At 54.5% G+C, this 114,403-nt stretch carries 110 protein-coding genes, 3 tRNA genes, 2 rRNA genes and 1 pseudogene (1 of these 116 cut by a window edge); 32 read left to right on the top strand and 84 right to left on the bottom strand.

What is annotated here, in order from left to right:
- On the bottom strand, positions 1–1,198 hold the 5' portion of the coding sequence (gene thiI / locus ACOTWU_RS13150) for a tRNA uracil 4-sulfurtransferase ThiI (protein ID WP_006809903.1). 251 nt of this gene lie to the left of the window's left edge; 1,198 of the gene's 1,449 nt are visible here — the first part of the coding sequence; its start codon is at positions 1,196–1,198; its stop codon lies off the left edge, out of view.
- 178 nt (positions 1,199–1,376) lie between these two features.
- Here thiI and xseB point away from each other — a divergent pair, with 178 nt between their 5' ends.
- The 4 genes from xseB to ACOTWU_RS13130 all read left to right on the top strand — a co-directional run bounded on the left by xseB (position 1,377) and on the right by ACOTWU_RS13130 (position 5,443).
- A complete protein-coding gene (xseB, locus tag ACOTWU_RS13145) occupies positions 1,377–1,619 on the top strand; it encodes an exodeoxyribonuclease VII small subunit (protein ID WP_003859094.1) in 243 nt (80 codons plus the stop codon).
- Positions 1,620–2,519: a (2E,6E)-farnesyl diphosphate synthase gene (gene ispA / locus ACOTWU_RS13140; RefSeq protein ID WP_126499181.1), complete on the top strand. Its 900-nt coding sequence runs from the start codon at positions 1,620–1,622 to the stop codon at positions 2,517–2,519.
- Between the two features lie 24 nt (positions 2,520–2,543).
- Entirely contained in the window at positions 2,544–4,406 is a 1,863-nt protein-coding gene (dxs, locus tag ACOTWU_RS13135) for a 1-deoxy-D-xylulose-5-phosphate synthase (RefSeq protein WP_015571294.1), read from the top strand.
- Positions 4,407–4,468: 62 nt separating this feature from the next.
- On the top strand, positions 4,469–5,443 hold the full coding sequence (locus ACOTWU_RS13130) for an aldo/keto reductase (RefSeq protein WP_017383171.1): 975 nt from the start codon (positions 4,469–4,471) through the stop codon (positions 5,441–5,443).
- A gap of 90 nt (positions 5,444–5,533) precedes the next feature.
- Here ACOTWU_RS13130 and thiL read toward each other — a convergent pair whose 3' ends face one another.
- The 5 genes from thiL to nrdR all read right to left on the bottom strand — a co-directional run bounded on the left by thiL (position 5,534) and on the right by nrdR (position 9,140).
- The gene (gene thiL / locus ACOTWU_RS13125) at positions 5,534–6,505 is read right to left on the bottom strand and encodes a thiamine-phosphate kinase (RefSeq protein WP_060460095.1); all 972 of its coding nucleotides are present in this window, start codon (positions 6,503–6,505) and stop codon (positions 5,534–5,536) included.
- A gap of 78 nt (positions 6,506–6,583) precedes the next feature.
- Positions 6,584–7,003, bottom strand: a complete 420-nt coding sequence (gene nusB, locus ACOTWU_RS13120; protein ID WP_006809908.1) for a transcription antitermination factor NusB — start codon at positions 7,001–7,003, stop codon at positions 6,584–6,586.
- A gap of 21 nt (positions 7,004–7,024) precedes the next feature.
- Entirely contained in the window at positions 7,025–7,495 is a 471-nt protein-coding gene (gene ribE / locus ACOTWU_RS13115; RefSeq protein WP_003859098.1) for a 6,7-dimethyl-8-ribityllumazine synthase, read from the bottom strand.
- 87 nt (positions 7,496–7,582) lie between these two features.
- On the bottom strand, positions 7,583–8,686 hold the full coding sequence (ribD, locus tag ACOTWU_RS13110) for a bifunctional diaminohydroxyphosphoribosylaminopyrimidine deaminase/5-amino-6-(5-phosphoribosylamino)uracil reductase RibD (protein ID WP_058700535.1): 1,104 nt from the start codon (positions 8,684–8,686) through the stop codon (positions 7,583–7,585).
- Positions 8,687–8,690: 4 nt separating this feature from the next.
- Entirely contained in the window at positions 8,691–9,140 is a 450-nt protein-coding gene (gene nrdR / locus ACOTWU_RS13105; RefSeq protein ID WP_003859099.1) for a transcriptional regulator NrdR, read from the bottom strand.
- Positions 9,141–9,292: 152 nt separating this feature from the next.
- Between nrdR and ACOTWU_RS13100 the strand changes: the two genes are divergently transcribed.
- Both ACOTWU_RS13100 and ACOTWU_RS13095 read left to right on the top strand, forming a co-directional pair.
- On the top strand, positions 9,293–9,832 hold the full coding sequence (locus tag ACOTWU_RS13100; RefSeq protein ID WP_126499182.1) for a DUF3251 domain-containing protein: 540 nt from the start codon (positions 9,293–9,295) through the stop codon (positions 9,830–9,832).
- Positions 9,833–10,100: 268 nt separating this feature from the next.
- Positions 10,101–10,985 (top strand): nucleoside-specific channel-forming protein Tsx, encoded by an 885-nt coding sequence (locus ACOTWU_RS13095; protein WP_026080602.1) that lies wholly within the window; start codon positions 10,101–10,103, stop codon positions 10,983–10,985.
- Between the two features lie 88 nt (positions 10,986–11,073).
- Here the strand turns inward: ACOTWU_RS13095 and ACOTWU_RS13090 are convergent, their stop codons facing one another.
- The 7 genes from ACOTWU_RS13090 to queA all read right to left on the bottom strand — a co-directional run bounded on the left by ACOTWU_RS13090 (position 11,074) and on the right by queA (position 17,732).
- Positions 11,074–11,754 (bottom strand): helix-turn-helix transcriptional regulator, encoded by a 681-nt coding sequence (locus ACOTWU_RS13090; protein ID WP_017383166.1) that lies wholly within the window; start codon positions 11,752–11,754, stop codon positions 11,074–11,076.
- A gap of 10 nt (positions 11,755–11,764) precedes the next feature.
- Positions 11,765–12,130, bottom strand: coding sequence for a VOC family protein (locus ACOTWU_RS13085; RefSeq protein ID WP_126499183.1), 366 nt, complete (start codon positions 12,128–12,130; stop codon positions 11,765–11,767).
- 138 nt (positions 12,131–12,268) lie between these two features.
- The gene (gene secF, locus ACOTWU_RS13080) at positions 12,269–13,240 is read right to left on the bottom strand and encodes a protein translocase subunit SecF (RefSeq protein WP_003859105.1); all 972 of its coding nucleotides are present in this window, start codon (positions 13,238–13,240) and stop codon (positions 12,269–12,271) included.
- 10 nt (positions 13,241–13,250) lie between these two features.
- Positions 13,251–15,098 carry a protein translocase subunit SecD gene (gene secD / locus ACOTWU_RS13075; RefSeq protein WP_017383164.1) on the bottom strand — a complete coding sequence of 616 codons (1,848 nt, stop codon included), beginning with the start codon at positions 15,096–15,098 and terminating at the stop codon, positions 13,251–13,253.
- Positions 15,099–15,125: 27 nt separating this feature from the next.
- The gene (gene yajC / locus ACOTWU_RS13070; protein ID WP_003859109.1) at positions 15,126–15,458 is read right to left on the bottom strand and encodes a preprotein translocase subunit YajC; all 333 of its coding nucleotides are present in this window, start codon (positions 15,456–15,458) and stop codon (positions 15,126–15,128) included.
- A gap of 22 nt (positions 15,459–15,480) precedes the next feature.
- Entirely contained in the window at positions 15,481–16,608 is a 1,128-nt protein-coding gene (tgt, locus tag ACOTWU_RS13065; RefSeq protein WP_015571303.1) for a tRNA guanosine(34) transglycosylase Tgt, read from the bottom strand.
- 53 nt (positions 16,609–16,661) lie between these two features.
- The gene (queA, locus tag ACOTWU_RS13060; RefSeq protein WP_111961944.1) at positions 16,662–17,732 is read right to left on the bottom strand and encodes a tRNA preQ1(34) S-adenosylmethionine ribosyltransferase-isomerase QueA; all 1,071 of its coding nucleotides are present in this window, start codon (positions 17,730–17,732) and stop codon (positions 16,662–16,664) included.
- A 92-nt stretch (positions 17,733–17,824) separates the two neighbouring features.
- On the opposite strand from queA, the gene acpH reads away from it, so the two are divergent.
- Both acpH and ACOTWU_RS13050 read left to right on the top strand, forming a co-directional pair.
- Positions 17,825–18,406, top strand: coding sequence for an ACP phosphodiesterase (acpH, locus tag ACOTWU_RS13055; protein ID WP_032647405.1), 582 nt, complete (start codon positions 17,825–17,827; stop codon positions 18,404–18,406).
- Positions 18,407–18,533: 127 nt separating this feature from the next.
- Entirely contained in the window at positions 18,534–19,136 is a 603-nt protein-coding gene (locus tag ACOTWU_RS13050; protein ID WP_003859113.1) for a peroxiredoxin C, read from the top strand.
- A gap of 49 nt (positions 19,137–19,185) precedes the next feature.
- On the opposite strand, the gene ACOTWU_RS13045 is transcribed toward ACOTWU_RS13050, so the two are convergent.
- The 7 genes from ACOTWU_RS13045 to phoB all read right to left on the bottom strand — a co-directional run bounded on the left by ACOTWU_RS13045 (position 19,186) and on the right by phoB (position 30,434).
- Positions 19,186–20,565 carry a DUF3999 domain-containing protein gene (locus tag ACOTWU_RS13045; protein WP_126499184.1) on the bottom strand — a complete coding sequence of 460 codons (1,380 nt, stop codon included), beginning with the start codon at positions 20,563–20,565 and terminating at the stop codon, positions 19,186–19,188.
- Positions 20,562–23,171: a DUF2339 domain-containing protein gene (locus tag ACOTWU_RS13040; RefSeq protein ID WP_126499185.1), complete on the bottom strand. Its 2,610-nt coding sequence runs from the start codon at positions 23,169–23,171 to the stop codon at positions 20,562–20,564. Before ACOTWU_RS13040 ends, ACOTWU_RS13045 begins: the two co-directional genes overlap by 4 nt.
- A gap of 91 nt (positions 23,172–23,262) precedes the next feature.
- Positions 23,263–25,080: a maltodextrin glucosidase gene (malZ, locus tag ACOTWU_RS13035; RefSeq protein WP_126499186.1), complete on the bottom strand. Its 1,818-nt coding sequence runs from the start codon at positions 25,078–25,080 to the stop codon at positions 23,263–23,265.
- Between the two features lie 163 nt (positions 25,081–25,243).
- Positions 25,244–26,617 (bottom strand): proline-specific permease ProY, encoded by a 1,374-nt coding sequence (proY, locus tag ACOTWU_RS13030; protein WP_017383160.1) that lies wholly within the window; start codon positions 26,615–26,617, stop codon positions 25,244–25,246.
- Positions 26,618–26,698: 81 nt separating this feature from the next.
- Positions 26,699–28,018: a branched-chain amino acid transporter carrier protein BrnQ gene (gene brnQ, locus ACOTWU_RS13025; protein ID WP_003859118.1), complete on the bottom strand. Its 1,320-nt coding sequence runs from the start codon at positions 28,016–28,018 to the stop codon at positions 26,699–26,701.
- Positions 28,019–28,427: 409 nt separating this feature from the next.
- Complete coding sequence (gene phoR / locus ACOTWU_RS13020; protein WP_023303180.1) at positions 28,428–29,723, bottom strand: phosphate regulon sensor histidine kinase PhoR; 1,296 nt, start codon at positions 29,721–29,723, stop codon at positions 28,428–28,430.
- A gap of 21 nt (positions 29,724–29,744) precedes the next feature.
- Entirely contained in the window at positions 29,745–30,434 is a 690-nt protein-coding gene (gene phoB / locus ACOTWU_RS13015) for a phosphate response regulator transcription factor PhoB (RefSeq protein WP_003859122.1), read from the bottom strand.
- Between the two features lie 187 nt (positions 30,435–30,621).
- Between phoB and sbcD the strand changes: the two genes are divergently transcribed.
- The gene (gene sbcD / locus ACOTWU_RS13010) at positions 30,622–31,827 is read left to right on the top strand and encodes an exonuclease subunit SbcD (protein WP_040117260.1); all 1,206 of its coding nucleotides are present in this window, start codon (positions 30,622–30,624) and stop codon (positions 31,825–31,827) included.
- Positions 31,824–34,955: an exonuclease subunit SbcC gene (gene sbcC, locus ACOTWU_RS13005; RefSeq protein ID WP_040117259.1), complete on the top strand. Its 3,132-nt coding sequence runs from the start codon at positions 31,824–31,826 to the stop codon at positions 34,953–34,955. Before sbcD ends, sbcC begins: the two co-directional genes overlap by 4 nt.
- Positions 34,956–35,471: 516 nt before the next feature.
- Here sbcC and mak read toward each other — a convergent pair.
- Complete coding sequence (gene mak / locus ACOTWU_RS13000; RefSeq protein WP_017383156.1) at positions 35,472–36,377, bottom strand: fructokinase; 906 nt, start codon at positions 36,375–36,377, stop codon at positions 35,472–35,474.
- Between the two features lie 123 nt (positions 36,378–36,500).
- On the opposite strand from mak, the gene rdgC reads away from it, so the two are divergent.
- Entirely contained in the window at positions 36,501–37,415 is a 915-nt protein-coding gene (rdgC, locus tag ACOTWU_RS12995; RefSeq protein WP_126499266.1) for a recombination-associated protein RdgC, read from the top strand.
- A 47-nt stretch (positions 37,416–37,462) separates the two neighbouring features.
- Here the strand turns inward: rdgC and ppnP are convergent, their stop codons facing one another.
- The 5 genes from ppnP to ACOTWU_RS12970 all read right to left on the bottom strand — a co-directional run bounded on the left by ppnP (position 37,463) and on the right by ACOTWU_RS12970 (position 40,099).
- Positions 37,463–37,750, bottom strand: coding sequence for a pyrimidine/purine nucleoside phosphorylase (gene ppnP / locus ACOTWU_RS12990; protein ID WP_003859131.1), 288 nt, complete (start codon positions 37,748–37,750; stop codon positions 37,463–37,465).
- Positions 37,751–37,821: 71 nt separating this feature from the next.
- Positions 37,822–38,499, bottom strand: coding sequence for an AroM family protein (locus ACOTWU_RS12985; protein ID WP_040117257.1), 678 nt, complete (start codon positions 38,497–38,499; stop codon positions 37,822–37,824).
- A gap of 236 nt (positions 38,500–38,735) precedes the next feature.
- Positions 38,736–38,927: a protein YaiA gene (yaiA, locus tag ACOTWU_RS12980; protein WP_003859135.1), complete on the bottom strand. Its 192-nt coding sequence runs from the start codon at positions 38,925–38,927 to the stop codon at positions 38,736–38,738.
- Positions 38,928–38,971: 44 nt separating this feature from the next.
- Complete coding sequence (gene aroL / locus ACOTWU_RS12975; RefSeq protein ID WP_017383154.1) at positions 38,972–39,496, bottom strand: shikimate kinase AroL; 525 nt, start codon at positions 39,494–39,496, stop codon at positions 38,972–38,974.
- Positions 39,497–39,640: 144 nt separating this feature from the next.
- Positions 39,641–40,099, bottom strand: coding sequence for a YaiI/YqxD family protein (locus tag ACOTWU_RS12970; protein ID WP_003859141.1), 459 nt, complete (start codon positions 40,097–40,099; stop codon positions 39,641–39,643).
- Positions 40,100–40,196: 97 nt separating this feature from the next.
- Between ACOTWU_RS12970 and proC the strand changes: the two genes are divergently transcribed.
- On the top strand, positions 40,197–41,006 hold the full coding sequence (gene proC, locus ACOTWU_RS12965) for a pyrroline-5-carboxylate reductase (protein WP_015571314.1): 810 nt from the start codon (positions 40,197–40,199) through the stop codon (positions 41,004–41,006).
- Between the two features lie 16 nt (positions 41,007–41,022).
- Here proC and adrA read toward each other — a convergent pair whose 3' ends face one another.
- From adrA to ACOTWU_RS12940, 5 genes are all read right to left on the bottom strand, one after another.
- Positions 41,023–42,126: a diguanylate cyclase AdrA gene (gene adrA / locus ACOTWU_RS12960; RefSeq protein WP_126499267.1), complete on the bottom strand. Its 1,104-nt coding sequence runs from the start codon at positions 42,124–42,126 to the stop codon at positions 41,023–41,025.
- Positions 42,127–42,228: 102 nt separating this feature from the next.
- Positions 42,229–42,549, bottom strand: a complete 321-nt coding sequence (psiF, locus tag ACOTWU_RS12955; protein ID WP_032102863.1) for a phosphate starvation-inducible protein PsiF — start codon at positions 42,547–42,549, stop codon at positions 42,229–42,231.
- Positions 42,550–42,842: 293 nt separating this feature from the next.
- A complete protein-coding gene (iraP, locus tag ACOTWU_RS12950; RefSeq protein ID WP_003859148.1) occupies positions 42,843–43,103 on the bottom strand; it encodes an anti-adapter protein IraP in 261 nt (86 codons plus the stop codon).
- Positions 43,104–43,311: 208 nt separating this feature from the next.
- Positions 43,312–44,526, bottom strand: a complete 1,215-nt coding sequence (locus tag ACOTWU_RS12945; protein ID WP_015571317.1) for a multidrug efflux MFS transporter — start codon at positions 44,524–44,526, stop codon at positions 43,312–43,314.
- A gap of 169 nt (positions 44,527–44,695) precedes the next feature.
- Positions 44,696–45,379 carry an extensin family protein gene (locus tag ACOTWU_RS12940; protein WP_023296003.1) on the bottom strand — a complete coding sequence of 228 codons (684 nt, stop codon included), beginning with the start codon at positions 45,377–45,379 and terminating at the stop codon, positions 44,696–44,698.
- Between the two features lie 103 nt (positions 45,380–45,482).
- On the opposite strand from ACOTWU_RS12940, the gene ddlA reads away from it, so the two are divergent.
- On the top strand, positions 45,483–46,580 hold the full coding sequence (gene ddlA / locus ACOTWU_RS12935; protein ID WP_017383150.1) for a D-alanine--D-alanine ligase: 1,098 nt from the start codon (positions 45,483–45,485) through the stop codon (positions 46,578–46,580).
- A 3-nt stretch (positions 46,581–46,583) separates the two neighbouring features.
- On the opposite strand, the gene ACOTWU_RS12930 is transcribed toward ddlA, so the two are convergent.
- Entirely contained in the window at positions 46,584–46,805 is a 222-nt protein-coding gene (locus tag ACOTWU_RS12930; protein ID WP_015571318.1) for a DUF2754 domain-containing protein, read from the bottom strand.
- Positions 46,806–47,053: 248 nt separating this feature from the next.
- Between ACOTWU_RS12930 and ACOTWU_RS12925 the strand changes: the two genes are divergently transcribed.
- Complete coding sequence (locus tag ACOTWU_RS12925; protein WP_003859159.1) at positions 47,054–47,356, top strand: DUF2755 family protein; 303 nt, start codon at positions 47,054–47,056, stop codon at positions 47,354–47,356.
- Here ACOTWU_RS12925 and ACOTWU_RS12920 read toward each other — a convergent pair whose 3' ends face one another.
- Positions 47,357–48,454: a DUF1615 domain-containing protein gene (locus ACOTWU_RS12920; RefSeq protein ID WP_017383149.1), complete on the bottom strand. Its 1,098-nt coding sequence runs from the start codon at positions 48,452–48,454 to the stop codon at positions 47,357–47,359. It abuts the gene before it with no gap.
- A gap of 12 nt (positions 48,455–48,466) precedes the next feature.
- Positions 48,467–49,687 (bottom strand): peptide antibiotic transporter SbmA, encoded by a 1,221-nt coding sequence (gene sbmA / locus ACOTWU_RS12915; protein ID WP_003859162.1) that lies wholly within the window; start codon positions 49,685–49,687, stop codon positions 48,467–48,469.
- 351 nt (positions 49,688–50,038) lie between these two features.
- On the opposite strand from sbmA, the gene ampH reads away from it, so the two are divergent.
- Positions 50,039–51,199 (top strand): D-alanyl-D-alanine-carboxypeptidase/endopeptidase AmpH, encoded by a 1,161-nt coding sequence (ampH, locus tag ACOTWU_RS12910; protein WP_045339045.1) that lies wholly within the window; start codon positions 50,039–50,041, stop codon positions 51,197–51,199.
- A 2-nt stretch (positions 51,200–51,201) separates the two neighbouring features.
- On the opposite strand, the gene ACOTWU_RS12905 is transcribed toward ampH, so the two are convergent.
- Positions 51,202–51,828 (bottom strand): helix-turn-helix domain-containing protein, encoded by a 627-nt coding sequence (locus ACOTWU_RS12905; protein ID WP_017694440.1) that lies wholly within the window; start codon positions 51,826–51,828, stop codon positions 51,202–51,204.
- An 89-nt stretch (positions 51,829–51,917) separates the two neighbouring features.
- Positions 51,918–54,692: an autotransporter outer membrane beta-barrel domain-containing protein gene (locus ACOTWU_RS12900; protein WP_032652677.1), complete on the bottom strand. Its 2,775-nt coding sequence runs from the start codon at positions 54,690–54,692 to the stop codon at positions 51,918–51,920.
- Positions 54,693–55,132: 440 nt separating this feature from the next.
- Between ACOTWU_RS12900 and hemB the strand changes: the two genes are divergently transcribed.
- Entirely contained in the window at positions 55,133–56,107 is a 975-nt protein-coding gene (gene hemB / locus ACOTWU_RS12895) for a porphobilinogen synthase (RefSeq protein ID WP_015571323.1), read from the top strand.
- A 128-nt stretch (positions 56,108–56,235) separates the two neighbouring features.
- Entirely contained in the window at positions 56,236–57,936 is a 1,701-nt protein-coding gene (locus ACOTWU_RS12890; protein WP_017383146.1) for a lysophospholipid acyltransferase family protein, read from the top strand.
- A 79-nt stretch (positions 57,937–58,015) separates the two neighbouring features.
- On the opposite strand, the gene tauD is transcribed toward ACOTWU_RS12890, so the two are convergent.
- The 6 genes from tauD to mmuP form a co-directional block, all read right to left on the bottom strand.
- Complete coding sequence (tauD, locus tag ACOTWU_RS12885) at positions 58,016–58,867, bottom strand: taurine dioxygenase (protein WP_017383145.1); 852 nt, start codon at positions 58,865–58,867, stop codon at positions 58,016–58,018.
- Entirely contained in the window at positions 58,864–59,691 is an 828-nt protein-coding gene (gene tauC / locus ACOTWU_RS12880; RefSeq protein ID WP_062933721.1) for a taurine ABC transporter permease TauC, read from the bottom strand. The genes tauD and tauC overlap by 4 nt, the downstream gene beginning before the upstream one ends.
- The gene (gene tauB / locus ACOTWU_RS12875; RefSeq protein WP_126499268.1) at positions 59,688–60,455 is read right to left on the bottom strand and encodes a taurine ABC transporter ATP-binding subunit; all 768 of its coding nucleotides are present in this window, start codon (positions 60,453–60,455) and stop codon (positions 59,688–59,690) included. Before tauB ends, tauC begins: the two co-directional genes overlap by 4 nt.
- A 10-nt stretch (positions 60,456–60,465) precedes the next feature.
- Positions 60,466–61,428: a taurine ABC transporter substrate-binding protein gene (gene tauA, locus ACOTWU_RS12870; protein ID WP_032670520.1), complete on the bottom strand. Its 963-nt coding sequence runs from the start codon at positions 61,426–61,428 to the stop codon at positions 60,466–60,468.
- Between the two features lie 222 nt (positions 61,429–61,650).
- Positions 61,651–62,583, bottom strand: a complete 933-nt coding sequence (mmuM, locus tag ACOTWU_RS12865) for a homocysteine S-methyltransferase (RefSeq protein ID WP_023303172.1) — start codon at positions 62,581–62,583, stop codon at positions 61,651–61,653.
- On the bottom strand, positions 62,570–63,970 hold the full coding sequence (mmuP, locus tag ACOTWU_RS12860) for an S-methylmethionine permease (protein ID WP_058700544.1): 1,401 nt from the start codon (positions 63,968–63,970) through the stop codon (positions 62,570–62,572). The genes mmuM and mmuP overlap by 14 nt, the downstream gene beginning before the upstream one ends.
- A gap of 157 nt (positions 63,971–64,127) precedes the next feature.
- On the opposite strand from mmuP, the gene ACOTWU_RS12855 reads away from it, so the two are divergent.
- The 6 genes from ACOTWU_RS12855 to ACOTWU_RS12830 all read left to right on the top strand — a co-directional run bounded on the left by ACOTWU_RS12855 (position 64,128) and on the right by ACOTWU_RS12830 (position 71,243).
- A complete protein-coding gene (locus ACOTWU_RS12855) occupies positions 64,128–65,237 on the top strand; it encodes an AI-2E family transporter (protein ID WP_017383139.1) in 1,110 nt (369 codons plus the stop codon).
- 114 nt (positions 65,238–65,351) lie between these two features.
- The gene (locus ACOTWU_RS12850; protein ID WP_045334514.1) at positions 65,352–67,136 is read left to right on the top strand and encodes a diguanylate cyclase; all 1,785 of its coding nucleotides are present in this window, start codon (positions 65,352–65,354) and stop codon (positions 67,134–67,136) included.
- Between the two features lie 383 nt (positions 67,137–67,519).
- Positions 67,520–68,014, top strand: coding sequence for a molybdopterin-dependent oxidoreductase (locus ACOTWU_RS12845; protein WP_045334517.1), 495 nt, complete (start codon positions 67,520–67,522; stop codon positions 68,012–68,014).
- A 17-nt stretch (positions 68,015–68,031) separates the two neighbouring features.
- Positions 68,032–69,969 carry a putative bifunctional diguanylate cyclase/phosphodiesterase gene (locus tag ACOTWU_RS12840; RefSeq protein WP_045349979.1) on the top strand — a complete coding sequence of 646 codons (1,938 nt, stop codon included), beginning with the start codon at positions 68,032–68,034 and terminating at the stop codon, positions 69,967–69,969.
- Between the two features lie 259 nt (positions 69,970–70,228).
- Positions 70,229–70,486: a YjhX family toxin gene (locus ACOTWU_RS12835; RefSeq protein WP_003863178.1), complete on the top strand. Its 258-nt coding sequence runs from the start codon at positions 70,229–70,231 to the stop codon at positions 70,484–70,486.
- Positions 70,487–70,496: 10 nt separating this feature from the next.
- Positions 70,497–71,243 (top strand): SAM-dependent methyltransferase, encoded by a 747-nt coding sequence (locus ACOTWU_RS12830; RefSeq protein WP_126499274.1) that lies wholly within the window; start codon positions 70,497–70,499, stop codon positions 71,241–71,243.
- 386 nt (positions 71,244–71,629) lie between these two features.
- Here ACOTWU_RS12830 and ACOTWU_RS12825 read toward each other — a convergent pair whose 3' ends face one another.
- The 19 genes and pseudogenes from ACOTWU_RS12825 to proB all read right to left on the bottom strand — a co-directional run bounded on the left by ACOTWU_RS12825 (position 71,630) and on the right by proB (position 85,750).
- Complete coding sequence (locus ACOTWU_RS12825; protein WP_126546519.1) at positions 71,630–72,643, bottom strand: restriction endonuclease; 1,014 nt, start codon at positions 72,641–72,643, stop codon at positions 71,630–71,632.
- Between the two features lie 131 nt (positions 72,644–72,774).
- Positions 72,775–73,320 (bottom strand): hypothetical protein, encoded by a 546-nt coding sequence (locus tag ACOTWU_RS12820; protein WP_045339034.1) that lies wholly within the window; start codon positions 73,318–73,320, stop codon positions 72,775–72,777.
- Positions 73,317–74,360, bottom strand: a complete 1,044-nt coding sequence (locus tag ACOTWU_RS12815; protein ID WP_032677475.1) for a hypothetical protein — start codon at positions 74,358–74,360, stop codon at positions 73,317–73,319. Before ACOTWU_RS12815 ends, ACOTWU_RS12820 begins: the two co-directional genes overlap by 4 nt.
- Before the next feature lie 491 nt (positions 74,361–74,851).
- Positions 74,852–75,178 (bottom strand): hypothetical protein, encoded by a 327-nt coding sequence (locus ACOTWU_RS12810; protein WP_126546520.1) that lies wholly within the window; start codon positions 75,176–75,178, stop codon positions 74,852–74,854.
- 247 nt (positions 75,179–75,425) lie between these two features.
- Positions 75,426–76,211: a hypothetical protein gene (locus ACOTWU_RS12805; RefSeq protein WP_045339030.1), complete on the bottom strand. Its 786-nt coding sequence runs from the start codon at positions 76,209–76,211 to the stop codon at positions 75,426–75,428.
- Positions 76,208–76,381: a hypothetical protein gene (locus tag ACOTWU_RS12800; RefSeq protein WP_014830800.1), complete on the bottom strand. Its 174-nt coding sequence runs from the start codon at positions 76,379–76,381 to the stop codon at positions 76,208–76,210. The genes ACOTWU_RS12805 and ACOTWU_RS12800 overlap by 4 nt, the downstream gene beginning before the upstream one ends.
- 413 nt (positions 76,382–76,794) lie before the next feature.
- Positions 76,795–78,558: a DNA primase family protein gene (locus tag ACOTWU_RS12795; protein WP_421625767.1), complete on the bottom strand. Its 1,764-nt coding sequence runs from the start codon at positions 78,556–78,558 to the stop codon at positions 76,795–76,797.
- On the bottom strand, positions 78,555–78,869 hold the full coding sequence (locus ACOTWU_RS12790) for a DUF4222 domain-containing protein (protein WP_045339026.1): 315 nt from the start codon (positions 78,867–78,869) through the stop codon (positions 78,555–78,557). Before ACOTWU_RS12790 ends, ACOTWU_RS12795 begins: the two co-directional genes overlap by 4 nt.
- Before the next feature lie 10 nt (positions 78,870–78,879).
- Positions 78,880–79,083 (bottom strand): hypothetical protein, encoded by a 204-nt coding sequence (locus ACOTWU_RS12785; RefSeq protein ID WP_045339024.1) that lies wholly within the window; start codon positions 79,081–79,083, stop codon positions 78,880–78,882.
- On the bottom strand, positions 79,080–79,202 hold the full coding sequence (locus tag ACOTWU_RS12780) for a hypothetical protein (RefSeq protein WP_260681330.1): 123 nt from the start codon (positions 79,200–79,202) through the stop codon (positions 79,080–79,082). Before ACOTWU_RS12780 ends, ACOTWU_RS12785 begins: the two co-directional genes overlap by 4 nt.
- Positions 79,199–80,074, bottom strand: a complete 876-nt coding sequence (locus ACOTWU_RS12775) for a tyrosine-type recombinase/integrase (protein WP_045339021.1) — start codon at positions 80,072–80,074, stop codon at positions 79,199–79,201. Before ACOTWU_RS12775 ends, ACOTWU_RS12780 begins: the two co-directional genes overlap by 4 nt.
- Positions 80,067–80,312, bottom strand: a complete 246-nt coding sequence (locus ACOTWU_RS12770) for a host cell division inhibitor Icd-like protein (RefSeq protein WP_020802552.1) — start codon at positions 80,310–80,312, stop codon at positions 80,067–80,069. The genes ACOTWU_RS12775 and ACOTWU_RS12770 overlap by 8 nt, the downstream gene beginning before the upstream one ends.
- Positions 80,313–80,359: 47 nt before the next feature.
- Positions 80,360–80,548: pseudogene (locus tag ACOTWU_RS12765) on the bottom strand (ash family protein); the annotation flags it as partial.
- A gap of 235 nt (positions 80,549–80,783) precedes the next feature.
- Positions 80,784–80,981: a helix-turn-helix transcriptional regulator gene (locus ACOTWU_RS12760; RefSeq protein ID WP_045339018.1), complete on the bottom strand. Its 198-nt coding sequence runs from the start codon at positions 80,979–80,981 to the stop codon at positions 80,784–80,786.
- Positions 80,982–81,148: 167 nt separating this feature from the next.
- A complete protein-coding gene (locus tag ACOTWU_RS12755) occupies positions 81,149–81,745 on the bottom strand; it encodes a hypothetical protein (protein ID WP_045142012.1) in 597 nt (198 codons plus the stop codon).
- Between the two features lie 68 nt (positions 81,746–81,813).
- On the bottom strand, positions 81,814–83,028 hold the full coding sequence (locus tag ACOTWU_RS12750; RefSeq protein WP_252049389.1) for a phage integrase central domain-containing protein: 1,215 nt from the start codon (positions 83,026–83,028) through the stop codon (positions 81,814–81,816).
- A gap of 166 nt (positions 83,029–83,194) precedes the next feature.
- A tRNA-Thr gene (locus tag ACOTWU_RS12745) sits at positions 83,195–83,270 on the bottom strand.
- A 111-nt stretch (positions 83,271–83,381) separates the two neighbouring features.
- Entirely contained in the window at positions 83,382–84,635 is a 1,254-nt protein-coding gene (gene proA, locus ACOTWU_RS12740) for a glutamate-5-semialdehyde dehydrogenase (protein WP_126499270.1), read from the bottom strand.
- A gap of 11 nt (positions 84,636–84,646) precedes the next feature.
- Positions 84,647–85,750 (bottom strand): glutamate 5-kinase, encoded by a 1,104-nt coding sequence (gene proB, locus ACOTWU_RS12735; RefSeq protein WP_015571369.1) that lies wholly within the window; start codon positions 85,748–85,750, stop codon positions 84,647–84,649.
- Positions 85,751–86,055: 305 nt separating this feature from the next.
- Between proB and phoE the strand changes: the two genes are divergently transcribed.
- Positions 86,056–87,108, top strand: coding sequence for a phosphoporin PhoE (gene phoE, locus ACOTWU_RS12730; RefSeq protein ID WP_048973781.1), 1,053 nt, complete (start codon positions 86,056–86,058; stop codon positions 87,106–87,108).
- A 132-nt stretch (positions 87,109–87,240) separates the two neighbouring features.
- Here the strand turns inward: phoE and crl are convergent, their stop codons facing one another.
- From crl to gpt, 3 genes are all read right to left on the bottom strand, one after another.
- Positions 87,241–87,642 carry a sigma factor-binding protein Crl gene (gene crl, locus ACOTWU_RS12725; protein ID WP_006809999.1) on the bottom strand — a complete coding sequence of 134 codons (402 nt, stop codon included), beginning with the start codon at positions 87,640–87,642 and terminating at the stop codon, positions 87,241–87,243.
- Between the two features lie 56 nt (positions 87,643–87,698).
- Positions 87,699–88,943, bottom strand: coding sequence for an esterase FrsA (gene frsA, locus ACOTWU_RS12720; RefSeq protein ID WP_017694464.1), 1,245 nt, complete (start codon positions 88,941–88,943; stop codon positions 87,699–87,701).
- Positions 88,944–89,047: 104 nt separating this feature from the next.
- A complete protein-coding gene (gene gpt / locus ACOTWU_RS12715; RefSeq protein WP_003863205.1) occupies positions 89,048–89,506 on the bottom strand; it encodes a xanthine phosphoribosyltransferase in 459 nt (152 codons plus the stop codon).
- Between the two features lie 258 nt (positions 89,507–89,764).
- Here gpt and pepD point away from each other — a divergent pair, with 258 nt between their 5' ends.
- Positions 89,765–91,222 carry a cytosol nonspecific dipeptidase gene (gene pepD, locus ACOTWU_RS12710; RefSeq protein ID WP_063405160.1) on the top strand — a complete coding sequence of 486 codons (1,458 nt, stop codon included), beginning with the start codon at positions 89,765–89,767 and terminating at the stop codon, positions 91,220–91,222.
- A gap of 55 nt (positions 91,223–91,277) precedes the next feature.
- On the opposite strand, the gene dinB is transcribed toward pepD, so the two are convergent.
- The 8 genes from dinB to ACOTWU_RS12670 form a co-directional block, all read right to left on the bottom strand.
- Positions 91,278–92,336 (bottom strand): DNA polymerase IV, encoded by a 1,059-nt coding sequence (dinB, locus tag ACOTWU_RS12705; protein ID WP_126499271.1) that lies wholly within the window; start codon positions 92,334–92,336, stop codon positions 91,278–91,280.
- A 107-nt stretch (positions 92,337–92,443) separates the two neighbouring features.
- Positions 92,444–92,644, bottom strand: coding sequence for a (Na+)-NQR maturation NqrM (nqrM, locus tag ACOTWU_RS12700; protein WP_003863212.1), 201 nt, complete (start codon positions 92,642–92,644; stop codon positions 92,444–92,446).
- A 2-nt stretch (positions 92,645–92,646) separates the two neighbouring features.
- Positions 92,647–93,870, bottom strand: coding sequence for an NADH:ubiquinone reductase (Na(+)-transporting) subunit F (gene nqrF, locus ACOTWU_RS12695; RefSeq protein WP_015571374.1), 1,224 nt, complete (start codon positions 93,868–93,870; stop codon positions 92,647–92,649).
- A 10-nt stretch (positions 93,871–93,880) separates the two neighbouring features.
- Positions 93,881–94,477 (bottom strand): NADH:ubiquinone reductase (Na(+)-transporting) subunit E, encoded by a 597-nt coding sequence (nqrE, locus tag ACOTWU_RS12690; RefSeq protein WP_003863217.1) that lies wholly within the window; start codon positions 94,475–94,477, stop codon positions 93,881–93,883.
- A 6-nt stretch (positions 94,478–94,483) separates the two neighbouring features.
- Positions 94,484–95,122, bottom strand: coding sequence for an NADH:ubiquinone reductase (Na(+)-transporting) subunit D (locus ACOTWU_RS12685; protein ID WP_045327847.1), 639 nt, complete (start codon positions 95,120–95,122; stop codon positions 94,484–94,486).
- Positions 95,115–95,909 carry a Na(+)-translocating NADH-quinone reductase subunit C gene (locus tag ACOTWU_RS12680; RefSeq protein WP_017383124.1) on the bottom strand — a complete coding sequence of 265 codons (795 nt, stop codon included), beginning with the start codon at positions 95,907–95,909 and terminating at the stop codon, positions 95,115–95,117. The genes ACOTWU_RS12685 and ACOTWU_RS12680 overlap by 8 nt, the downstream gene beginning before the upstream one ends.
- Positions 95,902–97,137, bottom strand: a complete 1,236-nt coding sequence (locus ACOTWU_RS12675) for an NADH:ubiquinone reductase (Na(+)-transporting) subunit B (RefSeq protein ID WP_017383123.1) — start codon at positions 97,135–97,137, stop codon at positions 95,902–95,904. Before ACOTWU_RS12675 ends, ACOTWU_RS12680 begins: the two co-directional genes overlap by 8 nt.
- Positions 97,138–97,139: 2 nt before the next feature.
- Entirely contained in the window at positions 97,140–98,483 is a 1,344-nt protein-coding gene (locus ACOTWU_RS12670) for a Na(+)-translocating NADH-quinone reductase subunit A (RefSeq protein WP_032647337.1), read from the bottom strand.
- Between the two features lie 300 nt (positions 98,484–98,783).
- Here ACOTWU_RS12670 and dpaA point away from each other — a divergent pair, with 300 nt between their 5' ends.
- Complete coding sequence (gene dpaA / locus ACOTWU_RS12665; protein WP_006810008.1) at positions 98,784–99,524, top strand: peptidoglycan meso-diaminopimelic acid protein amidase; 741 nt, start codon at positions 98,784–98,786, stop codon at positions 99,522–99,524.
- On the opposite strand, the gene ACOTWU_RS12660 is transcribed toward dpaA, so the two are convergent.
- Together ACOTWU_RS12660 and lpcA are read right to left on the bottom strand one after the other, a co-directional pair.
- Positions 99,495–100,262: a class II glutamine amidotransferase gene (locus ACOTWU_RS12660; protein WP_126499272.1), complete on the bottom strand. Its 768-nt coding sequence runs from the start codon at positions 100,260–100,262 to the stop codon at positions 99,495–99,497. The genes dpaA and ACOTWU_RS12660 overlap by 30 nt on opposite strands.
- A 48-nt stretch (positions 100,263–100,310) precedes the next feature.
- Positions 100,311–100,889 (bottom strand): D-sedoheptulose 7-phosphate isomerase, encoded by a 579-nt coding sequence (lpcA, locus tag ACOTWU_RS12655; protein ID WP_003863232.1) that lies wholly within the window; start codon positions 100,887–100,889, stop codon positions 100,311–100,313.
- Positions 100,890–101,128: 239 nt separating this feature from the next.
- On the opposite strand from lpcA, the gene fadE reads away from it, so the two are divergent.
- Entirely contained in the window at positions 101,129–103,573 is a 2,445-nt protein-coding gene (gene fadE / locus ACOTWU_RS12650) for an acyl-CoA dehydrogenase FadE (RefSeq protein ID WP_045340411.1), read from the top strand.
- Between the two features lie 107 nt (positions 103,574–103,680).
- The gene (locus ACOTWU_RS12645) at positions 103,681–104,451 is read left to right on the top strand and encodes an amidohydrolase (RefSeq protein WP_045911133.1); all 771 of its coding nucleotides are present in this window, start codon (positions 103,681–103,683) and stop codon (positions 104,449–104,451) included.
- 100 nt (positions 104,452–104,551) lie between these two features.
- Here the strand turns inward: ACOTWU_RS12645 and ACOTWU_RS12640 are convergent.
- A tRNA-Asp gene (locus tag ACOTWU_RS12640) sits at positions 104,552–104,628 on the bottom strand.
- A gap of 132 nt (positions 104,629–104,760) precedes the next feature.
- Positions 104,761–105,492 carry a DNA polymerase III subunit epsilon gene (dnaQ, locus tag ACOTWU_RS12635; RefSeq protein ID WP_003863237.1) on the bottom strand — a complete coding sequence of 244 codons (732 nt, stop codon included), beginning with the start codon at positions 105,490–105,492 and terminating at the stop codon, positions 104,761–104,763.
- On the opposite strand from dnaQ, the gene rnhA reads away from it, so the two are divergent.
- The gene (rnhA, locus tag ACOTWU_RS12630) at positions 105,446–106,024 is read left to right on the top strand and encodes a ribonuclease HI (RefSeq protein ID WP_160840538.1); all 579 of its coding nucleotides are present in this window, start codon (positions 105,446–105,448) and stop codon (positions 106,022–106,024) included. The two genes, dnaQ and rnhA, sit on opposite strands and share 47 nt — an antisense overlap.
- Here rnhA and ACOTWU_RS12625 read toward each other — a convergent pair whose 3' ends face one another.
- Positions 106,025–106,741 (bottom strand): class I SAM-dependent methyltransferase, encoded by a 717-nt coding sequence (locus ACOTWU_RS12625; RefSeq protein ID WP_017383714.1) that lies wholly within the window; start codon positions 106,739–106,741, stop codon positions 106,025–106,027.
- A gap of 32 nt (positions 106,742–106,773) precedes the next feature.
- Between ACOTWU_RS12625 and gloB the strand changes: the two genes are divergently transcribed.
- Together gloB and mltD are read left to right on the top strand one after the other, a co-directional pair.
- Entirely contained in the window at positions 106,774–107,532 is a 759-nt protein-coding gene (gene gloB, locus ACOTWU_RS12620) for a hydroxyacylglutathione hydrolase (RefSeq protein WP_058689026.1), read from the top strand.
- A 68-nt stretch (positions 107,533–107,600) separates the two neighbouring features.
- Positions 107,601–108,965, top strand: a complete 1,365-nt coding sequence (mltD, locus tag ACOTWU_RS12615; RefSeq protein WP_032671409.1) for a murein transglycosylase D — start codon at positions 107,601–107,603, stop codon at positions 108,963–108,965.
- A gap of 52 nt (positions 108,966–109,017) precedes the next feature.
- On the opposite strand, the gene ACOTWU_RS12610 is transcribed toward mltD, so the two are convergent.
- The 3 genes from ACOTWU_RS12610 to ACOTWU_RS12600 all read right to left on the bottom strand — a co-directional run bounded on the left by ACOTWU_RS12610 (position 109,018) and on the right by ACOTWU_RS12600 (position 111,982).
- Entirely contained in the window at positions 109,018–109,791 is a 774-nt protein-coding gene (locus tag ACOTWU_RS12610; RefSeq protein ID WP_015571390.1) for a class I SAM-dependent methyltransferase, read from the bottom strand.
- Between the two features lie 77 nt (positions 109,792–109,868).
- On the bottom strand, positions 109,869–110,669 hold the full coding sequence (locus ACOTWU_RS12605) for an endonuclease/exonuclease/phosphatase family protein (protein ID WP_026080641.1): 801 nt from the start codon (positions 110,667–110,669) through the stop codon (positions 109,869–109,871).
- Between the two features lie 137 nt (positions 110,670–110,806).
- Positions 110,807–111,982, bottom strand: a complete 1,176-nt coding sequence (locus ACOTWU_RS12600; RefSeq protein ID WP_047735164.1) for an MFS transporter — start codon at positions 111,980–111,982, stop codon at positions 110,807–110,809.
- 103 nt (positions 111,983–112,085) lie between these two features.
- Between ACOTWU_RS12600 and yafC the strand changes: the two genes are divergently transcribed.
- Positions 112,086–112,991, top strand: coding sequence for a DNA-binding transcriptional regulator YafC (gene yafC, locus ACOTWU_RS12595; protein ID WP_015571393.1), 906 nt, complete (start codon positions 112,086–112,088; stop codon positions 112,989–112,991).
- 30 nt (positions 112,992–113,021) lie between these two features.
- On the opposite strand, the gene dkgB is transcribed toward yafC, so the two are convergent.
- The 4 genes from dkgB to ACOTWU_RS12575 form a co-directional block, all read right to left on the bottom strand.
- The gene (gene dkgB, locus ACOTWU_RS12590; protein WP_126499273.1) at positions 113,022–113,825 is read right to left on the bottom strand and encodes a 2,5-didehydrogluconate reductase DkgB; all 804 of its coding nucleotides are present in this window, start codon (positions 113,823–113,825) and stop codon (positions 113,022–113,024) included.
- Positions 113,826–113,985: 160 nt separating this feature from the next.
- Positions 113,986–114,062, bottom strand: a tRNA-Asp gene (locus ACOTWU_RS12585).
- Between the two features lie 55 nt (positions 114,063–114,117).
- A 5S ribosomal RNA gene (gene rrf, locus ACOTWU_RS12580) occupies positions 114,118–114,233 on the bottom strand.
- Positions 114,234–114,304: 71 nt separating this feature from the next.
- Positions 114,305–114,403, bottom strand: a 23S ribosomal RNA gene (locus ACOTWU_RS12575); the annotation flags it as partial.

Below are 114,403 nucleotides of genomic sequence, written 5' to 3'. Positions count from 1 at the left end.
TCTCCACCTCAACCACTTCCTGCTCGGTCTGCTGAGCGATCTCACGGATATCGATGTTGGACGCTTCCGCCACCACTTTTTCCAGGATGCTGAAATCGAAGTTCTCTTCTTCCGCTTCGATCTTCGCCTTCACCGCTTTGATGGTTGGACTTTTTGAGATCACACCGCAATATTCCGGCATGGTGCGGGCAAAATCTTCAGTACCTATTTTACGCGCCAGATCGATGATGTGCTCTTTATCGTGAGAGATCAGCGGACGCAGGATCAGCGTATCAGACACGTTATCGATAAGACGCAGGTTAGTCAGCGTCTGGCTGGAGACCTGCCCCAGCGCTTCACCGGTGACCAGCGCCTGCACGCCGTAGCGCTCAGCCACTTTGGACGCCGCACGCACCATCATACGCTTCAGCACCACGCCCATCTGGCCGTCGTCCACTTTTTCGAGGATTTCGCCGACCACCGGCTCAAAGTTGATCGCCACAAAACGCACGCGGTGAGAGCTGCCGAAGCGGTTCCACAGGTAATGCGCCACCTGACGTACGCCGATTTCATGCGCCGCGCCGCCCAGGTTAAAGAAGCAGTAGTGCACGCGGCAGCCGCGACGCATCAGCATATAGCTGGACACGCCGGAGTCGAAACCACCGGAGATCAGCGACAGCACATCTTCCTGAGTGCCGATAGGGAAACCGCCAATACCTTCGTAACGGCCCTTGACCAGCAGCAGGCGATCGTTTTCGATCTCAAGATTAACGGTGACGTCCGGGTTAGTCAGGCGCACGCGCGCCGTTTCAACGTGCTGGTTCAGACCACCACCGACGTAGCGCTCAACCTCAATAGAGCTAAACTCATGCTTACCCCGGCGCTTCACGCGCACGCAGAACGTTTTCCCTTCGATCTGGTCGCGGTACTGCACCAACGCCTTTTCGAAGATATCGTGCATATCGGTGAAGGGAACGTCTTCCACTTCCAGAATATGGTGAATACCCGGGATACGGGTCAGCGCGTCGCGAATATCAAGACGTTTGTTTTCGTCTTTCGCGCGGACTTCTACGTGGTCCCAGTGACGCACCACGGCGAGCGTTTCGTCGTAGTGTTTTAATACGTTACGAATGTTCCCGGTGAGAATTTTAATAAAGCGCAAACGCACGGATTGGCTTTTGATGGTGATTTCAGGGAACAATTTAATGATAAACTTCATGGCGGCAATGTTTCTTAGGCAAGCTTATAAAGGCTTGTAGTGGAAAATGATACAGCAGCCCACACCCGTGGCTGCATCCAGGCGCGCAAGTATACCACCATCGCGCCACTCGCGTTATTTGATAATTGCCCCGAGTCCGTTACCATGTCAGGGCGAAAAATTTAAGAGTCAATTCACTATGCCGAAGAAAAACGACGCACCGGCCAGTTTCGAAACTGCGCTGAGTGAACTGGAGCAGATCGTTACCCGTCTTGAGAGTGGCGATCTCCCGCTGGAAGACGCGCTCAACGAATTTGAACGCGGCGTGCAGCTCGCGCGCCAGGGGCAGGTAAAACTCCAGCAGGCCGAGCAGCGTGTGCAGATCCTGCTTTCCGACAGCGAAGACGCTAAAACCACGCCATTCACACCGGACGCCGAGTAAATGGATTTTTCCAACGCGCTTCAGGCGCGCGTTATCCGCGCCAACGATGCGCTGCGCCGATTCATTGGGCCGCAGCCTTTTCAGAACACTCCACTGGTTGAAGCCATGCACTATGGCGCACTCTTGGGGGGTAAACGCCTGCGTCCGTTCCTGGTGTATGCCACGGGCAATATGTTCGGTATCAGCGATAACACGCTGGACGCCCCGGCAGCCGCCGTGGAGTGTATCCACGCCTATTCGCTGATCCACGATGATTTGCCGGCCATGGACGATGACGATCTGCGTCGCGGTCAGCCAACCTGCCATATCAAATTTGGCGAAGCGAATGCCATTCTGGCGGGGGATGCGCTGCAAACCCTGGCCTTCTCCATTCTGAGCGATGCGCCGATGGTTGAGGTGAGCGATCGCGATCGTCTGGCAATGGTGTCCGAACTGGCAATGGCCAGCGGCGTCGCCGGGATGTGCGGCGGCCAGGCGCTGGATTTGGAGGCTGAAGGTCGTCAGGTTACTCTGGAACAGCTGGAGCGCATCCACCGTCACAAAACGGGCGCACTGATTCGTGCAGCCGTTCGCCTGGGCGCGTTGAGCGCGGGTGAACGCGGGCGTAAAGCCCTGCCGATTCTGGACAGATACGCAGAAAGTATCGGTCTGGCATTCCAGGTTCAGGATGACATTCTGGATGTGGTGGGCGATACTGCAACATTGGGAAAACGTCAGGGTGCGGATCAGCAGCTTGGCAAAAGTACCTACCCCGCCCTGTTGGGCCTTGAGCATGCCCAACGTAAAGCCCGGGATCTGATAGACGATGCCCGCCGGTCGCTGAATGAGCTGGCCGCGCAATCGCTGGATACCTCGGCACTGGAAGCGCTAGCGGACTACATAATCCAGCGTGATAAATAAACTATAAATCTCGATGAGCCTTTGATGAGTTTTGATATTGCCAAATACCCGACACTGGCGTTAGTTGACTCCACTCAGGAGTTACGTCTGTTGCCGAAAGAGAGTCTGCCGAAGCTGTGTGACGAGCTGCGTCGCTACCTGCTCGACAGCGTTAGCCGCTCCAGCGGCCACTTCGCCTCCGGACTTGGCACGGTTGAGCTGACCGTGGCGTTGCATTACGTCTATAACACGCCGTTCGATCAGCTGATCTGGGATGTAGGCCACCAGGCCTATCCGCACAAAATTCTGACCGGACGTCGCGATAAAATTGGCACCATTCGCCAGAAAGGGGGCCTGCACCCGTTCCCGTGGCGCGGCGAGAGTGAATATGATGTGTTAAGCGTCGGCCACTCTTCCACCTCCATTTCTGCGGGCATTGGTATTGCCGTTGCCGCCGAAAAAGAGAATAAACAACGCCGCACCGTCTGCGTGATTGGCGACGGGGCGATCACCGCCGGGATGGCCTTTGAGGCCATGAACCACGCGGGCGATATCAAACCGGACATGCTGGTGATCCTCAACGATAACGAAATGTCGATCTCCGAGAACGTCGGCGCGCTGAATAACCATCTGGCGCAGCTGCTGTCCGGCAAGCTTTACTCCTCACTGCGTGAAGGCGGTAAAAAAGTCTTCTCCGGCGTACCGCCGATTAAAGAGCTGCTTAAGCGTACCGAAGAACACATCAAAGGCATGGTCGTGCCGGGTACGCTGTTCGAAGAGCTGGGCTTTAACTATATTGGCCCGGTGGACGGCCACGATGTGCTGGGCCTGGTGACGACGCTTAAAAACATGCGCGACCTGAAAGGCCCGCAGTTCCTGCATATCATGACCAAAAAAGGGCGTGGTTACGAACCGGCGGAAAAAGATCCGATCACCTTCCACGCGGTGCCTAAGTTCGACCATACCAGCGGCTGCCTGCCGAAAAGCAGCGGCGGGATGCCGAGCTACTCAAAAATCTTTGGCGACTGGCTGTGCGAAACGGCGGCGAAAGACAACATGCTGATGGCGGTGACGCCTGCCATGCGTGAAGGCTCCGGCATGGTGGAGTTTTCCAAAAAATACCCGGACCAGTATTTCGACGTGGCTATCGCCGAGCAGCACGCGGTAACCTTTGCTGCGGGCCTGGCGATTGGCGGCTACAAGCCGGTGGTAGCGATCTACTCTACCTTCCTGCAACGCGCCTACGATCAGGTTATCCATGACGTTGCCATTCAGAAGCTGCCGGTGCTGTTTGCTATCGATCGCGCGGGCATTGTGGGGGCTGACGGCCAGACGCACCAGGGCGCGTTTGATCTCTCCTTCCTGCGCTGCATCCCTGATATGGTGATCATGACGCCAAGCGACGAAAACGAGTGTCGTCAGATGCTGTATACCGGTTACCACTATCAGGACGGCCCCTGCGCGGTACGTTATCCGCGCGGTAATGCCCTTGGCGTTGAATTACAGCCGCTGGAAAAACTGGATATCGGTAAAGGTCTGGTGAAACGCCGTGGTGAAAAAGTGGCGATCCTGAACTTTGGTACGTTGATGCCGGAAGCGGCAAAAGTCGCTGAAAACCTGAATGCGACGCTGGTCGATATGCGCTTCGTGAAGCCGCTCGATGAATCTCTGATTCTGAGCATGGCGGAAAGCCATGACGTGCTGGTCACGCTGGAAGAGAACGCCATCATGGGTGGCGCGGGTAGCGGCGTGAACGAAGTGCTGATGGCGAACCGTAAAGCCGTTCCGGTGCTTAATCTCGGCCTCCCTGACCACTTCATCCCGCAAGGCACCCAGGATGAGGCGCGCGCCGACATTGGTCTGGACGCCGCCGGTATCGAAGCTAAAATCCGCACCTGGCTGGCCTGATCCCTCCCCTTTTCTGCTCCTGCTATGCTTAAACGTATTGTTTAAACAGCAGGAGCGGAACCATGCAATACACGACATTAGGAAAAACGGACCTTAAGGTGTCCCGGCTTTGCCTGGGATGCATGACGTTTGGCGAGCCTGACCGGGGAAATCATGCCTGGACGCTGCCGGAAGAGAGCAGCCGCCCTATCATCAAGCGCGCCATTGACGGCGGCATCAACTTCTTCGATACCGCCAACAGCTACTCAGATGGCAGCAGCGAAGAGATTGTGGGCCGCGCCCTGCGAGATTTTGCCCGTCGTGATGACGTTGTGGTCGCCACTAAGGTGTACTACCCGTCAGGCGATCTGGCGGAAGGCCTTTCTCGCGCGCAGATCCTGCGTTCCATTGATGACAGCCTCAGACGCCTGAACATGGATTACGTCGACCTGCTGCAAATCCACCGCTGGGATTACAACACCCCGATCGAAGAGACGCTTGAAGCGTTAAACGACGTTGTGAAAGCCGGTAAAGCGCGCTACATCGGCGCATCGTCCATGCATGCCTCACAGTTTGCCCAGGCGCTCGATCTCCAGGCGCAGCACGGCTGGGCGCGCTTTGTCACTATGCAGGATCACTACAACCTGATTTACCGGGAAGAAGAGCGCGAGATGCTGCCGCTCTGCTACCAGGAAGGCGTGGCGGTGATCCCGTGGAGCCCGCTGGCGCGCGGAAGGTTAACCCGTCCGTGGGGCGAAACTACCGCCCGGCTGGTATCGGATGAAGTGGGTAAAAACCTGTATGACGATACAGAAGCCAGCGATGCGTTAATTGCCGAACGCTTAGCCGGGATCGCCGACGATATCGGTGCAACGCGCGCGCAGGTGGCGCTGGCGTGGCTGCTGAGCAAGCGCGGTGTCGCCGCGCCGATTGTGGGCACGTCGCGGGAAGAACAGCTGGATGAGTTGTTGAGTGCGGTGGACTTATCGTTGACGCCGGAGCAGATTGCCGAGCTGGAGACGCCGTATCAGCAGCATCCGGTGGTAGGGTTTAAATAAACACTTGCCGGGTGGCGCTGCGCTTACCCGGCCTACAAATAAAGTGCGATCGTAGGCCGGGTAAGGCGAAGCCGCCACCCGGCAAAACACTCACCCAAAGTGATCGTACCCTTTCCAGTCAAGCGTAACCGGGGCGCCGTCGCGGACAAACAGCAACCCTTCACTTTCCGGCATCACCTGCCCGATGCAGGTAAATTTCGCGCCGAGATGCGCTAGCGCCACATCCAGCGTCCCGCGATTCAGCTCAGGCACGGTGAAGCACAGCTCATAATCTTCTCCACCGGATAACGCCCAGCGCAGCGCCTGTTCAGATTCGACATGGCGAAGCAGTTGCTCCGACAGCGGGAACAGATCCAGGTCAACGCGTGCGCCCACGCCGCTGGCCTTCAGGATATGGCCGAGATCGGAGATCAGCCCGTCAGACAAATCGATAGCCGAACTGGCCCGCTCGCGCAGCGCCTGACCGTGCAGAATACGCGGCGTTGGCCGCAGATGGCGCTTCACCAGATACGCCGCATCGTCAGCCTCTTCAACCGTTAAGCGATTCTGAAGGATAGCTAACCCCGCGGCGCTGTCGCCCGGCGTACCGGTCACGTAGATCCAGTCGCCTGGTTTTGCACCCGAGCGCTTCAGCGCGCGCCCGGCAGGCACATAGCCGTGGATTGCCAGGGTCATGGACAGCGGACCGGCGGTGGTATCACCGCCAATCAGCTGCATATCGTAATAATTCAGCTGTTCAAACAGGGCATCGCTGAAGGCTTCAAGCCAGGCTTCATCCACCTCCGGCAGGGTCAGAGCCAGCGTCAGCCAGGCCGGGTCGGCGCCCATTGCCGCCAGATCGCTGACGTTCACCGCCAGCGCTTTATACGCCAGATCGGCAGGATCGATATCCGGCAGGAAATGACGCCCACACACTAAGGTGTCGGTGCTGATTGCCAGCGTCTGTTTTTCGGGAATATTGAGAAGTGCGCAGTCATCGCCAATGCCGGTTTCAACATCAAGACGAGAGGTTCTGACACGGTCGAAATAACGGGCAATCAGGGAGAATTCGCCGCATGCCATACGTTATGCCTCAGCAAATTAAATAAAAAAACCGGAGCCGCACTGCCAAAAAGGCAATGCAAGACTCCGGTTTGCGGATCACTTTTTGTGGGGACGGATCGCAGGTGCGGCTTTATCCAGCACGCCGTTAACAAACTTGTGGCTGTCTTCAGCGCCGAAGGTTTTCGCCAGTTCGATCGCTTCGTTGATGGCCACTTTGTACGGCACATCATCACGTTTAGACAGCTCAAACAGCGCGATACGCAACACTGCTTTTTCGACCTGGCCCAGCTCTTCGAGCAGACGGGACAGGTATGGCTTCATCAGACCATCGAGATACGCGCTATTAGTCGCCACTCCCGACAGCAGTTCACGGAAGTACAGAACGTCAACGTCTTTCACGTCCTGTTCTGACAGGAACTGGTATTCAACATCAGCGATGTCGTTCTGGGACAACTGCCAGGAGTAAAGTGCCTGGACGGCACATTCACGGGCGCGGCGACGAGCAGCAGGTTTCACGGAATTCCCCTTACAAAAAAATCAGGCCTTGATGGCTTTCAATACATTGATCATTTCAAGCGCGGTCAGTGCAGCTTCTGCACCTTTGTTACCGGCTTTAGTGCCAGCACGTTCGATGGCTTGTTCAATACTTTCGGTGGTCAGCACGCCGAACGCGACAGGGATTTCAGCATCCTGTGCAACGTGTGCCAGACCGTTGCTTGCACCGCCCGCAACGTATTCGAAGTGCGCAGTGCCGCCACGAATAACGGTACCCAGCGCAATCACCGCGTCGTATTTACCGGTTTTCGCCAGCGCGCCCGCTGCCAGTGGCAGTTCGTAAGCACCTGGTACCCAAACGACGGTAATGTTGTCATCTTTAACCTGGCCGATACGTTTCAGGGCGTCAACCGCACCTTCCAGCAGGCTATCGTTGATGAAGTTGTTGAAACGCGCAATGGTGATGGCGACGCGAGCGTCCGGGGTAGCTACAGCAGCTTCAATAATGTTCATACTCTTCCTTTACGGGTTCATTTGGCCCCGCAGGGGGGCGGATTTTATCATAATACTTTGCGCACTGCTTCCCTATTTCAGGAGCAATTACGCTGTCGTTAAATGGAGGCAGACATCCGGGCCTACCGGACGAATCTCGCTGAATGAGAGTTGCGGCGCATCGGCCAGTTTTTCAAGGCCGGGCAGCACAAACAGGCCGCGCGCGTCATTACCTAACAGTTTAGGCGCAACGTAGACGAGAAGCTCATCCACCAGCCCCGCCTGAAGCAGTGCGCCGGCGAGCGTCGGACCGGCTTCAACCCAGATGCTGTTGACCTGCTGTTTGCCGAGCAACATCATCAGCACCACGAGATCGAGATGCCCGTTATGTTCCGGCACCATAATGCTGCGCACGCCTTCCGGCCACTCGCGCGTATCTTCTTTGGTGCGGGCAATCCAGGTTTCACCCGGCTGCTGCACGATGCGGTGCTCCGGCGTCACGCGGTTCTGGCTATCAACAATAATGCGCAGCGGCTGACGCAGGTTCTCCTGCGGATAGAGCGCCTGCGTATCCGCATTCAGCTCTTCCCAGCGCACGGTCATGGCCGGATCGTCAGCCAGTACCGTTTCACTGCTGGTGAGAATAGCATGGCTTTGCGCGCGCAGACGTTGCACATCGCGCCTTGCCTGCGGCGAGGTGATCCACTGGCTCTCGCCGTTCGCCATCGCCGTGCGGCCATCCAGTGACGCGCCAAGCTTAAGCTGGATAAACGGGAAGCCGGTGCGCATACGCTTCAGGAAGCCTTTGTTGATGTTTTCGGCATCCTGCATCATCAGGCCGTGGCTGACGTCGATGCCTTCCTGTTGCAGACGATACAGCCCGCGGCCCGCCACCTGCGGATTAGGATCCTGCATGGCGGCGACAACGCGCGAGACGCCCCCCGCAATCAGCGCCTCACAGCACGGCGGCGTACGTCCGTGATGGCTGCATGGCTCCAGCGTCACATAGGCCGTCGCGCCACGCGCTTTCTCACCCGCCATGCGCAGGGCATGCACTTCAGCATGCGGCTCGCCTGCGCGGTAGTGAAAACCTTCCCCCACGATCTCGCCATCTTTAACAATGACGCACCCGACATTGGGGTTAGGGTGAGTGGTAAACCGACCGCGCTGCGCCAGCTTCATGGCGCGCGCCATGTACATCTCATCGTGCATGGGCTTAATCCTGTAAGCGGGCGATCTCTTCGCCAAACTCTTTGATGTCTTCGAAGCTGCGGTAAACGGAGGCAAAGCGGATATAGGCGACTTTATCGAGCTTCTTCAGCTGTTCCATCACCAGATTGCCGATCATTTTGCTCGGCACTTCGCGCTCGCCTAACCCCCGCAGATAAGATTTAATATGGTTTAACGCCATTTCGACGTCATCGGAGCTGACGGGCCGTTTTTCCAGCGCCTTGAGCATCCCGCTACGCAGTTTCTCTTCATTGAACGGTTCGCGCACATCGTTACTTTTTACCACGCGCGGCATTACCAGCTCTGCCACTTCAAAGGTGGTAAAACGCTCGTTGCACACCAGACACTGCCGACGACGACGCACGGAAGACCCTTCGCCTACAAGACGCGAGTCGATGACTTTGGTATCCACAGCGGAGCAAAATGGGCAATGCATACGATGTCCCTGTTATCTGGTTAACTGATTTCTATTTTACCCTGAACTGGCCCGACAACAAAGGAAGAGCTTTTTGAGACAAAGGATCTATGCCTGACGGCAATATCCTGTCTACCATTGCAGCAATCTGTGATTTCAAGGAATTAAACGCAATGACAAGACGTTACCTGAAAATAGTGCTGGTGGGGAGCCTGTTCACGCTCAGCGCCTGCGCACAGCAAAGCGAAGTCCGCGAGATGAAACAAAGCGTGAATACGCTTAACGTGGCGATGGACAAACTTAACAAAGAAACCGTGAAGATCACCCAGCAGAACGCGCTGAATGCCAAATCCAGCAATGGCGTTTATTTATTGCCAGGTGCAAACACGCCCGCGCGTCTGAACAGCCAGATTGGCACGCTAAAGATGTCTGTGGTGAATGTTGCAGCGAATGCCGATGGTACTCGCGCAACATTACGCATTCAGGGTGAGTCCAACGATCCGCTTCCCGCGTTCAGCGGCACCGTAGAGTGGGGCCAGATTCAGGGCACCACGCAGAGCTATCAGGAAGTGAACGTGAAGAATCAGCTCTTCACCGCCCCCGCCAGCACGCTGGCGCCGAGCGATGTTGATATCCCGCTCCAGCTGAGCGGACTGACCCCAGAACAGCTGGGCTTTATCCGTATTCACGACATTCAACCCGCCGCGCAATAACCCGCCCTTCTAGCGGAGTGAAATGTCACTCCGCTAACATTTACATTTCGTATGGATTGGCAACATAAATGATTGCCGCTACAATCCCGCCCGTCTAAAGTACGCAAACGTGAACGCAATCGATTACGTATGTGAGAGATATGTGAAACAACACATATTTTTGTGAGCAAGGATTCCTATAATAGGCTCCGCAGAAATACGAAATATTTAGAAACGCAATTCGCGCATTTTTCACTCCCGGAAGGGAATTTCAATCAGTGGCATGATTATGAAAAAAACATTACTCGCAGCCGGTGCAGTTCTGGCACTCTCCACCTCTTTCACTGTTAACGCAGCGGAAAACGACAAACCACAATACCTCTCCGACTGGTGGCATCAGAGCGTTAACGTTGTAGGCAGCTACCATACCCGTTTCGGACCGCAGATCCGTAACGATACCTACCTCGAGTACGAAGCATTCGCTAAAAAAGACTGGTTTGATTTCTATGGCTACATGGACGCACCGGTATTCTTCGGCGGTAATACCGACGCGAAAGGCATCTGGAACCACGGTTCCCCACTGTTCATGGAGATCGAACCCCGCTTCTCCATTGATAAACTGACCGGTACCAGTCTGGCGTTTGGTCCGTTCAAAGAGTGGTATTTCGCAAACAACTACATCTACGACATGGGTCGCAACAAGTCCGGTCGCCAGAGCACCTGGTACATGGGTCTGGGTACAGACATTGAGACTGGCCTGCCGATGAGCCTGTCCATGAACGTCTACGCAAAATACCAGTGGCAGAACTACGGCGCCGCGAACGAGAACGAGTGGGACGGCTACCGTTTCAAAGTGAAATACTTCGTGCCAATTACCCAACTGTGGGGCGGCAACCTGAGCTATATCGGCTTCACCAACTTTGACTGGGGTTCAGACCTGGGCGATAACGATTTCCGCGACCTGAACGGCAGAAAAGCGCGCACTAACGACTCCATCGCGTCCAGCCACATCCTGGCGCTGAACTACGATCACTGGCACTACTCTGTTGTTGCGCGTTACTGGCACAACGGTGGCCAGTGGAACGACGACGCCAGCCTGAACTTTGGCAACGGCGACTTCAGCGTTCGCTCTACCGGTTGGGGTGGTTACCTGGTCGTGGGTTACAACTTCTAAACAGTGCGGATTCCGCCCGGTGGCGCTACGCTTACCGGGCCTACGATCCGAATGTAGGCCGGGTAAGGCGTAGCCGCCACCCGGCTTTTTACTGCCTCACCTTGCGCAAAAAATCTGCCAATGACCTGTCCGCACTTTCGCTAAACCGCCTCTCCGTCTGCACAATATTGAGGCATCGGTCGAGCCGGAAACAGCGATAGTCATCGCGCCGCTCGCACCACGCAGCCAACAGCCAGTGTTCCCCCCAGAAGAACAGCCCAAGCGGCTGCACCTCACGCCAGGTTAACTGTCCGGCCTCATCACGGTAATGCAGCGCCAGCACGCGCTGCGCAGATATCGCCTGATGAATCACATCAAATCCGCTGCGGGAATGGGGCTGAAGCGCAATATCCGGCGCGTAAATCCGCGTCTGTTCAGCTTTGCGGCGGCTCTCTTCTGGCAGGATCGCCAGCACTTTTTCCTGGGCCGACTCCAGCTCGCGCGACAGCGATTCCCCGCCCCAGGTTTTGAGCAGACGGATCGCCACCATCAGCGCCTCGGACTCCTTGTTGGTCAGCATCAGCGGCGGTAAATCAAAACCCGACATCAGCCGATATCCGCTTCCCGCCTCGCCTTCCACCGGCACGCCGGAAAGCGACAGGTCGCGGATATCGCGGTACACCGTGCGCTCGGACACGCCAAGCCTTTCCGCCAGATGCGCTGCCGTTGTCAGACGCCTGCCCCGAAGGATCTGCACAATCTGGAACAAACGGTCAGCGCGTCGGGTCATCGGTTTACTCTCATACCGGTTGATGGAGGCCGACGCGATTACCTTCGCTGTCGGTAAACAGGGCTATAGTGCCAATGCCTTGCGGCAGTTCCAGCGGGCCAAACACGCACTCACCACCCGCAGAAGCAATACGATCGAGCGTGGCCGCCAGATTGTCAGCATGCAGGTAAATAATAGCGCCCTGTGAAGAGGGTGTAACGCCGTCAAATTTCGCCAGCGCGCCGCCGGTGGCCGGATCCTCGTGCGGGAAAATCGCCAGCTCAGCCACGTCCATCTTCTCGCGCCGCAGCGCGACCTGCATCACCGGCTCATAAAATTTGATGGCGCGATCCATATCGGCGACCGGAATTTCAAACCAGTTAATAACACTTTTCATACGTCCTCCTGCCTGTTGTTAGGGTTCAGAAGGAGTCTACGACAGGGCTCCTGACAGCATACTGTCAGGAGTGTTTGTGAGATGCAGACAAAAAAAATCCCGGCCAGCAGGCCGGGATTTCGATACCGCATAAGACTCTTACGGCAGAATGGACGGCTGATCCGCCCCTTCTTTCTCGACTTTCTGCTGGATCAGATGCTCACGCTTCATGCCCAGCTTCAGCGCCAGTGCGGACGCGACGTAGATAGACGAGGCCGTACCGATAGACACACCGATCAGCATGGTCAGCGAGAAGCCTTCCAGCACCGGGCCACCGAACAGGAACAGCATCAGGATCACCATCAGGGTGGTGCCGGAGGTGATCAACGTACGGTGCAGCGTCTGGGTCAACGACACGTTAAAGATTTCGTACGGCGTGCCGCGACGGATCTTACGGAAGTTTTCACGAATACGGTCAGATACCACGATACTGTCGTTCAGTGAGTAACCGATAACGGACATCAGGGATGCCACAATCGTCAGGTCAATCTCAATGTGGAACAGAGACAGTATGCCCATGGTGATCACCACGTCGTGCGCCAGGGCGATAACCACGCCTGCCGCCAGTCGCCACTCAAAGCGGAAACCGACGTAAATCAGGATCGAGATCAGCGCCACCAGCAGCGCCATCGCACCGGTCTGCGCCAGGTCAGCACCAACGCTCGGGCCGACAAACTCAATACGCTTAACCGTTGCATCCTGGCTGGTCGTTTCGTTAATAACCTGGACGACCTTGCTGCCCAGCTCCTGGCTGCCGTTGGCATCGTGTACCGGCGGCATACGCACCATGATGTCGCGGCTGCTGCCGAAGTTCTGTAGCAGCGGCTCTTCAAAGCCCGCTTTTTGCAGAGACTCACGCATCTGGTCCATATCGACCGGTTTTTCCAGGGTAATTTCGATCACCGTACCACCGGTGAAATCCAGACCCCAGTTAAAGCCTTTCACGCCCATAATGACGATGGACAAGATCAGCAGAAAACCTGAAATGCCGAAGGCCCAGTAGTCCCAGCGCATAAAGTCCCAGACTTTACGGCCGTGGTTCAATTGTTCAACAGTATATTCCTGTGCCACAACGCACTCCTCAGATAGACAGCTTTTTGACGCGCTTGCCGCCGTACAGCAGGTTCACGATGGCACGGGTGCCGACAATAGCGGTAAACATCGACGTTGCGACACCGATACCGGTAGTAATCGCAAAGCCTTTGATCGCGCCAGTACCCACTGCATACAGGATAAGAACCTTAATCAGTGTTGTTACGTTCGCATCGAAGATGGAGCTGAACGCTCCTTTGTAGCCTTCTTCAATCGCCTGCTGTACAGAACGACCGTTGCTCAGCTCTTCTTTGATACGTTCGTTTATCAGTACGTTGGCGTCGACCGCCACCGCAAGGGTTAAGACGATACCCGCAATCCCCGGCATGGTCAGCGTCGCCCCCGGCAGCAGGGACATGATACCGATGATCAGCACCAGGTTGGCAATCAGCGCGGAGGTCGCAATCAGGCCGAACTTCTTATAGAAGAAGATCATGAAGATGATGGACACCGCCAGACCGGCCAGACACGCTTCCAGACCCTGTTTGATGTTCTGCATACCCAGGGTTGGACCGATGGTACGTTCTTCAACAATCTGAATTGGCGCAATCAGCGCACCGGCACGCAGCAGCAGAGAGAGCTGACGCGCTTCGTTCGGGTTGCTGATACCGGTAATACGGAAGCTGTTACCCAGACGAGACTGGATGTTGGCGATGTTAATCACCTCTTCCTCTTTCACCAGCACGGCACGGCCATTGGCGTCTTTCTTACCGCTGTCTTTGTACTCCACGAACAGGGTCGCCATCGGCTTGCCGATGTTGTCCTTGGTGAAGTTAGACATGATGTTGCCACCTGCGCTATCCAGCGAGATGTTAACCTGCGGCTGGTTGTACTCATCCTGGCTTGAAGTGGAGTCGGTGATATGGTCACCGGTCAGGATCACGCGTTTGTACAGCACAACAGGCTGGCCTTCGCGGGTCTGTTTCACTTCAGAATCGCCCGGCACACGGCCTGAAGCCGCAGCAGCCTGGTCGACATTGGAGTTAACCAGACGGAACTCCAGGGTCGCCGTCGCGCCCAGAATCTCTTTCGCACGGGCGGTATCCTGGATACCCGGCAGTTCGACCACGATACGGTCAGCACCCTGACGCTGTACCAGTGGCTCAGCCACGCCCAGCTGGTTTACACGGTTACGCAGAATGTTAATGTTCTGCTGAACGGCGTATTCACGCGCTTCACTCAGACGCGCGTCGGTCATTACCGCACGCAGCTGGTTGCTGCCCTGAGAGGTGATCACCAGATCGCGGTGACGCTGAGACAGATACGTCACAGCCTGATCGCGTGCCGCGCTGTCGCGGAACGTGATGCTCAGGCCGTAGTTATCTTCTTTACGTACGGTGGTGTACGGAATGCCCTTATCGCGCAGATCGCTGCGCAGGCTGTCGATATTCTGTTCCTGTAGCTTGCCGAGCGCGGTATCCATATCCACTTCCATCAGGAAGTGAACGCCGCCACGCAGGTCAAGACCCAGTTTCATTGGCTCTGCGTTCAGCGCAGCCAGCCAGCGTGGGGTTGCAGGAGCAAGGTTAAGCGCCACGACATATTTATCACCCAGCACGCCCATCAGCGCTTCACGTGCGCGGAGCTGCGTGTCGGTGGTGTCGAAGCGAGCAAGAATTGCGCCCTCTTCCAGTGCCACAGACTTAGCGGTAATTTTTTCTTCTTGTAACGTTTTCTGGACCTGGATCAGCGTTTGCTCACTGGCGGCGACACCGCGCGCGCCAGTGATTTGAACGGCCGGATCCTCACCATACAGGTTGGGAAGCGCGTACAGCAGGCCGACGATAATCACGACGACCAGCATGATGTACTTCCACAAAGGATAACGGTTTAACACGGCAGTTCCCTTTGGGAAAAGTTGGGATTACAGCGCCTTCATGGTGCCTTTCGGCAGAACGGCAGCTACGAAGTCACGTTTGATAACCACTTCAGTGGTGTCGTTGAGGGCGATAGCAATGTAGCCGTTTTCCGCTACTTTGGTTACGCGACCCACCAGGCCACCATTGGTCAGGACTTCATCGCCCTTCGCGATGGAGTTCATCAGGTTTTTGTGCTCTTTAGTACGCTTCTGCTGTGGACGCAGGATCATGAAGTAGAAGATCAGACCGAACACAACCAGCATCAGAATCAGAGACATCGGGCTGCCCTGCGCTGGTGCACCCGTTGCTGCTACCGCATCAGAAATAAAAAAGCTCATTCAAATTCCCTCATTATTAAAATTAATCAACGTTCAACGGTGGAACATCCCGCCCCTGACGTTGGTAGAAATCGGTCACGAAGCTCTCTAATTTACCCTCTTCGATAGCCTTACGTAAACCAGCCATTAAGCGCTGATAATAACGAAGATTATGAATGGTATTGAGACGCGCCCCCAAAATCTCGTTGCAACGATCGAGATGATGCAGATACGCGCGAGAATAATTGCGACAGGTATAGCAATCGCACTCGGAATCGAGCGGGCTGGTGTCACTCTTATGCTTCGCGTTACGGATTTTCACCACGCCATCGGTAACGAACAGATGACCGTTACGCGCGTTTCGGGTTGGCATAACGCAGTCGAACATATCAATGCCGCGACGTACGCCTTCCACCAGATCTTCTGGTTTACCCACACCCATCAGGTATCGTGGTTTATCCGCCGGGATTTGCGGGCAGACATGCTCCAGAATGCGGTGCATATCTTCCTTCGGCTCACCCACAGCCAAACCGCCGACAGCGTAGCCATCAAAGCCTATCTCTACCAGACCTTTAACCGAGATATCGCGTAAATCTTCGTAAACGCTGCCCTGAATAATGCCGAACAGCGCATTTTTGTTTTGCAGGGCGTCAAAACGGTCGCGGCTACGCTTCGCCCAACGCAGGGACATCTCCATGGAACGCTTGGCGTAGTCCCAGTCCGCCGGGTATGGCGTACATTCGTCGAAGATCATTACGATATCGGAGCCGAGATCGTACTGAATCTCCATGGATTTTTCCGGATCGAGGAAGATTGGATCGCCGTTGATCGGGTTGCGGAAGTGTACGCCCTGCTCGGTGATCTTACGGATATCGCCCAGGCTGAAGACCTGGAAACCGCCGGAGTCGGTGAGGATCGGGCCTTTCCACTGCATGAAATCGTGCAGGTCGCCGTGGAGCTTCATGATCTCCTGGCCCGGACGCAGCCACAGGTGGAAGGTGTTGCCGAGGATAATCTGTGCGCCAGTGGCTTCAACTTCTTCCGGCGTCATTCCTTTTACGGTGCCGTACGTGCCCACAGGCATAAACGCGGGGGTTTCTACCACGCCGCGATCAAACACCAGACGACCGCGACGCGCGCGGCCATCGGTGGTATCGAGTTCAAATTTCATTTTTTCTCCGACGTCAGAAAAACAGTCCAACGTTGTAATACGGTGCCGCGGACTTATTCCCCGACACGCTCATTCAAAGCCTGCGGATTGTACGTGATAAACATCGCGTCACCGTAGCTAAAAAAGCGATATTTTTGTTCTACCGCAGACTTGTAGGCGTTCATCGTATGCTGATACCCCGCAAACGCGGAAACCAGCATAATCAGCGTCGATTCAGGCAGATGGAAGTTGGTCACCAGCGCATCAATGACTTTGTACTGATAGCCCGGGTAGATAAAGATCTGCGTATCGCCAAAGAACGGCTCAATCAGCTCGCTTTCCGCGGCCTGCGCAGCGCTCTCAAGGGAACGTACCGACGTTGTACCGACGGCCACGACGCGATTACCGCGCGCTTTCGCCGCCAGCACCGCATCCACAACCTCCTGTGGCACTTCGGCATACTCAGAGTGCATGATGTGGTCTTCGATGCTGTCCACGCGCACCGGCTGGAAGGTACCCGCGCCGACGTGCAGCGTCACGAACGCCATCTCAATGCCTTTGGCGCGCAGCTTTTCCAGCAGCGGTTCATCAAAGTGCAGGCCCGCCGTTGGTGCCGCCACCGCGCCAGGCTTCTGGCTGTAGACGGTCTGATACAGCTCGCGGTCGGCCTCTTCGTCCGGGCGCTCAATATACGGCGGCAGCGGCATGTGGCCGATGGCGTTGAGGATATCGAGCACCGTGCGCTCGTCGTTGAATTCTACCTCGAACAGCGCGTCGTGGCGCGCGGTCATGGTCGCTTTGATGCTCTCGTCATCCCCCAACAGCAGCTCAGCGCCCGGCTTCGGCGCTTTGGAGGCGCGAATATGTGCCAGAATACGTTTATCATCGAGCATACGTTCGACCAGCACCTCGATCTTGCCGCCGCTGGCTTTACGGCCAAACAGACGCGCCGGGATCACGCGGGTATTGTTAAAGACCAGCAGATCGCCAGGGTTGAGCTTGTCGAGCAGATCGGTGAAAGTACCGTGCGTCAGCGCGCCCGTTGGCCCGTCCAGTGACAGCAAGCGACAGCTGCTACGCTCAGGCATGGGGTAGTGAGCAATCAGGGATTCAGGTAGTTCAAAGGAGAAATCGGCGACGCGCATGACGTATACTCGTGACTTAAAAACAGGCGGCATAGTCTAGTGCTCACACCCTTTTGCTGCAACAACTAGCCGCCACCGGACAACGAAAACGCATGAATTTTCTCGCTCATCTGCATCTCGCTCATCTCGCGGACAGCTCCCTCTCCGGCAATTTGCTGGCCGATTTTGTACGCGGCAACCCCGCGGAAGACTTTTCCCCGGAGGTTGTCGACGGGATTTTTATGCACCGCCGCATCGACGTGCTGACCGATAACCTGCCGGAAGTGACGGAAGCCAAAGCCTGGTTCCGCCCCGAAACCCGACGCGTGGCGCCGATCACGCTCGACGTCATGTGGGATCATTTCCTGTCGCGCCACTGGTCCCGGCTGTCGCCTGATATGTCGCTGCCTGAGTTTGTGCGCTACGCCCACGCGCAGGTGTCGATCATTTTGCCGGACTCCCCGCCGCGCTTTGTGAATCTGAATAACTATCTCTGGTCTGAACGCTGGCTGGAGCGATACCGCGAGATGGATTTCATTCAGAACGTCCTGAACGGCATGGCGAGCCGTCGACCGCGTCTGGACGCGCTGCGCGACTCATGGCATGATCTGGATGAACATTATGATGCGCTGGAAACCCGCTTCTGGCAGTTCTACCCGCGTATGATGACGCAGGCGAAAAATAAAGAACTGTGAAGTCGGTTCGATTGATAGGTAAAAGCTGGTGGAACGATTGTTACCACCTCTTTGTCTTATTCCCGTACTGCCTCTATACTGGCCCGCGTTGCGTTCCAAATAACCTTAGTATCTACAGGAGAATCATATGGTTCTGGTAACTCGTCCGGCTCCGGATTTTACAGCTGCCGCCGTTCTGGGCAATGGTGAAATCGTTGAAAACTTCAACTTCAAACAGCACACCAACGGTAAAGCGACCGTTCTGTTCTTCTGGCCAATGGACTTCACTTTCGTTTGCCCGTCTGAGCTGATCGCGTTCGACAAACGTTACGAAGAATTCCAGAAGCGTGGCGTGGAAGTGGTTGGCGTCTCCTTCGACTCTGAATTTGTACACAACGCATGGCGTAACACCCCTGTCGAAAACGGCGGCATCGGTGCAGTGAAATACGCGATGGTTGCGGACATCAAACGCGAAATCCAGCAGGCTTACGGTATCGAACATCCGGACGCTGGCGTTGCACTGCGTGGTTCTTTCCTGATCGACGCGAACGGCATCGTTCGTCACCAGGTTGTGAACGATCTGCCGCTGGGTCGTAACATCGACGAAATGCTGCGCATGGTTGACGCGCTCCAGTTCCACGAAGAGCACGGTGAAGTGTGCCCGGCTCAGTGGGAAAAAGGTAAAGAAGGTATGGCGGCTTCCCCAGACGGCGTAGCTAAATACCTGTCTGAGAACGTATCCAGCCTGTAATCGGCACGGTTTACCAAAAAACCCGCGAATACGCGGGTTTTTTTATGGCTTATGCTGCGCCGTCTTTTTTTACCTCGCGCCAGATGCGCCATGCCATACCCGCAAGCACCATCACCCCCGCAATCAGTACGCCCCAGACCATCAGCGTTTTCATTCTGCTTTCCTGCTCAGCCGCAGACGTCGCGGTTAAACGCGCCTCGCCACCCAGCGGGACAGGTTCCAGCGTATCCGCCATCGGCAGGGCTGCCAGATCGTAGGTTTTACGCAGTTCGGTCGGGATCAGCATATCCGTCTCCACGCTCGCCGGTTTCGCAGCCCCGTTCCCCCACGCGAGCAGGTACGGCCCCTTCCCCTGCGCGTTAAACACCAGATCGTAGCGCACGCGTTGCCCGGTCACGCCAGGCAGGTTCTCAGGCAAACGCGCATTGAGGGTCTTGATTTTTACCGCCTCGACCAGCCCGCCAGGGAGCGGAACAGGTTCAGACGTTTTGCCGCCGAGCTGGTAGATCACCTCTTTTTTCAGCGTATGCCACCGATCCTTATCCGCCTCCCGCCAGGCTATTTCTGCCGGGAGAACACCGTCGCCATTCAGCATGAAGCCGATCGCACTCAGAGGCTGCGGATGTTTCCAGCGCCACACGGCTTCGCTTTCGGATAACCGCTCCCCCTCTCCCGCCAGGCTAATGTGCTCAGATTCCGGCTGTTCAGTCGCGTTAATCGCGTTGACGCCGGTTAACGTCAGGGCAGAACGCCCCGTGTTCAGCACCAGCAGCAGATAACGATTCCCCTCAGGCGATAACACCAGATCGGTATCAATGCGGTCGAGCTTCAGGCGATCCTGTCCACTCATCACGTCCAGCAGGGGTATCTCTTCGCGCAGGGTATACCAGTTTTTCAGATCCTCGCTGTAATAGACCGATGCCGTCCCCTGCCACGAGCCCTGCGGCGTGTCCCAGAAAAGCTGGAGCTGAGAGAGCGGAACCTCCGTCGCGTTTTCCGGCAGGGTCAGCAGATAGTGCTGTCCGGCAGCCGCCGCGTGTTGCCCTTCCAGCACAATTTCCACGCCGTTTCTGGCCCGTAGCATAATTTTATCGCCGCTGTCCTCTTCTCCGCCCGGCGAGGCGTTAAGCGCAAAGAGGCGCAGCGCCGTGGTGGTCGGTGCCGGCTGCGGACGCGTCGTGGTAACCAGGCTGAACGGTACCGGCTCGCCCGACTGATTAAACACGCGCACGTCGCGCAGATCGGGCGATGTGCTCTGCTGATAAACCGCCAGCGGCAGCATGACCCGATACCACGGCGAAGAGGCAGAGGTATCAAGGGACAGGCCATAGGCATAATCCCGCGGGGATTCCGCTGGCGCGCCCTCGCTGAATGCCGGACCGGCCACGGCCAGCAGTGCCGTACAAACAACCGCGTTCATCCATTTCATTTTTCTTCTCCTGCTTTAGGCGGTAGCGGCGAGAAATAGCCCACAATCAGGACCAGGATCGCCACGCCAATAAACGCGACGGCGCGCGCCAGGCCGCCACCGCCCGCGCTGTCCACCAGCATCAGTTTGAGCATGACCACCCCCAGTAGCGCCGCACCGCCAAGCCACTGCTGACGGGAGGCGTGACGGGTGGCGCGGATCATGACCACCAGCGCGCACAACATCCAGAACAGGGCAAAGGTGGTCTGGATAAGCCGCGAATGCCACAACGACTCCATATTCCAGGCCACCTCGCCGTACCACGCCAGCGCGCGCAGCAATGCGCCGTTAAGCCACCAGAAACCCAGGGCCATCAGCACAACGGCGGGCCACGGACGGGACTGCGCAAGCGATGCCGGATAGTAGCGATCCACTTCCCGATAAAACACCACCAGCCCCAGCAGCGCGAACGCCGCCCCTTCCTCAAGCGGGTTCACCAGCGGCAGCCATGTCTGTTGATAGACCACACCGTCCTGCAAATTGGTCACGACCAGCAATACCACCAGCGCCACAACCACAGGGATCGCGGCAAGGCAGGCGTAGAGCGCAGGCCATACCCGGAACGGCCACCCGCGACGCCGCACGGCCGCGGAGAGCGCCATAATCACCCCACCGCCAACAGCCATCGCAATGCCGCTTCCCCAGGCCGCCATGCCCCACGGCAGGGAGCGGGCAAACCAGTAAAGCTCGGCGGCTATGGCGAGTAAAATCATCCACACCAGCGACAGATGCAGCCCCATTGAGATGCGCGGCAGAAGTTTATCTTCGTCGCGCCGCAGCAGCATCAGGGCGGCAGGCAGCGCAATAGCCCAGGCCAGATTTGCCCAGCCGGCCGCCAGGATTTGCTGTTGCCAGATCTGATACAGCACCATCAGCAGCATCACCGGCCACAGCAGCCATTTGCTGGCATCCAGCTCCCGCCACGCCAGACGAGCGGCAGCCTGCCGCCATCCCCAGGCCGACGCCGCCGTCAGCGCCAGCACGCCTTCCAGAACCGATAACTCCTGCTTCAGGAACAGCTGCGACGCGCCCAGCAGCGCCACTAACCAGAACAGCAGCCCACCGGCCAGCAATGCCCAACTGCCCGGCTGCGCGATTTTCTGCCACAGCCAGGCCGCAGCCAGCCAGCAAAGACTGAGCACTGCGAAAATAAGCAGCAGGCTCAACGAGGTGACGCCGTCCATTTGCGCCCATATCGCGCTGCCGAGCGCCAGCACCAGCAGCGCCGTCCCGCTATAGCTCATGCGCCGCTGCTGCTGTTGCACGCCCAGCCAGAGAATACCCAGCCCTTCCAGCGCCCAGGCCATCGCCGTCCAGCGCGCTGAAAGCGCCAGCGGAATGGCAAGCGTGGCAAACCCGCCGCCGATCGCCAGCGCCGCCATAATCAGTGGCCGCCCGACAGACGGATAGCGTCGCAGTGCGAGAAACGCCAGTGAGAGATAAAACGCACCATAGCCCAGCGCGCTGAGCGCCGGGCCGTACGTCCAGTGAGACGTCATGCCATACTGCATCCCAAAACCAATCAGCGGCGGAGCAAACAGCAGTGCGCCGTCAATAATCTGTTTGCCTTTTTCCTGCGCCCGCAGCGACAACGCCACGCTAAACACGCCAAAAATAAGCGTATTGGCAATCAGGAACAGCTGACAAATAACATAGTCTTCCGGCTGGTAGTCGCTCAGCCCCCACACCCCGCCAACGCCAAACGTAAAGAGCAACCCGAGCAGGTTGAGCTCGCGCCAGTGCTGCCAGATGCTGATGACGAGAATGCCGATGGATAACAGGAGATAGAAGGAGAACAGCGACACAAAGCTGCCGCCTCCGGTAGACAACAGCAGCGGCGCAAGGTATCCGCCGAGGCTCGCCAGCATGGCAAGGCTCAGTGCCTTTTGCAGCACGGCCAGCCCGACGCTCGCCGCGCAAATCACCACCAGCAGCGCAAACGCCAGCGTCATCGGCAGCATTTGCCACAGCCGGAATGCGCCAAAGACGGTCAGATAAAGCACGCCGGTCGCCCCGCCCTGGAGGATCAGCGCGTAGATCCGCTGCCTGTGCCGCAGCCGCCATCCAACGGCCAGCAGAACCATGGCAAACAGCGCCGTGGCGGCAAGACGCAGCTCAAGCGGAAACAGTGAATGTTCAACGGTATAGCGCAGCAGGAAAGAGAGGCCGAGGAAGAGCAGTACAATTCCCAGTTTTGCCAGCGGATTGCCCTGCATAAACCAGCGCGTCAGCGAGGACAGGATGCCGCCAAAGGCGGAAGGCCGTTTTGCCGCCGGTACAAGCGCTGGTTCTGCTTTAGTGACGGGCGGTTCGGGACGCCAGGGATCGACAGGTGCGGTAACGGCTTCTGCCACCGACGCTGGCGTCTCCACCGGCGCGGCGGTCTGCACCGGCTCCGGCGCTTTCTCAGTGACACCGCGCTGCTCAAGCGCCTCAATGCGCTGGCGAAGCCGGGCGATCTCCTGCCGCGCCGCCGTGCTTCGGTTAAAACCTATCACCGCGAGCACGGGTGCCACGACCAGCGCAAAAACCAGGAACAAACAGCCAAGGATGTAAAGCTCGTCCATGTTTCCACCTTCACCGTAAACGATCCGCTAAGATTGACACAAATCGTTGCATTTGCGCCATCTTAAAAGGTGAAAACCATTCTGCCTGCGCTTAGCTGCCGAACCAGACCGCAGCGGAGATCGCGGGCAGCGTGAGCACGCTCTCCTGGAACGTCGCTTTACCCTCTTTGCTCTTCCACGTTTTACCGGCCAGCAGCGGCGAATCTTCAAGCACCACTTCACACGCCTCGCCCCGGTTGATCGCCACCAGCACGCGCTGCTGGTTATAGACGCGGACAAACACCACCACGTTATCGTGGGCGTACATCACCTGACAGCCCCCGTAGCGCAGGGCCTGACTCTGCCTGCGCAGCGTCGCCATACGCTGGTACAGGCTGAGCAGATCCTGATCCTGTTTTTCACTCTCCCACGGGAAGGTTTTACGGCAGAACGGATCGTTATTCCCCTCCAGCCCCACTTCATCGCCATAGTAGATGCAGGGTACGCCCGGCCAGGTAAAGAGCCAGGTCACTGCCAGCGGCAGACGCGCCACATCTTTACCCAGCAATGATTTAAAGCGCGCGGTATCATGGCTGTCGAGCTGGTTAAACATCCGCAGCTGCTGCTGATGCGACAGGCCAGCGCGATAGTTTTCCATCCACGCCATGCAGGTTTCGGCGTCGATATGCTGCGGATCGTAAGAGATATCGGTGTTAGCGAGGAAACCCCACAGCGGGAAGGTGAAGCCGCGATAGTTCATCGCCGCGTCTTCTGCATCAGCCTGCAACCACTGACGCGCGTCGCCAAAGTGCTCCCCGAAGACGAATGCTTCCGACCGGACCGCTTTTGCCGACCGGGTAATGGCGGCGACATGCTGAAGGTTATTCCGCGCCCCGCCTGCTTCACCCAGCATATGCACCACGTCCAGCCGCCAGCCGTCCATGCTCCACGGCGCTTTCAGCCAGTGGCGCACGATGCTGTCGTCGCCGCCGTAGATCTCATTCACCAGCGATGGCGACTGGAAATCGAGCTTCGGCAGACTCGGATAGCCCAGCCAGTCCAGGGCGCGGCCATTCTCATCAAAACTGTACCAGTCACGCTGCGGTGAGTCCGGATTATGGCATGCGCCGCCCATCGATTGATTATGACGGTCAAACCATGCGTGAGAATCACCGCTGTGATTGAACACGCCATCAAGGATCAGGCGCATACCCTCTTTTTGCGTGTTGTGCCGCAGCCGCAGCAGCGCCTCGTTACCACCAAACTGCTCGTCAACGTGGCGGTAGTCCTGCGTATCGTATTTGTGCACGCTTGGCGCTTTAAACACCGGGTTCAGGTACAGCGCCGTGACGCCGAGCTTTTTAAGGTACGGCAGTTTTTCGCTGATACCGTCGAGATCGCCGCCGTAAAAGGTCGATCCCCCCGCCTGGGCGGTCAGCGGCTCGTCCCATTTTTTCAGAATGATGTCGTGACCGACCGCATGATGGTAATAAACCTTGTCCTGATCGGCGGTGCGCTTTTCGCTGCGCGCAAAGCGGTCCGGGAAAATCTGGTAAAAGACCTGATCGTTAACCCACTGCGGGCCGTTATCCGGGTGATCCACGGCAAACTGCTCCAGCCGGGCCGGAGGAAAACGGCTGAAGCCCTGCGGGGTAAACCACAGCTGCCGGTTATTCCACAGCAGCTTGAAGCCGTAGCGGCGACGCGGCTGCCCGCTGCGCAAATCGATATTTGCCCGCCACGCCGTGACGCCCGGCTGCGGCTGGCTGCGCACTTTGTGCATTTTCAGCGACGTTTCTTCGTTATCCACTTCGGCGCGCAGGGTCACACGTTCAGGCTGATTGTCCCCTGCCAGCCAGAGCGTAATCACAAGGTTGTCTTTGTTTTGCTTAACAAATGGGGCAACCGGAAGGTGCCAGGCGTTTAACATCACGAATCCCCTTTGATGAAATTGACGTCACCTTGCCACAGGGTGATTAAAGATAGCTCATCGTGTTCGGGATTATTGGGGGAGGAGAACGGAGGAGGAGATTTTTTCCAGGGCAAAAGGGAGTGTAGGCCGGGTAAGCGCAGCGCCACCCGGCATTTTTACCTTACTGTGCTTCCGCCAGCTGACGATCGCGGCGACATTTAAACATCCAGCCCACCAGCAGCAGGACGATCCACGCGAAGCCCACGTACAGGGAAATACGGGTATCCGGGTGATAACCAATCAGGCCAATGATGAAGACCAGGAAGATGAGACCGACAATGGTCGTTGGCACGCCGCCCGGCACTTTAAACTTCAGCGCTTTGGCCTCTTCTGGCGACAGGCGGCGACGGAACGCAATCTGCGACAGCAGGATCATGATCCATACCCACACCGTCGCAAAGGTCGCCAGTGACGCAATCACCAGGAAGACGTTCTCCGGCATGATGTAATTCAGGTAAACCGAGAACAGCAGCGCCACGGTCATGACCAGCACCGTTACCCACGGGGTGCCGCGACGCGACGTTTTGGCAAACACCTTCGGCGCACTGCCCTGCTCCGCCATGCCGTGCAGCATACGACCCACGCCGAACACGTCACTGTTGATGGCCGACAGCGAGGCGGTCAGTACCACAAAGTTGAGAATGCTGGCGGCAAACGCAATGCCCATATGCTGGAAAGTCAGGACAAATGGGCTGCCGTTGGTGCCCACCTGGTTCCACGGGTAGATGGACATAATCACAAACAACGTGCCCACGTAGAACACCAGGATACGCATCGGCACCGAGTTGATGGCGCGCGGAATGGACTTCTCCGGATCTTTCGCTTCCCCGGCGGTGATGCCGATAATCTCAATACCGCCATAGGCGAACATGACCATCTGGAGCGACATGACCATCCCGAGCCAGCCGTTGCTGAAGAAGCCGCCGTTGCTCCACAGGTTATGGATGCCGGTTGGCTGCCCACCGTTGCCGATACCCCAGATGATGATGCCGAAACCGGCGAGGATCATGATGATAATGGTCGCGACCTTGAAGAAGGAGAACCAGAACTCCAGCTCGCCAAACACCTTCACGCTCATCAGGTTGACGGCGCAGATGATCAGCACCACGCTCAGTACCCAGATCCAGTGCGGCACGGCGGGGAACCAGACCCCCATATAGATGCCAAACGCCGTCACATCGGCAATGGCGACAATCAGGATTTCAAAGCAGTAGGTCCAGCCGGTGATAAACCCGGCCAGCGGGCCTAAGTTTTCTTGTGCGTAGCGGGAGAAGGAACTGGCAGAGGGGTTGTGAACCGACATCTCCCCCAGCGCACGCATGATGATATAGGCCGCCACGCCGCCGATGATGTAGGCCAGCAGAACGCTTGGACCGGCCATTTTGATGGCATCTGCCGAGCCATAAAAAAGACCGGTGCCGATAGCCGAGCCCAGCGCCATAAAGCGGATGTGGCGGGTGCTCAATCCACGTTTAAGTTTGTTAGTGCTTTCCATTAAAATCTTGCCATTCAACACGAAAAAAACAAAAAACCACGGGGCCTTAAGCCCCGTGGTTAAACAATTTGTTGCCGTTGATTAATGGGCGTTGGATGTCACCTGACGCCCTGCCGCACGGTCCCAGATAATCGCCAGAACCAGCGCTACAACGGAAGGCATCAGCCAGGCCAGGCCCTGCTCGGACAGCGGCAGACGCTGTGTCCAGGCTGGCAGGATTTCTGCAAATGCTGATGCTTTGATCCCGTCAAGGATACCAAAAATCAGGCTGATAAACATGGCCGGCGCAATAATTCGCGTCGAGTTATGCCACCACGGGCGGGTGAAGCTCAGCACCACCAGCACGATACATGGCGGATAGATCGCCGTCAGCACCGGAATTGACACCTGAATCAGGTGGCTCAGACCGAGGTTTGACACCGCCATGGAGAAGATGCCGAGGATAAACACCAGCGTGCGGTAAGAGAGCGGCAGATACTGAGCGAAGAACTCCGCGCAGGCGCAGGTCAGACCCACCGCCGTCACCAGACAGGCCAGGAAAATCAGCGCCGCCAGCAGCATGCTGCCTGCACCACCAAAGGTGTGCTGCACGTAAGCATGCAGGATCGCCGCGCCGTTTGCGCTCTGATCGACCAGCGTTGCGCTATCTGAACCCAGACGGAACAGCGCCAGATACAGCAGCGTCAGGCCGACACCGGCCATCAGGCCAGCCCAGATGGTGTAGCGAGTCAGCAGACGCGCTTCGGTCACCCCGCGGGAACGCGCGGCGTTAACGATAACGATACCAAACACCATCGCACCGAGCGTATCCATCGTCAGATAGCCGTTCACGAAACCGTTTGAGAACGCCGCGTTCTGATAAGCGTCCATCGCGGAGCTGATGGGCCCCGCAGGCCAGACGATAGCCGCAACCGCCAGCACGATCAGCGCCACAATTTTCAGCGGTGCCAGGAAGTTACCCACGGTATCCAGCAGTTTGCCCGGATAGAGAGAAACCAGAATCACGATGGCGAAGTAAATGAGGCTGTAAATAAACAGCGGCATCGCGCCGTCACCGGTCAGCGGAGCGATACCCACTTCAAAGGAGACGGTCGCCGTACGAGGGGTCGCGAACAGCGGGCCAACGGCCAGATAGCAGACGGTTGCCAGCAGAACGCCAGCCACTTTGCCAATCGGGGTGCTGAGGCTGTCCACACCGCCACCGACTTTCGCCAGCGCGATAACGGTCAGTACCGGCAGGCCCACGGCAGTAAGCAGGAAGCCAAACGCAGCCGTCCAGACGTGTTCACCCGCCTGTAAGCCAACCATTGGAGGAAAAATGATGTTACCTGCGCCAACGAACAGCGCAAATGTCATAAAGCCCAGCGCGATAATGTCACGCGATTTCAAGTGATGGGTCATAAAACCTTACTGCCTGTGGATGTGGTGTTGAATACGTTGAGATTTTCGCCATCCCTGACGGGACGATACAGCGGAAAATTTGCTCAATTTCAGCGGGATATGCTCCCGTCCTGGCGTGGCGAAGAATAGTTTTTCGATTTACCACGCAAATACAGTCGGTCTGACAGTATATGGGGGGCAATTTAAACGCTTATAACGTTTAAAGGCAAGGAGGGATCGTAAAACCAGAACAATATGCCAGCATGAAAATACAGACCAACATAATATGCCATGTATTAGAAAAACTCATGGCTAATCATGCGAACAAAAAAGCACCAACCGTATAATATTCATCCGCGTTTCGCTTGACTGCAAAGCAAACGGGCCAGCATTCGCTGACCCGTGGAAAGGTAGCCTGACACATCTGCCGTCAGGCGCTTTTTTTGGCAATTAATCGTTCCGGAATCACGAAACTGAAGCGCGTGCCCTTCCCGAGGGTGCTTTCGATATTGAGCCGGCTTTCGTGGTGGCTGACGGCATGCTTCACAATTGCCAGCCCCAGCCCGCTCCCGCCGGTCTGCCGCGAGCGCGCCTTATCCACCCGGTAGAACCGCTCAGTGAGACGCGGGAGGTGTTCAGGCCCAATCCCCGGCCCGTTGTCCTCGACGCTAAACTCAGCGCCCGCCGGGGTATGCTGCCAGCGCACCGCGATATGCGTCCCTTTCGGGGTATGATTCACGGCGTTATAGACCAGGTTTGAGATAGCGCTTCGCAGCTCATCTTCACTGCCGAGCACTTTCAGCGTGTTATCAACGTCAAAACTCAGGGTGTGCTGATTATGACTCAGCGTTTGGGCTTCGCGCTCCACCACCCGCAACATCATCGGCACATCAATGATGTCGTTTAGCGCCAGCGACGGGGCAGCCTCAATCTTTGAAAGCGTCAGCAGCTGTTTGACCAGCCCTTCCATGCGGAACGTCTGCTCCCGCATGGTATGCAATGCTTTCTCACGCGGCGGCCCCTCAAGCGTTTGCTCCTGCATCATCTCCAGGTAGCCCTGAAGCACCGTCAACGGCGTACGCAGCTCGTGGCTGACGTTGGCAAAGAAGTTACGTCTCGCGCCCTCAAGCTGGTGCATCTGGGTAACGTCCCGCGCCACCATCAGCCACTGCCGATCGCTGTAGGGCATCACGCGGATTTCCAGATGGCGACCGTTATTGAGCTTCAGATTGTGCGGGCGCGAAAAATCCCGCTTTTTCAGATACAGCGTGAACTCGGGATAACGCAGAAGGTTCAGGATGTTCTGACCATTATCATCCGGCCAGCGCAGGCCCAGCAGCTGTTGCGCGAGGCCATTACACCAGAAGATTGTCCCTTCTTCTGTCGTCAGGATCACCGCGTCCGGCAGCGACTCCGCACCGCTGCGAAAGCGTTTGATCAGGCTTCCCAGCTCACGACGGCGTTTTTTGTTACGCATCTGCATCTGGTGCAGGCCGTAGAGTAGCGGTTCCCAGCTCCCGCTTCCCGGCGGGGGGGTCATACTTCTGTCGACCCACAGCCACCAGGAGAGACGCAGTAAATTCCAGAAATGCCAGACGAGCAATCCCGTCACGGCCACCAGTAAAAACCACGGCAGATAGCCAAAGATAGCCCCCAGAATGAGGGCAGGAATACAGCATAAGATCAGTTCAAAGACGAGCCTTTTCCATGACAGACGTTCCAGCACGCGTCACACTCCTGTCATTGTTCAGAAACGGGTCGAGAAGCGATAACCCGTGCCGCGGACCGTCTGTACCATGCGATCGTGGCCGCTCAGTTCCAGTGCTTTACGCAGGCGGCGAATATGGACGTCAACCGTTCGGTCTTCGACATAGACGTTAGTTCCCCAGACGTTATTCAGCAACTGTTCGCGGCTGTAAACGCGCTCCGGGTGGGTCATAAAGAAGTGCAGGAGTTTAAATTCGGTCGGTCCCATATCGAGGGGATTTTCACCGGTCATGACCCGGTGTGAGGTAGGATCTAGGCTCAGCCCCTGCATCTCAATCACCTCTTCCACCGCCATCGGTGAAATACGGCGCATCACGGCTTTGATACGCGCCACCAGCTCTTTCGGGGAGAACGGTTTAGTGATGTAATCGTCCGCGCCGGTTTCCAGACCGCGCACGCGATCCTCTTCCTCGCCGCGCGCCGTCAGCATTACCACCGGGATATCGCGGGTCATCGCCTCGCGTTTGATATGCTTGATAAACTGCAATCCGGAACCGCCAGGCAGCATCCAGTCCAGCAGGATCAGATCGGGCCAGGGTTCATTCAGCTGGTTCACCGCGCTGTCATAATCTTCCGCTTCAACCGGCTGGAAGCCATTTTGTTCAAGCACGAAGCACACCATTTCACGGATCGGAGCTTCATCTTCTACGACCAGAATACGTCTCGCCATACTTTGCCCTGTCTTATCGTATTTAAGTTACAAGTCTGTAATGCGGCGTCATTATGCGTCAGATTTATGACAGATTTATGAAAAACATTACCACTATAAATGGCAAACTGTTGTTTTATTACAGCGGTTATTTTCCATTCCCCGAACGTTTATAATCCTGCTTTCTTATTATGGCCACGGATCTTTTATGCGCATACTTCACACCTCAGACTGGCACCTGGGTCAAAATTTTTACAGCAAAAGCCGCGCCGCGGAACATGAAGCGTTCCTGAACTGGCTGCTGGAGACGGCTCAGGCTCACGAGGTGGACGCGATTATTGTGGCGGGCGACATTTTTGATACCGGATCGCCGCCGAGCTATGCGCGTGAGCTGTACAACCGTTTTGTGGTCAACCTCCAGCAAACCGGTTGTCACCTGGTGATTGTCGCCGGAAACCATGACTCGGTGGCGACGCTGAATGAATCCCGCGATATTCTGGCGTTCCTCAATACCACCGTGGTGGCCAGCGCCGGACACGCGCCGCAGATCCTGAAAAAGCGCGACGGCACGCCGGGCGCAGTGCTGTGCCCAATTCCGTTTTTACGCCCGCGCGATATCGTGCAAAGCCAGGCAGGTCTGTCCGGCAGCGAAAAACAGCAGCATCTGTTGCAGGCCATCATCCGCTATTATCACCAGCAACATACGGAAGCCTGCGCCCTGCGCGGCGATCAAGCCATTCCGATCATTGCCACCGGACACCTCACCACCGTCGGAGCCAGTAAGAGTGATGCGGTGCGCGAGATCTATATCGGTACGCTGGACGCGTTTCCGGCGCAAAACTTCCCCCCCGCCGACTACATTGCCCTCGGGCATATTCACCGGGCGCAGATCATCGGCGGCTGCGAGCATATCCGCTACTGCGGCTCGCCCATTTCGCTCAGTTTTGACGAAACGGGCAAAGCCAAATCCGTGCATCTGGTGAGCTTCACCGGAGGCAAACTCAGCGCCGTTGAGACGCTTGAGGTGCCGGTCACCCAGCCGCTGGCGGTGCTGAAAGGCGATCTGGCCGCCATTACCGCTCAGCTTGAGCAGTGGCGCGGCGCAGCGCTTAATCCCCCCGTCTGGCTCGATATCGAAATCACCACCGACGACTACCTGTACGATATGCAGCGTAAAATACAGACGCTGACGGAAGACCTTCCCGTGGAGGTGCTGCTGGTACGCCGCAGCCGCGAGCAGCGCGAGAAAATACTGCTCAACGCCCAGCGTGAAACGCTTAGCGAACTTCGGGTTGAAGAGGTGTTCGCGCGGCGGCTTGCGCATGAAGAGGTGGACGAGGCCAGACGCACCAGGCTTAACGAGCTGTTTGCCCAGACCCTGCATTCCCTCCATGACGAGGACGAAAACGCATGAAAATTCTGAGCCTGCGTCTGAAAAATCTGAATTCGCTAAAGGGTGAGTGGAAAATTGATTTCACCGCGGAGCCGTTCGCCAGCAACGGGCTGTTTGCCATCACCGGCGCAACCGGCGCGGGTAAAACCACGCTGCTGGATGCCATCTGCCTGGCGCTTTACCACGAAACGCCGCGTCTTAATAAGGTCTCTCAGGCGCAAAACGACCTGATGACGCGCGATACCGCCGAATGCCTGGCGGAAGTAGAATTTGAGGTCAAAGGTGTTGCTTATCGCGCTTTCTGGAGCCAGAACCGCGCCCGCAACCAGCCGGACGGGAACTTACAGGCACCGCGCGTTGAGCTGGCCCGCTGCGAAGACGGCAAAATTCTGGCCGACAAAGTCACGGATAAGCTGGAACAAACCGCCGCGCTTACCGGGCTGGACTATGGTCGCTTTACCCGCTCGATGTTGCTCTCTCAGGGGCAGTTTGCCGCCTTCCTGAATGCTAAACCGAGCGATCGCGCAGAGCTGTTGGAAGAACTGACCGGCACGGAAATTTACGGCCAGATTTCCGCCATGGTTTTTGAAAAACACAAAGCGGCACGTAACGCGCTGGAGATGTGCGAAGCGCAGGCCGCAGGGGTTGTGCTGCTGAGCGAGGAACAGCAGCAGCACTTGCAGCAAAGTTTGCAGGCACTTACTGACGAAGAAAAAGTCCTGCTGGCACAGCAGCAAAGCCAACAGAAAGATTTTCAGTGGCTTACGCGTAACGACGAACTGATACGTGAGCAGCAGCGTGCAGCCGCTTCGCAGCAGCAGGCGCAACAGGCTCTGACGGACGCCGCGCCCCAACTGGCGAAGCTCAAGCTGGCGCAGCCCGCCGCCCAGCTACGTCCGCTATGGGAGTATCAGCAGGAGCAGACCACCCGCCTGGCGCAGACAACAGAGCGAATTGTTGAAGTAAATACTCGCTTACTCGACAGAGCGGTGCAGCGCTCGCGTATTCGCAACGGTGCGCTGCGCAACCGTGAACAGTTGCAGACAGAGCACAAGGTACTGACGCAGTGGCTGACCGAACACGATCGTTTCCGTCAGTGGGGGCAGGAAATTGCCGGCTGGCGGGCGCATTTTACGCAACTGGGTCGCGATAAAAATCAGCTTGTTGCCCAGTCAGCGCGCATGGCTGAGCTTCGTCAGAAGCTGGCTGAGATGCCTGAAAGTAGGTTGACGCTGACGGCTGAGGATCTCGCGACGGCAATGGAGCAACAGGCACAGTCGCGGGCGCTCCGCCAGCGTCTGACAGCGCTTCACGCTCGCTATCAGCCGCTGCAAAAACGACTGCGCCAGAATGCGGAAAGCGTGCAGAAAGCGCAGGCTGAGCAGGCTAAGTTCAATGAAACGCTGATCCTGCGGCGTCAGCAGTTCAAAGAGAAAAATCAGCACTATGCCGACCTGAAAGCGCTCTGTGAGCGTGAGGCGACAATCAAGGATCTTGAGAACTATCGTGCACAGCTCGAAGCGGGTAAGCCTTGCCCGCTCTGCGGTTCACGCGAACACCCGGCAGTTGTGCAGTATCAGGCGCTTGAACTGACTGACAATCAGCGCCGCCGCGACGCGCTGGAGAAAGAGGTTGCCGCGCTAAAAGAGGAAGGATTGCTGGTGCTCGGGCAGGTGAATGCGCTGACCCAACAGATCCAGCGCGAGACAGAGGAAGCACAGGCTCTCTCTGAGGAAGAGCAAGCACTTACTAAGGAGTGGCTGGAGGTCTGCGCCTCCCTGAACATAGCGCTGAATATTCAGGATGATATAGCCCCCTGGATGAGCGAACAGGAACAGTATGAACGCCAGCTGTATCAGCTCAGCCAGCGTCTGACGCTGCAAAACCAGCTCAATGAACAGGAAGGTCAGGCGCGCCAGTACCAGCAGCAGCTGACGGCGACGCGTCAGGCGCTGGCGGCCTCGTTACAATCGCTGTCGCTTAGCGTGCCCGATGAAGGGGCTGAAAGCGCCTGGCTGAGCGCGCGCGAAAGCGAATATACCCTGTGGCAGGAAAAACAGGCCCAGCACGGTACGATTCAGGAAGGTATTAACGCCCTGATGCCCATTCTGGAAACGCTGCCGGTTACCAATGATGCAGAAGCCGACGCGGTTATCCCTGAGAACTGGCGCGGCATCCACGACGAATGCGTGTCGCTGCAAAGTCAGCTCACCACCCTACAGCAACAGGAGACGCTTGAGCGTGAACGGCTCCAGCAATCACAGGCTCAGTTCAACGCCGCGCTGACCGCGAGCTGCTTTGCCGATCGGGAAGCATTTCTCTCCGCCCTGCTGGATGAAACGTCGATCCACCAGCTTGAACAACAAAAGCAGACGCTGGAAAACCAGCTCCAGCAGGCCACGGCGCTTTCGATGCAGGCAAGCCAGCAGCTTCAGGCGCATCAGGCACAGCGCCCCGAGGGGCTGGAAACCGATGCCGCAACGCTTCAGGCGCAGTTACACCAGCTGGCGCAACAGCTTCGGGACAACACCACGCATCAGGGGGAGATCCGCCAGCAGCTCAAACAGGACGCCGATAACCGTCTGCACCAGCAGGCGCTTATGCAGCAGATTGAGGAGGCGGCGCGTCAGGCCGACGACTGGGGCTATCTCAACGCGCTGATAGGCTCCAGCACCGGCGATAAATTCCGTAAATTCGCCCAGGGGCTGACGCTGGATAATCTGGTGTGGCTTGCCAACCAGCAGCTCAACCGTCTGCATGGCCGCTATCTGCTTCAGCGTAAAGCCAGCGACGCGCTGGAGCTGGAAGTGGTCGATACCTGGCAGGCCGATGCGGTACGCGATACGCGTACCCTTTCCGGCGGGGAGAGTTTCCTGGTCAGTCTGGCGCTGGCTTTAGCGCTTTCCGATCTGGTCAGTCACAAAACGCGCATTGACTCGCTGTTCCTGGATGAAGGATTCGGCACGCTCGACAGCGAAACGCTGGACACCGCGCTGGACGCGCTCGACGCGCTGAACGCCACCGGGAAAACTATCGGCGTGATCAGCCACGTAGAGGCAATGAAAGAGCGCATTCCGGTGCAGATCAAAGTGAAGAAGATCAACGGGCTGGGATATAGCAGGCTGGACAGGGAGTTTGCGGTGCAGTAAATGGGGGGATGATGCGCTCTGGTGCCCTCACCCTGGCCCTCTCCCTGTGGGCTGAGAGTTCCCCACAAAATAATGCCTGCACAGACTGCCCCCTCTCCCTTGAGGGAGAGGGCTGGGGTGAGGGGGAACATACGGCTCTGGTGGTCATTCCGTTCACGTTATGTTCCTTGCTACTCTGTCACGACATGAGCGGTGAACGTGCCAGGGTGGCTCAGTCGCCACCACCCTGGCGACCCGGGCTTCCGGCGGAAAATCGCCGCTTCGCGGTGCCTTCGGCTTATTCCTTCCGGCTTATCGGGGACGGGCGGAGGTAACATCCCTGTAAAGCCCGCCCTCTCGGCGCATCCCTGCGCCTCGCCCCGGCCTACAGGAAACGCCTCAGCGATTTACAGCCGGACCGAGGCATCGCTGAAAGCCCTCAGTTATTCTGAGGCAACGTTATAGCTTTTGCTTTCAAATTACTGGGGTAGCCTCTCCCCACGGGGAGAGGCTACAAACATCAAAAACGGTTTGCGTTTATTCCGGCCAGAGCCACGCCGCGCCGCGCACTCCGCTGGAATCTCCGTGGACGGCTTTGCGGATCGGCGTTTCGCACTCGCCGCCAAATACCCACTGTTTCACCAGCGTTGGCACCGTGGCGTACAGCCGGTCGACGTTGCTCATGCCGCCGCCCAGTACAATCACGTCGGGATCAAGAATATTGATCACATGCGCCAGTGACTTAGCCAGCCGCATTTCGTAGCGGCTGAGCGCCAGTTCAGCCACCGGATCCTGCTCCTCAACCAGACGCATAATCTCGTTACCTTTCAGCGGCTGACCGCTCAGACGATGATAATCGGTGGCAAACCCCGTGCCGGAAATAAAGGTCTCAATACAGCCCTGCTTGCCACAGTAGCACGGTACTTCGGCGCGGTATTTGAGTTCATCTTCATCCATCCACGGCAACGGATTGTGCCCCCACTCGCCCGCGGTGCCGTTGCCGCCAATATGCGAGCGCCCACCGAGGGCCACGCCCGCCCCGCAGCCGGTGCCGATAATGACCGCAAATACGGTCTGCGCGCCAGCCGCTGCGCCATCCACGGCCTCAGAGACCGCCAGGCAGTTGGCGTCATTCGCCAGACGCACCTCCCGGTTCAGGCGCTGGCTTAAGTCTTTATCAAACGGCTGACCGTTGAGCCAGGTGGAGTTGGCATTTTTCACCACGCCGGTATACGGCGAAATGGAGCCGGGGATCCCCATCCCGACCGTGCCCGTCTCGCCCGTTGCCTGCTCTGCCATATCGACCAGGCGGGCAATCGTCTCTATGGTCTGGTGATAATCATCGCGCGGCGTAGGCAGACGGTGGCGAAACAGTTGCTCCCCCTGCTCGCTCAGCGCAATAACTTCTGTTTTGGTGCCGCCCAAATCAATCCCAATACGCACAAGACACTCCTCATTATTTTGATTATCAACAGAGTAGAAGCCCGCTTCCCGATTAGCAATGCAAGCGATGCGACAATTCGTTATCATGCCCGCTGATTTAACGACAAGGCCGTGGAAATTATCATGCTGTGGTTCAAAAATTTGATGGTTTACCGTCTCAGCCGCGACGTTTCGCTGCGTGCAGAAGAGATGGAAAAACAGTTAGCCGCTTACTCCTTTACCCCTTGCGGTAGCCAGGATATGGCAAAAACCGGCTGGGTTCCGCCAATGGGTTCTCAAAGCGATGCGCTGACCCACGCCAGCAGCACGGGGCAAATCATCGTTTGCGCCCGTAAAGAAGAGAAGATCCTGCCGACGCCCGTGGTTAAGCAGGCGCTCGAAGCGAAGATCTTCAAGCTGGAAGCTGAACAGGGCCGTAAGCTTAAAAAAACCGAAAAAGATTCGCTGAAGGATGAAGTGCTGCACTCGCTGCTGCCGCGCGCTTTTAGCCGCTTTAGCCAGACCATGATGTGGATCGACACCGTTAACGGGCTGATCATGGTGGACTGCGCCAACGCCAAAAAAGCGGAAGATACGCTGGCGCTGCTGCGTAAGAGCCTTGGCTCATTACCGGTGGTACCGCTGGCGCTGGAAACGCCGATTGAGCTGACCCTGACCGAGTGGGTGCGCAGCGGGACTGCCGCGCAGGGCTTCCAGATCCTCGATGAAGCAGAGCTGAAAGCGCTGCTGGAAGATGGCGGCGTGATCCGCGCGAAGAAACAGGATCTGGTGAGCGACGAAATCGCCGTGCACATTGAAGCGGGCAAAGTGGTGACCAAACTGGCACTCGACTGGCAGCAGCGCATTCAGTTTGTGATGTGTGATGACGGCTCCGTGAAGCGCCTTAAGTTCTGCGATGAACTGCGCGATCAGAACGAAGATATCGACCGCGAAGATTATGCTCAGCGCTTTGACGCAGACTTTATCCTGATGACCGGCGAGCTGGCGGCGCTGATTCAGAACCTGGTGGAAGGTCTCGGCGGCGAAGCGCAGCGCTGACAGGCAAAACGCAGGCCGGGTAAGCGAATGCGCCACCCGGCATGCTTTTATTTCAGATAGCGGCACAGATAAGAGGTTGGCTCTGCAACCTGTAAATGGAACTCGCTGTGGCCCGGCACGTTGAAGACCTGCCCGGCACTATAGACTTTCCACTCCGTTTCACCCGGCAGCAGGACGTTCAGCGCGCCGCTGACCACCGTCATCTCTTCCGCTTCTGCGGTGCCAAAGGTGTATTCCCCTTCCGCCATGACGCCGACACTGGCGCGGCCAGTGCTGCTGCTGGTAAAACCAATGGATTTCACTTTACCGGAAAAGTATTCGTTACTTTGAAGCATGAACTGGCCCTTATATTTATAGAGAAAAATCCACTATAGGGGCCATGCTCATGACCTGTCACGCAAAATCATTACACCAGTAATTCTGACGCCAGGCGCGCCATCAGGACGTTAGAGAGCAGCACCGGAACATCCAGCGCCTTTTGCAGTAAATCACGATGCCGCTGATGGAAGCCCAGGCAGTCGAGCATCAGGACATCCGCCCCTCTGTCGATCAACTCCTGCCCGGCCGCAATCAGCTTCGCTTCGCTGTCCCAGAACGGGTTTGCCAGCGCGTACAGCGGGGTGTGCTCCAGCGCGGCCCACTTCACCGTCTGGTTATCCAGCAGTTCCTCAACGGGAACGATGACCCCAACCTGATGACCATCAACAATTGAGGCCACCAGCGGGGGGATAATCCGCATCGGTTCGAGCAGAATGGCATTACGCGCGCTGAGCCCTTTAACGGGTGCCGTGCTCATCAGCAAAATAACGTCATAGTCCTGATTGTCGAGCACTTCGATCACGCCCTGTAGCGCGCGTTCGATTTTCTGGCGCGACACATGCGCCAGTTTACCGTCACTGAGTAACGTTGCCAGGGGAGCTTCCCCCTCTCCGACCGCGTAGTCTTCCATGACCTCTTCCCGACTCAGCTTCCCTAACAGACTGAGATGCGTAATTTGTTGTTCAGAGACATGCTCGGTTAAGAGCGGTAATACTTCGCTTACAGGCACCACACCAATCGTGAGGATCGCCAACGTCGCCTTCATTTTGATCGCCTTCCGTTACTACCACAACTGCCACACAGGTACAGGCTCACTACGCTGCACTGTTCATTTTTTCAACAAAACAGCACCAAGGGTAGCAGGGGATCTCTACACCGTAATGTAAAGATCGACTGGCCTTTCCGAATCCACCTGTAATAACTAAATATTAACTGCTGCTTAACATCAGCGATATGTTAAAAGTGTGATTCAGGCACGGTTGTAACGAATTCGGATTCCTGTCAGGACTTCTCAGGATCCTCATAGCGCCGTTTCGCATCCAGCGCTTCCTGTTCGGTTTCATGTTCGCTGATCAGCGAATCAGGTTTAGGGTGATCGGCACGCAGCTGGTACCAGGTTACGGTCTGATCGCCGTTACCTTTTTCAACGGTAACGATGCGGGCTTCACGTGGATAGGGAGGTCTGGTTGGCATAGCTCATCCTTTTTTTATGTCTGAGCTATGAGTATAGACGGCTGTTAGCTGGCGCAAGCCAAACGCAGGGCGGTAATAATCTGAATCGCAACTTTCTCGGGTGACGCTGACGCATCCACAACGTGGTGTGCCGCCTCGCGGTACAGTGCATCGCGTTCGGCGAGGACGTCGCTGACCTCTTCACTCAGCGGTTTCGCGGTCAGCGCCGGGCGCTGTCCCTCTTCCGGAAACGCCTCCAGCCGCCCCACCAGCGTAGAGACCGGGGCACAGAGGTAGATCACGACACCCTTTTCGCGCATAAACTGGCGGTTATACGGTGCCAGAATAATGCCCCCACCGGTCGCGATCACGGTTGACGGCGCGGTCACCGCTTCCAGCGTGGCCGTTTCACGCGCACGAAAGCTCTCCCAACCCTCATCCTCAACGATATCGGCAATGGTCTTACCGGCATTCTCCTGGAGCCAATGGTCAGTATCGACAAACTGACTCTGGCACAGACGCGCCAGCTCCAGACCAACGGTGGTTTTCCCACAGCCGCGAGGGCCAACTAAAAAGATGGGTGGGTTCATAACCAGGTGTTCCCCTTGCTGCCGGATATCTGAAGGCTGTAAAGAAATGATTGCAGTAGATGTTGCGCTAACTTTACTGCAAAGCGGTACGGAATGACAAGCCTGTGGAAGCCACACTGTACCACAAAACCGCCCGGAGGTGGGCTACGCCGGGCGGCGCTTCACTTCCAGCAGCCATTTATCCAGCTCGGCGGCAAACTGCTGGCGATCGCGCTGCGACAGGCTGTCCGGCCCACCGGTTTGCACGCCGCTGGAACGAAGCGTATCCATAAAATCACGCATGGTGAGCTTCTCGCGGATCGTTGCCGGCGAATAGCGTTCTCCGCGCGGGTTCAGCGCCGCCGCCCCTTTCGCCAGTACATCGGCAGCCAGCGGGATATCCGCGGTGATCACCAGATCTCCTGCGTCACACAGGCGTACTATCTCGTTATCCGCCACGTCAAACCCGGCCGGAACGCGCAGAGAACGGATGTATCTGGAGGGCGGCACGCGGATATTCTGGTTTGCCACCAGCGTCAGCGGCATCTGCACGCGCTCGGCAGCACGAAATAAAATCTCTTTGATGACATTCGGACACGCGTCCGCATCAACCCAAATCGCCATAGTCTCTCCCCATTATGATTCTGGTGACTATTGTCGCCTGCATTTCGTTGTTAAGCTATCAATGAGAGATAACAACGCATAATAACGGAGAGACGTGATGGATAAGAAAATCGGGTTTATCGGCTGCGGAAATATGGGCAAAGCTATCCTCGGCGGACTGATTGCCAGCGGGCAGGTGTTGCCGGGGCAGATTTGGGTCTATACCCCATCCCCGGATAAAGTCGCGGCGCTGCGTGATGAGTATGGTGTCAACGCTGCCGAAAGCGCACAGGACGTGGCTCAGGTGGCGGATATTGTCTTTGGCGCCGTTAAGCCGAATATCATGATTAAAGTCCTGAGCGAGATCACCTCCAGCCTTAACAAAGAGACCCTGGTGGTATCGATTGCCGCAGGCGTGACCCTCGATCAGCTCGCCCGCGCGCTGGGCCACGACCGTAAGATTGTTCGCGCCATGCCAAACACCCCGTCGCTGGTGAATGCCGGTATGACATCCGTTACCCCGAACGCGCTGGTCACATCTGAAGACGTGGCGGATGTACTGAATATTTTCCGCTGCTTCGGCGAAGCGGAAGTGATTGCCGAACCGATGATCCACCCGGTAGTCGGCGTGAGCGGCTCTGCCCCGGCGTATGTCTTTATGTTTATCGAAGCCATGGCCGATGCCGCCGTACTGGGTGGAATGCCGCGCGCGCAGGCCTACAAATTTGCAGCGCAGGCGGTGATGGGTTCGGCCAAAATGGTGCTGGAAACAGGTAAACATCCGGGCGAACTGAAAGATATGGTGTGCTCACCGGGGGGCACAACCATTGAAGCCGTGCGCGTGCTGGAAGATCGCGGGTTCCGCTCCGCCGTGATCGAGGCGATGGAAAAATGCATGGAAAAATCAGAGAAGCTCAGTAAGTCCTGATGCGCTACGCCGGGCGTCAGGCGGCCACTTCGGTGCGGCCCCGTCCGGCATTTTTGGCTTTATAGAGGGCCACGTCCGCCGCCTTTAGCCATTCACGATAGTGGGTGAACTGCGCCCCCCAGGGGGCAACCCCAACGCTGATACACAACCTCGCCATAGGTGCTCCGTGCAGCGGCATGTTGACCAGCCGTTCGTGGACGCGCGACATCGCAGCAATCGCGCTGTCGGCAGGCGTGCCGGACATGATCACCGCGAACTCATCCCCGCCAAAACGGCCAATATAATCGCCTGAGCGTAGGGTCAGCTGAAGCTGGCGCGTGATGGCGACAATCGCTTCATCTCCCACGTCATGCCCCCAGGTGTCGTTGATCGTCTTGAAGTGATCGATATCGATGAGCAGTATCGTCGCCTGTCGATGGCTTCGACGGCAGGCCTCAAATTCGTTACGTAGCAGCGTTTCCCAGTGACGGCGATTGAATACGCCGGTCATTCCGTCGCGGGTACTCATCAGCTCAAGCCGACGCTTATGCTCTGCCAGACGGATCGCCGTGCGGTGGCTGAGCCAGGCAAACAGTATGGGATAGACCACCAGCACGGGGAGCGTCAGCCACAACGCCAGCGGTTCAGAGGTCAATACCACAGGAGTACCCGTGGATTGCACGGTCAACAGGGCAGACAGGGCAAGTAGCGCGAGTCCTGTCAGAAATAACCGGCATCCCCCCGATCCCATCATATTCATGCCGATCATCACGATCAGCGTCGCCGTTGGTAGCGCATTGAACCCTGTTAGCCCCATCCAGACACCGGCAATAATGGCATCGATTTTCAGATTAACAATTTCACTGATGTGGGGTTCAGCCGAACGAAAAGCCAGCTGCCAGGCCAGATGGGGCCAGACAAAGACCCAGCCCACCAGCAATAACCACCAGACGCCGGAAAGAAACTGGCTCACCAGGACGCTGGCAAGCGGAACAAATAGCGCCGCCAGACCAACGATGCGTGCCAGCCGTATTCGCCGGGCAAATCGCAGACCGGAACGGTATGAATCATCCTGAGAAAGCTGCTGGTGCCACGCTTCCCGAATGTTCTCGTGATTGTCATAAAACTCATCATTCATCATTTTTGGGAATATTCTGAAACATTTTCCCAAATTATAGAGAGGGGGATAGCGGGGAAAGTATGAAATTTTGGGTGAGCCACAGCCGTGACTCACCCGTTAGCACTACGCCTGTTTTTTCAGGCACGCGCTCATAAACTTGCTGCGATCGTCGCCTTTCAGCATCTGCTGTGTCGCCTGGGCGTTGCACTCACGCATTTTTTGCTGCTGTGGGGTCAGGCTTTTTACACCGGGTTTAGCCGCACCATTTTTAAGGCAGTCGCTCATGTACGTTTTACGGGCATCCCCTTTCAGGCTTTGCGATGTCGCCTGTTGGTTACAGGTCGTCATGCGCTGCTGCTGGGGCGTTAACGTTTTCTCTTCCGCGTGTGCTGAGGCGATCAGACACAGGCCAGAGAGCAGGGTAACCAGTATTGTTGTTTTCATTGCACCATCCTTTATATGAAGTTCCACGTTAAGTCTGGCTCGTTACGGGAAAAAAACCACCCTGCGACTCTGATTTTCGCCGGGCTCTGCGGTTATTTCAGCCCTGTATCGGCACAATATTCATTAACCGGTTTCGCCGGGGGGAGGCGGTAATTAATAACAGAAATTATGCGGTGAAAGGTGTGCTCTGTCTCAATTTAATTTTCCCTGCATAAATGTGTAAAAATAAAAACAGAGCGACGCCAGGCATCCTGCATGACAATTCTGTGACACGTCATTTCACCTCAGACAGGTTAGCTGCGAGGATGCCTTAAAAGCTTCTTTACGTATTGCTGAAGCAGCTCCGCATCTTCCGCAGGCACCTGGGAATCAGGACGCGCTTTTTCCAGCGCGCCTTCAACGTTGTCGATCAACGCCTCCTGCTCCGGTTTTGCCATCTGTCGCAGCAGCGCCGTCACAACGATTTCCAGCGCCTCGACCTGGGCAACCAGCTCTTTCGACTCTTCTTCCTTTTGGGCAAGCTTAACCAACAACTCAGCAATGAGATTTTTCATGGTGCTATTTCCTTATGTGATTTCCCCTGAAATTAACACCCTCTCTGAATAATGAAAAGCATGGATTGGCTTTATCTTATGCAAAAGTGACATCGCTGCCAAAAAAGATATTTCAGCGCGAAAGCGAAACGTTTTTCTGAAAGAAAGGCGCCGCATTTCGTTATATAAAAATGCGGCGTTCATAAGAATAAATAATATATTATCGTGTTTACCGGGCCGACTTTGCCTCGGCGATTCGCCTGCGGCGTCGCAAGGCAAAGGCCAGTTGAATAATATTCAGCAGGACCACCACCGCCGTCGCGGCAAATACCCAGCGGAAACCCGCCATTGCCGAGACCGAGGCGCCGATAAGCGGGCCCGCTACGTTGCCTAAATACATGAACGACTGGTTGTAGCCAAAAATGCGGCCGGTTACCTGGTCACTGGAATATTTCACCAGCAGCGTCTGAACAGCGGGCAGCATGGCGCCATCCGCGAAGCCAAGCAGGAAGCGCAGGATGCCGAGCTGAAGAGGTGTGGTGACGAATGACATGGCAAAGAAAAGGATCACCGCAATGATGAGCGTTGCCATCAGAATACGTGCCGTACCGATCCTGTCGCCCAGTTTCCCCAGACGCGGAGCAGACATCAGCGCCGACACGCCCGGCACCGCGGCAATCATCCCGCTCAGAAAAGCAATGTTGCTGCTGTCCGGCGCCATCGACTTGATAAACAGCGCCAGAATCGGCCCTACCGAACCGTTACAGAGCTGGATCACCATCGTCGTCACAAAGAGGCTAATCATCAGGCCAGGATAAGGCAGCGAGGCGAAAACCGCTTTTCCGCTCAGGCGTTCGGATTTACTGACAACAGGCCGCCCGCCCTCTTTAATCAGAAAAAGGGTGACCAGAAAGCTGATCGTTAGCAGGATCGCGGTAATGATAAAGACCGCACGCAGCCCGACATGGTCCGCCAGGAAGCCGCCGAGCAGCGGGCCGCCAATGACCCCGCTGATCTGGGCCGTGGAAAGCGTGCTGAGCGCCCAGCCGCTTCGCTCACGCGGTACCTGTGAGGCCACCAGCGCCATGGCATTCGGAATGTAACCGGAGGTCAGCCCCATTATCGCCCGCAGAATAAACAGCTGCCAGACGTTGGTGGCGAAGGCCTGGAGCAAAATGGCTATCGCCATCCCCAGCGAGGCGCGGAGCAGCATCAACTTGCGCCCCTTGCGATCCGCCAGGCTGCCCCACATCGGCGACACAATGGCGGAGACCAGAAACGTCACGCTGAACGTCAGGCCGGACCACATCGAGAGCGCTTCATGGGAAGTCACTCCCAGCTGCGACACATACAGCGGCAGGAAGGGCAATATCTGGCTGATAGCCAGTCCGGTGAAGAAGCAGCCGAACCAGACTGAAATGAGATTAACTTTCCAGGATTCCATAACAGAAATAGTCTTCATTTTTAGGCGAATTCGCCGACAGATTAGCAAGTTACGCGCAATGACATAGCGCCAGAGATGCGGCCTTGCAGACTTTGGTGTTTTATCTTCCCAGTCATCATATTTGTGAAATAAGTCACAATTTATCCAATTTTTGGCGGAAGATTATGCTTCATCGACATAATCCATAGCCGCGCATCCCCAGATGGAAATGGTTGGCATGGGCGGCATTATAGTCCGGCCCCAGACCGTTACCGTAATAGCCACAGCTTGCCGAGAGCAGGGCCTGTAGCCAGGGCTGCGTCTTTTCCGCTTTCCAGCCGTTCAGGACGGTAACGCGCTGTCCATTTGCCAGCCTGAAAGCGCTGATATCCAGCGCATCCGCCGTGGCATGTTCGCTGCGCCGCGCATCCGGGCGGCTGTAGATATTGCGGCAGGCGAAGCTGCCCAGATGTTCAATACGCGTAAGCTCGCTTCCGGTCCAGGTTTTGGTGAGCGGTCGGGCCTGCTGGCTGACAAACAGCGCCGAACTTAACGCCAGCGGACAACTGGCCAGAAAGCTGCTGTTCAGGCTCACCGGGCCAAAATCGCGCACGCGCACCACGTTACTCAGCGGACACTCACCGGCGCTGTCAGCGACAGCCTGGGTACGGATAAGCTGGCGTTGATTCGCCTGCGCTAACAGGCTTTCGCATGCCTTCGGTGTTAAACGTCGAAGTTTAAACTGGGTTATTTTTCCGGGCGGATCGTCAAGCGTAAGCGGCACGAAAGGATTGTAATACGGCGGCAACCAGCGGTAGCCCACCGTGGCGATCCCGGCAATAACAATAAGAATAAGCAGACCTTTTCCTTTCACGCGCCCCCCTTCAGCATCCCCAAAACATTATGGCAGAAGGCCGCGAAACCCGCCGGGCATCGTGGTATGTTATGGGCTTTTCGTCAGACTGGAAGAGAGTGAGATGGCAAAGCAGCGCGTAGGTATTGTCTTTGGGGGAAAATCGGCAGAGCACGAGGTGTCATTGCAATCGGCTAAAAATATCGTTGATGCGATTGATAAAAGCCGTTTTGACGTGGTGCTGCTGGGCATTGATAAACAGGGCCAGTGGCATGTTAACGATGCCAGCCAGTATCTGTTACACGCTGACGATCCGGCGCACATTGCCCTTAATCCTTCTGATGTCAGCGTCGCAACGGTTCCAGGCGTGGAACAGGGACAGCTTATCGATGCCGGGAACGCGCAGGCGCTGGCACAGATTGACGTTGTATTCCCTATCGTTCACGGCACGCTGGGCGAAGACGGCTCCCTGCAAGGCATGTTGCGGATGGCGAACCTGCCATTTGTCGGTTCCGATGTGCTGGGCTCTGCCGCCTGCATGGATAAAGACGTCACAAAACGTCTCCTGCGCGACGCCGGTCTGAATATTGCGCCGTTCGTGACGCTCACTCGCGCCAACCGCGATAAACACAGCTTCGCGCAGATCCAGGCGCAACTCGGCCTGCCGCTGTTTGTGAAACCGGCGAATCAGGGCTCGTCCGTCGGCGTCAGCAAAGTCACCAGCGAAGCGCAGTTTAACGATGCCGTTCGTCTGGCCTTTGAATTTGACCATAAGGTGGTGGTTGAGCAGGGAATTAACGGTCGTGAAATTGAGTGCGCCGTACTGGGCAACGACTTCCCGCAGGCGAGTACCTGTGGTGAAGTGGTACTGAACAGTGACTTCTATTCCTACGACACCAAATATATTGACGACAAAGGTGCCCAGGTTGTGGTTCCCGCCGCGCTCGATCCTGACGTTAACGACAAGATCCGGGCGATCGCCGTTGAAGCCTATCAGGCGCTGGGATGCTGTGGGATGGCGCGCGTCGACGTGTTTCTGACGCCGGATAACGAGGTGGTGATTAACGAAATCAACACTCTGCCGGGCTTTACCAATATCAGCATGTACCCGAAGCTGTGGCAGGCCAGCGGGATAAGCTATCCGGAACTGATCACCCGCCTGATTGAACTGGCGCTGGAACGTCACGCCGCTGACAGCGCCCTGAAAAGTTCCGTTAACTAACGGTTAGTCAGCTTTCTCTGCCGTCGTCGTCTCATCGGGACGACGGCGGATAATAAATCCCGCCAGCCAGAAACTGATTACCCAGGTTACCAGCCCAACCGCATAGGTTTGCCAGCCTTTCGCTTCAAATCCCAGCAGCCCGACAACACCGTTGAGAATAAAGATCAGCCCGATCGCAAAGGCGTAGTAATGCCAGTCACGGCGTAATTTGGAAGTGAGCTTCATGACAACTCCGGCAGAAAAAAAACTATCCTCTCACAGTTTGATAAAGGCGTCTGTGGCGGATACGTAAATTCTGAAATGCAGCGCAGTTTCACTTATGTTATCAATTTGTGACGTGATGCAGAAATCGACAATCCAGGAGAAATCCTGAGCCGAATTTCCCACGATTCTGATATTGACAAATGCTATGACCTGTCACACTCACCCTGTACGACGCGTATTAAAACAGAGTGATATTATCGGGAGGTCTTATGGCAGACTTTACATTGTCGAAACCGATTTTTGGCGGAAAACAACCAAAAACCTCCACGGCGGGGAATATTGCCTATGCCCTGTTTGTTCTGTTTTGTTTCTGGGCAGGAACCCAACTGCTGAATATGCTGGTGCATGCCCCTGGCGTGTATGAGCATCTGATGCAGGTGCAGGATACAGGCCGCCCGCGCGTTGAAATCGGTTTAGGCGTGAGCACCGTATTTGGACTCATTCCCTTCCTCGCGGGCAGCATGGTTCTGGGCGTGATTGCCCTTGTCCTGCGCTGGCGCAACCGCCACTGATTACAGTCCCATACAGCGTGCCCGACGATCGTCAACGCGTTTCGCGAACCAGGCGGTCGTCAGGTTACGCGTGATCTTCGGGCTTTCCAGCTGAATGCCTGGCAGAATGGCTCTGGGTAAAGCCTTTCCACTTTTCTTCTCGGCCAGCGCAAAGACCTGCTTATACAGATCCGTTTTCTCAAACGCCAGGCTGTCGCCCTTCTCCAGCTGTCGGCGAATGTCGCTGTTGCTCATCTCCAGCTTCGTCGAGAGTTTTCGCACCGCACGTTCGGTGGTCCCGGCCTCACTGCTGCCGTAAGCAATGAGATCGCCGTCCAAAGCGAGCTTCACACCGCTGGCGCGGCTTACCGCATTCTGGAAGGCTGCATTTCGGCTGGCATACCAGCCCGCGTTAAAGTCGGCAAAGCGATACAGCGGTTTATCGTAGTTGGCCGGATAATTCAGCAGGTGATACGTCCCAAACCACAGCCCACCGCGCAGGGAGAAGACCTCCTGACGTACCGTACCGTCGATATCCCACGGATAGCCGTCGGTATGCTTTTCCGCAAATGCGATACTGACCTGCATCGGACCGCCGGTATGCACCGGATTTAGCGAGCCAAACAGCTTCTGCCCCATCGGCACCATATTGATGAAATCATCGAAAATGGCGCTAAGCTGTTTCTCGGTTTTCACCGTATCCAGCCGTTCACTGTAGCTTTTACCGTTTGGCGAGGTGATTTTAAGGGCGGTATGCACCAGGAAAACCGGGATATGCATCGATTCGGCCCGGCGGTCGATCTCCTTCCAGGCGATTTTGTTCAGGCCAGGCACTACAGGATCTGACTGATACATCGATTCCTGCTGCGCCACCGCGAGCACCGAGCAGATATTCTCCTCGGTAGGCGCGATCTTCTGGCTTTTGAAGGTCGCTGCCAGCGCATCAGCCCACTCACTGCGATCCTTCACGCTGGCGGGCATCTTTTGCCGCACCACGCTCGCCACATCAACGGGCTTCTCCCCTTCTTTGAGCGGGGCAGCCCCTTTTTCGGCACAGCCCGCCAGCACAAAAGCGGCGAGTAACGTCAGCGGTAATGCACGTGGTACGGCAAATGGCATAGCAATTCCTTTTTAACCTAATGTATGGGTGACTTCCTGCACGTCCTTATCGTCCAGCTCACGCTCGAAACTGCGTAAACGTTTGTAGATGGACATCAGCTCCACCAGCGTAGTCCAGGAGCTGATCAGATACTGGAACGAACCGCGAACCTGACCAAAGACGTTGGTGATTTGGGTCATCAGACCGAGCGTAATCGTACCCGCAACGATGGACGGGAACAGCAGGAACAACCCGAAAACGTTATCAACCTGAAGATAAAGAATGCGCGCGATATTGAAATACATGTAATGGAAATAGAGGCGGAAATAGTTACGACGTACGGCGCCAAACAGCTCACGCACGGTAGGCGGTGACGCACGGTTGGCATCGTCTTCGCCATACACCAGTTCTTTACGGTAGGCCGCTTCCACGCGCTGGTTTTTAAACTCCAGCCCCGGCAGCTTGATCCCCACCACCGCCAGCAGCCCCGTTCCCATCAGCGACCAGACAATCGCAGCAATCACCAGGCCGTAGGGCAGATGGCCGACAATCGGCAGCTCCGGAACGTGCGACGAGAGCGTCACCAGCACCGGCAGGAAGGCGATCAGCGTCATGATGGCGTTGATAAAGCTCACGCCCATATCTTCCAGAGTAGAGGCAAAACGCATGGTGTCTTCCTGCACACGCTGTGCGGCACCTTCGATATGCCGCAGGTGCTGCCAGTGTGCCATATAGTGTTCGTTCATCGCGGTACGCCAGCGGAACACATAGTGGCTGACGAAAAAGTTATTCATCACGCCAATCACCACGGCGATAAGGGCGATGCCGAGGAAGATCCCCACCTCATGGTAGAACTGGTTAATGGTCACTTTATGCGGCGAACTCAGCGCCGTCTGGATCAGATCGTAAAACGGCGCATACCAGGCGTTTACCGCTACGCCCACCTCCACCAGGAACCAGGTGACAAAGATGATTAACGACGTGCCGAGAATCGACCAGTATTGCCAGCGGTGAGGAGAATAGACGAACCAGAACATGGCAAAAAGCCCTACGCAGAGCACGTAATAAGCGTAGAAAAGCAGATAGCTCATGGACCAGAAGCGCGCTGCGCTAATGGGAATGTCGCCCGTTGCCCCCGTAAGACGGGTCAGCCACGCGCCGCCACCGGCCTGCCAGAAAATGACAGCCAGCAGTGCCCAAATAAATGCCGATAGGAAAAAGGGCCCCGGCTTTGGGAAAAAAGACTTAAACATTGTGCTTCCTTCTTGTTGTTATGGCTGTTGCTGTGTTCAACATATCGCCACACGAAACCTTGCCTGTGCCAGCCTCCCGGCTCAGGCAAAAAAGTGAGACCTGCGGGTGAATTATTAGTTCGCTTCACAGTTTTCAGGAATTGTTTCGGTGCGTTTCATTCGCAACAGCGATCGTAGCGTCTATCATACGGTCGATGTCACAAAATGGGAGCCACGCCGCAAGTAAATTGTTCAAATTTACCCACGGTTACGTTTTTCTCGCTATCGTTATGCAAATCGGGCCATTGCCCGACGCCGATTAGTAGTATAACTACCCGTAACTTTCCTTATTCACTTGATGGATGCTTTTCGTTGAAACGTTGTCTGCTCTCTATCGCCGCGCTGTGTGCGGTGAGCCTGTCCACCGCGCAGGCAGCACAGCCTCTGACGGCCCCGGTTCTGGCCTCTGACATTGCCGATCGCTACGCGAACCTTATTTATTACGGCAGCGGTGCGACGGGAATGGCGCTGGTCGTGATCGACGGTAACCAGCGGGTGTTTCGCAGCTTCGGTGAAACACGACCGGGAAATAACGTTCGTCCGCAGCTGGATTCCGTTATCCGTGTCGCATCGATAACCAAGCTGATGACCAGCGAAATGCTGGTGAAACTGCTCGATCAGGGCGTGGTGAAACTCGACGATCCACTCAGCAAATATGCACCGCCCGGCGCTCGCGTTCCGACATATCAGGGAACGCCGATCAGACTGGTGAATCTGGCGACCCATACCAGCGCCCTGCCGCGAGAACAGCCCGGTGGCGCTGCGCATCGCCCTGTCTTTGTCTGGCCAACCCGCGAGCAACGCTGGAACTACCTGAGCACAGCAACCCTGAAATCGGCCCCGGGCTCGCAGGCCGGCTATTCTAACCTGGCGTTTGATCTGCTGGCCGACGCTTTAGCGACGGCGTCGGGTAAACCTTACCCTCAACTGTTTGAAGAGCAGATCACGCGTCCGCTCGGGATGAAAGATACCACGTACACCCCTTCCCCGGACCAGTGCAAGCGTCTGATGGTGGCGGAAAAAGGGGCCAGCCCGTGCAATAACACGCTGGCCGCCATTGGCAGCGGTGGCGTTTACTCTACGCCTGGCGACATGATGCGCTGGATGCAACAGTTCCTCTCATCGGATTTTTACGCGCGTAGCAATCAGGCCGACCGAATGCAGACGCTCATCTACCAGCGTGCTCAGCTACGACGCGTCATTGGCATGGATGTTCCAGGTAAAGCCGATGCCCTCGGCATGGGCTGGGTGTATATGGCGCCAAAAGATGGCCGACCTGGAATTATTCAAAAAACCGGTGGAGGTGGCGGATTCATCACCTACATGGCGATGATTCCGCAATCAAACGTAGGCGCTTTTGTGGTGGTCACCCGGTCGCCAAATACACGCTTCGTGAATATGAGTGATGGCATAAATAACCTGGTGGCCGAGCTGAGCGCCAATAAAGCGCAGGTGCTTACGGCCTCTAACTGATCTCAATAGTCCGTGGGCAAACGGTTGATGCTGATCAGTTTGCCCCGGCTCATATTGATGTAGTTCCCCTGTCGCAGCGCCGCCAGAACCTCAGCAACGACCGAACGAGAAATACGAGTGCTACGCTGAATATGATTCATAACACCAATTTTTGAACGTAGCGTGTCATCCCACTCGGCCATATTGATCAGCATCGCCCGGATTTGGCTATAGGAATTATTTCCGACCAACTGCATGTCACGTTTTCCCAATAAATGGTTTAGCCATGACAGCCAGCAGAAAGCCTCTTGCCAAAGTTGCGCGTCCTGAATTAGCTGGTACGCGTCAGATGCCGGTAAATAAAATCCGGTACAAGGCGTTTGTGCCATCAGAGAATATTCAAGATAGTTTTCATTTATCCATGCGCTTAAACCGTGGATATACGGTGCCCGCGCAATACCCATAAGTAATTCGTCTGATTTACGGTGGACGGCCGTCAGGCCGGATTGTATGACAACGGTCAATGGTTCATCATCATTATTGCCGGTAGTTATTAATTGTTGTGGTTCGATCTTAAATGGGGTACCGGCGACTTCCATACACTTTATGAGCCGGCTTAATTCAGAAAGTGGCTTCGCATTAACGTTCATGCATACCTCAAGTCATCTGTATCTGTCGGTTCTTTATAATTTTTAAAACACATAAAAAAGCGGGGGAAAAATCCCCCGCGCTTTCTATATTACCAGGTATATTTCACACCCAGGTTTGCTCCCCAGTTCTGGTCAACGTCGCCGCCGCCCAGATAAGTCGCATCAGTGTAAGCACTGAAGTTTTTCGTGAAGCTGAACTGAGTGCCCAGTCCCACGCGAACCGCAGAGCCTTCCACGCCGTTATCAATGCTGTCATTGTTGATATCAGCATTGTTGTCGGCATCGTCATACACGTAAGCCAGTTTGAAGTAAGGCGTTAATGCCTGCTCGCCGCCGTAGTTGAAGGTATAACCTGCATCCACGCCGAGTTCATAACGCATACTGTCGTAAGACTGACCATCGATACGCATGTCGTTGCTTAGCTGGTAGTCATCACCGGACTGGAACAGGCCAGAGATCGCCGCGTAAGGCGTGACGTAGCCAGACAGGTTTGGTTTCCAGTCATAGCCCAGTTTCATCCCGAAACCAACGGCGTCAGTCGTGGTATTACCGTCAACATACTGACCGTTGCTCATGGTAGCAGAGAGGTCGTTGTTGAAGCGGGTGTAGCTCAGGGAGCTGTCGAGGAAGATGTCGTTCATGAACTTCGCCGACGCGTAGATCATCGCAGTCTGGCTGTCCTGATCGACCTGACCAGTACGATCGCTGATATCACCCTTCGCGAAACCAGCCGCACCACCGACAATCCACTTCGCGTTATTACCGTCGATCTGAGTATCCAGACCTACCATAATGCCGCTTACGTCCTGATCGTAGCTAACGGTGCCATTATCCGCGTCAAAGTTGCCGCCGAAATAGCTCACCCATGCGCCGCCGTTATCTGCCAGGCCATGACGGCTGTTGGTCAGACGGGTACCCACGGTATCCTGTTGCAGATTCCAGATGTTGGTATTAGCAGAAGGAATGCTCAGCGCCATGTTGGCGTAGTCAGTCAGCTCTTCCTGCTGGAGAACAACGGTGTCGCCCTTCTGCTGCGCCTGATAGGTGTATGCACCTAAATCAGCTTTGTTTGCCGCAGTAAAGCTGGCAGCGGTATCCGCGTTATTGTCATAGACGCGAACGATCTCTTTGTTTTCGTAGTCAGCTACGGAGCCTGCGCCGGTCGCATCGTCGATGCGCACTTTATAGTTACCGGCAACGTCACCGTTCACCGCCAGATGGCCGTCAGAGTTCAGCGCGACAACACCATAGTCGTAGTCCGCTTTAGAGCGATCGTTGGTGATATAGCGTGCGTTGTTCAGGTCGCTGTTCAGCACATAATCACGGCTGGCAACGTTAAGCACACCGCCATCGGTCAGCACCATATTGTGCGTATCAACCTGTCCCAGACCCAGCGCCAGCTCTGCACCGTTGTCCACGGTAATGGTGTTGGCATACAGCTCAGCTGTCTCTTCAGTGAGTGCAGCACGGCTGTAGCTATCCAGATACAGGCTGTCGGTAGCCACACCACCGCTGTCGCCAATATTCAGGCTAGACGCATTGGTCAGGGTGATGGAATCTGCCAGCAGGCCGGAGTTTTCAACATTGACCTGAGACTGGTTGTTCACCGTCAGCGCGTCGATGTTGGAGATCTTACGGGTATCCCACTCGGAACCGTTATCCAGCGCCACGTTGAACAGGCCGCTCTGATAAACTTCTTCACCTGCAACATGACCGTTGCTGTCAAAGGTAGAATCAGGCCAGATGCTGTTTGGAGAAAGCGTGTGCCAGTCTACATCGCTGTAGCCTTCACCATACATCTGCGCCGTGCCGATGGCTTCAACGCTGGACTGCGCGGCACCCACCCATTTACTGCCGTTGGTCAGCGTGACATCCAGCTTGTCGGTATCATCCCAGCCGTTGGTAGTTGGGTTATAGACGCCGTCATCGGTGGTATCCGTTGCCGGATCGCCATTCTCGTAGAAGTTGTTATCAAAGGTGCTGGCGAAAAGGATGTCGCCGGTAATGGTAGAGTGATCGAAGGTAGCGGTGGTCTGCATAGCGTTATCAGACGCGCCAGCAACAACGATCAGCGCCGCATCATCCGCAGCCGTGGCGTTGGTTTCACCGTAGTCGCTCGGCTTCGCCGTTTGACCGTAGAAGCCACTGGTACCCAGATCGCTGTACGCACCAGAGGTCAGCACAGAATCTTTCACCACCAGCGTATCGGTAAAGATATTGCTGCTGTTAGCAACGCCTTCAACACCGTCGTATGGCGTGTTATCCAGCTCCTGATAACCCTGCGTCAGCGTGATGCCCGCGATATGGGAGTTGTTCTGAATAACGATGTCAGATTCAACGTCCAGCGTGATCGCGTTACCCAGACCATAGGTGTCCAGATAATGCGTTTCAGTGGTTTCACCATTGACGACATCGTAGGCGTAATGCTCGTAGGTATCGTTGATGGTGGAGTTATCAACAGTCAGGCTAAAACGATCATACTGGGTATGAGTGGTACCGTCAGTATCCACGCCATCTGCACACGTCGTGGTCATACACTCTGACGTGATCATGCCGTTAATGGTGCTGTTAGAAATACTCAACGCGTTCGCACGGCCATTGACACCATCATCCAGATAGTATGTCGAAATAACTCCGTTTACGGTTGATTTATTGATGACTGGATAAATGTCACCATCATGTGTGGCATCTGAATAATCCCAGTCAGCATAACCATAATACCAGGGCGTGGACGCGGTATTGTCATAGCCAAAAGTATTATATGTTGTGCCGGATATATCTTTCGCATTGGCCTGAGAAGCGATAGCCAGTGTGCAGGCTAATGCAAGTTGTGATACAACCAGTTTCTTTTTCCATGTTTGCATTGGGTCATCCCTCCTCAGGGACGTAAGCAAGTTTGTCCATCAAATCATTTGGCAACATTAAATTGCGGAAGGAATTATGCAGTTTCAGTTCGAAAAGGTTCAATGAATGATTCCATTAAGTCCGTATTCAGACAAATAAGCTTGTAAACCCAGGACAATATCAATCATTATGAATAAATATTATAAATTCAACTGATTGCAAACTACTTTAGTTGCTTCGGCACATATAATAAAAAGCAATAAATCATTTATATTTATAATCCCGAACCAATATAGAAACCTCACCAATATTAAACACCAGAATAAGTTTTATAATATAGACAAAATACATACAGCGAATATTAGTCGATTTCGAAAATCTAAAAGACAACTTTAGTAAAACACCGCTCCCTGCTTTCAGGTACACTATACCTCTTTGTTCCACAAACATCAGGCATACCATGACCGATTTAATTGCACGTCCCCGTCGCCTGCGCAAGTCTCCCGCACTGCGCGCCATGTTTGAAGAGACAACACTGACCTTAAACGATCTGGTGTTGCCGATTTTTGTTGAAGAAGAGATCGATGACTACAAAGCCATCGACGCGATGCCGGGCGTGATGCGCATTCCTGAAAAGCATCTGGCCCGCGAGATCGAACGCATTGCGAATGCGGGCATCCGCTCGGTGATGACGTTCGGTATCTCCCACCACACTGACGCGACCGGCAGCGATGCCTGGAAAGAAGACGGCCTCGTCGCCCGCATGTCGCGCATCTGCAAAGAGAGTGTGCCGGAGATGATCGTCATGTCCGATACCTGCTTCTGCGAATACACCTCTCATGGCCACTGTGGTGTGCTGTGCGATCACGGCGTGGACAACGATGCGACCCTGCTGAATCTGGGCAAGCAGGCGGTAGTTGCCGCCGCTGCGGGTGCGGATTTCATTGCGCCTTCTGCGGCAATGGATGGGCAGGTACAGGCGATCCGTCAGGCGCTGGACGCTGCGGGCTTCACCGACACCGCCATCATGTCCTATTCCACCAAATTTGCCTCCTCTTTCTACGGCCCGTTCCGTGAAGCAGCCGGCACGGCGCTGAAAGGCGATCGTAAAACCTATCAGATGAACCCGCTGAACCGCCGCGAAGCGATTCGTGAGTCTCTGCTGGATGAAGCCCAGGGCGCTGACTGCCTGATGGTGAAACCGGCTGGCGCATACCTGGATATCCTGCGCGACATTCGCGAACGCACCGAACTGCCGCTGGGCGCCTACCAGGTGAGCGGCGAGTACGCGATGATCAAATTCGCCGCGCAGGCGGGTGCCATCGACGAAGAGAAAGTGATCCTCGAAAGCCTGGGGGCGATCAAACGCGCGGGCGCGGATCTGATCTTCAGCTATTTCGCGCTGGATCTGGCTGAGAAGAAAATTCTGCGTTAATCCGCTTTAGCGCCGGGTAACGGCTTCGCCTTACCCGGCCTGCTCTCTGCGCTAATCTTCACCAAACTGCAATACAAACGACATCTCCTCCTTCTACTGTCTGGGCAAGACGGCAGGAGGAGTGATCAATGTTTAGTCTCGACAGCGTTCTTGATGACCTTTGGCCTCAGGCGAGGCCCGCACCCTGGCAAAAAAGTCTGTTAAAAAGACTGCTTCACGAAGACGAATTTCAGCAGTTTGCCGCCAGCCACCGTCACCTGAAAGGGCTGGATATGGTGGAGCAGGTACTGGAACACCTTGATATTCACTGCTCCGTTTCCGCCCGCGACCTCGAACAAATCCCCGAACACGGCCCACTCATTGTGATAGCGAACCACCCCACCGGCACCCTGGATGGGCTGGCGCTGCTGTATGCCGTTTCCCGCGTGCGCCGCGACGTGAGGGTTGTTACCAACAGGATGCTGTCCCACCTTGAGCCCCTCAGTTCATTATTTATTCCCGTAGATAATATGGGCGGCAGAACCGCAAAATCCTCGCTGATACAGATGGAGCAGCACCTGCAAAACGCCGGCGTGCTGATCTTCTTTCCGGCGGGCGAAGTTTCCCGCCCAACGCGCAAAGGCATCCGCGATAAAAAATGGCATCCGGGCTTTATCAAGCTGGCCGGCAAACTACGGGTGCCGCTACTCCCGGTACATATCCAGGCGCACAACAGCCTGCTGTTTTATGCCAGTACCCTGGTCTCGCCAACGGTATCCATGCTGCTGCTGATGCAACAGATGTTTCGCCGCCGTCACAGTCAGTTGCCGATCAAAATCGGCCAGCAGATTGCCTGGAATGACCGGTTTAGTTCTACCCTTTCATCGCGTGAGATGGCCGAGCAGTGTCGTCAGCACGTGATACGTCTTGGCAAGGGATTGCCTGGCGTCTTTAAAACCCAGTGCGCCATTGCCCGCCCGGAAGACAGGGCGACGCTCAAGCGCGAACTGGCGCAGGCCGAGTGTCTGGGCAAAACCAGCGATGGTAAGGCCATCTATCTTTGGCAGCGCAACGGGCAGGAAGAGGCGCCTCTGCTGCGCGAGCTTGGGCGGCTGCGCGAGATTGCCTTTCGTGCCGTGGAGGAAGGCAGCGGGAAGCGCCGGGATACCGACAGCTACGATGATGACTATCTGCACCTTATTCTGTGGGATGACGATGACCTGGAGATTGTCGGCGCGTACCGCTTTATGCCAACGGCCATGCAGGTGGAAAAGCGCGGCGTCGAGGGGTTGTACAGCTACAGCCTGTTCCACTACGACGAAAAAATGCAGGACATACTTGAGCACGGTATTGAGCTGGGGCGCAGCTTTATACAGCCGCGCTACTGGGGGCGTCGCGGTCTGGACTATCTGTGGTCAGGCATTGGCGCCTATCTGGCACGCTATCCCCATTACCGTTACCTGTTTGGTCCGGTGTCCATCTCCGGCGGCTTACCGCCTGCCGCACGGGATCTGCTGGTGGCGTTTTATCGTCTCTGGTTTCCGGCCAGCCATCCCTTAGCCGCCTCGCGTCAACCCTACCCGGCCTCACTTCCGGACGTGCTGGCACAGTTTGGCGGAGTGGATTACGTGGATGACCTGACAAAGCTGAAATCCCTGCTCGGCAACCTGGGTTGCGGCATCCCGCCGCTCTACAAACAGTATTCCGAGCTATGCGAACCCGGCGGCGTGCAGTTTATCGATTTCGGCAGCGATCCGGCGTTCAATAACTGTATCGACGGGCTGGTGCTGGTGGATCTGTGTTATCTGAAGGCAAACCGCTATCAGCGGTATATAGAAGCACACCTTTAGCTCCGTTGCCCGGTGGCGCTGCGCTTACCGGGCCTACAATTAAACGTAGGCCGGGTAAGGCAACGCCGCCACCCGGCAATCAAGGCGCACGGTAAAACGGCTTATCCCCCAGGATAGTCGCCCGCTGCATAATCCTTCGCTGCGGCAGGTAATCCGCATTGGCGTAATGCTGCGTGACGCGGTTATCCCAGATCGCCAGATCGTTCTCCTGCCAGCGCCAGCGCACCTGGAACTCCGGTTTGGTGATGTGCGCGAACAGGAAGCCGAGCAGCGCCTCACTCTCTTTTTCCGCTACGTCCACGATACGCGTGGTAAACCCTTCATTCACAAACAGCGCCTGTTTGCCCGTCACCGGATGGGTACGCACCACCGGGTGCAGCAGCGGGGGATGTTTCGCCACAGCTTCCTGCCAGCGCTGGTGCTCCTCTTCGCTTTTGCGGTACTTGTACTCCGGGAACGATTTTTTGAAGTCATGCTCCGCCCGCAGGCCGCTCAGCAGAGTCTGGAGCGGCGCGGAGAGCGCCTCAAACGCAGCAATCCCGCTGGCCCATAGCGTATCCCCACCCGTTTCCGGCAGCTGTTTTGCTGCCAGAATCGCCCCGGCTGGCGGTGTGTCGATAAAGGTAACGTCCGTGTGCCAGTTGTCATTATCGGGCGGGTTATCGTTATGGGTGTCCAGCACGATAATTTCCTCCACCCCTTCCGCATGCGGGTAGACCGGGTGGATATGCAGGTCGCCAAAACGCAGGGCCAGCGCGCGCTGCTGCTGTGGGGTGATCGCCTGTTCGCGCAGGAATACAACCTGATGACGCAGCACCGCGTGGTACAGCTGCTCAAACTGGTTATCGCTCAGCGGACGGGTTACGTCCAGGCCCGACACCTGCGCGCCAATATATGGCCCCAGCGGGGTAATGGTCAGTCGTTCACTCATTGTATTTCTCCATGCCAGGGCGTCAGGCGACGCTGTAGCGCGCGCAGTCCCAGTTCTAATCCAAAGGCAATCGCGGCGATCACCGCGATCCCTGCCAGTACCACGTCAGTCGCCAGGAACTCTCCCGCCGACTGCACCATAAACCCAAGGCCGCGCGTGGCGGCTATCAGCTCTGCCGCCACCAGCGTAGACCAGCCCACCCCAAGGCCGATGCGCAGCCCGGTCAATATCTCCGGCAGCGCGCCCGGTAAAATGACGAACAGCAGTACCTGCACGCGGCTGGCGCCGAGCGACTGCGCCGCACGTATGCGTACCTGCTGCGCACTCTTTACGCCAGCCAGGGCCGACATGGCTACCGGCGCAAATATCGCCAGGTATATCAGTAAGATCTTTGACGTCTCGCCGATGCCAAACCAGATCACCATCAGGGGCAGGTAAGCCAGCGGCGGGACGGGACGATAAAGCTCTATCAGCGGGTCGAGAATGCCGCGTACCGTCGGGCTCAGTCCCATCGCGATCCCCACCGGAACGCCAATAATGACCGCCGCCAGCAGCGCCACCAGAATACGCGTCAGACTGGCGCCTAAATGCTGCCAGAGCGTGGCATCCATAAAGCCCTGCGGCCCGGCGATAGTAATCAGTTTTTCTAAAACCTGACCTGGCGGGGGCAGAAACAGCGGACTAATCCACTGCTGCGCGGCAACCGCCCACCATACCGCCAACAACACCACAAGCGTGCCGACGCTTAAGGTGAGCTGGCGAGAGAACGGCCAGCGTAAGGCAAGGCGCGTCCGCCGCGTTTTTTCACTGAAAACAATGCTCATGAGAACGCCTCCCGTTGCTCAAACACGCGGCTTAAGACGTATTCACGCTGTTCAATAAACAGCGGATCGGATTTGATGCTGCGTACCGGCTCTCCCGACACATAGCGCCGGGCAAACTCAAGCGGCAGGCGCTCCAGCACGCGTCCCGGCCCCGGTGAGAGCAGCACCAGCTCCGTCGCCATAAACACGGCCTCTTCGATATCGTGGGTGATTAACAGCACCTGCTTGCCGGTTTCGTGCCACAGGCGCAGCAGCAGGGTTTGCATCTGCTCGCGGGTGAAGGCATCCAGCGCCCCGAAAGGTTCGTCCAGCAACAGCAGCTGTGGGTTAGCCGCCAGCGCACGGGCGATCCCGACGCGCTGACGCTGCCCGCCTGAAAGCTGCCAGATAAAGCGTTTTTCAGCCCCCTCCAGCCCGACCTTTTTCAGCATATCGCGCGCCGTACTCAGGCGCTGTTCACGCGCTACACCGGCCAGTTGCAGACCAAACGCAACGTTTTCCTGAACGTTTCGCCACGGGAGTAATCCTTCATTCTGAAAGACCACGCCGCGCTCTGCGCCCGGCCCCGTTACCCGTTTTCCTTCCAGCTGGATCGTGCCGTGCTGATACGGTACAAACCCGGCGATCAGGTTCAGCAGCGTCGTTTTCCCGCAGCCGGACGGCCCCAGCACCACCAGCAGTTCACCGCTGTCCAGCGTCAGGTTGATCTCTTCCAGGGCGGGTTTGCCGCCGTAATCGGCAGACAGGTTTGTAATGTTCAGCATTGCAGCCCCCTTATTTCACAAAGCGATCGGTCACGAACTGGCTGTAATCCGTCGCCACCGCAGGCACTTTGCCCTGCTCTTTCAGGAACGTCGCAGTGTCGACAATCGCTTTGCTCACCGGCCCGTTCAGCTGCTGGATCTGCTGCGCAGGCGTCAGATAGGTGTTGCCTTTTACCAGCCCCGGCACGTCAGCTTCCGGCACGCCGCTCAGACGTGAGAGTTTCTCCAGGTTGGCGGGCTGCTTCAGCCATTCATCCGGGTTGCTGATGTATGGCTGCTGTGCGTCGATGGCGCTTTTGGCGAAGGCTTTCACCACTTCAGGGTGTTTCTCGGCAAAGTCCTTACGTACGACCCAGACGTCAAGGGTTGGCGCGCCCCACTGCCCCACTTTTTCGGAGTCGGTCAGCACGGTGCCCTCTTTTTCCAGCTCGTTGACGGCGGGCGCCCAGACGTATGCTCCATCGATGTCGCCACGCTGCCAGGCGGCAATAATCGCCGGAGGTTGCAGGTTAATGATCTGCACCTGGCCCGGCTTAATGCCCCAGTGTTTCAGCGCTGCCAGCAGGCTGTAATGCGTGGTGGAGATAAACGGCACCGCGATGCGTTTGCCGATCAAATCTTCGGGTTTCGTGATGCTTTTCTTCACCACCAGCGCTTCGGAATTTCCGAGCTGCGACGCCAGCAGGAAGACTTCAATCGGCACCTGCTGGCTGGCGGCCACCGCCAGCGGGCTGGAGCCCAGGTTGCCAATCTGCACGTCGCCCGAGGCTAACGCCCGCACAATCGCCGCGCCGCTGTCGAACTTGCGCCAGTCGACATTCGCCCCGCTCGCTTTGGCAAAGGTGTTATCCGCCTGCGCGACTTTCGCCGGCTCAGCGGAAGTCTGATACGCGACGGTGACGTCCACCGCCTGCGCCTGAAAAGCCCACAGCGCCAGTGCGCCGAGTAATGTGATTCGCGATGAAATTGCCATAGTGCCTGCTCCCCTTGTTGTTATGAGGGCAGTATTTCCGGCGCGGGAATTTTGATAAAGGAATAAAAAAGAATCGCTAATGACGATTCGTTTTTAGAAAAAAAGCGGGAAAGGATAGTGAATTTTGTGCGGTTGTTTCTCCGGGTGGCGCTGCGCTTACCCGGCCTACGGTTCGTGCAATTTGTAGGCCGGGTAAGGCGCAGCCGCCACCCGGCAAAGACCTCAGCGCTGAACCGTCAGCGCAGCAATATCCTGCGGCGTGGTGCGACAGCAGCCGCCAATCAGCTTCGCACCGGCATCCAGCCACTGCGGTAAATACCCCGCCAGCGTCTCGCAGGCTTCACCGTGGTGATGCCAGGTTTTGCTCACCGCATCATAATGCTCGCCGGAATTCGGATAGACCACCAGCGGCAGCGACGTCAGGCTGTGCAGATGCGTCAGCGCCGCGGTGGTGTTTTCCAGCGCGATACAGTTGATCCCCAGCGCGACAACCTGTGGATAGCTTTCGAGCGCAGAAACGACATCCCGCAGCGGCGTCCCGTCACTCAGATGCTCGCTGTCACGCAGGGTAAATGAGAACCATGCCCGGGCGCGAGGATACGCCGTCAGCAACGCCGCCAGCGCCTTAATCTCCGGGAAAGAAGGCAGCGTTTCACAGGCCAGCAGATCCGCGCCCGCATCCAGCAGCGCCTCCACGCGGGGACGGTGGAACGCGGTGAACTCTTCAGCGCGACGCACATAATCGCCGCGATATTCAGATCCATCGGCAAGGTACGCGCCGTACGGCCCTACCGACCCCGCCACCAGCAGCGTGCCCGCCTGCGCATTCTCTGCCAGGTACGCTTCCCGCGCTTTGCGTGCCAGCTCTACGCTTTTGCCAATCAACGCCCGGGATTGCGCCTCGTCGAGCCCGCGTGCGGCAAAGCCCGCAGGCGTGGCCTGATAGCTGGCGGTGATCGCCACCTGTGCCCCCGCGCGGTAATAGTCGAGGTGCACGTCCCGGATCAGCTCCGGGTTTTCCATCAGCACTTTGGCCGACCAGAGGCTGTCGGCAAGGTTACAACCGCGCGCTTCCAGCTCCGTTGCCATCGCCCCATCCAGCACGACAAACGGCTGGTTTTCAAGGAGGGCGGTAAGCGGATTATTCTGCGACATGTTCAGGCTCCTGCGTGGTCAGGTTTCGGGTCAGGTAGTACGCACCATAACACAGGGCGACAAACGGAAGCCCGCAATAAAGGGCAATACGCTGGCTGGGGTCAAACCACAGGCCGACGCAGGCCACCAGACAGAGGATAAAGCCAAGCACGGGCACCAGCGGATACCATGGCGCGCGATACTGCAACGCCGAAAGCGGCTGCCCGGACTGCACGTGACGGCGACGAAACACGAAGTGTGACGCGCAGATGCTGATCCACACCGCCACCACCGCAAAACCGGAAATGGCTGACAGGGCCACAAACACCGTATCCGGCGCAACCACGCTGGAGAACAGCGCCAGCACGCCGCCCAGCATGGAAACGGAGAGCGCCGTCAGCGGCACGCCGTTTTTGTTGACGCGGGCAAAGCAGCGCGGCAGCGTTTTCTCGTTAGACAGAGACCACAGCATACGACCAGAGGCGTACAGGCCCGAGTTCGCCGCCGAGAGGATCGCCGTCAGGATCACGAAGTTAAAGATATCCGCCGCATACGGAATGCCGACCTTTTCAAACACCAGCACGAACGGGCTTTTCTCCACGCCAGCCTGCTGCATCGGGATCAGCGCCGCCAGCACAAACACGGTGCCAATAAAGAAGATGATGAGCCGGGCGATGGTGGTGCGAATAGCAACCGGAATAACCTTGTGTGGGTTTTCCGTTTCTCCTGCCGCGATGCCGATAAGCTCCGTTCCGGAGAAGGCAAAGTTGACCGCCACCATGGTCATCAGGATCGGCAGACCGCCGTGCGGGAACCAGCCTTCGGCAGTAAGGTTGCTTAAGCCCGGCGCCGGTGAACCGTCCTGCATCGGGATAAAACCGAAGATCGCCGCCCCGCCGAGAATAATGAAGGCGATGATGGTGATGACTTTCACCAGCGAGAACCAGAATTCCCCTTCGGCGAAGAAGCGCGTGGAAATGACGTTAAGAGCAAAAATCACCACGCAAAAGACGACGCACCACGTCCAGACGGGAACCTGCGGGAACCAGTACTGCATACAGAACCCGGCTGCGGTAAAGCTCGATCCCAGCGCCACTGTCCACGTAAGCCAGTAGAGCCACGCCACGGTATACCCTGTCGCCGGGCCGAGATAACGAGCGGCGTAGACGTGGAACGCGCCGGTTTCCGGCATCGCCACGGAAAGTTCCCCCAGGCATTGCATAACCAGCCAGACCACCAGCGCACCAATAAGATACGCCAGCAGCGTGCCCGCCGCGCCGGTTGTCGAAATGATGTATCCGGTATTGAAGAATAACCCTGTGCCGATAACGCCCCCCAGCGAGAGCATAATCAGGTGACGGGTTTTCATGGTGCGCTTAAGCTGCCCGTTTTGTTGTTCTGTTTGCATATTACCTTCTAAACGTATGGACATCTAAACATCCAAAGAAGGGTGTTATACCGCGATTGTTAACAAAAAGCCACCCGGCACGACTTCGGCGCAATTATTGGTAAATCTTTAAATCAGTTCTATAGTCGACACAGTTTCTTCTTCACCAGGACTCACTATGCGATTTAACGGACTGACCAAAGGTTTCTTTATTCTCATCCTGGCCCTTGTTACCTGGGCTTTCTTTGACGTGCTGTCTCCCTATTTCTCGGCGATTCTGTGGGCCGCGATCCTGACCATCATTTTCAACCCGGTGAAAAACAAACTGCGTACCGCGCTGGGCGATCGCAACGGGCTGGCTTCCCTCCTTACACTCGGCATTATCTGCCTGATCGTGTTTATTCCGTTGATGGTGATCCTTTCCTCGCTCGCGGTGGAACTGAACATGGTTTACACCAAGCTGCAACAGAACAACACGCAGTTCCCGGAAGTCATCGCCGGTATTTTCAACCGACTGCCGGACTGGGCCAGCGGCTTCCTGGCGGATCACAACCTGACCAACGCCGCGCAGATTCAGAAAAAGCTTTCCGATGTCGCGTTACAGGGTGGACAGTATCTGGCGGGAAGCGCGTTCCTGATTGGTAAAGGGACGTTCGGCTTTGCTATTAGCTTCGGCATTATGCTGTACCTGCTGTTTTTCCTGCTCAAAGACGGGCCCTATCTGGTGCGCCAGATCCTCGACTCGCTGCCGCTGTCTGACTTCGCCAAACAGCATCTGTTCGCTAAGTTTGTCGGCGTCTCGCGAGCCACGGTAAAAGGCACGGCGGTCGTAGCGGTGGTTCAGGGTACGCTTGGCGGTATCGCCTTTGCCATCGTCGGTATTGACGGTAGCGTACTATGGGGAGCGCTGATGGCGTTCCTCTCCCTGGTGCCCGCCGTTGGGTCGGCTATCGTCTGGGTTCCCGCCGCAATCTTCCTGTTTGCCACTCACCAGCTGTGGCAGGGTCTGTTCATTGTGGGCTTCTTCGTCATTATCGTCGGGCTGGTGGACAACCTTTTACGTCCGCTGCTGGTGGGCAAAGACACCAAAATGCCGGACTACCTGATACTGATCACCACGCTCGGCGGTATGGAGCTGTACGGCATTAACGGTTTTGTGATTGGGCCGCTGATTGCCGCCCTGTTTATCGCCTGCTGGAACCTCTTCTCCGGTCGCGACCACGCAGGCAACGCCGAGGAGCTGGACGCAGACTTTATCGAAGAGGGAAAAAACCCTCCGGATCTCTAACGAAACGCGTTTTGTCAGGCGGCCCTGTGCCGCCTTTTTTTTCGCGATAAATCAGGGGTTTTCTATAATCTGAAATGAACGCTCTTCCACATTTGTCGTAGAAGGATCCAACAGGTGCGAATCGCCACGATCACAAACTGGGCCTATGGTGTCACGGTGTGCCTGACCATTGCCTCCGGTATCGTCATGCTGATGGCTTCCCATGCCGACAACGTAGAGCGTCAGGCTGTTAAGCAACGACAAATTTTTGACCAGCTTACGGAAGAGATTGAAGCAGAAACCTGGATGCTCTCCGATTTAGCGCGCCTTTACGCCATCAAAAAAGAGCCCGATGTGCTGAAAGCGTACCAGGCGAAAGAAGGTGAACTGAAGAATATTGAACACAAAGTGGGACAGTTAAAAGATACGGGCGCAACGGGCGAAGAGCTGGCGCTGCTGTATGAAGGGCTGAAGATTGTTGATGGCCTACAGGATGAACAGCAGGCAGCAATTGCCAGCGTCGCCCGGGGTGAGGAACAACAGGCCATTGCGTTACTCTTCGGCAAAATCTACGAACTTGAAACGGAACGCGCCCAGAGCAAGATTGACCATTTTCGTATGCTGCTGGATAAGCGCATTATTGCCGATGTCCAGGCAGCGACCAACACGTCGAAAACGCTGCGTACCGCCTCAGAGGTGATGGTCGGCCTGACCGCCCTGCTCTTCTTATTCGTGATGGGCTTTATTCTCAAGCACCGCGTGCTGCGCCCGGTAGTGCGCCTCAGCGATGTGGTTCACCGCCTGGCCTCACAGGATTACGGCGTCGAAACGCCCAATTTCAACCAAGTCGATGAGATAGGCGATATGGCGCAGGCCATTCGCATTTTCCGCGAGAACGGGCTGGCAAGGCAGCGGCTTGAAAAAGAACGCGACGCAGACTGGGCCATCCGCGAGCTGCTCGCGCGAATGACCCAGCGCTTGCAGGGGTGCGAGAACGTCAGCGACGTGATTGAGGTGGCAGAGCTGTTTGCTCCCAACATTGCGCCGGGTATCGCCGGACGTCTGTATATCCTGGATCGAAACCCGTGGGAGATGCGCTGTGCGGCGGAATGGTTATCTCCACAGGGAGAAAAAAATGCTTTCCACCCCGATCAATGCTGGGCCATACGCCGTGGTCAGAGCCACCCACCGGTCAACGGCGAGCCGGATATCGGTTGCCAGCATCTGCCTGAATCACAAAAAGACAGCTCACTGTGCGTGCCGCTCATTGCGCAGGGGGAAGCCATTGGTTTGCTGTCGTTTCAGAACATCACGCCTGAAACGGCGCCGTCCCGCGCATATCTCGAATTAATGGCGGAAGCCCTGGGTCTGGCGCTGGCCAACCAGCGTCTGCGCGATGCCCTCCTGGAAAAAGCGCTATTCGACCCGCTCACCGGCTTGCGTAACCGTCACCACCTGGAAGATACCCTGCGCACTCAGATAGCTCAGGCAATGCGCAATGATGAGCCGGTGAGCTGCATGATGATCGACATCGATCACTTTAAAAGCATTAACGATCGCTTCGGCCATGAGGCTGGCGATCATGTGATTAAGAGCGTGGCGACAATTGTTCAGCGTGCCGTGCATGATGCAGGTCTGGCCTTCCGCTTTGGTGGCGAAGAGTTTCTGGTGCTGCTAACGGGTGCGGATGAGGAAGCGGCTCACGCCTGCGCAACGGAGATTTATAACGGCGTCCATACGCTGTCGCTGCGCTATGGGCTTGCTGAAATTGGCCCAGTGGATGTGTCGATCGGGATCGCCAGTTACCCGCAGCACGCCCAAAGCGACGACCTGCTGCGCGCAGCAGATGTGGCGCTTTACCGGGCGAAAGAGCTGGGGCGCTCGCGGATCGTCAGTTTTAGTATGCTGGAGACGGGTTAACCGAAAATCCCTGCCAACGACGTCAGAGGTACGCGCACTCTCTTATTCCCTCACATTGAGGGTGCGTTATCATTCTTTGTACAAATAAATCAATCTTAACGATGCCACCATTGATAAAAAATGGGGGTGCGTAAATATATCAATAAATCAAAGCGATCATTTTTTAAACCCGGGTGGCTAATTACACTGAGTTTTTATGTTTTAAAAAACGTAAGCTCCAGCCAGAGGTCTGCAATCACGGGGCAAACAACGATTATCCATTTGATTTTAATACATTTAATGAAGTATCGTTTGCAAAAAGCCGTGGCGTTCAACAAAATAGACAAACTTATAGGATAAATAACTTATAATTCTTATACTTCTGTTAAAAAGAGGAGGCCAATATGCGAATAATCCTAATGCTGTGCTGCTTTTTGGTACAAAGTTTAAGCTGGGCTGGCGAACTGCCAAAGCCTGTGGGCAAACCCATCTTAACCATTACCGGTAATATAGAAAATACGAACGAAAATGGAAAAGCCGTTTTTGATATTGCCAGCCTGGAAAAACTGGGGATGGTGAGTTTCCAGACGACCTCTCCCTGGTATAATGGCCGCACGAAATTTGAGGGTATCCCGATGCGCAAACTGATGGAGTATGTGGGTGCTAAGGGTTCTGTTCTGAATGTGGTTGCACTCAATGATTATACTACCGTCATCCCTCTCAGCGACTTCCATAAATACAACGCCATCCTGGCGTTAAAGGTCAATGGCGAATATATGCGCATCCGCGATAAAGGTCCGTCATTCATCGTCTACCCTTATGACAGTCTTCCTGAACTCAATAATCAGATTTATTACTCGCGATCGGCCTGGCAGGTCAGCAAAATGAAGATTGAATAGTAGTTCAGGAGAACATAATGAACAGGATACTGGTTGGTATCATTTTTTCTCTTTTTATCACTACGGGATATATAGCCTTTCTTGTCTACGACCGTCAGCAGGAGTTGCAAAAATTGACTCACTACACTGAGTCCTGGTCTGTAGCCCAACTGGTATCTGAATATTACCGATTTGAATCATGGATTGGACTGTACGCAACCGAGACTGATGACGTTACGGTAGACCAGGTTCGCATGCGCCTGGAAATCATGCTGAGCCAGAATGATTTATTGAAAGAGGGCGGCCTGGGTCGTTATATAAACAGCGAAAAAGCGCATCAGGCGCTCGCCTTACGCCTGGAAAAGATACTGAACTATCTGGATGGCCATCTTGAGAAAATGAGCCGTTCAGAGTTAAAGCTCTATCTGAAAAATATGCATTCACTGGATGCCCCGCTAAGCCAGCTTTCATCAACGGCTTTAACAAAAGATGTTAATACAATCAATGAAACTAACCTAAAAATACAGGTTCTGTATTATATTTATTCAGCACTTTCGCTGTTACTGGTTATTTTAAGCTTCATACTGGGCTTTTTGATTATCTATCAAAATAAAAACATCCTCAAAGCACATACACAGGTTAAAACGTTGGCTGAAGAACTTCAGCTGTCCAAAGAAACCCTGCAAATCCAGAATACAAAACTGGAATACGATGTTTATCATGACTCCCTTACCGGCATGAAAAACCGTCTTTTCTTCTGGGATGATCTCAATAAACTTAATCTACAGGCTGAGGAAAAACATATTTCGGTCACGGTGATGTTATTCGATTTAGACCGGTTCAAAGAGGTGAATGATACCTACGGTCATGATGCTGGCGATTTACTGTTACGTGAGGTATCCACGCGCCTTAACGCTTTGAGCCGCTTTTCAGAGACATTTTATCGTTTGGGCGGCGACGAATTTGCGTTTCTCTCCAGTGGCTTAACCGAAGCCGCAGCTGTTTCACGCGCGCGAGAAATCAGTGATAGCATCAGCAAGCCCTATACAATTAATAATCAACTTATAAAAATAGCCACCTGTGTGGGTATTGTTTTATCGGATAACGAACGACGTTCAGATTACCTTTATAAATTTGCCGATCTGGCGCTCTATGAAGCCAAGAAAGAAGGTTCTCAGCAAATCAAAGTCTTCCGCCAGCGAATGCTACAGAAGTTGCAGGAAAGCAGAACCCTTGAAAATGATATGGCAAGAGCAATAGAGAATGATGAGTTTATTGTTTATTACCAGCCTATTGTGAATTCCGTCAGCAAGGAAATTTACGGCTATGAAGCGCTTATTCGCTGGATGCACCCCGTCAAGGGGATGCTCTCCCCGGATAGCTTTATTTTCGCCGCTGAAAAAACAGGCATGATCAACGAGATAGGTAAAACTGTACTTAAACTGGCCTGTAGGGAGGCGGTCTCCTGGGCTGTTCCGGCCAGGATCTCCGTCAACGTCTCGCCTGTTCAGTTAGGCAGCAAATCATTTATTAATACGGTGCAGTCCGTTCTGGCTGAGACCGGGCTCCCGGCTAACCGTCTTGAGTTAGAGGTCACAGAGTCTTCCCTCTTCAGTGACAGAAATAACCCCATTGCGATCCTCAAAAAACTACGCTCACTGGGCGTAAGAATTTCTATTGATGATTTTGGCACGGGTTATTCGTCGCTCTCCAGACTCAGCGAACTGAATTTTGATAAAATCAAGATCGATAAATCTTTTGTCAATCCGATATCTACGCAAGAAGATGCGCTTAATATTGTGAAGCTGATTACCGGTATGGCTAAAAGCCTTAATATGGGCGTCATTGCCGAGGGCGTTGAGACCGAAGAGCAGCTTGAGCGGCTTCAGGCTCTGGGTTGCGAGCTTGTGCAGGGATATCTTTTCAGCAAACCACAGCCTCAGGTCGACAGCAAAATTAAGAGCGGCCAGGAATGATCCCCTCTCCTCAGCCCGATACCAACCGGGATCACATTTTTCACCCCTGGGTATTCACTGACAATAACCAGGTGTTATCATTCACCCCGTAAATACCTATCAACTCAATCCGAGGCTTTGATGCTGGAGAATGTAATCATCCGATAATCAGCTTCCCGACCTTTCCAGGCCGGACTGATTATCAATGCGCCGAAATCGTATGCGGACACCGCTGTGTGTTTGCACGTTTTGCACATGATGATTAAACAGGTTTTCCAGTATGAATTTATCCCGTCAGGAACAACGTACCTTACACGTTCTCGCCAAAGGTGGCCGTATTGTGCACGTCCGCGATACCTCCGGCCGCGTCACCGCCGTTGAATGCTATAGCCGCGAAGGGCTACTGCTGGCTGACTGCACGCTCGCCGTTTTCAAAAAGCTCAAAACCAAAAAGCTGATCAAATCCGTTAACGGTCAGCCCTACCGCATTAACACTACGGGGCTGAATAATGTTCGCGCTCAGCCTGATAATCGTTAAGGAGAGGATGATGGATATCCCACGTATTTTTACTGTTAGCGAAAGCGAACACCGCATTCATAACCCCTTTACACCAGAGAAGTACGCGACGCTGGGCCGCTTGTTACGCATGAAGCCAGGCACACGCATTCTCGATCTCGGCAGCGGCTCGGGAGAGATGCTTTGTACCTGGGCTAGGGATCACACCATTACCGGTGTCGGTATTGATATGAGCCAGCTCTTCACCGCGCAGGCCACGCGGCGCGCAGAGGAACTCGGCGTCAGCGAACGCGTCCATTTCATTCATAACGACGCGGCTGGCTACGTCGCGAATGAAAAATGTGACGTGGCGGCCTGCGTTGGCGCAACCTGGATTGCGGGTGGCGTAGCCGGGACGATGGATCTGCTGGCAAAAAGCCTCAAGCCCGGGGGAATAATGCTCATCGGCGAACCGTACTGGCGTCAGGTACCCGCGACGGCAGAGATAGCTCAGGCCTGCGGCGTCTCGTCGATTGCAGACTTTCTTACTCTGCCCGGTCTGGTTGCGTCTTTCGATCAACAGGGCTATGACCTGGTTGAAATGGTGCTGGCTGATCAGGAAGGCTGGGACAGGTACGAAGCCGCAAAATGGATGACCATGCGGCGCTGGCTGGAGGAAAACCCAGATGATGACTTCGCGCAGGAGGTTCGGGCGGAGCTGACGATAGCGCCTGAACGTCATGTGACGTACACGCGGGAGTACTTTGGCTGGGGGGTGTTTGCGTTAATGGCGCGATAATATGGCGCTGGCGGTATAGCCTTTTGGGTTATGCCGCCGATCAACTTCTTTGAGGTACAAAACGATGACGCGAAAATGTGCAGCCAATGGCAATATTTGCTGCCATGGTCTGAGAACGAGATTTACTGGAATGTAGGGTAACTATTTGATTTAGATGGGATAATAGGAATCAATCTTAATGCGCAACCTTCTGTTTTATAATGAATTACAAAGAAACACATTTAGAGATACCCCCATAAGTACCCCCATTTTCATTTCCATATAGAACGAAGTCCCATAAATACCCAAAGAAAATCCTTCATATGATCTTGAAAATCATTCACAACAAAACTTATATAAATGCAATGCAAGTGGACATTTATATAAGATTGGTGCAATTTCTACATCTAGACACGAACAATACCGGTGCCGGGAGTTCTAAGTTCTTTTAGCCAGCTATTAAGGTTATGCTTATTAATCTCTTCTATGGGGTAGCTACGCGCCTCTACTGTGTTACGAGCACCGACACTAAACTCAGAAGATGTCACTAGAAAACCTAACTCACATCCTTCATGAAGGATATCAGCATACAATCCTTTCACAGTAACTTTATCTATTTTTGAATTCAATCTCTTGCATTGAATGATGAAACTAGGTGCCCCTTCTTTTTTATCATTCCAAGCTCTAATATCCACTCCATCATCATTACTACCAGGTCCCAACTCAATATTATAACCAAACCTTTTAAAGCACTCAGCAGTTAACTCTTCGAATTTTCTCCAATGAATCTCCCCTAACTTATTTGTATTATTAGACAGAAAATCAATAAACCTTTGGTCTAAAAATTCACCTTCTGATGCAATCGGCTTATACTGTTCAAATAAGTCTGAAAGATTAATAATATTTTTATATTGGTGGAATTTCATAAAAGTATTTGGGCTATGTTTTAATGCACTATCGTAGGCCTCTATAAGAAGCATTAATGCCTCCAAACCTTTTCGCCCGAACCTTCTTCCAGCCTCTTCAATCATACCTGTGGGGCTTAACAATTTATCACCTGAGTTTAAGGCTTTTTGTGTCTCAATTTCTATGTGTCGGCGATAAATCTCATTTATTCCAGAAGTAATTTTTTGTCCATATTTATGCTCCATTTCTCGGATGAGTTTGAAAATTTCAAATATACCATTAAGAGGTCTTTCCGTAGCTCCAATTTTATATAATAGCGTATAGTAAAGCCTATCATAATCTTCAGATCTGATACGAAAAGCATGATTTTCGGAAGAAATTATATCATCATCAAATCCGGTTCCAGAAAGAAGGTCGCATATTTGTTCAATTGATGCAGCAACTCCAGATTTATGGCCTATTATCTCATGAAGATGATTAGACAAATCATACCTATCGAACCATATTGCTCCCATAGCCCCTCCTCGAATCTAGATTGAATAGTTTTAATTTTCATATTACAAAAGATCACATAACTCAATACGATATTGATATTCTTACTAGTCAAATGTGTCTTCAATCACAAAGGTCATTAAAATTAATGGAATCAGTTCTTGCTATCATTTTTATCTTTTTCAGCGGCTTGCGGTAATACTGCAGCAGCAGCTTCCTCCGCTTCTTCTTGGCGCGCCACATTACGTTTAACCATATCCGGTCCAATTAAGCTGAAAAGCACAGTTAACAATTGCCACAAAGTGAGAAAAACAAGGAGCCCATAGGATATACCTCTGAACACTTCTTTGTGAGATAAAATCCAGTTAAATTGCTTAAGTAATGGTGCAACAATTCCTACAAGTAATACAGTAGCTAATATTGCTGATGAATGAACAATAGGTGTGAAAAGCCGATGGATTCCTTGCCCATTGCTTTCAGACACTCCACCCCGAAAAGATTTTTTTAATCTTTCTGGATAAATTATTGCAAACCATGCACCTACCACTGCAAATATGATTGACGCAGTGGTTCTGAGCGCTTCAAAAAGAGGCCACTGGAGAATAAAAGCAACATTTCTACCTAGGTATCCAGCCATACCTACAGTGGCAAAAAGTATTATAATGCCAATTACTACACCTGCAGCCTCTAATTTTCTCATAACAACCCTGCACCATTTAATATAACATTCTTGTGCCTAACCAACTCTCGCATCAAAGAATCGAGGTTAACTAACTCAATATTTTCTCTCTCAAGATCAAGTTGATGCTCCATTCTTGCTAAAGACTTACTAAGCCAATAAGGCTTATTAGATTGGCCTTCAAAGTAAAAGCCATAGTCATTTACTTCGCTTGGATCGGCTTCCCAGTCATCAATCATTGCATTCACGTCTTGTAGAGTGACGTCAGGCGATAATGTATATCTAACTTTAGTTGTGACATTCGGCCCTTGCTGAGGAGCAAGATGTATAACCTGTAACATTTTTTGCCATAACTCGAGCTCTTGTCTTTTAGTAAGGTCTAACTCTACTATACGTTCAATTTTTTTCACGTGAGCAGCATTCTGCCTAATGATTTCATGTTTACCACCATTACGAACTAAAACAGAACTGAATTTAGGGATATAATGTTTCTCTTCTTCATTTCTATCTGCAGGATTATTTTTATAACCTTTTATGCGAACTTCCACACTTCCATCTTCATTTCTAATTGGTTCAGCATCAACATGACGTGAAGATTGCTTTAAGAAGCAGTTCAAATAATACTGAAGGGATGATTGTGAGGTTAATTTATTATGAAGCCTTACTGTTGCAAACAAATTCATATCAGGAATAAACCAAAAGTATGTTGCATAGCCTGGTATACTCCCGCCCTGAACAGCGTTCAAAATCACCTGAGGATCTGCCCCAAACCTCATAGTTTCACTTATGGAAGGGACTTGCTGGCCGTTAGTGGGAATTTCGTTCCAAATCAACAACCCCCAGTCATTCCCACTATTTTTTGCATCGACAAGATAGCAGGGATACCGCTCCTCATTTGCTTCAAAAGTTTTCGTCTGTTTAAGTGTTTTTGTTCGGGCCCACCCTTGTAAATCAGTTAGCATCTCGGCAGTGCTACCAAAAGCTGGCTGCTGACTTCCGTGGGAATAGTATCCTGCTTTATTTATTCTATAAAAAGTAAAAACCGCCTGCTCAATCGCCATGTGTTAAACCCAAAGGAATACGAAAACTCTTAATGTAATGTCTTTTGGAATTTTATGTTACTGATCGTTTGAACAGTTATCACTGTTCAAATATACAGTATCTGCATCATTCTTCAAGTTGATTTCTTTACTTTACAATTTCACAACTAGTCCATTAGGGAAGCATACTCAATACCCTGTAGCACTTCACGAGTCTGTAAGTGCAAGAAAAAATGGCACCTTCGTTTTAACTGAAGTTTTCTAAAGCGGTAGCGGCTGACACTTTACCCCTAGTTTTCCCTAGTAAGGCATAACAAACCATAACAGGCTGACACCTGCCCTGCTTCGCATCAGGATTAACAAAAGCTAACAACCAAGGCTCAACAATTCTTAACGCCAGCCCTTTACACTTCTGCTGTAGCTGCTGTTCGTAGGCGTCAGGATCCGTTAGGTTGGGTTGACACTTTTCCCAGTTTCTCGCGAAAAAGTGTCAAGTTTGAGGGGTTGGGGGTTTACAGTTTTTCGCCGTCCAGCAGGCAGAGTGACATTAAACCTGTTTTGTTCCAGTCATCCGGCGTATCGGGGTGCATTGTGGCAACGTAGGCCAGCTCAGAACGAAGAAACCGTAAAGCGCCCGCGGCACGGTCTTTGCCATAGAAGCTGTGGGTTTCTTCATCCGGCCGGAAGAGAATCAGCAGTTGCTCTTCGGGCTCGTGCTGAACATCAAAACCCAGCTCAGCGGCTGCGGCCTCTATCCTCTGGCCAGCATTAATATCAGCCGGCAGCACTTTCCCGCCGTCATGCTTCCATACCCATGCGGCGGCCTGCGCCCACGTCATCTCAGTCTGGTGTTCGCCAGCACCAGCACCAGCACCAGCACCAGCACCAGCACCAGCACCAGCACCAGCACCAGCAGAATTTTGTTTAGCCTGCGATGCGTCAACATCCACTTTATCGCCTGAAATTACAATTTCACCGCGGGCTATCCAGCCGTAAACAGTTTGCCGGCTGACGCCCATATGCCTGGCGTAGGCTGATTTACTTAACAGCATCCTGTATTTCCCTCCGGGCAGAAAAAAGCCGCCCTCAGGCGGCCTGCTTCTCTTCTGAATGTGTCTGCCGCTGGCTGCCTTTGAGCATCGCGCTGACATGTTCGCTTAACTGATCAAGGCCGGTCATACGGGGCAGAACTTCTGATGGATCGTCGTTCTTCCCGTACACGAGATTGTTATACCAGGTTCGGACAGCTGTAATTTGTGCGACGTCTTTCCTCACCGCGTCGACCAGATCGGCAACCGCGCTAATCACCTGCCCGTTCTCTGATGCAATACGGGAGAAGCCGAGACGTTTCAGCTGTTCCGTATCGAGCCCCGAACACACCGCGTGCGCCCTTAGTAAGGCGTCCGCCAGCTCCTGATGCTTTCCACTGTGCATCGACAGCAGCATTTTTTCCTGGCTGCGGCGATCCAGTCGGGCGAATGCCTGGCGCATTTCGCTGTCACGCATGAATCCCTGAACATCATCAGATGCCAGTGGATTAACCGGAGCGAGCTTGTTCTTAAGGTAATCGAGAATGTTTGCGGCCTGCTCGCTTACGGCTGCCACCCCGCGGGTAAAGTCTTTGAGCGTGTCCGGGTTCCGGGCTTCACCTGCCCTGCGGTTTTTTGCCTGTTCGTTCAGATCCGGATCGTTGCGGATAACGTCCAGCAAATCCGCCTCAGCTTCGGCCTGCTGCGCCGTTGTCCTCAGGCTGGTGAGTTCGCCCGCCATACCACGGAATAAAGCGGCCATCTGAGTATTTGGCGCAACAACCTTACCGGCATAACCCGCCAGCTCGATGCTGTGTTTCCCAATTTTGATTGAGTAGCTCATTGCCCTGCCTCCATTTTTGACAGCCCCGCATCAAATACCTTGCGCGCAACAGCATGGATTGACGGCGCGATCCCCATGCCTGACTTCTGGCGCTCCCTCTCCTGGATGGTTTTCAGAGCCTGAATCTGCTCCCCGTTCAGCAGAACGGGCTTAACGTTAACCTTGCTCATAATGCCCCCTGTTATAGCGATCGTTAAAGTTCCATTAATCGCAACAATCAATTCATCAATTGCGATTTATGAAACGATATTAATGAAATAGCAGGGGTCCACAACGTGAAAAGAGTGGATGCGTTTTAAAGAATTTGCCCTCAAGGTGTTCATGGTGTTCATAAAGGCTATAAATTACATACAAAACAATAAATTAACCTATGAACACCGGTCTACATACAGGGGTTACAAGTGTTCATGGTGTTCATATTTCTGTTTACTTTATGAGCACAGAGTTAAAGTGACCTATGAAGACTATGAATACCCTATGAATACCTTACACAAAGGTGTTCATAGTAAATCTTATTGATTTAATTGAACTTTACCCAATCAATGAACACTATGAACACCTTTCGCCATATTTAGCTAAACATTCATCTTTTTTCCTCAGCTAACGGGTGCGCCTGCGGCAGCCAGTCCTCCGCACTCTCTGAAAGTTCGACGTTCGTCACCACGCCGCGGGTCTTTCTCTCTTTGCGGTACTCGTGATTAAACTCCCGCATGGCGCTTTCCATTCCCTCAGAGAATTTATTCAGCGTCAGCGGCTTCTCGAAACCGTTAGCCTCAAGAAACGTCAGATAAGCGTGATAGAGGTAAATGCGGGGGCGATGAGGCGGGTTACGGTTGCCCACCAGCATTCCCACGCAATCAGCCAGGCGCTCCAGATGCGCACAGAAGGCGTACAAGGGATCCGTTTTCTGCTTCACCTCCAGTGCTTCTTCGCTGTTCCGTTGCTCCAGCAGCAGCGCCCGCGCTTTTTCCGGGTCCGAAAAGGTTGCCAGCAGCCGACGAACAACCACCGGAATTTCAGCGGATATCTTTTCTGCCAGTTCGGGATCCTTATCCTCTTCGCTGACGCGCCGGTTAAACTGGAAAATTACGCGGCGCCGGGAAACGCCGCCGGCACGTTCGGTGAAAATCATCGGCGTGTTGTTCGTGGCCACAACCACCGCCTGCAGAACGGCGGTGTACTGGTGCTCGTGTTTCGGGTCGATCTCCACCGCGTCCCCGCCGGTGATTGCCTTTATCCCGGTGCCCTCACCTGAATATTTGGGCTGATCAGGAAGCGTTATCATGCTCTTGCCGACGAACTGCGCCCGCCCGCGCGCGCTGTCGAGCGCCGCCATGTTCCCGCTGGCGGTGTTATGCGCGCCGGCCAGCATCGTCGCGATATGGGTGAAGACGCTTTTCCCGCTGCCGCCCTCCCCGGTTATCTCGAGGAACAGCTGCCAGTCGTACCGGTTCGCCAGCACCATAAAGAGCGCTGCAGCGATGCGCTGCATCTTAATTGCGTCTCTATCTGATGCGTAACTTAGCCACTTATGGAAGTTCGGCGCGTGGTCGCGGAGGTTTTCGCCCGGCACCGCCGGCGTGTAGGTCACGCCGTTGTGGTTGGTCAGCCAGTTATCCTGGCTGTGTTCGGAGAAAACGCCGGTTTCCATATCGTAGACACCGTTTGCAAAGGGGATCAGGCTCCGCCGCGGCTCCCCCATCACCGGGATAACGATTTTCAGGGCGTCGATAACGTTGTTGATCGCGCGCTTGCTGAAGTTGGTTTTGTTCTCGTTGTAGATAGCCACCATTTCGCGGCTCAGCTCGAGCAGAGACGTTTTCTCCCAAATGCCGGCGCGGTAGACGTACACGCCCTCGCTGTTTTCGTTGATTGCTATGCCGGTGTAACGCGCGGCCAGTATGAGCGCCTTTTCGTTATCAGCCAGGTCGCGGAGGTTTACATCCGTCAGCGGTTTGCCGATCACCATGCTTTTGCCGGCTTCCGCATCGGCTTTGAGGCGCGGCAGCTGCGGCGTCCAGTCCTCCAGAAGCTGATAACCTTCAGAGTAGAATTGCGCGCGCTCCACGCCGGCCACCGCCAGCTTTGTCGCGAGAATGGTTATCTGCCGTTCGGTCAGATGCCCGCCGCGGCAAACCCGGGCATAGAGCCGGCCATCATCCACAATGCGGATATTCTCCAGCTCTGCCAGCTGCTTTTTATCCAGCACAACCGGCGGCACCGTATCGCCAATCGGGTTCATTTCCTGCCATGCTTTGGCGAACGTCCAGGCATCGGCGCCGGCAAAGATGATTGACTCCTCCATGAGATCCGCCGGCTGCTTTTTAAGGTTTGGTGCATTCTTCATTTTCTGTTCCCTCGCTCCCTGATGATTTCCCGCATAACCCGAATTCGTTCGATGCCCTGCACCCGCATAATTCGATCGATATCTCTTCCACCGGTGCCCGGCGCAGAAGAAATAAATTCAAATTCCCGCGCCAGTCTTTCTGGCGTGCAAAAACACGGTGAGCTGTACCCCTCGCGGCAATATGTCACTCTGTCGAATCGGTAACTTTCGATAATTACGATGTTGCCCCGACCGTCCTTCCATTTATCGCCCGGCCTGATTTCAGGGTGAGCGCGGCCACCAGCAGCTAAGCCGGAATTTTTAATCGTCATATTTTTTACCTCACGCCGCTGGCGGGATTACCTGATAACCAATTTTCCTCAGAAAGCGCGCGGCACTCTCCACCGTAAAAATGATCTCGTCGTCCATAAGGGGGCGCATCGACTGAAGACCATTTGACGTGTCCACCAGATAGCGGCCGCCGGCCGGGAAACTGAAAACGTTTTTGCCGTCGACCCGGCGAACCATATCGTAAACAGGAGTCATAATTTCATCTCCCCTTCACTTAATGACTGGCTGGCAAAACAATATCGCGCGCTATTTAATTGCTCAGATGCGTGATCGGCAAAAGCGCCGAGACGGCAAAATTGGATAACCAATTTCATACAGATACCTCCATGGCCAGACGGGATTGAATGGCGGAGGCCTTACTGCCTAACTGGAGGTAAGTTCGGGTGATTGCCGGGTTACTGTGACCGAGCATTTCAGAGGCTATCAGCAAGCCCTGTTCGCCGCCGGCGGACATTAGATTAAAAGCGGCAATTTTGCGGCTGGAGTAGGCACTTAGGCGCAGACGCGTGTTTACGACGCGGGTAAACCACAGCATTACGTTGTGCAGTTTCTTCCAGATTGTCTGGCGGCTCACGCTACCTTCCAGAGACTGGCAACGGTTGCTTTCAATCTGGCTGCGGGAAAATACCAGGTCGTCACCGATAAGATTGCGCTCCATGCGTTCTCGCAGTCGTTTGATGATGCCCGGCGGCAGCTGTTTGGTATCATGCTTAACCTCAGCCTTTGCCACCAGCTCAAACACAATCGCCTGTTCTTCCTCCGTCATACCGGCGGCCAGCTCGTCGCAGCTCACGCTATCCCAGTGCATGTAGGCAATGTGATCTCCAGCAAGCCGGGCGGCGTCCTTGCGCTGCTGGCGAACAATCTCGATCCCCTTACGGGTCGCTCTGGCTTCTGCTGCTTTGGTCTGCTTCGCTACGATGATCGTTGCAATGCCTGTTTCCCAGCTAATGCAAGAGTAACGGAAGTTGCACACGTCGCTGGTACGCCAGCCGGTAACGGTCGCAATATCCCACCAGAGTAAAACCCAGTCCGGCTGGGTCTGCTGGATGCGTTCGCGCAGTTTGCGCTGCTCTTCCCGTTCGTAAACGGGGGTCATGGTGCGGCTACCTTTCGTAGTAGTGGCTTTTACCACGTTGCCGCGCAGCTCGCGGGCTTTAGCTGTCAGGGTCTGGAGGTTAAACATGGCTACCTCCCAATTTCGCAACATCCAGTTCAAACGCGCCGCTGCTGTATTGATAAAGCGAACATTCAGAGCGAATTTTGGCGGCAAAGATAAGATCCCAGCGGGAATAAAACTCGCGGGCTTCTTGCTCACTGTCGGCAACGATGCGGATAACAACGGGAGTGCAGGTCCGGCCTTTCGGCGTACCGAGGAAAAGCCAGGTGAATTTGGGCAGTTTTTGGGTTGGGGTAGTAGCCATGTGGCAGCCTCCATACAGTGGTCTAGATAACCACCACCGGAAACGCCAATTTCACTGGTGGTGGACTGAGCAGGGTTGGCGTAACCGGACTGTATGGACTCCGGCGCGGATTTCTCCGCCCCCACCCAGCCCACCATAATTTTGCTTGCAGAGCGGTTTTGAACCACAACGCGTGAAAATAGGTGAGACGGATCAACGGCACAAAAAAAGACGCTTGGCGCGTCATGTGTCGCCATACAGTCATTCAGGACGCCAATCCTGGCACCAGATTTTGCTGGTGCTTTTAAAGCATACCCTTCAGTTGAATAACAAGGCAAGGAGTTTTTAGGGTGAGCGAAGCCCTGCCCCAGACGGGCATAATTATTCTTCATGGCATTAACCTTTTTGAATTGTTTAGTGAGCTGTCGCGACAAACTTATTCTGCGAGATCCGAAGTGCAAACTCTCGCAAATTATCTCTGCTCACGGAATCTCAGTTCGTTTGGCTGCGTGACGATTCAATGCGCTCACTAATCCATTCATCAATTTCGCTTTCAATGAAAGCGATTGCTCGAGAACCAATCTTTATGGATGAGGGGAAACGTTGCTCAGCCATGAGTCGATAGATCCAAGCCTTGCTATAGCCGGTTCTGCGCTGAACTTCAGGTAAGCGGATAAGGGATTGGGACATATATACCTCTCGAAGTCTAATGTGGTCTACGAGGTATATTTCAGCAAAAATATGCGGGTAGTTGTGGAAGTCACGGTAAATCAGTTGGAAGCAGCACTTCCACTGAAATAGAAGTACGGCCAGAAGTTTTAGTACCTGTAGATCGACTTTTCGGAAATCCTTACGAGCTATTTGGAAGCGTATGTGTTCAGAGCTTCATTAATTAGCATAGTCAATGCCTTATCTGTCACATCGATGCCATCGCCATGTTCCAATATGCTTCTTGAAGCACTCCTAGCAACTTCGGATTTGTTCAAATTTTTACCGCGAACATATTTACCACCTGATTTTTCAAGCGCAATAGCCATTCCAGCGATCAGTTTTAACGCTGTATCTTTACCAGCAAACTCGCCCCACCCGCTTCGTAAAGGCTGGTACTTTTCGCTAGAGCTATCTGGATCACATCCAAACCAACTATCTGTAGCTGATATTTCTTTAACAGCCCAAGGCCAAATATCATTGGAATAAAAATCAGCTCCAGTGATATCTCCGCCAGGTGAGCTAGACCATGTTCTCTTGGGATGTAGTTCTTCTGCGTTTACAGCACTCAAAATTATCCTCAAGTAACTGGAAGCAATGTTGTAGATCTCAGGAGGGAATTTAGCTTTCAACTCATCTAAGCGTGAACAACTGTACACGCCAGCCATAGCCATTGCAGCCTGCTCAGCAGTGACCACACGTTGTCGGCGAAGATGATGGGGCATGTTGAGGATGTTTTCTCGCATAAAAGCTTCCTGCTAACGATAGTCTACAGAAGTCTACTACTGTCAATTAGCACTGTCTATACATACAGTTAAACGCTTTTCCCAAACGTTCCGTGCACTACATTTTCGCCATTTTCCAACGCCTCCATATAGTCGGCATACCACTGGAGCATATCGCGGCGGCCATCCAGATACTGGGCGTGGTTGTACGTTCCTCGTATAGAGTTTTTGTCGACGTGTGCCAGCTGCGTTTCAATCCACGCGGTGTTGTAGCCCTGTTCGTGCAGGATGGTACTCATGGTGTGCCGGAAACCGTGCCCGGTGACTTTTCCGTTATAGCCAATCCGCTTAAAGACTTGGTTTATGCTGGCTTCACTCATTGTTTTTCGCGGATCGTTACGGCCAGGGAACATAAGCGGGTAATTGCCTGTTAGCTCTTGGAGCTGGCCAATAAGCGTAAGAGCTTGCCTGGACAACGGTACTACATGAGGGCGACGCATTTTCATGCGTGAGGCTGGTATTTCCCAGACCGCCTTACTGATATTGATTTCATCCCAAAATGCCCCGCGGAGTTCGCCGGTACGCAAGCCGGTGATAATCAGCAGACGAGCAGCCAAAACTACTAACGCGCTTCCTGTATATCCTGACAACGCCTTGAAGAAATCAGGCAATTCTTTCGGTGTGAGGAAAGGATAATGATTGGACTCATGCCCTTGCATGGCGCTGGTGAGATCCGGAGCGGGGTTATACTCAGCACGCCCGGTGACTATTGCGTAACGGAAAACTTCCCCGCAGCGCTGCCTAACTTTTTTGGCCTTTTCTGTAGCGCCGCGCCCCTCAATGCGCCGCAGCATATTCAACAGTTCAAGCGGTTTGATATCGGCTATTGGTTTTTTGCCAATGTAAGGGAACACATCTTTGTTGAAAGCCTCCAGGATGTCTGAAGCATACCCAGCAGACCATTTTTTTAGTTTGCTACTGTGCCACTCAAGGGCAATATCTTTGAAGGTGTTGTTTAACTGCGTTTCACGGGCGATCTTCTCTTCCCGTTTCGCTTCCATAGGATCGATACCCCCAGCGATACCCCTTTTGGCTTCTTCACGTTTTGCCCGAGCATCGGCCAATGTGACTTCAGGATACACACCCAGCGCTAACAGCTTCTCTTTGCCGGCTACACGATACTTGAGCCGCCAGTATTTGCCGCCATTAGGTTTAATCAGGAGATACAAACCACCACCATCAGCCAGCTTGTAAGGCTTATCTTTAGGTTTGGCGGTGTCCACCTGCCGGGCGTTTAGTTTCACTTGGGGGTACCTCCTCTAGACCGAACAGCATATACCCCCATAAGTACCCCCAAACGACTGTAGATTTCAGGGAACTTTAGTAGACATAGAAATACTAAAAGGGGCTGTAAAGCGCAGAGTATAAGGGGTTTCAGTGAACTTTAGTAGACTTGGGGAGACGTTAGAATGGTGCCGATAATAGGAGTCGAACCTACGACCTTCGCATTACGAATGCGCTGCTCTACCAACTGAGCTATATCGGCCCTGAAAGGCCGGTTACGAGCGTAACCACGGGGCAAAAGAGTAGATCTAACCGGGTGATGCGTCAATGCCCTTTTGAATCAAACGGCTATTTTTGCATCACCCGCGATTATTTACCCACGAATCGTATCATCACCGTAGCCGATCCACTTGTAGGTGGTCAGCGCTTCCAGCCCCATCGGACCGCGGGCATGCAGCTTCTGAGTGCTCACAGCCACCTCCGCGCCCAGACCAAACTGGCCGCCATCGGTGAAGCGCGTCGAGGCATTCACGTAAACCGCAGACGAATCCACTTCATTCACAAACCGATCGGCATTGCGCAGGGTGCGCGTCAGGATCGCGTCAGAATGCTGGGTTCCGTGTTCACGAATGTGCGCAATAGCGTCATCGAGATCCGCAACCACCTTCACGTTCAGATCCAGCGACAAATACTCATCGTCGTACTGCTCCGCGTTAACCGGAACGACCTTCGCCGGACCGTCTTTCAGCAGGGCGAGAGACTTCTCATCCGCATGCAGCGTGACGCCACTTTCCGCCATCTGCTTGCTCAGCGCTGGCAGGAAGGTACTGGCGATGCCCTGATGGACCAGCAGCGTTTCCACAGTATTACAGGTGCTTGGACGCTGTGTTTTAGCGTTGACGATAATCTTCAGCGCAGGTTCTTCCTCCGCGGTGTCATCCACTACGATATGGCATACGCCAATACCACCGGTGATCACCGGAATGGTAGATTGCTCACGGCACAGCTTGTGCAAGCCCGCGCCGCCGCGTGGGATCAGCATGTCGATGTATTTGTCCATGCGCAGCATCTCGTTGACCAGCGCACGGTCGGGGCTTTCAATCGCCTGCACGGCACCCGCCGGTAAACCACACTCCTCCAGCGCCTGCTGAATGACGTTTACCGTCGCGGCGTTGGTGCGCCAGGTCTCCTTCCCGCCACGCAGGATCGCGGCATTACCGGTCTTCAGGCACAGGGAGGCGACATCCACCGTCACGTTTGGACGCGCTTCGTAAATCACCCCAATGACGCCAAGCGGCACGCGGCGACGCTCAAGGCGTAATCCGCTGTCGAGCACCCCACCGTCAATCACCTGCCCTACCGGGTCGGCGAGGTTGCACACCTGACGGACGTCGTCGGCAATACCTTTCAGACGCGCCGGGGTCAGCGCCAGACGATCGAGCATCGCTTCACTCAAGCCGTTGCGACGCGCTTCCAGCAGATCCTGCTCGTTGGCGAGCAAAATTTCCTGCGACTGAGATTCCAGATAATCAGCGATTTTTTCCAGCACGCGATTTTTCTCGCGGCTGGAAAGGAGCGCCAGTTTATAAGAGGCGGCTTTCGCGGCTGCGCCCATTTGTTCCAGCATGTTCTGGCTCCTTAACGAATAATCATGTCGTCACGATGCACGGCAACCGGGCCATATTCATAGCCCAGGATGGCGTCGATCTGCTGGGAATGGTGACCAGCAATCCGACGCAGTGCGTCGCTGTTATAACGACTTACGCCATGAGCGATGTCGCGACCTTCAAGGTTACGGATTCGGATCACTTCACCACGCGAGAAGTTGCCTGTCACGCTTTTAATTCCTTTTGGAAGTAACGAGCTTCCTCTTTCCAGAATAGCGGCGGTCGCGCCTTCATCCACGGTCAATTCGCCAGCCGGGGGCGCACCAAAGATCCAGCGTTTTCGGTTTTCCAGCGGGGACGCCTGGGCGTGGAAGCGAGTGCCCACAGAGATGCCTTCCATCACATCACCGATCACACCCGGACGGCTGCCCGCGGCGATGATGGTGTCGATACCGGCCCGGCACGCCACGTCCGCGGCCTGGAGCTTGGTGCCCATGCCGCCGGTCCCCAGACCAGAAACGCTGTCACCCGCAATGGCACGCAGCGCATCGTCAATGCCGTGAACGTCTTTGATCAGTTCAGCCTGTGGATTAGAGCGCGGGTCAGCGGTAAACAGCCCCTGCTGATCGGTCAGAAGCAGCAGCTTATCGGCCCCTGCCAGGATCGCCGCCAGCGCAGAGAGGTTATCGTTGTCGCCTACTTTGATTTCAGCGGTGGCAACAGCGTCGTTTTCGTTAATGACCGGAACGATATGGTTATCCAGCAGTGCACGCAGCGTATCGCGGGCGTTCAGGAAACGTTCTCTGTCTTCCATATCCGCACGCGTCAGCAGCATCTGCCCGACGTGAATGCCGTAGATGGAGAACAGTTGTTCCCAGAGCTGTATGAGTCGGCTTTGTCCCACGGCGGCCAGCAGCTGTTTGGAGGCGATCGTCGCGGGGAGTTCGGGGTAGCCCAGGTGTTCACGCCCGGCGGCAATCGCCCCGGAAGTCACAATCACAATACGATGCCCTGCGGCATGCAACTGAGCGCACTGACGTACAAGCTCAACGATATGGGCACGATTCAGGCGGCGCGATCCGCCTGTTAACACACTGGTACCGAGTTTTACCACCAGCGTCTGGCTGTCACTCATGATTCTCTGCCGTTCAACAATAAGGGAAAATGATGTCAGTCAGACGTTTTAACAGGTGTCAGCTCCGTTGCCAACTGCCTTAGCGCATGACCCGTCACTTTGTTGCGCGGGATCAGGAAGCGTAGCGGCAGATTTTGACAATTTTATTACCGAAAAATTAAAACATACTTTTTTAGACATATTCTTACTTTGTCATAAAACTTTCACCCACGAACGATAAAACCCTTCCTGTTTTTCACGGGGTAATAAGTCGAATCTTATTGCTCAGCGAATATTAGCGCGTTTTTATAAAATCAGGATTGAAAATGAAAAAGAGCACTCTGGCATTAGTGGTAATGGGCGTAGTTGCTTCCGCATCTGTTCAGGCAGCAGAAGTTTATAATAAAAACGGGAATAAACTGGACGTGTACGGCAAAGTAAAAGCAATGCACTACATCAGTGATGATGACGCTAAGGATGGTGACCAGACTTACGTTCGTTTCGGCTTTAAGGGTGAAACGCAGATTAACGATCAGCTGACCGGCTACGGACGTTGGGAAGCTGAGTTCGCAGGTAACAAAGCTGAGAGCGACTCTTCTCAAAAAACACGTCTGGCATTTGCCGGGCTGAAACTGAAAGACTTCGGCTCACTGGATTACGGCCGTAACCTGGGCGCGCTGTATGACGTCGCCGCATACACCGATATGTTCCCGGAGTTCGGCGGTGACGGCCTGGCGCAGACCGATAACTTCATGACGAAACGCGCCTCCGGTCTGGCCACATACCGTAATACCGATTTCTTTGGCCTGGTTGACGGCCTGAACATGACCCTGCAATACCAGGGCAAAAATCAAAACCGCGACGTGAAGAAGCAAAACGGTGACGGCTTCGGTACCTCCCTGAGCTATGACTTCGGCGGCAGCGATTTTTCTGTGATTGGTGCCTATGCCAGCTCCGATCGCACTAACGATCAAAACCTTCAGGCACGCGGCGAAGGTAAAAAAGCAGAAGGCTGGGCAACCGGTTTGAAATATGATGCCAACGATATTTATCTGGCCACTATCTATTCCGAAACCCGCAATATGGCCCCTATTTCCGGTGGCTTTGCAAATAAAGCGCAAAACTTCGAAGTGGTCGCACAATATCAATTTGACTTTGGTCTGCGTCCATCTCTGGGCTACGTGCAGTCTAAAGGCAAAGATATCGAAGGTATCGGCGATGAAGATATCGTGAAATACATCGACGTAGGTGCGACATATTATTTCAACAAAAATATGTCTGCGTTTGTTGATTATAAGATCAACCAGATCGATGACGATAATAAACTGGGCGTAAGCAGCGATGATATCGTTGCGCTGGGCATGACCTACCAGTTCTGATGTTGTGGTAATAAAAAAACCGGCGCTGAGCCGGTTTTTTTGTGCCCGGTGACGCTGTGCTTACCGGGCATACGGGATAGTACATTTTTCATGCCGGGTAAGGCGTAGCCGCCACCCGGCGCTGTGACATCATCAGGCTCTCAGTTTCACCGCTTCGCTGGAAAAATCGTCCGCAGGCTCCAGCTTCAGATCCAGCGTTGCCAGCAGGTCGCGAGCTTTGCCGTGAAATTCTTTTAGCGTATGCTCCAGGCGATCGATCACTTCCTGATCTTTGATGCTCGTCGCCTGCCAGTGCCCGTCTTTATTAAACAGGCCAAACTGATAGCTATAGGTAAAACGGTTTTCCTGTGCTTCCATTTCCATCCACCAGCCCCAGAACTCACGTTTTTCGGGTGCAGGCTTCACGTTGACGCAAACAGCCAGGCAGTCGAAAAAAAAGCGATTCTCTTCACACTGCTCTTCTCGAATATACGGGCCAAGAGCCATGAACTTCTTAATCAGTCTACTTTTCGGGTGTCCACTCGGTAACGTCATTGCGATCTCCTTTTGTGAAGCACTGTTTTACCAAACCAACGAAATTTAGCAAACTATTAACACAATCTCTGCGTGATCCAGCGTGTGATCTCTTTCAGCGCTTTGTCAAAATTCTGGTACACCGGGCTGAAGGGTACCTCCAGCAATTTACCATCAGAAGATGACGACGTGATTAAGCGTGACTCCTCTTCCGGGCTAAACGGATCGTTCTTCCAGAAACCGGACATCATTGGGGTTGGGCAGCGGCGGCCGAGTAAGCCCTGCGTTTTTAATGAATAACGATTAAGTTCAATGCGCAACGCTTCGTCTGAAGCATCATGCATGCCAAGTCGGCTCGCCAGCACGTCCAGATACATCTCAGGAACGCTACCCTGACGCGCAGGATCGCTTAACAGAGCATGCACCACCGGGCCAAGACAGGCGACGGCCTTCAGGCGTGAAGATTCAAGGTAGGCAAGCCGTACCGCGACGTTAGCGCCAAAGCGGAAGCCAAACGCGCCAACCCGGGTGTGGTCAACCCAAGGGATATTCTCCAGCGCTTTTAAAGCATGCTGGTGCAGCAGGCTGGAGTCTTGCGTAAGTTTCCATTTGGATGAAAAACCAATGGAAGGCATATCAAGCGTCAGCATGGCGATTCCGTTTGGGGCAAAGTAGCGCTCATACAGGCTGTAATAGTCAATTTGTAACGAGTCCAGTCCACCGCACATCAGAACCGTCGGGAACGGCCCTTCCCCCTCCGGCATATGCAGGAATCCGGTCACCGGGCTGCCACCGGGAATGGCGAACTCAATTTCACGCATCCGGCCAGGCAACCGCTGCGCGGCCTCTTCATAAGCCCGGTTTGCCAGCGCCTGGGCCTGCTCTGCCAGTTCGTCGCCTTTAAGATGCGGATATGCAGCGATGCTGTACAGATTTGCCGCATGCAGCCAGTGCTTTCCGCTGAGAGTGGCATCTTCTTCCTGGCTCGCTTTTTGCTGCCAGAGCATGGCCTGCTTTGACCATTCGTAGATCCAGTTTCCACCACGGTAGCCCACCACCGTATCGTAGAGATCGCCGTCGGTACGCTCGGACTCACTCATCACGATACGCGCCTGCACGTCGAGGATTTCACGCGGATCGATGCCGCGCCAGATCCACATCAGGCGGTTAATCATTCGATACCAGTGGGGCACGTTCTTACCGTCTAACGCTGACTGAACGGCAGGCATTGTCCCCGGATTAAACCGACGCACCAGCGTCGACGTTTCAGGGTGCTTGAAACGGGGTTTGAAGAGAGTTTCGGTAAGATTCGCCTGCGTCATTGCGTTGCCTCCATGGATACGTCATATGAAGACCATTGTAACGCGTGGCAGGGTAAAAAGAACAACGCCCGGCATAACCGGGCGTGTAAAGTTACGTACTGAAATTAACGGCCAGAGATAGGCGGTACGAAGACCACGCCCATATCCCATGGCTGTTCAATCCAGGTATCCTGCGGGATATCAATAACGTAATCATCAACCAGTGGGCGACCCGCTGGTTTCGCGAAGATCGTGACGAAGTGCGCTTTTGGATACATTTCGCGGATAGCCACCGCGGTACCGCCGGTGTCCACCAGATCGTCGATAACGATAAAGCCTTCACCGTCGCCTTCCGCGCGTTTCAGCACTTTCAGTTCGCGCTGGTTGTCGTGATCGTAGCTGGAGATACATACGGTATCGACATGACGAATACCCAGCTCACGAGCCAGCAGCGCCCCCGGTACCAGACCGCCACGGCTGACGGCAATAATGCCTTTCCACTGTTCGGAAGGCATCAGACGCGCAGCCAGTTTGCGTGCGTGAATCTGCAACATGTCCCAGGTGACGACGTATTTTTCGCTCATGTGAAGTGTCCCAGCCTGTTTATATACGGCTTAAAAAAATGAGGGTGAACCAGGTTGCGCGAGATTATAGAGATCTGACGCACTAAAAACCAGTGTTACGCGCCATGAGCCTGAGTTTTTACATGCTTAATGCTACCAGCCACGGGAGAAAGTGGTATTCTCAGTTGCATCTCGCAAGCCTGACTTGTGGTAACGATTAACCTGCTAACCCTGTGACCTGCAACATTGTTTTGCAGCGCAACGACAAGGAGACCTATCGTGTCTGAACTGTCTCAATTATCTCCACAGCCGCTGTGGGATATTTTTGCCAAAATCTGCTCCATTCCGCACCCTTCCTATCACGAAGAACAGCTTGCCGAACATATTATGGGTTGGGCGAAGGAAAAAGGTCTGCACGCTGAGCGCGACCAGGTTGGCAATATTCTTATCCGCAAACCTGCCACCGCAGGTATGGAAAACCGTAAGCCAGTGGTATTGCAGGCGCACCTGGATATGGTTCCGCAGAAAAACAACGACACCGTTCACGACTTCACAAAAGACCCGATCCAGCCGTACATCGACGGTGAGTGGGTGAAGGCGCGCGGCACGACTCTGGGCGCAGATAACGGCATTGGTATGGCTTCCGCGCTGGCCGTGCTGGCTGACGACAGCGTTGAACACGGTCCGCTGGAAGTGCTGCTGACCATGACTGAAGAAGCGGGCATGGATGGCGCGTTCGGTCTCCAGGCAAACTGGCTGCAAGCGGACATTCTGATCAACACCGACTCCGAAGAAGAGGGTGAGATCTACATGGGCTGCGCGGGCGGGATCGATTTTATCTCTACCCTGCCGCTGTCCCGCGAAGCGATCCCTGCCGGATTCGAGACCTTTAAGCTGACGCTGAAAGGGCTGAAAGGCGGTCACTCCGGCGGTGATATTCACCTGGGCCTGGGCAACGCCAACAAACTGCTGGCGCGTTTTCTGGCGGGCCATGCCGCTGAACTGGATCTGCGTCTGGTGGACTTCAACGGCGGTACTCTGCGTAACGCGATCCCTCGCGAAGCCTTCGCTACCGTGGCGGTGCCTACGTCGAAAGCGGACGAGCTGAAAAACCTCTCCAGCGTGTATCTGGAGATCCTGAAAAACGAACTGTCTGCGAAAGAGAAAAACCTGACGGTGGTGCTGGAGTCCGTTACGACGGATAAAGCCGCGCTGACCGCACAGTCTCGTGACACGTTCGTCCAGCTGCTGAACGCAACGCCAAACGGCGTTATTCGCAACTCTGACGTGGCGAAAGGCGTGGTGGAAACCTCCCTGAACGTGGGCGTGGTGACCATGGGTGACGACAGCGCAGAGATCATCTGCCTGATCCGTTCCCTGATCGACAGCGGTAAAGAGTACGTTGTGAGCATGCTGGAATCTCTGGGTACCCTGGCGGGCGCGAAAACGTCTGCAAAAGGCAGCTACCCGGGCTGGCAGCCGGATGCAAGTTCTCCGGTCATGGCACTGGTGCGTGAAACTTATCAGCGTCTGTTCAACAGCACCCCGAATATTCAGGTTATTCATGCGGGTCTGGAGTGTGGTCTGTTCAAGAAACCGTATCCGGATATGGACATGGTCTCCATCGGGCCAACCATCACCGGGCCACACTCCCCGGATGAGCAGGTTCACATTGAAAGCGTCGGTCACTACTGGACGCTGCTGACTGAGCTGCTGAAAGCAATTCCTGTTAAGTAATTAGCCGTTTGATGCCCGGTGGCGCTACGCTTGCCGGGCCTACGATTAGCGTAATCTACAGTCCCAACACCAGTTGACGCTCCAGCTGCGGATCCAGCAAGGTGACGTGCAGCCCCACCAGCCTCACTCCTCGTCCGCCCCGCCGTTCTTCCCACGCCTTTTTCGCCGTCGCGATAAGATCCTCTTTGTTGAGGCGTGGCCAGACGTGCTCCTGCGTCGTCTGCTGAAAATCGTTAAATTTCAGTTTGATGCCCTGTCGGGCAATAAGCAGATCCGGTTTGACCTTCAGTAAGCGTCGTTCAAGCTCAGGATAAAGCTGTTCCGTAATAATGGTTTCACACTCGGTCCAGTCATGGATATCTTCGCTCAGCGTGCGTTCAACGCCGACCGATTTACGCAGCCGTTCGTTGTTCACATCCCGGTCATCAATGCCCTGACTGCGTTCCCACAGTACGTGGCCAAACTTGCCAAAACGCTTAAGCAGCAGCGCCAGATCGCTGCGCTGAACGTCTTCGCAGGTGCGTAGCCCCATATTTTCCAGCTTCGCGGCGGAGACTTTGCCCACGCCGGGGATTTTGCTGAGCGGCAGCGTCTTTAAAAACGCCGGAACCTCTTCCGGAGTGATGACGTACTGGCCGTTGGGCTTATTTAAATCGGAGGCGATTTTGGCGAGAAATTTTACCGGCGCGACGCCTGCCGATGCCGTCAGGTTCAGCTCATTAAAAATAGTCTGGCGGATCTCCTGCGCCATGAGGGTGGCGGAGCCGTGGCAGTGCACGCTGTGGGTGACATCCAGATAGGCTTCATCCAGCGATAACGGTTCAATCAGTGAGGTGTAGCGGGAGAAGATCTCCCGAATGTGGCTCGATGCTTCTTTATAGGCATCAAAACGTCCGGGCAAAAGAGTGAGATGCGGACACAGTTTCAGCGCCATCGCTGTCGGCATGGCGCTGCGTACACCGTATTTGCGAGCAGGATAGTTGGCGGTGCTGATGACACCGCGCTGAACCCGGCTGCCGCCAATGGCGATCGGAATATCCCGCAGCGCCGGGTTGTCACGCATCTCCACTGCGGCAAAAAAGCAGTCCATATCGACATGGATTATTTTGCGCATAGTAAGCCCTCACTTATTACTGGATAAGTATACAGTAAACAAATGAGGGTTGAGAAGTGCGCGGAGGAATTGTCGGGTGGCGGCGTTGCCTTACCCGACCTGGAAGACTAAATAATACGTTGCTGCTCGCGAGCCATCCGCTTCTTCCGCGCATCGCACGGTTCCGGACAATCGCACACTTTTTCCATTCCGATGGAAGAGATGCCTCCGCAACTGCCCTGAATGCTTTTACGCTTGATGATCCAGCCTAAGGACATGCCGAAGATCACCAGCACAAACACCGCAAAGGTCGCCAGAAAAGTCAGCATAATCAGCCTCCGAAATCATCAAGCATGATGTTCTCATCTTCCACGCCAAGATCTTTTAGCATCTTAATCACGGCGGCGTTCATCATTGGTGGACCACACATATAGAACTCGCAGTCTTCCGGTGCCGGGTGCTGTTTGAGGTAATTTTCATACAGCACGTTGTGGATGAAGCCCGTATAGCCTGTCCAGTTATCTTCCGGCTGCGGATCGGATAGCGCCACATGGAAGGTAAAGTTAGGGTTATCACGCGCCAGTTGTTCAAACTCATCGTCATAGAACATTTCGCGCAGTGAACGCGCCCCGTACCAGAAGCTGATCTTACGCTTGCTGCCAAGTCGTTTGAGCTGGTCAAAAATATGCGAACGCATCGGCGCCATACCCGCACCGCCGCCGATAAAGACCATCTCCGCGTCAGTATCTTTGGCAAAGAATTCGCCGAACGGGCCGGAAATCGTCACTTTGTCGCCAGGCTTGAGGGACCAGATATACGACGACATGACGCCAGGAGGGGCATCAGGCACATTCGGTGGCGGCGTGGCGATACGCACGTTGAGCATAATAATGCCCTTCTCTTCCGGATAGTTAGCCATGGAATAGGCGCGAAGCGCGGGCTCTTTTACCTCGGAAACAAAGCGGAAGAGGTTAAATTTATCCCAGTCTGCCCGGTACTCCTCAGGCACATCGAAGTCAGCATACGCGACGGTGTGTGCCGGACAATCAATCTGGATATACCCACCCGCACGGAACGGGACGCTCTCCCCTTCAGGGACACGCAGTTTGAGCTCTTTGATGAACGTGGCTTTGTTATCGTTAGAGATAACTTCGCATTCCCATTTTTTCACGCCGAAGATCTCCTCCGGCAGCTCAATCTTCATGTTCTGGCGCACAGCGACCTGGCACGCCAGACGGCATCCCTCTTTCGCTTCACGCTTCGTGATATGCGACAGTTCCGTTGGCAGAATATCACCGCCGCCCTCTTTGACCGTCACACGGCACTGGCCACAGGAGCCACCGCCGCCACAGGCAGACGAGACAAAAATCCCGTTGCCGGAGAGCGTGTTAAGCAGCTTATCCCCTGCCGGGGTACGGATCTGATTCTGCGGATCGTCATTGATATCAATGATCACATCCCCGGAATTGACCAGCTTCGCACGCGCCGCCAGGATCAGCCCTGACAGCACCAGTACTATCAGCGTGAACATCACCACGCCAAGAATAATTTCCATCTGTTAGCCCTTATAGCTGCACACCGGAGAAGGACATAAAGCCCAACGCCATCAGGCCGGTGGTGATAAAGGTGATCCCTAAGCCACGAAGCCCCGCAGGTACGTTGGCATATTTCATTTTTTCACGGATCCCCGCCATGGTGACAATCGCCAGCATCCAGCCGATACCGGAACCGAAGCCATACACAACCGATTCACTGAAGTTGTAATCGCGCTGAACCATAAACGAGACGCCACCGAAGATGGCGCAGTTCACGGCGATCAGCGGCAGGAAGATCCCCAGCGCGTTGTACAGCGACGGGAAGTATTTATCGAGGATCATCTCCAGGATCTGAACAAGCGCCGCAATCACTCCGATAAAGGTGATGAAGTTCAGGAAGCTAAGATCAACCCCCTCCACCAGCGCGCCATCGCGCAGCACGAAGTTGAATACCAGGTTGTTAATCGGAACGGAAAGCCCCAGCACAACGGTAACTGCCACGCCCAGACCAAATGCCGTCGATACCTTTTTAGAAACGGCAAGGAACGTACACATGCCCAGGAAGAAAGCGAGCGCCATGTTTTCAACAAACACCGCGCGCACAAATAAACTCAGGTAATGAGCCATTGTCGGTTACTCCTTTTCCTGCTGTTCAGACTTCAACGTACGAATTAACCAGATCAGCAAACCGATAATGAAAAATGCGCTTGGGGCCAGCAGGAACAGGCCATTCGGCAGATACCAGCCGCCGTTCTGTACCGTATCCAGCACCGGAATGCCAAACAGCTTGCCGCTGCCAATAAGTTCGCGCAGGAAACCAACCGTCAACAGGATCACGCCGTAACCCAGGCCGTTGCCAATACCGTCCATAAAGCTCGCCAGCGGTGGCATTTTCATCGCATAGGCTTCAGCACGCCCCATCACGATGCAGTTGGTGATTATCAGGCCGACAAACACCGAAAGCTGCTTCGAGGTTTCATAGGCGAAGGCGCGCAGGAGCTGATCGACCACGATCACCAGCGAGGCGATAATCGCCATCTGCACGATGATCCTCACGCTGTTGGGTATGTGGTGGCGGATCATTGAGATAAACATGCTGGAAAACGCTGTCACCAGCGTTACCGCCAGCGTCATGACCACCGCCGTTTCCAGCTTGGTGGTCACCGCCAGCGCCGAGCACACCCCCAGCACCTGTAGCGTTATCGGGTTATTGGCTAACAGCGGGCCAATCAGCACCTTTTTAACTTCTTTCAGTTCACCCGTATCAGCCATTATTCAGCGCTCCTTCACGTACATTCTTCAGGAAGGGACCAAAGCCCAGTTCACCCATCCAGAAATCAAAGCTGTGCTGCACACCGTTAGAGGTGAGCGTGGCACCGGAAAGGCCATCAACGGCAAATTCATCGCCGGGACGCGCGCCCCCTTTCACCACCTTCAGCGCAGGCTGGCCGTTGTCGTCGAGCACTTTTTTACCAACAAACTGTGCCCGCCAGTTAGGGTTCTCAACTTCGCCTCCCAGCCCTGGTGTTTCGCCCTGATCGTAATAAGTAATGCCTTTGACCGTACGACCATCGGTTTCCAACGCCACAAAGGCGTACATCATTGACCATAAACCGTTGCCATAGATGGGCAACACGATTTCCTGGATGCGCTTTTGCTCGTCACGGACGAGGTAAATCTCCGCGACATTGCTGCGGCGCTTAATGCCTGCCGGATCCTGCGAGGCGTCAAGCGTGGTGCTCATCTGCGGATCTTTTAGCGCCAGCGCCTGGTTGTATTTCGCCGGGTCTTTATCCATTAACTCCCCGGTTTTTAAATCCACCAGCCGTGCGGTAATACGTTCGGCAAACACCGCTGCGACGTCATCCTTCGTCATGCCTTCCTGCATCAGCCCGGCCACGGCCAGGATGTTACGCTGTTTATCCAGCGCTCGTTGCTCCTGCTGTAGCGGCTTTAACCCTACGGCAGAACCGGCCACGACAATGGAACAGACCAGACACAGTACCAGCACCACCAGCAGCGTTTTGCTGATGCTGTCGTTATTTTTGATCTCAGCCACGCGCCTTCCTCCGCTTAATGTTGGCGCGCACGACCAGGTAGTCGAACAGCGGCGCAAACAGATTGGCAAACAGAATGGCCAACATCATCCCTTCCGGATAAGCCGGGTTGACCACGCGAATCAGTACACACATCACCCCAATGAGCGCGCCGTAACACCATTTACCTCTGTCGGTAAACGAAGCCGAGACCGGATCGGTGGCCATGAACATCATGCCAAACGCAAAGCCTCCCAGCACAAGGTGCCAGTACCACGGCATGGAGAACATCGGGTTTGTGTCTGAACCAATGAAGTTGAAAAGCGTGGCGGTGAGTACCATCCCGAGCATGACGCCTGCGACAATGCGCCAGGACGCCACGCGGCCAAAGAGGATGATGGCCCCGCCGATCAAAATCATCAGGGTAGACACTTCACCGATGGAGCCTGGAATATTGCCGATAAACGCATCAAACCAGGTGACAGGCTGTCCGGTTGCATTATTGACCAGCGTTTCGCCGCCGCCAGCCGCCCACTGTGAAAGTGGCGTCGCGCCGGAGAATCCGTCTGCTGCCGTCCACACCAGGTCGCCCGAGATTTGCGCCGGATAAGCAAAGAACAGGAACGCGCGCCCTGCCAGCGCCGGATTGAGGAAGTTGCGTCCGGTCCCGCCGAAGATCTCCTTGGCAATCACCACGCCAAAGCTGATCCCCATCGCCGCCTGCCAGAGCGGCAGCGTTGGCGGAACAATCAGCGCAAACAGAATAGAGGTAACAAAGAAGCCCTCGTTGATCTCATGTTTGCGAATAATAGCGAACAGCACCTCCCAGAAACCGCCGACGATAAAGACAGTCATATAGATGGGGAGGAAGAAGACAGCGCCCAGCGTCATCATGCTGATCCAGCCGGCATCTGCCGCAAAGCTCACCCCCAGCGACTGCGCCAGACGATAGTGCCAGTCAGACTGAATCACCTGCGCCAGCTGCTCTGCATTGTACATATGGTGCAGCGCCGGAATAGTTTGCAACCCAACGTTATACATCCCCCAGAACATGGCCGGGAAGACCGCAAACCAGACCAGAATCATCATTCGCTTGAGGTCGATGGCGTCGCGAACGTGCGCCGCGCCTTTCGTCACCAGACCCGGCGTGTAGAAAATGGTCGTTGTCGCTTCATACAGCGGGTAGTACTTTTTGAGCTTCCCTTCGGTAAAGTGCGGCTCAATTTTTTCAAAGAGGTGTTTTAAGCCCATGGTTATCCTTCCTGCTCAATGCGGGTTAACACCTCGCGCAATACGGGTCCATATTCGTATTTACCTGGACACACATAGGTACACAGCGCCAGATCTTCTTCGTCCAGCTCCAGACAGCCCAACGCCTGGGCACCGTCGGTATCGCCGGCCAGGAGATCGCGCAGCAGCACGGTGGGCAGAATATCCAGCGGCATCACGCGTTCGTAGTTGCCAATCGGAACCATGGCGCGCTCACCGCCGTTGGTGCTGGTGGAGAAGTTAAACAGCTTACGACGCAGGAAGTGGCCGAGCGTGGTGCGGGTTACAGAGTATTTTTCTGCACCAGGCAGTACCCAGCCGAACAGCTCTTTCTCGCGTCCTTCAAGCACAACGCTCACCTGAAGATGGAAACGACCCAGCCAGGCCATCGGGCCTGTCGCGTGCCTGCCGCTCAGCACCGAACCGGAAATAATACGGTTTTCACCCTCTTTCGTTTCGCCAGCCAACAGCGCCGTCAGGTCTGCCCCAAGCAGCGTGCGAACCAGACGCGGTTGGGTTGCCTGAGGGCCGCCGATGGCAATAATGCGTTCTGCGCACAGCTCACCCGTGGTGAATAGCTTACCGATAGCGATCACGTCCTGATAATTAAGATGCCAGACCTGTTTCGTCAGGCTTACCGGCTCCAGGAAATGAATATGCGTTCCCACCAGCCCGGCCGGATGCGGGCCGGCAAATTCATTAAAGGCTACCTGCCCTTGCGGATGCCCGCCCAGCTTACCGCCGCTGGCCTGACAGACATGCACTTTACCCGGCGTCAGGCGCGTTAACACGGTGAGGCCGGCATCGAAAGCGTTTCGTTCCGCCAGGATAAGAGGCTGCGGATCTGCGCTAAGCGGGTTGGTGTCGATGGCCGTGACGAAGATAGCGGCCGGCACAGTGCCAGGCACGGGCGTTTTGCTATAGGGGCGCGTGCGAAGCGCCGTCCACAGTCCCGACTCCAGCAGTTGCGTCTGCACCGCGTCGTGGCTGAGGGTGGCAAGATCGGCGGCGTCAAAACGCGCAAATTCGCGTTTCTCATCGCCTTCAATTTGAATAACAACCGATTGCAGGACGCGACGCTCACCACGATGGATGGCGACAACGGTGCCGCTGGCTGGGGCTGTAAACATAACGCCAGGATTTTTTTTATCCTCGAAGAGCGCCTGACCTTTTATTACGCGATCGCCTTCCTGTACCAGCATCGCGGGACGCATGCCCACGTAATCATCACCTACAATAGCGACATGATGAATACTGGCGCCGGTGGTGACGTGCTGTTCAGGCACGCCAGAGATTGGCAGATCGAGTCCTTTTCTGATTCTAAACATGTGGTTAGCAGGTATCCATGAACAACAATCCAGAGAGGCCGGAGTGTACCATTTTCGGCCCTGCCAGGGGCAGCAAATCCGCCGTCTGGCGCGCCGAAATGCGAGCTATTGCGCAAAGTTCCTGGAGTCAGGACATTATGAATGGGTTATAAAGTAAAACTAATTTGTAAACGCAAAGGTTGGCTCTTGCGAAAATCTCCATCGGTGCTAATGTGAGCGCTCCTGTCCAGATTAGTCTGATTTCGGGTGTCTTTTGCCGTTCTGGCAAGTTGGTCATTGTTTTATCAAGGAACCAGTAGTATGCGTAAAATCGCATTGTTCATTGCGATGCTTCTGATACCGTGCATGTCGTTTGCCGGGCTGCTTGGCAGTAATAGTTCAACGACGCCGGTCAGCAAAGAGTATAAACAGCAGTTGATGGGATCCCCGGTTTATATTCAAATCTTCAAGGAAGAGCGCACACTCGATCTGTTTGTCAAAATGGGCGAGACGTATCAGCTGCTCGATAGCTACAAAATCTGTAACTATTCTGGCGGGCTGGGGCCGAAACAGCGCCAGGGTGACTTCAAAAGTCCGGAAGGGTTTTACAACGTTCAGCGTAACCAGCTAAAACCGGACAGCCGGTTCTATAAAGCGATTAACATCGGTTTCCCCAATGCCTTCGACCGTGCGCACGGTTACGAAGGGAAATACCTGATGATTCACGGTGCCTGCGTGTCTGTCGGTTGTTATGCGATGACGGATTCCGGCATTGATGAAATCTTCCAGTTTGTCACGGGCGCACTGGTCTTCGGCCAGCCGAATGTTCAGGTCAGCATCTATCCGTTCCGTATGACGGATGCGAACATGGCGCGCCATAAATACTCTGTTTACACAGATTTCTGGAAACAGCTAAAACCGGGCTATGACTACTTCGAGCAGACCCATAAGCCGCCGGTGGTGTCCATCGTCAATGGCCGTTACGTGGTGAGTAAACCGCTCAGCCATGAAGTGGTTCAGCCGCAGCTGGCGTCAAATTACGCGGTCCCCGAGACAAAATAGCGCCCACTCGCCTGGCATAATCTTTTGCCAGGTTTCGTTGCCGGTCAGCGGCTGCGTTGCAATGACAGTGACCACATCGTTCGGTGTGGTCTCCTTCTGAAAATCAATTTCCACATCCTGATCGAGCAGCGTGGCGACGCCAAACGGCGCACGTCGGGTGATCCAGAACAGATTCGTCGAGCAGAACGCCATCACGTAGCGCCCGTCAGACAGCAGCATATTAAAGACGCCCTTCTCGCGTAACTCAGACGCCAGTGACGCTATGTACTTAAAAACGGCGGTCATGTTGCCGGGCGTACGGGGGTAGCGCTCGTTCAGCTTGTGCAGCAGCCAGCAAAATGCTTTTTCGCTGTCCGTTTCACCGACAGGACGGAAATTGCCGGTTTCCAGCGACTTATAGCCCGAAAGCTGCCCGTTGTGTGCATAGGTCCAGTTACGGCCCCACAGTTCACGGGTAAACGGATGGGTATTTTCCAGCGCCACTTCGCCGCGATTTGCCTGGCGGATATGGGCGATCACCGAACAGGATTTAATAGGATAGTCCTGCACCAGTCTGGCAATGGGTGAGTTAAAGCTGGGTTGTGGATCTTTAAACGTGCGACATCCTTTGCCTTCGTAGAAGGTAATACCCCAGCCGTCTTTATGCGGCCCGGTTCCTCCACCGCGCTGAACCAGCCCGGTAAAACTAAAGCAGATATCGGTTGGCACATTGGCGCTCATCCCGAGCAGTTCGCACATAGATCACCTCCACAACAGCGGGGGGCACCGGCGCCCCCCAGCGAAGTCTTACTTAACCATCTCTTTTTCGATCAGTTGGATCAGGATGTGGATCACTTTGATGTGAATTTCCTGAACGCGATCCGCATAACCGAAGTGTGGTACACGGATTTCAATGTCCGCTGTACCGTCCATCTTACCGCCATCTTTCCCGGTCAGGGTGATCACTTTCATGCCCTTCTCACGCGCGGCGGCGATCGCTTTGATCACGTTAGCAGAGTTACCGGACGTGGAGATACCCAGCAGCACGTCGCCTTCACGGCCTACGGCTTCAACGTAGCGGGAAAAGATATGGTCGTAACCGAAGTCGTTGCCTACACAGGAGATGTGGCTCACGTCGGAAATCGCAATCGCCGGGTAGCCCGGACGGTTTTCGCGATAGCGTCCGGTCAGCTCTTCGGCGAAGTGCATGGCGTCACAGTGGGAACCGCCGTTACCGCAGGAGAGCACTTTACCGCCGGCTTTGAAGCTGTCGGCAAGCAGGACCGCCGCGCGCTGAATAGCGTGAATATTGGCATCATCTTTCAGAAAATTCGCCAGCGTTTCCGCCGCTTCGTTCAGTTCGTTACGAATAAGATCCTGGTACATGAGGATAATCCTTCAGTATTGATGAAATAACACAGTGGAGTGTACCGGATAGCAGTAAAAGCGAGAAGCTAAAGCCATGCGAATCGTCCGGCGTTTTGATTTTTTGTGCCGGCTAAAACGCGAACAATGTGAACCAGGTTGTAATTATTTTGTAAACACATTGCTAAAGGAAATGACATCAACTACAACCATATCATCACAAGTGGTCAGACCTCCTACAAGCAAGGGAGCTTTTCTTTATGATGATTTTGAGCATTCTCGCAACCGTTGTACTGCTCGGTGTGTTGTTCTATCACCGTGTCAGTTTATTCCTGAGTAGCCTGATTCTTCTGGCCTGGACGGCTGCACTTGGCGTCGCTGGCCTGTGGAATATCTGGGTCCTTGTTCCCCTGGCCATCATTTTGCTGCCGTTCAACCTGACGCCGATGCGTAAGTCGATGATCTCTGCGCCGGTGTTCAGGGGATTCCGTAAAGTGATGCCGCCGATGTCGCGTACAGAGAAAGAAGCGATTGACGCCGGTACGACCTGGTGGGAAGGCGATCTGTTCCAGGGCAACCCGGACTGGAAAAAGCTTCACAACTATCCGCAGCCGCGTCTGACCGCCGAAGAACAAGCCTTTATTGATGGTCCGGTAGAAGAAGCGTGCCGCATGGCAAACGACTTTGCCATCACTCACGAAATGGCCGACCTGCCGCCTGAGCTGTGGGCATACCTGAAAGAGCATCGCTTCTTCGCGATGATCATTAAGAAAGAGTACGGCGGTCTGGAATTCTCCGCTTACGCTCAGGCTCGCGTACTGCAAAAACTGGCGGGTGTCTCCGGGATCCTGGCGATCACCGTTGGCGTGCCAAACTCCTTAGGCCCGGGCGAGCTGTTACAGCATTACGGTACAGAAGAGCAGAAAGATCACTACCTGCCGCGTCTGGCGCGTGGTCAGGAAATTCCGTGCTTCGCGCTGACCAGCCCGGAGGCAGGCTCCGATGCCGGCGCAATTCCTGATACCGGCGTGGTTTGCATGGGCGAATGGCAGGGCCAGCAGGTGCTGGGCATGCGCCTGACCTGGAACAAACGTTATATCACCCTAGCACCTATCGCCACGGTGCTGGGCCTGGCGTTCAAACTCTCTGACCCGGAAAAACTGCTGGGCGGTGAAGAAGAGCTGGGTATTACCTGTGCGCTGATCCCAACCTCGACTCCGGGCGTTGAAATTGGTCGCCGTCACTTCCCGCTGAACGTACCCTTCCAGAACGGTCCAACCCGCGGTCAGGATATCTTTGTTCCGATTGACTACATCATCGGTGGCCCGAAAATGGCCGGGCAGGGCTGGCGTATGCTGGTGGAATGTCTGTCTGTGGGCCGCGGCATTACCCTGCCGTCGAACTCAACAGGCGGTCTGAAATCGGTGGCGATGGGGATTGGGGCTTACGCGCATATCCGCCGTCAGTTCAAAATCTCCATCGGCAAGATGGAAGGTATCGAAGAGCCGCTGGCGCGTATTGCGGGCAATGCCTACGTGATGGACGCCGCAGCCTCGCTGATTACCTACGGCATTATGCTGGGCGAAAAACCCGCCGTGCTGTCGGCGATTGTGAAGTATCACTGTACCCACCGCGCACAGCAGTCAATTATTGATGCAATGGATATCGCAGGCGGTAAAGGTATCATGCTCGGCGAAGGCAACTTCCTGGCGCGCGGCTATCAGGGTGCGCCGATTGCCATCACCGTGGAAGGGGCAAACATCCTGACCCGCAGCATGATGATCTTCGGCCAGGGTGCGATTCGCTGCCATCCGTACGTGCTGGAAGAGATGGCTGCCGCGCAGAATAATGATGTGGATGCCTTCGACAAGCTGCTGTTCAAACATATCGGCCACGTCGGTAGCAACAAGGTGCGCAGCTTCTGGCTGGGCCTGACGCGCGGGCTGACCAGCGCGACGCCAACCGGCGATGCGACCAAACGTTACTACCAGCATCTGAACCGTCTGAGCGCCAACCTGGCCCTGCTGTCTGACGTCTCAATGGCCGTCCTGGGCGGTAGCCTGAAGCGTCGCGAACGCATCTCCGCCCGTCTGGGTGATGTGCTGAGCCAGATCTTCCTGGCCTCTGCGGTGCTGAAACGCTACGACGATGAAGGCCGTCAGGAAGCGGATCTGCCGCTGGTGCACTGGGGCGTGCAGGATGCGATGTATCAGGCCGAACAGGCAATTGACGATCTGCTGGCGAACTTCCCGAACCGCTTCGTAGCGGGTGCCCTGCGCGTCGTGATCTTCCCGACCGGTCGTCATCACCTGGCGCCGTCCGACAAGCTGGATCACAAGGTAGCGAAGATCCTCCAGGTACCGAGCGCAACCCGCTCTCGTATTGGTCGGGGTCAATATCTGGCACCTACCCCGCATAACCCGGTAGGCTTGCTGGAAGAGGCGCTGCTTGACGTGATGGCCGCCGACCCGATTCACCAGAAGATCTGCAAACAGCTGGGCAAAAACCTGCCGTTTACACGACTGGATGAGCTGGCAAAACAGGCGCTGGCGGGTGGCATCATCGACAACAGCGAAGCTGCGATTCTGGTGAAAGCCGAAGAGAGCCGTCTGCGCAGTATTAATGTGGATGATTTCGAACCTGAAGAGCTGGCGACACAGCCGGTAAAGCTGCCAGAGAAGCACCGCAAACCTGAAGCGGCATAAGGCCTTTTGCTCTCACAAACCCCGCCCCGCGCGGGGTTTTTTATTGCCACATTTTCTGGTAATGACGTGCTACAGTGTCAAAAAGTGTTTATTAAGGAGCCTGTATCGTGCCTGGTTTAAAGATTTCTGTTTTGCAGCAACCTTTAGTGTGGATGGACGGCCCCGCCAACCTTCGCCATTTTGATCGCCAGCTGGAAGAGATTACCGGACGCGATGTGATTGTCCTGCCGGAGATGTTCACCACAGGTTTCGCGATGGAGGCAGCAAAACAGTCCATGCCGCAGGACGAGGTGGTGGCCTGGATGCACGCCAGGGCGCAGGAAACAAACGCGCTGATTGCCGGTAGCGTCGCACTCCAGACCGGGCGCGGACCGGTCAACCGCTTCCTGCTGGTCGAGCCGGAAGGAAAAGTCCATTTCTACGATAAGCGCCACCTGTTCCGCATGGCGGACGAACATCAACATTATGAAGCCGGAAGCGAACGCGTGGTATTTGAATGGCGCGGCTGGCGTATTCTGCCGCTGGTCTGCTATGACCTGCGCTTCCCGGTGTGGTCGCGCAACCGCAACGATTATGACCTGGCGTTGTACGTCGCCAACTGGCCCGCCCCACGCTCCCTGCACTGGCAGGCTTTACTGACCGCGCGCGCGATTGAAAATCAGGCTTATGTCGTTGGCTGTAACCGCGTAGGAACGGACGGCAACGGGCATCACTATCGCGGTGACAGCCGGGTGATCAGTCCGCAGGGTGAGATTATTGCCACCGCCGAGCCGCATCAGGCAACACGAATTGACGCTGAGATCTCGTTAACGGCGTTAAAGGAGTATCGGGAGAAGTTTCCGGCCTGGCAGGATGCAGATCCGTTTACGATCGGATAAACGCAACCCGCGATGTTACCCTAGCTTATCGCCTTGCGTAACATCAGGGAAAATCAGAAATGAAAAAGGCCCACGTTATAAATAACATGGGCCTGAATAGTGGCGGAACGGACGGGACTCGAACCCGCGACCCCCTGCGTGACAGGCAGGTATTCTAACCGACTGAACTACCGCTCCACTGTTCCCGTTTGGGGAACGAGGCGAATATTACGGTTTGCCTCTGAACTCGTCAACGCTTTTTCTCAGGTTTTGAATCGTTTGCTGCAAAATTCACCCAAACGGTGATTTAACAAACGTTTCAGCACATTTTCACGTGCGCCACAGACAGCTTCCGCCCTTCTTCTGCACTAAATCGAGACGAGATTCATGGTTCATCAGTTCTTCATCACTGGCTAAAACAACCCGCAGGCGATTCGCCTGACGCACAATACGCTGAATTCCCCCTTCATCCCGCGTCTGCTGGGATTCATTTTCCATACTGAATTTCATCGACGTTTGCCCGCCGGTCATGGTCAGGTAGACATCGGCCAGGATCTGGGCATCGAGCAACGCGCCGTGCAGCGTTCGCTTGGTGTTGTCTATCTCATAGCGAGAGCACAGGGCATCAAGGCTGTTACGCTTGCCGGGGAACATCTTCCTTGCCAGCGCCAGGCTATCCGTGACTTTACAGAACGTATTCGTCTTCGGAATATCACGGTTGAGCTTGCTGAACTCATAGTCCATAAAGCCGATATCGAACGACGCGTTATGAATGACAAGTTCCGCACCTCTGATGTAGTCGAGAAATTCATCTGCGACGTCGGCAAAGGTGGGCTTATCCAGCAAAAACTCATCGGCAATTCCGTGAACGCCGAACGCTTCCGGGTCCACCAGCCGATCGGGTTTAAGGTAAACGTGGAAGTTGTTGCCCGTAAGGCGACGGTTCACCACTTCAACGGCACCAATCTCAATGATTTTGTGCCCTTCGTAGTGGGCGCCAATCTGGTTCATACCGGTGGTTTCGGTATCAAGAACAATCTGGCGAGTAATTGCAGTGCTCATAGCGGTCATTTATGTCAGACTTATCGTTTTACTGAACGTTTCAAATACAGGAAGTCTACCAGAGATGCGTAAACAGGTAGAAATTTTCACCGATGGATCTTGTCTCGGTAACCCAGGGCCCGGCGGCTATGGCGCCATTATGCGCTATCGCCAGCATGAAAAAACATTTAGTGAAGGCTATTTCCTGACCACCAACAACCGCATGGAGTTGATGGCGGCCATCGTGGCGCTGGAAGCGTTAAAAGAACATTGTGACGTGGTGCTGAGTACCGACAGCCAGTATGTCCGCCAGGGCATTACCCAATGGATCCACAACTGGAAAAAGCGGGGCTGGAAAACGGCAGAGAAAAAACCCGTCAAGAATGTCGATCTCTGGAAGCGTCTTGATGCCGCCCTCGGTCAGCACGAAATCAAATGGGAGTGGGTAAAGGGGCACGCCGGTCATCCTGAAAACGAACGCTGTGACGAGCTGGCTCGCGCGGCGGCATCCAACCCGACCCATGAGGATGCAGGTTATCAACCTGAATCCTGATCACGGTTTTTTGTACTGCCGCGTGGCCCCCACGGTCTGGCGGATCCGCGTTTTTGATTTGCTTTGCTTCATCGGGTTGAGCGTAAGGGGGATCGTCCTCTTACGCGCGACAATAAATTGCATGCAGCCCAGCGCGGGTAAATGGGTGCTTAATAAGACCCCGCCTTTACGCGTCCAGGGGATGACCTGAAAACCCCCGTAGCTTAGCACTTCGAAATTTAACAGTGAAAGCCAGTCCAGCTGGCGCATCATGGTAAACATCCTGCTGTTATAAGGCGGCGTGCGACGCAGAACGGGCGTCAGTTTACGTAGCCCCATCAGACTCAGCGGATTAAAACCGCTCAGGATCAGCCAGCCGTCATCAATCAAAACGCGGTCGGCTTCCCGCAGCAGACGATGGGGATCGCTGCACCAGGGCAGCGTGTGGGCGAGCAGACAGGCATCAATGGATTTTTCCGCAAACGGCAAATGCAGCGGATCCGCTTTCACCTGAACCGGGGAGCCATTAAGCGATACGCTAACCTGATGCGAGATAGCGCAGCTTTCGGTATTGATTTCTGCGCTCAGATTGCCAATCTTAAGCAGGTGAAAACCATACATTTTCGCGAGCCAGGGTTTAAGCTGAAGTTCTAAGGCCTCGCGATAATATTCACCCCAGGGCAACTCTGCCCAACGTTCCGGTGGTGCGACAGTCTGAGGTATCCTTGCCGGTTTCATCAAAACACCCGCCACGCTATAAGAGGTAATGCATGAATCTTATCAGTATTTCCGCCTTTCAGGACAATTACATCTGGGTTTTAGTCGACGACGATCGCAGATGCATCATTGTTGATCCAGGCGAATCCGCACCGATCCTGCACGCGATTAAAGAAAACGGCTGGCAGCCGGAGGCGATCCTCCTTACCCATCACCATCACGATCATGTCGGCGGTGTTCCCGATCTCCTTGCACGCTATCCCCATCTACCCGTCTACGGACCAGCAGAGACACAGGATAAGGGTACGACGCAAGTTGTTGAAGAAGGCGAAAGTATCCTCATCCTCGGGTGGGAGTTTTCCGTATTTGCTACGCCAGGTCACACTTCCGGTCATCTCTGTTTCTACAGCAAACCTTATCTGTTTTGTGGCGACACGCTGTTTTCTGGCGGCTGTGGAAGGCTGTTTGAAGGCACGCCAGAACAGATGTATCAATCTTTACAAAAAATTAATGCGCTGCCAGCCGACACCGTAATTTGTTGCGCACATGAGTATACATTAGGGAATATGAAGTTTGCTGCAAGCGTGCTGCCTGAGGATCGGGCGATTCAGGATTATTACCAGAAAGTGAAGGAGTTACGTGCAAAAAACCAAAAAACACTCCCCGTAATTCTGAAAAAAGAGCGACAAATAAATTTATTTTTAAGAACTGATGATGTTGATTTAATTAATAAAATTAATCAAGAAACAAATTTGTTACAACCTGAAGCGCGATTTGCATGGTTAAGGTCAAAGAAAGATAACTTCAGATAATTGCGGGTTGCCTTTTCAAAATTTCGCCGTTATCATCGCTCGTCTTTTAAGCAACTATTGACACACACATGAAGGCAAAAGCGATATTACTCGCCTCTGTCCTGCTTGTAGGTTGCCAGTCACAAAACGGCAGCAACGTACAACAGCACGCACAGAGCCTTTCTGCGGCTGGTCAAGGGGAAGCAGGGAAGTTTACGAGTCAGGCGCGATGGTTGGACGATGGGACATCCTTCGCGCAGGAACAAGACTTGTGGGCCTCTATTGGCGACGAGCTAAAGATGGGAATTCCGGAAAACAGCCGGATTCGCGAACAGAAACAGAAGTATTTGAGAAATAAGAGCTATCTCCACGATGTAACATTACGGGCAGAGCCGTATATGTACTGGATAGCCGGGCAAGTTAAGAAACGTAACATGCCTATGGAACTGGTACTACTACCCATAGTGGAGAGCGCTTTTGACCCGCACGCGACGTCTGGCGCCAATGCAGCAGGCATCTGGCAGATCATTCCGAGCACAGGGCGAAATTATGGTTTAAAGCAGACCCGCAACTACGATGCGCGTCGTGATGTTGTCGCTTCAACGACAGCCGCTCTCGACATGATGCAACGTCTGAACAAGATGTTTGACGGCGACTGGTTATTGACCGTCGCAGCGTATAACAGTGGTGAAGGTCGTGTACTGAAGGCAATGAAAGCGAATAAAGCGCGTGGAAAATCCACAGACTTCTGGTCGCTCTCACTGCCACAGGAAACAAAGATTTACGTACCGAAAATGCTGGCACTGGGCGATATTCTCAAGAACAGCAAACGTTACGGTGTACAACTGCCAACACCAGACGAAAGTCGTGCACTGGCGCGTGTCCGCCTCAGCAGCCCGGTTGATATTCAACAGGTTGCCGATATGACGGGTATGTCGGTAAGTAAGCTTAAAACCTTTAATGCAGGTGTTAAAGGCTCCACGCTGGGCGCTAGTGGCCCTGGCTATGTGATGGTTCCGCAGAAACATGCGGAACAGTTACGAGAGTCTTTAGCTTCGGGTGAAATTGCAGCCGTTCAGTCCACGCTGATCGCTGATACGTCGCCTGTAAGCAGCCGCAGCTATAAGGTGCGTTCAGGTGATACGCTTTCAGGTATTGCATCACGTCTTGGCGTGAATGCGAAAGATCTCCAGCAGTGGAATAATCTGCGCGGATCTGGTCTGAAAGTGGGTCAAACGCTGACCGTAGGTGCAGGTAGCAGTGCACAGCGTCTCGCTAAAAACAGCGATAGCATTACCTATCGCGTACGTAAAGGCGACTCGCTGTCCAGTATTGCTAAGCGTCACGGCGTAAACATCAAAGATGTGATGCGCTGGAACAACGATACTGACAACCTGCAACCTGGCGACCAGCTGACGTTGTTTGTGAAAAACAGCGCTACGCCAGATTCCTGATAGTACGATCGCTTGTTAAAAAGGCACCGATTCCCCTCGGTGCCTTTTTTATTTATCCCGCTTTTTGCGCTTCAGCCATAATGGTGTCGCTGGTAAACGAACCATCATCATGCAGTTCAAAGTACGCCTTCACGTCAGCAGAGGCGCTCTCCTGATACAATCGGATCGCCTGAGTCAATGCCTCGGGTGTGCGCATCCGTGCAATCCATGATGTGAACTCCAGCGGCAAACGGTCGGTTATCAATGAGCGTGAAATCAAGCCGGCTTCGGTGATAAACGTAAGCCACTCTCCACTGGAGTAGTTTTGCACGTGCGAGGTATCACGCAGCGCTTCAACCGTCTGGAGCCAGATATTTCGTACCGGATGTCCGGGAGACATCACGTCCATGATGATGAAGATTCCGCCCGGTTTGAGCACGCGTTTCACTTCCCGTAATGCCTGCCCCACATCATGCCAGTGGTGTGCAGAGTAACGGCTAATCACAACCTCAAACGACGCATCCTCAAAGGGTAAAGATTCAGCGTAGCCCTGGCGCGTCGTGACGTTATTCAGCCCTTTCGCTTTCGCCGCTTCAGCAACCACATCCAGCATCTGGCTCGATAAGTCATATGCCGTCACCTGAGCAACCTGCTGTGCGGCGGTAAAACTGGCGTGCCCCGCCCCGCAGCCTAAGTCCAGCACGTGCGCGTCAGGAAACGCGGCGAGCCGTTCGCCGAGACGTACCAGATCGCGGCCAGAGGCGTGCACGGCGCTGCTCAGGTAGGCACTTGCCTGAGAACCAAACTGTTTTTCGACGTTGTCATGATGGGAGTGTGTTGTTGTCATGTTGCTGTCCTTTTATGGGTTAAAAAATAAAGGGCAGCACCCGCACAGGCCTGCCCCACGGCAGACCTGACGCACCATTATTTATCAGGTTTGCCGGGACTGAATTCAACTAGTAGAGGATTATGATCGGAGGCGCGCGTCACCAGAACGGAGGCGTCGTGCACGCTTAAACCCCGATAGAATACAAAATCGAGAGGACGACCAAACGCTTTCTTGCGCTGGTCATCGTTAAAACGAACTTCACGCAGCGACATTTCACGCGCGAAGCGGTACAACGCGTTCATACGCGGACGGCTCCAGGCATTGAAGTCCCCGGCCATAATGATCGGCCCACTGTGATGAGCAATCTGATCGCCAATGGGTAGTAACTGCTTACTGTACACATCAACACCCAGGCTGAAGTTCACCGCATGAATGTTTACCACCATCAGCAGACGGGTGTCGGGCAACGGATAGACCGTGACCAGCGCCGATTTTGCCAGACGCAGGATTGGCTCACGTTCACGCAGCGGGCAGCAATAGACCGGATGTGCGGCTGAAAGGGTCATCACCCCAGAAGGATGCTGTGGCAGAACAAAGGCAGGCACCTGATCGGCTGCAAGATAGTTTGTCGTTGCAAACCTGACCAGCTCAGGCGTGGTTTGCGCCTCCTGTAACAGAACCAGATGCGCATCTTTACCAAAATTTTTAAGTACGGATAACCACTCCGCACGCTGTTGTTTAAAGATGTTCCACACCAGTACGCGAATTTTTTCGTCACTGCTTAATGGCGTGCCCGCTGGTAATGCCTGACCCAGGCTCGCAAACGACCCCGGAGGCAAGATCCTCTCCGCGGGCATTCCGGCAACATAACGCATGGCATAGGTATTTTTTCGCACTTTTGGAAACGACCTCTGTAACATGAACCAGCCCGGAAAACGGACTGGTTCTAATGTTATAGGGATTTTAGGTCACACTTTCAACGCAATTACTGAGAAACCGCTTTCCAGTTTTGTAAGCAAGCACTTACTGATACTTATCCAAGCGCGATACGAGCGGATTTATCAAGCCGTCCACTCAGACCAATAAGCAGGAAAGCGACAAGCACAATTACCGCACCAATCCATGGCGTTTGGGTTAATCCAACGTGTTCAACCGTCTGCCCGCCGATAACCGATCCGAGTGCGATACCGATATTGAATGCGGCGATATTCAGGCCGGATGCGACATCCACCGCATTGGGCGTAAAGCGTTCGGCTTTCTGTACAACATAGACCTGCAATCCCGGTACGTTACCAAACGCGAATATTCCCATAACCAACACAGTTACCAGCGCTGCGTATTGTATCGACGCGGTGAACTGGAAAATCATCAGCAGGACAACCAGCGCGGCGAAGATAAATTTTAGCGCCGGTACCGCACCATGCTTATCTGCAAGCTTGCCGCCCCAGATATTGCCGATTGCGACGGAGATACCGTAGCCCAGTAAAATCCAGCTCACTGCGCCCGGAGAAAAACCAGCCAGTTCCTGCATCATCGGTGCAAGGAAAGTGAACGCAGTGAACACACCTCCATAACCCAGAGCCGTAACGGCATAGATCAGCAGCAGGCGCGGGTGTGTCAGAACCTTAACCTGATCGCTCAGGCTGGCGCTCGCGCGCCCCGGAATACTGGAGGGCACCAGTAGCAGGCTGGCTACCAGAGCAATTACGCCCAACAGCGATACCGCGAGGAAGGTTTCTCGCCAGCCAAAATGTTGCCCAATAAACGTTCCTAACGGCACGCCGGTGACCAGCGCGACGGTTAAGCCGCCAAACATAATCGCAATGGCTGATGCCGCTTTCTCTTTTGGCACCAGGCTGGTTGCAATCGTGGAGCCGATGGAGAAGAAGACACCGTGCGCGAGGCCAGTCAGCAAACGGGCAATGACCAGAGTGGTGTAGTCCGGAGCCTGCCACGCCAGAATATTGCCGGCGGTGAAGAGCACCATCAGGGCAACTAACAGTTGTTTACGTGGAAAACGTCCAGTCAGTGCGGTCAGCACAGGCGCCCCAACAGCGACGCCTAACGCGTAAATAGATACCAGCAGCCCGGCAGAAGGCAGCGAAATGGCGAGTTGTTCAGCAATAGTGGGAACAAGTCCTACAATAACAAATTCGGTCGTGCCAATTGCGAAGGCACTGATCGTCAGGGCAAGAAGCGCCAGTGGCATAAATACTCCGTCTCTTCAGGATTAAGATGACAGGCAGTATGCGCCAGTGTTTAAATAACAAAAATGGTTAGAATCTCAATAGAATTTTGCGGATGATGCAATAATGAAAGCCACATCGGAAGAACTGACTATCTTTGTTGCCGTTGTTGAAAGCGGCAGCTTCAGCCGTGCGGCCGAACAGCTCGGGCAGGCGAACTCCGCCATCAGCCGCTCGGTGAAAAAGCTGGAGATGAAGCTCGGGGTAAGTCTGCTCAACAGAACAACGCGGCAGCTCAGCCTGACGGAAGAAGGTGAACGTTATTTTCGCCGCGTACAATCCGTTTTGCAGGAGATGGCGGCAGCTGAGACGGAAATAATGGAGTCGCGTAGCACTCCGCGTGGATTGCTACGCATTGATGCGGCGACGCCGGTCGTGCTTCATTTTCTGATGCCGTTAATCAAGCCATTCCGGGAACGTTATCCGGAGATGACTCTGTCCCTGGTCTCTTCAGAGACGTTTATTAACCTGATTGAGCGTAAAGTTGATGTGGCGATCCGCGCGGGAACCCTGACGGATTCAAGTTTACGCGCTCGCCCACTGTTCACCAGCTACCGCAAAATTATCGCGTCACCGCAATATATTGCAGAGCATGGCAAACCGGAGACCGTTGAGGAGCTGAAGCAGCACCTGTGCCTGGGCTTTACGGAACCTGTCTCGCTGAACACCTGGCCCGTGGCCTGTCATGACGGACAACTTCATGAGATCACTTGCGGACTTTCGTCTAATAGCGGAGAAACGCTGAAACAGCTTTGTCTTGAAGGAAATGGGATCGCCTGTTTATCAGACTATATGATTGATAAGGAAATAGCTGCGGGTCAGCTTGTAGAACTGATGGCTGACAAACGCTTACCTGTAGAGATGCCTTTTAGCGCAGTGTATTACAGTGACAGAGCGGTAAGTACGCGCATACGCGCTTTTATCGACTTCCTTAGCGAACATATAAAAACAGCTCCCGGAGGAGCTGTGTGAGGGTTTAAGGGTACAGAGGAAGGGCTTTTATTAATCCCAGTCTGGTGCTAACCCTTCCGGGCTGACCAGACGATCGTTGCATTCCAGTGCAGCGATCGCGTTTTTATCTTCATCATCAAGCTGGAGATCCCGCGCTAACAGGTTACTTGCCAGGTTTTCACGTTTGGTTGAAGACGGGATCACGGCATAGCCCTCACCCATCGCCCATGCCAGGATCACCTGTGCGGCTGTCGCATTGTGTTTTTCAGCGATGCGTGCAATCACTTCATCTTTCAGCGCCTTACCATATGCCAGCGTCATGTACGAGGTGATGTGAATACCATGCTGTTTCGCCCAGTCCACGACTTTGTGGTTTTGCAGGTAAGGAGAGAGTTCAATCTGGTTGGTGGCAATATTTTCTTTACCCACTGCGGCAATGGCCCTTTCCATCAACGGGATGGTGAAGTTAGAGATGCCAATTTTACGCGTTAAGCCCTGCTCTTTCGCTTCCAGCAGCGCCTGCATGAACTCCTCCACAGAGACGGCATCGTCAGGTGATGGCCAGTGGATCAGCGTCAGATCAACATAGTCAGTACGCAGCTTTTTCAGACTTTCCTTCAGGCTTGGGATCAGCTTGTCTTGGCCGAGATTCTCAATCCAGATTTTAGTGGTGATGAAAAGTTCGTCGCGCGGTACGCCACTCTCTTCGATGGCCTGGCCTACGGCAGCTTCGTTATCATAAATCTGCGCCGTATCAATAGCACGATAGTCCAACTCAAGTGCGGTTTTAACAGATGCGATAACAACGTCGTCTTTCAGGCGGAAAGTGCCCAGACCCAGTGCAGGGATAGTCATATGATTCCTCAATCGTTATGTTCATAAACTGAGGAGAATTATCGCTGTAGTTGTTATGCCGAAAAAGATCGTGAACCGCAGAGGATTTTTGCTAATTTCGCAACAATCAAACGACAGATAAGAAAAAAGCCCTGAGCGTTAGCTCAGGGCTTTTAATAAGTGGCGGAACGGACGGGACTCGAACCCGCGACCCCCTGCGTGACAGGCAGGTATTCTAACCGACTGAACTACCGCTCCACCGAATACTTCTGTAACCACCGGATTAATGCACCGGCTTACTACTTAATTTGATGCCTGGCAGTTCCCTACTCTCACATGGGGAGACCCCACACTACCATCGGCGCTACGGCGTTTCACTTCTGAGTTCGGCATGGGGTCAGGTGGGACCACCGCGCTACAGCCGCCAGGCAAATTCTGTTAATCTGTATCAGGCTGAAATTTGATTGTCTGTCTCTTCGCCAAAACACCTTCGGCGTTGTAAGATTAAGCCTCACGGTTCATTAGTATCGGTTAGCTCAACGCATCGCTGCGCTTACACACCCGACCTATCAACGTCGTCGTCTTCAACGTTCCTTCAG

It is taken from the genome of Enterobacter cloacae complex sp. GYL001 (assembly GCF_049237125.1).
In the GTDB taxonomy this organism is placed as follows: Bacteria; Pseudomonadota; Gammaproteobacteria; order Enterobacterales; family Enterobacteriaceae; genus Enterobacter; species Enterobacter hormaechei_C.
Note: the sequence above shows the minus strand (reverse complement) of the source record. Positions and strands in the feature narration are given on the sequence as shown.

Bases quoted from the DNA above. Each gene is read 5' to 3' on its own strand.
- ACOTWU_RS13095 (WP_026080602.1), top strand. From the start codon at position 10,101: ATGAAAAAAACATTACTCGCAGCCGGTGCAGTTCTGGCACTCTCCACC.
- ACOTWU_RS12930 (WP_015571318.1), bottom strand. From the start codon at position 46,805: ATGAAGCTCACTTCCAAATTACGCCGTGACTGGCATTACTACGCCTTT.
- ACOTWU_RS12855 (WP_017383139.1), top strand. From the start codon at position 64,128: ATGCGATTTAACGGACTGACCAAAGGTTTCTTTATTCTCATCCTGGCC.
- ACOTWU_RS12835 (WP_003863178.1), top strand. From the start codon at position 70,229: ATGAATTTATCCCGTCAGGAACAACGTACCTTACACGTTCTCGCCAAA.
- dpaA (WP_006810008.1), top strand. From the start codon at position 98,784: ATGCGTAAAATCGCATTGTTCATTGCGATGCTTCTGATACCGTGCATG.
- sbcC (WP_040117259.1), top strand. From the start codon at position 31,824: ATGAAAATTCTGAGCCTGCGTCTGAAAAATCTGAATTCGCTAAAGGGT.
- yaiA (WP_003859135.1), bottom strand. From the start codon at position 38,927: ATGCCAACCAGACCTCCCTATCCACGTGAAGCCCGCATCGTTACCGTT.
- ACOTWU_RS13090 (WP_017383166.1), bottom strand. From the start codon at position 11,754: ATGACCCGACGCGCTGACCGTTTGTTCCAGATTGTGCAGATCCTTCGG.
- proC (WP_015571314.1), top strand. From the start codon at position 40,197: ATGGATAAGAAAATCGGGTTTATCGGCTGCGGAAATATGGGCAAAGCT.
- ACOTWU_RS12755 (WP_045142012.1), bottom strand. From the start codon at position 81,745: ATGCGAGAAAACATCCTCAACATGCCCCATCATCTTCGCCGACAACGT.
- ribE (WP_003859098.1), bottom strand. From the start codon at position 7,495: ATGAACATTATTGAAGCTGCTGTAGCTACCCCGGACGCTCGCGTCGCC.
- phoB (WP_003859122.1), bottom strand. From the start codon at position 30,434: ATGGCGAGACGTATTCTGGTCGTAGAAGATGAAGCTCCGATCCGTGAA.
- malZ (WP_126499186.1), bottom strand. From the start codon at position 25,080: ATGTTAAACGCCTGGCACCTTCCGGTTGCCCCATTTGTTAAGCAAAAC.
- ACOTWU_RS12685 (WP_045327847.1), bottom strand. From the start codon at position 95,122: ATGGCTGATACGGGTGAACTGAAAGAAGTTAAAAAGGTGCTGATTGGC.
- frsA (WP_017694464.1), bottom strand. From the start codon at position 88,943: ATGACGCAGGCGAATCTTACCGAAACTCTCTTCAAACCCCGTTTCAAG.
- nqrE (WP_003863217.1), bottom strand. From the start codon at position 94,477: ATGGCTCATTACCTGAGTTTATTTGTGCGCGCGGTGTTTGTTGAAAAC.
- ACOTWU_RS12970 (WP_003859141.1), bottom strand. From the start codon at position 40,099: ATGGCGATTTGGGTTGATGCGGACGCGTGTCCGAATGTCATCAAAGAG.
- acpH (WP_032647405.1), top strand. From the start codon at position 17,825: ATGAATTTTCTCGCTCATCTGCATCTCGCTCATCTCGCGGACAGCTCC.
- ACOTWU_RS12780 (WP_260681330.1), bottom strand. From the start codon at position 79,202: ATGAAATTGGTTATCCAATTTTGCCGTCTCGGCGCTTTTGCCGATCAC.
- yafC (WP_015571393.1), top strand. From the start codon at position 112,086: ATGAAAGCCACATCGGAAGAACTGACTATCTTTGTTGCCGTTGTTGAA.
- ACOTWU_RS12800 (WP_014830800.1), bottom strand. From the start codon at position 76,381: ATGAGCAAGGTTAACGTTAAGCCCGTTCTGCTGAACGGGGAGCAGATT.
- ACOTWU_RS12925 (WP_003859159.1), top strand. From the start codon at position 47,054: ATGGCAGACTTTACATTGTCGAAACCGATTTTTGGCGGAAAACAACCA.
- ACOTWU_RS12905 (WP_017694440.1), bottom strand. From the start codon at position 51,828: ATGAACGTTAATGCGAAGCCACTTTCTGAATTAAGCCGGCTCATAAAG.
- ACOTWU_RS12805 (WP_045339030.1), bottom strand. From the start codon at position 76,211: ATGAGCTACTCAATCAAAATTGGGAAACACAGCATCGAGCTGGCGGGT.
- rdgC (WP_126499266.1), top strand. From the start codon at position 36,501: ATGCTGTGGTTCAAAAATTTGATGGTTTACCGTCTCAGCCGCGACGTT.
- ACOTWU_RS12760 (WP_045339018.1), bottom strand. From the start codon at position 80,981: ATGTCCCAATCCCTTATCCGCTTACCTGAAGTTCAGCGCAGAACCGGC.
- ribD (WP_058700535.1), bottom strand. From the start codon at position 8,686: ATGCACGATGAGATGTACATGGCGCGCGCCATGAAGCTGGCGCAGCGC.
- ACOTWU_RS12810 (WP_126546520.1), bottom strand. From the start codon at position 75,178: ATGACGTGGGCGCAGGCCGCCGCATGGGTATGGAAGCATGACGGCGGG.
- ACOTWU_RS12840 (WP_045349979.1), top strand. From the start codon at position 68,032: ATGAACAGGATACTGGTTGGTATCATTTTTTCTCTTTTTATCACTACG.
- hemB (WP_015571323.1), top strand. From the start codon at position 55,133: ATGACCGATTTAATTGCACGTCCCCGTCGCCTGCGCAAGTCTCCCGCA.
- ACOTWU_RS13045 (WP_126499184.1), bottom strand. From the start codon at position 20,565: ATGAAATGGATGAACGCGGTTGTTTGTACGGCACTGCTGGCCGTGGCC.
- ACOTWU_RS12890 (WP_017383146.1), top strand. From the start codon at position 56,236: ATGTTTAGTCTCGACAGCGTTCTTGATGACCTTTGGCCTCAGGCGAGG.
- mmuP (WP_058700544.1), bottom strand. From the start codon at position 63,970: ATGCAAACAGAACAACAAAACGGGCAGCTTAAGCGCACCATGAAAACC.
- ACOTWU_RS12900 (WP_032652677.1), bottom strand. From the start codon at position 54,692: ATGCAAACATGGAAAAAGAAACTGGTTGTATCACAACTTGCATTAGCC.
- proB (WP_015571369.1), bottom strand. From the start codon at position 85,750: ATGAGTGACAGCCAGACGCTGGTGGTAAAACTCGGTACCAGTGTGTTA.
- proY (WP_017383160.1), bottom strand. From the start codon at position 26,617: ATGGAAAGCACTAACAAACTTAAACGTGGATTGAGCACCCGCCACATC.
- ACOTWU_RS13050 (WP_003859113.1), top strand. From the start codon at position 18,534: ATGGTTCTGGTAACTCGTCCGGCTCCGGATTTTACAGCTGCCGCCGTT.
- nqrF (WP_015571374.1), bottom strand. From the start codon at position 93,870: ATGGAAATTATTCTTGGCGTGGTGATGTTCACGCTGATAGTACTGGTG.
- ppnP (WP_003859131.1), bottom strand. From the start codon at position 37,750: ATGCTTCAAAGTAACGAATACTTTTCCGGTAAAGTGAAATCCATTGGT.
- ACOTWU_RS13100 (WP_126499182.1), top strand. From the start codon at position 9,293: ATGACAAGACGTTACCTGAAAATAGTGCTGGTGGGGAGCCTGTTCACG.
- yajC (WP_003859109.1), bottom strand. From the start codon at position 15,458: ATGAGCTTTTTTATTTCTGATGCGGTAGCAGCAACGGGTGCACCAGCG.
- ispA (WP_126499181.1), top strand. From the start codon at position 1,620: ATGGATTTTTCCAACGCGCTTCAGGCGCGCGTTATCCGCGCCAACGAT.
- dxs (WP_015571294.1), top strand. From the start codon at position 2,544: ATGAGTTTTGATATTGCCAAATACCCGACACTGGCGTTAGTTGACTCC.
- ACOTWU_RS13130 (WP_017383171.1), top strand. From the start codon at position 4,469: ATGCAATACACGACATTAGGAAAAACGGACCTTAAGGTGTCCCGGCTT.
- ACOTWU_RS12790 (WP_045339026.1), bottom strand. From the start codon at position 78,869: ATGACGATTAAAAATTCCGGCTTAGCTGCTGGTGGCCGCGCTCACCCT.
- gpt (WP_003863205.1), bottom strand. From the start codon at position 89,506: ATGAGCGAAAAATACGTCGTCACCTGGGACATGTTGCAGATTCACGCA.
- ACOTWU_RS12660 (WP_126499272.1), bottom strand. From the start codon at position 100,262: ATGTGCGAACTGCTCGGGATGAGCGCCAATGTGCCAACCGATATCTGC.
- tauB (WP_126499268.1), bottom strand. From the start codon at position 60,455: ATGCTGAACATTACAAACCTGTCTGCCGATTACGGCGGCAAACCCGCC.
- ACOTWU_RS12770 (WP_020802552.1), bottom strand. From the start codon at position 80,312: ATGGCTACTACCCCAACCCAAAAACTGCCCAAATTCACCTGGCTTTTC.
- ACOTWU_RS12675 (WP_017383123.1), bottom strand. From the start codon at position 97,137: ATGGGCTTAAAACACCTCTTTGAAAAAATTGAGCCGCACTTTACCGAA.
- adrA (WP_126499267.1), bottom strand. From the start codon at position 42,126: ATGATGAATGATGAGTTTTATGACAATCACGAGAACATTCGGGAAGCG.
- ACOTWU_RS12825 (WP_126546519.1), bottom strand. From the start codon at position 72,643: ATGGGAGCAATATGGTTCGATAGGTATGATTTGTCTAATCATCTTCAT.
- mmuM (WP_023303172.1), bottom strand. From the start codon at position 62,583: ATGTCGCAGAATAATCCGCTTACCGCCCTCCTTGAAAACCAGCCGTTT.
- iraP (WP_003859148.1), bottom strand. From the start codon at position 43,103: ATGAAAAATCTCATTGCTGAGTTGTTGGTTAAGCTTGCCCAAAAGGAA.
- tauC (WP_062933721.1), bottom strand. From the start codon at position 59,691: ATGAGCATTGTTTTCAGTGAAAAAACGCGGCGGACGCGCCTTGCCTTA.
- ACOTWU_RS12945 (WP_015571317.1), bottom strand. From the start codon at position 44,526: ATGGAATCCTGGAAAGTTAATCTCATTTCAGTCTGGTTCGGCTGCTTC.
- dinB (WP_126499271.1), bottom strand. From the start codon at position 92,336: ATGCGCAAAATAATCCATGTCGATATGGACTGCTTTTTTGCCGCAGTG.
- ddlA (WP_017383150.1), top strand. From the start codon at position 45,483: ATGGCAAAGCAGCGCGTAGGTATTGTCTTTGGGGGAAAATCGGCAGAG.
- brnQ (WP_003859118.1), bottom strand. From the start codon at position 28,018: ATGACCCATCACTTGAAATCGCGTGACATTATCGCGCTGGGCTTTATG.
- dnaQ (WP_003863237.1), bottom strand. From the start codon at position 105,492: ATGAGCACTGCAATTACTCGCCAGATTGTTCTTGATACCGAAACCACC.
- nrdR (WP_003859099.1), bottom strand. From the start codon at position 9,140: ATGCATTGCCCATTTTGCTCCGCTGTGGATACCAAAGTCATCGACTCG.
- queA (WP_111961944.1), bottom strand. From the start codon at position 17,732: ATGCGCGTCGCCGATTTCTCCTTTGAACTACCTGAATCCCTGATTGCT.
- mltD (WP_032671409.1), top strand. From the start codon at position 107,601: ATGAAGGCAAAAGCGATATTACTCGCCTCTGTCCTGCTTGTAGGTTGC.
- ACOTWU_RS12625 (WP_017383714.1), bottom strand. From the start codon at position 106,741: ATGAAACCGGCAAGGATACCTCAGACTGTCGCACCACCGGAACGTTGG.
- ACOTWU_RS12920 (WP_017383149.1), bottom strand. From the start codon at position 48,454: ATGCCATTTGCCGTACCACGTGCATTACCGCTGACGTTACTCGCCGCT.
- ACOTWU_RS13040 (WP_126499185.1), bottom strand. From the start codon at position 23,171: ATGGACGAGCTTTACATCCTTGGCTGTTTGTTCCTGGTTTTTGCGCTG.
- ACOTWU_RS12610 (WP_015571390.1), bottom strand. From the start codon at position 109,791: ATGACAACAACACACTCCCATCATGACAACGTCGAAAAACAGTTTGGT.
- lpcA (WP_003863232.1), bottom strand. From the start codon at position 100,889: ATGTACCAGGATCTTATTCGTAACGAACTGAACGAAGCGGCGGAAACG.
- ACOTWU_RS12600 (WP_047735164.1), bottom strand. From the start codon at position 111,982: ATGCCACTGGCGCTTCTTGCCCTGACGATCAGTGCCTTCGCAATTGGC.
- ACOTWU_RS12775 (WP_045339021.1), bottom strand. From the start codon at position 80,074: ATGTTTAACCTCCAGACCCTGACAGCTAAAGCCCGCGAGCTGCGCGGC.
- ACOTWU_RS12815 (WP_032677475.1), bottom strand. From the start codon at position 74,360: ATGGCGATTGAGCAGGCGGTTTTTACTTTTTATAGAATAAATAAAGCA.
- ACOTWU_RS12830 (WP_126499274.1), top strand. From the start codon at position 70,497: ATGGATATCCCACGTATTTTTACTGTTAGCGAAAGCGAACACCGCATT.
- tauA (WP_032670520.1), bottom strand. From the start codon at position 61,428: ATGGCAATTTCATCGCGAATCACATTACTCGGCGCACTGGCGCTGTGG.
- nqrM (WP_003863212.1), bottom strand. From the start codon at position 92,644: ATGCTGACTTTTCTGGCGACCTTTGCGGTGTTTGTGCTGGTGATCTTC.
- crl (WP_006809999.1), bottom strand. From the start codon at position 87,642: ATGACGTTACCGAGTGGACACCCGAAAAGTAGACTGATTAAGAAGTTC.
- sbmA (WP_003859162.1), bottom strand. From the start codon at position 49,687: ATGTTTAAGTCTTTTTTCCCAAAGCCGGGGCCCTTTTTCCTATCGGCA.
- dkgB (WP_126499273.1), bottom strand. From the start codon at position 113,825: ATGACTATCCCTGCACTGGGTCTGGGCACTTTCCGCCTGAAAGACGAC.
- ACOTWU_RS12985 (WP_040117257.1), bottom strand. From the start codon at position 38,499: ATGAAGGCGACGTTGGCGATCCTCACGATTGGTGTGGTGCCTGTAAGC.
- thiL (WP_060460095.1), bottom strand. From the start codon at position 6,505: ATGGCATGCGGCGAATTCTCCCTGATTGCCCGTTATTTCGACCGTGTC.
- fadE (WP_045340411.1), top strand. From the start codon at position 101,129: ATGATGATTTTGAGCATTCTCGCAACCGTTGTACTGCTCGGTGTGTTG.
- ACOTWU_RS13085 (WP_126499183.1), bottom strand. From the start codon at position 12,130: ATGAAAAGTGTTATTAACTGGTTTGAAATTCCGGTCGCCGATATGGAT.
- ACOTWU_RS12820 (WP_045339034.1), bottom strand. From the start codon at position 73,320: ATGAGAAAATTAGAGGCTGCAGGTGTAGTAATTGGCATTATAATACTT.
- gloB (WP_058689026.1), top strand. From the start codon at position 106,774: ATGAATCTTATCAGTATTTCCGCCTTTCAGGACAATTACATCTGGGTT.
- aroL (WP_017383154.1), bottom strand. From the start codon at position 39,496: ATGAACCCACCCATCTTTTTAGTTGGCCCTCGCGGCTGTGGGAAAACC.
- ACOTWU_RS12795 (WP_421625767.1), bottom strand. From the start codon at position 78,558: ATGAAGAATGCACCAAACCTTAAAAAGCAGCCGGCGGATCTCATGGAG.
- tauD (WP_017383145.1), bottom strand. From the start codon at position 58,867: ATGAGTGAACGACTGACCATTACCCCGCTGGGGCCATATATTGGCGCG.
- sbcD (WP_040117260.1), top strand. From the start codon at position 30,622: ATGCGCATACTTCACACCTCAGACTGGCACCTGGGTCAAAATTTTTAC.
- proA (WP_126499270.1), bottom strand. From the start codon at position 84,635: ATGCTGGAACAAATGGGCGCAGCCGCGAAAGCCGCCTCTTATAAACTG.
- ACOTWU_RS12845 (WP_045334517.1), top strand. From the start codon at position 67,520: ATGCGAATAATCCTAATGCTGTGCTGCTTTTTGGTACAAAGTTTAAGC.
- psiF (WP_032102863.1), bottom strand. From the start codon at position 42,549: ATGAAAACAACAATACTGGTTACCCTGCTCTCTGGCCTGTGTCTGATC.
- phoE (WP_048973781.1), top strand. From the start codon at position 86,056: ATGAAAAAGAGCACTCTGGCATTAGTGGTAATGGGCGTAGTTGCTTCC.
- ACOTWU_RS12670 (WP_032647337.1), bottom strand. From the start codon at position 98,483: ATGTTTAGAATCAGAAAAGGACTCGATCTGCCAATCTCTGGCGTGCCT.
- tgt (WP_015571303.1), bottom strand. From the start codon at position 16,608: ATGAAATTTGAACTCGATACCACCGATGGCCGCGCGCGTCGCGGTCGT.
- xseB (WP_003859094.1), top strand. From the start codon at position 1,377: ATGCCGAAGAAAAACGACGCACCGGCCAGTTTCGAAACTGCGCTGAGT.
- ACOTWU_RS12785 (WP_045339024.1), bottom strand. From the start codon at position 79,083: ATGACTCCTGTTTACGATATGGTTCGCCGGGTCGACGGCAAAAACGTT.